The sequence below is a fragment of the Streptomyces sp. PT12 genome, from assembly GCF_003311645.1.
Lineage (GTDB): Bacteria > Actinomycetota > Actinomycetes > Streptomycetales > Streptomycetaceae > Streptomyces.
In genome coordinates this window covers 1-99,904 of sequence record NZ_QEST01000287.1, presented here as the reverse complement: position 1 = coordinate 99,904, position 99,904 = coordinate 1, and the positions used below count along the sequence as shown (strand labels likewise).

Genomic DNA, 99,904 nt, shown 5'->3' with positions numbered 1-99,904 from the left:
CCTCACCACCCACCTCGAAACCAAAACCATCTGGCACACCACAGGACCATGAGCCACGCGCATCACCTGATGCGTGCACGACACTGGTGGTCGATTTCCCCGCGTTCCTACACTGCGCACGTGAAGGGTCTGCTTCTGCGGCTGTCGTCCCTTGACCCGGATGCCGCCGCCGCGGTGCGCGTGATCGCGCACTTCCAGGCGTTGCTGAGCGTCGGCGCGGTCGATCCGGTGGTGCTGGTGCGTTCGACGGCCGGGCTCGTCCGGTGCCCGGCCGGGCTCGAGCGGCCCGAGGGGCGCGTGGTGCGGTTCGCGCCCGACGGGGTGGCGCTGCCCGGCGTTCCGGGGCGGGTGTCGGCCCGGCTCGGGCTGCGCCCTGGCGGGCAGGTGTGGCTCGAACGGGACGGCGAGCCCGGGCCCTTGGACGAGCTGGTGCTGGAGTGGATGGCGATCGCGGCGGACATGGGCCCGCCGCGGCATGTGCGTTCGCCGCATGTGGCCGATCCCGCGCTGGTCGAGACGGTGCTGTCCGAGCGCGAGGCCGTCGAGGACAGGGGCAGGGCGCTGCGGCTCCTCGGCCTCAACCCCGAGCTGCCCCTGCGCGTCGTCGCCGTCGGCAGCGGTCCTGGCGGCGGCGAGGCGGACGCGGGGATCGAGGCCGTGGCGCTCCTCGCGCGCGGGGGGCCGCGCGCGGCCGCGCGGATCGCCTCGATGGGCGCGTTGGCCGCGGTGCTGGTGCAACCCGGGGACGGCGGCGAGGACGTGGCGCGCGAGCTGTCCCACGCGGTGGCCGAGCGTACGCGGGAACGCGCCACTCGCGCCCGGCGCGCGGCCGATCGCGCGCGCGGGGTGCGGCTGGGGATCGGGGGCGGCGTCGCGCCGTTCCAGGCCGCGGTCTCGTGGGCGCAGGCGCGGACGGCGCTGCGGTTCGCGGTGGCGGGCGGCCCCGAGGAGCGGGTGGTGGACCATGACGCGCTGGGCTCGTTGGCGCTGCTCGCCGATGTGCCCGCGGCCCGGCTGCGGGCCAACCCCGAGGTGCGGGCGCTCGCCGGGCTCGCCGGGCGCGACGGCGGGGAGCTGAGCATCGCGGCGCTCGCGGCGTTCTGCCGGACCGGCTCGCTGCGCCAGGCCGCCGCGGCGCTGCATCTGCACCACAGCTCGGTGGCCGCGCGGCTGGCAGGGGCCGAGGCGGCACTCGGGCGGCGGCTGCGTGAGCCGCACGACCGGTTCCAGGCGCAACTCGCGCTCTATGCCTGGCGGTTGTCCGTCGCCGAGTGACGCGGTGGCACGTCGGCGGCGCCGAGGCCCGCGCGGAGCGCGGCCAGCGCGTCGTCCATCACGCGCCGCGCGATCGCCGAGTGCGCCACGATGACCGCGCCATGGAACGTGCCGGGGTAGAAGAGGAGCGTCGTTCGCACCCCCGCGCCGCGCAGCGCCCCGGCGTAGGCCAACGCCTCGTCGCGCAGCGGGTCGTACTCCATCACCGCGACGGACGCCGGGGGCAGCCCGGCCAGGTCCCTCGCGCGGGCGGGCGCGGCGTACGGGGACACCGCGGCGCTCCCGGGAACGCCGGGGCCGAGGTAGGCGTCCCAGCTGAGCCGCGCGTTGCGCCGGTTCCACACGGGCGTGTCGGTGAACTCGCGCGCGCTGCCCGTCGTCAGCCGGTCGTCCACGGCGGGGCTGTGCAGGTGCTGGTGGCGGATCGCGGGGCCGCCGCGGTCGCGGGCGAGCAGGGCGAGCCCGGCGGCCAGGCCCGCGCCCGCGCTGTCGCCCCACAGGCCGATCCGGTCGGGCGCGACGCCGAGCGCCGGGGCGTTGTCGGCCAGCCAGCGCAGCGCGGTCCAGCAGTCGTCGAGGGCGGCGGGGAAGGGGTGCTCGGGCGCGAGGCGGTAGTCGACGGAGACGACGACGGCGGGCAGCTCGCGGCACAGGCGGACGTTGCTTTCGTGGTCCACGTCGGGCGAGCCGAGGACGAAGCCGCCGCCGTGCATGCTGAGCAGGGCGGGCAACGGGCCGCGTGCGTCGGCCGGGCGGTGCACGCGCAACGACAGCGCGGTCCCGGCGACGGGGCCCGGCACGCGCTCGTCCCGCACGCAGACGCCGGTGGCGTCCGCGTCGCGCATCGCCACCGCGAGCTCCGCGGCCTGCGCGGCCCTGGCGGCGGCAAGGTCGGAGATGTCGACCTCCGCCATCATCGCGAGGGCGGCGGCCAGCTCGGGGTCAAGGGCATAGCGCATGCGCGTCCTTCGCTCCTCCGCTCCACGGGTCACCCTCACGTTCCCTCGCCCCGAACGCTTCCATGCGCCGGTGCGCGGGTCATCAGACAGTCGTCGGGGAAACGCCGCGCGCCGCCCGCCACTCGTGCGCGGCTTTCACGCCGGGGCGCGTCGTGGCACGCCGGGGCGGAGGCGCGCTTGGCTGGGGCGCGGCCGGTCAACGCGCCTCTCCCCCTGCGCGCGGGCGCCCCGTTGGCCTCGCGCGCGCCCCTTGACGCGCCCCGGGCGCCCTCTCCTACTGTCCCCCCGCCCGTTGGGGCGCTCGCCGACGCCCCGGCGAACCGTGTCAGGGCCTTCGATGCCGATGGGGCACCGTGAAGACTGCCAAAGCCGCGTTCGCCGAAGGGAGTTGGCGCCGGGCGTGGCTCGCGCTCGCGCCGTTCCGCTCCGCCTGCTGTGACCCACGCCCTCCGCCGTGAACCCACCGTCAACTGCTGTGAAGGAGCCGCCCCATGAGACGCCGCCCCCGCAGAACGCCCCGGCCCGCCGGGCTCGCCGCCGCGCTCGCCTGCGCGCTCGGCCTGCTGCTGGCCCCCGCGCCGACCGAGGCCGCGGCGGCCACCGCCAGGTCCGCCACCGCCGAGACAGACGCACGCCCCGCCCCTGGCCACTGGGTCGGCACCTGGACCGCGGCGCCCCAGCTGACGGAGCCGCACAACATGCCGCCCCCGCCGTTCACCGGCGACGACGCGGTGCTCGTCGACGCCACCCTGCGCCAGACGGTGCGCGTGACGACGGGCGGGGAGCGGATACGGCTGTCGTTCTCCAACGAGTTCGGCGGCGCGCCGCTGCCGCTCACCGAGGTCTCGGTGGCGTTGCCGCTCGGCGGCGCGGCCGGGGTCGGCGCGATCGAGCCCGGCACGGCCACGCCCGTGACATTCTCGGGGCGCGCATCCGTCACCGTCCCCGTCGGGGCCCGCTATGTCTCGGACCCCGTGGCCGTCCCACTGGAAGCGGGCAGCAACCTGACGGTGACCGCGCACCTCGCCGAGGGCCAGGCGGGCACCGCCCTGACCTCGCACCCCGGCTCGCGCACCACGTCCCACCTGCTGGCCGGGAACCATGTCGCCGCCGATGACCTGCCGGGCGCGACGCCCACCGACCACTGGTACCTGCTCAGCTCGGTCGAGGCGTGGTCGTCGCGCTCCACCAGCGCCACCGCGATCCTGGGCGACTCCCTCACCGACGGCCGCGGCTCCACGACCAACGAGAATGACCGCTGGCCCGACCAGCTCTTCGACCGCCTCCAGGAGGGCAGGGGAACGGACGACGTCGCCCTGCTCAACCAGGCCGCGGGCGGCAATCGCGTCCTCGCCGACGGGCTCGGGCCCAGCGCCATCTCGCGCCTCGACCGCGACGTGCTGTCGCAGAGCGGGGTCACCCGGCTGATCCTGTTCGAGGGCGTGAACGACATCGGCACCGCCGAGGCCACGCCCGAGGCGCAGGCGCGCGTCGCCGACGACCTGATCGTGGCGTTCGACCAGATCGTCACCCGCGCGCGGACCCATGGCATCGAGGTGTACGGGGCGACGCTGCTGCCGTTTGGCGGCAACGAGGGCTACGACGACCCCGGGGGCCTGCGCGAGGCCGCGCGGCAGGCGGTCAACGAGTGGATCCGCACATCGGGCGCGTTCGACGCCGTTCTCGACCTCGACGCCGCGCTGCGCGACCCGGCCGCGCCCGAACGGCTGCGGCCCGGCGTCCACGACGGCGACTGGCTGCACCTGAACCCGGGCGGCTACGGCCTGCTGGCCGACGCGGTGCCCGCGCGCCTCTTCCGCTGAGGACGGCGCCGCCCCGCGGGCGGGCGCTCAACCGACCAGGAGTGTCCGCCCGTTGGCGTCCCCCTCGACGGCCTCGGCATAGCGGGCCGCGACCTCGGCCGCTGGCGTGCCGCCCGCGGGGTCGAGGCCGATGGCGGCGAGCGTCTCGGCGACCCAGCCGGGGCTCACGACGTTCAGCCGCAGGCCGCGCGGCAGCTCGGCGGACGCGGCGCGGACGAACGCGTCGAGGCCAGCGTTGATCAGATGCCCGAGCGAGGCGCCCGCGAGGTCGTCGGGGATGCGGCCGCTGGTCAACGTGATGGAGCCGCCGTCCGCGAGCGCCCCCACGGCGCGGCGGACCAGGGCGACCTGGCCGAGCAGCTTGGTGTCGAGGCCCGTGAGGAACTCCGCGTCCGACGGGGTGTCGAGCGGGGCCATCGCGCCGCTGGCCGCGCAGCACACCACCGCGTCGAGCGGGCCCGCCGTCGCGAGCAGGGCCTCGACGGAGGCGGGGTCGGCGATGTCGACGCGCGGCCCCTGGCCGCTCCTGGAGGCGCGCACGACGGCGTGGCCACGGGCGACGAGGGCGTCGGCGACGGCGGAACCGATGGTGCCGGTGGCCCCGATGACCAGGACTCGGCGTCGGGTGGGCTCGGGAGGCATGGGTGGGTCCCTCGGGTCGGTCGGCGAGGTGGGCAGCGCGGATGCCGGTGTGCGACGGCGTCACGAGCCCCGGCCATCGGGGCCACCGGCACCGATCGGCTGGCTGAAGCGTCGGCACACGTGGACGCGGGAGAACGCCTTCCGCGCCTCCTCCTCGAACTCGAGACCGGCGTGGGCGAACACGGTGACCGGGCGGATCCCCGGCCGCGGGAGCACGGCGTCCTCCGGCTCGTCCTCGCGAGAGGAGGAGTCGGCGAAGACATGGAGGTAGTGCTCGCTCTCGGCGAATCCGCGCGCGGCGTACCACCCCAGGGTGGCGGGGTCGTCCCGTGTCCACGCGTCGAGCGTCGTGGCCCCGGCGGCGACGGCCCGCGAACGCGCCGCGTCCACCAGGGCCTTGCCTATGCCCAGGGCCTGGTGGTCGGGGTGAACGGCGACGGTTTCGATCGTGGCGAGCTCCCCCTGGACCGCGACGTCGAGCGCCCCGGCCACCGAGCCGTCACTGGCCACCGCGACCAGCGAGAAGCCGGGCGGCGCCATGACGGGCTTGCGCCGGAGCACGTTGTCGAAATAGGCCGTGGCCAGGAAGGACAACACCCGGCAGCGCAGCCATGATCCCTCGTCGCTCGGCCGATAGTCGCGCACCTCGTATCGCACCCCGCCCTCGTATCGCACCCCACCAGTGTGGCGGCCCCCACTGACAGTCGGCCAACGGTTAACCCCCGGTGACCGGTTGACGCCACACCACGTGGCGCGGGGCCCGGCCGTACCCCCCGGTCGACCGGACCCCGTGCCCCCGCTGCCCCCCGTGTTCCCCCGTGTCCCCCCGGGCCCCGCGCCCCCGCGCGGAGCCCCGTTCCCCCGTTCCCCCGTGTTCCCCCCGTTCCCCCGTGCCCTTCCCCTCGGGCTTCCCCCCCCGCCCCGTCAGGCGACCAGCTGGCCGAAGGACTCCCCATGGTCCTGGCCTGGGCTGAGCGCCCGGTCCTCGCGCAGCCGACGCAGGGTGCGCCAGATGCTGCTCTTCACCGTGCCGACGCTGATGTTGAGCGTGTCGGCGATCTCCGGGTCGGTGCGACCCTCGTAGTAGCGGAGCACCAGCATCGTCCGCTGCTGCTCGGGCAGCCGCGCCAGCGCCTGCCACAGAACGGTGCGCAGCTCGGTGCCGCGCATCGTGTCCAGCTCGCCCGGCGCCTCGGGCAGCTCCTCGGTCGGGTACTCGTTGAGCTTCCTGCGCCGCCAGGCGCTGATGTGCAGATTCGTCATGGTCCGCCGCAGGTAGCCGCCGACCGCCGCCTTGTCGCTGATCCGGTCCCAGGCTCGGTACGTCGAAAGCAGCGCGCTCTGGAGCAGATCCTCGGCCTCGTGCCGGTCCCCGGTCAGGTGGAAGGCCGTGGCGTACAGGGAGGCGCGGCGCTCACGCACATAGGCGGTGAACTCCGCCTCCGTGGCCCCCTCGCGCCGCGCGCTCCTGGATCGCCCCCCACGCGCGTCCACCGAGGTCAGGTGTGGCGGACGCTGGTGCCCGTGGCCTCGGCGTCCCCCATGCCGCACGGCCCCGGACTTCTCCCCGCAACGGACGGGAACCATCGCGGCGGTCGGGCGCGTCTCGCTCACCGCCGTGGCCGTGATGCCGTGCACTGCGCTCATTCCCGCTCCCCCATCGTGAAGTCCGTCCGTCTCTCGATGGGAAATACCTTGCCGGGCCAGTTTCATCGCCGGGTCGCCCCTCTGTCACAGCGGTGTCACAGGGGAAGGGCGCCCGCGTACGCACCGCCGAGCCCGTCGTTGGAGCCTGAAAAGCCGCCCCCACGCCTGACGGGAACGCTTCAAGGTACGGGCGCTCGTACTCCGGGCGGTCCATAGGCCACAATGAGCCGCGTGGCTTTCCTGTTGCTGATCGAGGACGACGAGGCGGTGCGGACGGCCCTGGAGATGAGCCTGACTCGCCAGGGGCACCGCGTCGTGACCGCGGCGACGGGAGAGGACGGCCTCAAGCTCTTGCGCGAGCAACGCCCCGACCTGATCGTCCTGGACGTGATGCTGCCCGGCATCGACGGCTTCGAGGTGTGCCGCCGCATCCGCCGCACCGATCAGCTGCCGATCATCCTGCTGACCGCGCGCAGCGACGACATCGACGTGGTCGTGGGGCTCGAGTCGGGCGCCGACGACTATGTGGTCAAGCCGGTCCAGGGCCGCGTCCTCGACGCCAGGATCCGCGCGGTGATGCGGCGCGGGGAGCGGGAGTCCAACGACTCGGCGACGTTCGGCTCCATCGTCATCGACCGGGCCGCGATGACCGTGACGAAGAACGGCGCCGACCTCCAGCTCACCCCCACCGAGCTGCGCTTGCTGCTGGAGCTGAGCCGCAGGCCGGGGCAGGCGCTGTCCCGGCAGCAGCTGCTGCGCCTGGTGTGGGAGCACGACTACCTCGGCGACTCGCGCCTCGTCGACGCCTGTGTGCAGCGGCTGCGCGCCAAGGTCGAGGACGTTCCCTCGTCGCCCAAGCTGATCCGCACCGTCCGGGGTGTGGGATACCGGCTGGACGCGCCTTCGTGAGCGTTGCCCCCGAAGACCCCGATGACCCCGGAGCCTCGCGCCGCGGCGCGCGCCCCGCGCGGGCCGACGCCCCTGCCGACGCCCCGGGCGGCGCCCCGCGCGAGGGGCGGATACGCGGCTGGTTCCGCACGCTGCTGCGGCTCACCAGCCTGCGGCTGCGCCTGGTCACGGTGTTCGCGCTCGTCGCGCTCGTGGCCGCCGTCTCGGTCTCGGGCATCGCGTACTGGCTCAACCGCGACGCCGTCCTGACCCGCGCGCAGAACGCCGCGCTGCGCGACTTCCGCGAGGCCCTCGGGGAGCAGGCGAGCGTCCTGCCCGAGGAGTCCAGCTGCGGCGACTACACCGGCATGGCCGGCGCCCTCGCCCGTAACAGCCTCAACTACCAGGTCGTCCTGCGCGCCGAGCCCGCCGAGGGCGGCCGCATATGCACCGCCGAGTCCGACCCCGCGGTCTTCGCGTACGCGATGGTGCCCGACTCCCTCGTCGAGGCGGTCAACGACCGGCGCGACGGCGACGGCGAGGCCGCGTACCACCTCTACTGGCAGCGGATCACCGTGGACGGCGACCCGTATCTCATCGGCGGCACCCGGGTCATGGGCGGCGGCCCCACGGGCTACATGTATGTCTCCCTCGCGCCCGAACGCGACGACCTCAACTCCCTGGCCTGGTCCCTCGGCGTGGCCACCGCACTGGCCGTCATCGGCTCCGTGCTCCTGGCCCAGGCCGCCGCCACCATGGTGCTCCGCCCCGTGCAGCGGCTGAGCGACGCGGCCCAGCGCCTCGGCGAGGGCAAGCTCGACACGCGCCTCGAGGTGCGCGGCGCCGACGAACTGGCCGAGCTGACCCGGACGTTCAACCGCTCCGTCGCCTCCCTCGAGCGGCGCGTCAAGGACCTCAGCGCCCGCGAGGCCGCGAGCCGCCGCTTCGTCGCGGACATGTCCCACGAGCTGCGCACGCCCATGACGGCCATCACCGCCATGACGGAGGTCCTCGAGGACGAGGTGGACAACCTCGACCCGATGATCGCCCCCGCCGTCCAGCTGGTGGTCAGCGAGACCCGGCGGCTCAACGACCTGGTGGAGAACCTGATGGAGGTCACCCGCTTCGACGCGGGCACCGCCCGCATGGTCCTCGACGAGGTCGACATCGCCGACCAGGTGACCGCCTGCATCGACGCGCGCGCGTGGCTGGACGCCGTCGAGCTCAACGCCGACCGCGGCATCATCGCCCGCCTCGACCCGCGGCGCCTCGACGTCATCCTGGCCAACCTCATCGGCAACGCCCTCAAGCACGGCGGCTCCCCCGTGCGCGTCACCATCCGCGAGAAGGCGGCGCCGCACGGCGCGAGCACCGTGCTCGTGGAGGTCGCCGACCGCGGGCCCGGCATCCCCGATGAGGTGCTGCCCCACGTGTTCGACCGCTTCTACAAGGCCAGCGCCTCGCGCCCGCGCTCCGACGGCAGCGGCCTCGGCCTGTCCATCGCGCTGGAGAACGCCCACCTGCACGGCGGCGACATCAGCGCCCACAACGCGAAGGACGGCGGCGCCGTGTTCACGCTGCGGCTCCCCCGCGAGCCCGACCTGCCCGAACGCCAGCCCGCGGGCGCGGAGGCCACCAACGGCGGCGGCGCGGAAGGAGAGCACCGTTGACCGCGCGACAGGGCTGGCGCGCGCTCGCCGTCTGCGCGCTCGCACTGATCTCCCTCGCCGGGTGCGGCATACGGCCCACCGATGTGCCGGTGGACGCCGGGCCCGCGCCCACGCGCGCCACGTGCGACACCCGTCCCGAGATCGTCGACGGCGCCGCCTCCGACGTCTACCTGCTGTGCGGCTCGCACATCGAGTCCGTGCGCCGCCCCGTCGAACTCCCCGGCCAGGACGACCGGGTGGCCGTCGCCGAGGCGCTGCTCGCCGAGCTCCAGACCCACCCCGAGGACGACGAGCGCGAGGCGGGCTTCACGAGCGAGGTGCCCGCCTCTCTCCGGGTGACGGGCCCCGAGGCCGACGACCCCGCGCCCGCGCTGCGGCTGAGCAGCAAGCCGAGCGAGCTGACCGCCGTCGCCCTGGTCCAGATCATCTGCACCTTCGCCCACAGCGACTCCCTCGGCGGCAACGGGCACACCGTGCTGCTCGGCGGCCCCGGGTCGCACACGAGCGAGGCGCCGCGCCCCTACACGTGCACCTCGGCGATGCGCACGAGCCCCGACGCCGCGCACAACCCCGTCGACGCCCCGTAGCAGCCACGGAGCAGCCGGGCCCCGGTGTGACGTCGTGGTCGCCGGTGTGACGTCGTGGTCGCCGGTGTGACGCGGTCGGCGCGGGTGTGACGCGGTCGAGGGAACCGCGGCGCGCGCGTCCCGCGTCCCCATCCCCGTGCAGCATCACCCCGCGGGCTCCACCGGGCCCGAAGCCGGTCCGCACCCGCGGCTGGCGGCCCTCACCCTCCTGCTGGCGTATCTCGTCGGCGTCGTGTGGCTCGCGCTGCGTCCCCTGGACGTGCTGTGGGTCTCCCCCGCCAACCTCCAGCCCCTCGCCACCATCAGGGCCGACGTCGAGCGCGGCCCCGGCGAGGCGCTGCGCACGGTCGGCGCCGGGATGCTGCGCCTCGCCCCGCTCGGCGTGCTGCTGCCCCTGCTGGGAAAGCGCCTCGGCGGGCCCAGGTTCGCTTCCCTCATCCGCACCGGCTTCGTCGGCGGCATGATCGCGCTGGCCATCGAAGGGCTCCAGACGCTTGTGCCAAGCCGCGTCGCCGACGTGGACACGGTCATCCTCAACACCCTCGGCATCGTGGTCACCCACCAGCTGTGCTACGCCCTGCTGCGCGCCCGCACGCTGGGAGAACGCACCGGGGACGGCGTGTGGCTGCCCGCCCAGCGCAGGCGTTCACCCGGCCGGGACGCGGCGCCCGAGCGGCGCATGGACCAGGGGCGGACCCGCCGCGGCGTCGCGGCGCTCGCGGCACACGGACAGGGCCCGCTCCCCGCGGGGGAACGGGCCCTGTCGCTGCGGGGCGTCAGCCGAGGCTGACGCCGCTGAGCGCGTCGGTGGGCAGGCCGAGGCCCGACGGGTCGATCGGCAGGTTCCCGAGGACGCCCGTGAGGCCGCCGCCCGGCTTCTTCTCGGTGTGCGCGAGGGTGTCGGCGGCCAGCGGCGCGCTCTCGGTCGCGCCCCGCACCAGGCCCGTGCCCGAGCGGACGAGGTCGCCCGTGCCGCTCGTGGTCCGGTCCAGGGTGGTCGAGTCGAGCGCGGGCAGCGTGCGCGTCACGTCGGTCGCCGCCCCGCTGAGGCTGTCGGTGGGCGCGGCCGCGGCGGTGCCCGCCACAGCCGCGGTGAACGCCGCACCGAGTGCGGCCACGCCGATGGACTTCACAATTGCCTGCTTCATTTCTGTCACTACGTCCTTGAGTGGGGTTTCGAGCGGCCCGCAGAAGGTAACCGCTGAAATGCCGGGACCGCAATGAATCGAAATGCGTGCCGTTACCCGTAACCCACGGCCCCCGAAAAGTAGTACCGACGGGCACCCAAGGCCGTGACGCCCGACATCGCCCCAGGTCAGGAACGTACGGAACCCCGCTGACCAAACAGCCATTCGGAGCGTAGCGCGGCGTACCCGGGCTTGATCACCTCGTTGATCATCGCCAGACGTTCATCGAAAGGAATGAACGCGCTTTTCATCGCATTGACCGTGAACCACTGGAGATCATCCAGCGTGTAGCGGAAAGTCTCTACCAGATGGGTGAATTCCCGACTCAGGCTGGTGCCGCTCATGAGCCGATTGTCCGTATTGACGGTCGCCCGAAAGCTGAGGCGGCGCAGGAGCCCGATCGGGTGCTCGGCGTACGAGGTCGCCGCGCCCGTCTGAAGGTTGGACGTGGGGCACAGCTCCAGCGGGATCCGCTTGTCCCGCACATACGCGGCCAGCCGCCCGAGCGTCACCGAGCCGTCGTCGGCCACCTTGATGTCGTCGATGATCCGCACCCCGTGCCCGAGCCGGTCGGCGCCGCACCACTGGAGCGCCTGCCAGATCGACGGCAGGCCGAACGCCTCGCCCGCGTGGATCGTGAAGTGGTTGTTCTCCCGCTTCAGGAACTCGAACGCGTCCAGGTGCCGGGTGGGTGGGAACCCCGCCTCGGCGCCCGCGATGTCGAAGCCGACGACGCCGAGGTCGCGGTAGCGGTTGGCCAGCTCGGCGATCTCCAGGGCGCGCGCGGCGTGCCGCATCGCGGTGAGCAGCGCGCCCACCCTGATGCGGTTCCCTTCGGCCGCGGCGAGCCGTTCGCCCTCGCGGAAGCCCGCGTTGACCGCCTCGACGACCTGTTCGAGGGCGAGCCCGCGCTCGACGTGCTGCTCGGGCGCGTACCGCACCTCGGCGTAGACCACGCCGTCGGCGGCCAGGTCGCGCACGCACTCGGCGGCGACGCGGGCCAGCGCCTCCTCGGTCTGCATCACGCCGACGGTGTGCGTGAACGTCTCCAGATAGCGTTCGAGCGAGCCCGAGTCGGCCGCCTCGCGGAACCAGGCGCCCAGCGCCTCGGGGTCACCGGTGGGCAGCCGGTCGTAGCCCTGCTCGGCGGCGAGCTCGACGACGGTCGCGGGGCGCAGGCCGCCGTCCAGATGGTCGTGCAGCAGCACCTTGGGCGCGCGCAGGATGTGATCGGGGCTTGGCGGTGTCTGGCTCGGGGTCACGGGGCCATGCTAGCGGCTACGCGCGTAGAGGGCTCTATTCCCCGGGCGCGAGCCCGGGTTCAGGGCCTGGCCCCGCCAGGCGCCCCCTGCGGCCGAGCAGGAAGCGCTTGAAGTCGGCGACGGGGCGCGTGTCGGGGTGGCCCGCCATCCACGCGACGCCGATCTCGCGCACCGCGCGCGGCGCGCTCACCGCCAACTCCCGCACCCCTGGCCGCGCAACGGCCGGCGGCGGCAGGAGCGAGACGCCGAGCCCCGCGGCGACCAGGCCGCGCAGCGTCTCGGGCTCCTCGCCCTCGAACGCGACGCTTGGCCGGAACCCCGCCTGCTCGCACAGCGCGTCGGTCAGCCTGCGCAGGCCGTAGCCGGGCTCGAGGGTGACGAACGGCTCGTCCGCCGCCTCGGCGAGCCGCACCCGCCGCCGCGTGGCGAGCCGGTGGTCGGCTGGCACGACGAGGTGGAGCCGCTGCTCGTCGAGGCGGCGCGTGACGAGATCGGGCGCCTCGGGCACGGGCGACGTCAGGCACAGGTCAAGCTCGCCCGCACGCATCCGTTCGATCATGTCCTCGCCATAGCTCTGCACGAGCGCGAACCTGACCCGCGGGTGGTGCTCGCGGAACTCGCGCAGCAGCGCGGGCACCGTCTCTGGACCCATGGTGTGCAGGAATCCGAACGCCACCTTGCCCGCCGCCGGGTCCGCGTCCGAGCGCACGGCGTCGGCGGCGCGCTCGACCTCGTCCAGGGCCCGTTCGACGGAGCGGGCGAACGCGCGGCCCGCGGGCGTGAGCGACACCGTGCGGCCGTGGCGGGCGAGCAGCGAGACGCCCAGGTCGGCCTCGAGCCGCGCCATGGCGCGGCTCAGCGTCGGCTGGGGGACGCTCAACTCGGCCGCGGCCCGCGTGATGTGCTCGTACCGCGCGACCGCGGCGAACTGCGCGAGGCGCGGCGCGAGCAGCCCCGACCATGAGCCGGAGGCGAGTTCGGCGGCGGCGTTCGACGACATGGCGGGCCCCTCACCTGTAATGATGCATGATAAGAATGAATTATCGCATCCTCATGCATTGGACGCATGAGGCGGGCGGTCGTACGTTGGCGGCATGCCTACCACCGCGGAGGCTCCCGTCACCTCGGGGGCCTCTCTTCCGCCGTCCCCGCCCGCCACCGCGGGCGGCTCACCGCTCCGGCGCATCAACCTCGCGCTGTTCGCCCTCGGCATGGCCACATTCGCGATGCTGTTCGCGACGCAGGCGCTGCTGCCCGACATCGCCGCCGCGTACGGCGTCGACCCGGGGCGGGCGAGCTGGACCGTCTCCGCGACGACCATCGGCCTGGCCGCCGCGGTGCTGCCGCTGAGCGCGGTGTCCGAACGCTTCGGGCGGCGGCGCACGATGACCGTCTCGGTGGCGGTGGCGGTCGCGCTCGCGGTGGTGATCCCGTTCGCGCCCGACCTGTCGACGCTGATCGCGCTGCGGGCGTTGCAGGGCGCGGCGATCGCGGGCATCCCCGCCTCGGCCGTGGCGTATCTGTCGGAGGAGCTGCCGCCGCGGTCCACGGTGGGCGCGGTCGGCCTGTTCATCGCCGGGAACAGCGTGGGCGGCATGTCGGGGCGCGTGCTGACCGGCTGGATCGCCGAGGGCTTCGGCTGGCGCGCCGCGCTGGGCGCGGTGGCCGTGCTCGGCCTGGTCGCCGCGGTGATCTTCCGCGCGCTGCTGCCGCGTTCGCGCAACTTCACGCCCGCGTCGCTGCGCCCGCGCCTGGTGCTGCGGTCGCTGCGCGGCCACCTGTCGCGGCCACTGCTGCTGCGCCTGTACGCGATCGGCGCGCTGCTGATGGCGGCGTTCAGCGCGGTGTACACGGTGATCGGCTTCCGCCTCGTCGAGGAGCCGTTCAACCTCTCGGCGGGCCTTGCGGGTTCGGTCTTCGTCGTCTACCTGGTGGGCACGGGATCGTCGTCGGCGACGGGCCCGCTGATGGACCGCCTCGGGCGGCGCGGCGCGCTGTATGTGGCGATCGCCACGGTGTCGACGGGCCTGCTGCTGAGCCTGGTCGACCACCTGGCGGCGGTCCTGACGGCGCTGGTGCTGATCACGGCGGGCTTCTTCTTCGGCCACGCGGTGGCCTCCGGATCGGTGAGCAGGGTCGCCGAACACGGCAGGGCGCAGGCGTCGGCGCTGTACCAGGTGGCGTACTACGCGGGCGCGAGCGCGGGCGGCACCCTCGGCGCGTCGATCTACCACCACTCGTCGTGGCCTGGCCTTGTCGCCTTCGCCCTGGCGGCCCTGACGACAACGGCGGCGATCACGCTCTACGCGACCGCGCGCGCCTCGGGAAAGGCGCGCGCCGGGGCGCTGGCCAATGCGGCGTGACCCGCGGTCGGCCCGCGGCGCCGCACGCTGGCCACGAACCGGCCACCCTTTTACGCCAGTTCGACATGCCGACCTGACACGACGGAGACCGCAGCGTGCCTACCGCTGGAAACCACGCCAAGGCCGCACCCCCGGTCCGGGTGAACGACTATGACAGCTTCGCCGAGGCGTATTCGGCCCTCAGCGAGACCAGCCTCCTGAACGCCTACTACGAGCGGCCCGCGATGCTGTCCCTCGCCGGGGACGTAGCTGGCCGACGGATCCTCGACGCCGGGTGCGGCTCAGGTCCCCTGTTTGCCGCGCTGCGTGATCGAGGCGCCCTCGTCACCGGCCTCGACTCCAGCTCCGGGATGGTGGAGCTGGCACGACGGCGACTGGGCGCCGACGCGGACCTGCACGTCGCCGATCCGCGCGACCCGCTGCCGTTCGCCGACGGCGCGTTCGACGATGTTCTCGCCTCGCTGGTGCCGCACTACGTGCGGGACTGGGGGCGGACGCTTTCCGAGATGCGGCGCGTGCTCAGGCCAGGCGGCCGACTGATCGCATCGGTGCAGCACCCCTTCGTGGACTACGCCACCCAGGATCCTCGGCCCGACTACCACGCGACCACCGACTTCACCCAGGACTGGACCGACCTGGTGGGCCAGCCCGCCCGGATGACCTTCTGGCGCAGGCCGCTGCACGCGATGACCGACGCCTTCACAGCGGCGGGCTTCCACCTGGCCGTCATCAGCGAGCCACAGCCCGATCCGGCCGCCCGGGAGCTGTATCCCGACGCCTTCCACGACCTCTCGACCACCCTGTGCTTCCTCTTCTTCGTTCTCAAGGCACCCCCGGCTACCGGCTCGGTCGAGTGGCGAGCACCCGCGCCACGGCGAACTCGTTCGGAAGTTCAGCCGCGCCGCGCTCTTCGGACGAAGCCGGGCAGCTGGGAGACATGGCGGCTGGCCCACAGGACCGTGAAGCAGCCCATGTGGAACGACTCGCCCCCCGCGAAGTGCAGCAGCTTCCCGCCGCCCGCCAGGGCCGTCATGTCGCAGACCATGAACGGCGTGCCGCCGATGGTCAGCTGATCGCCGAGCCTGACCGTGGAGGCGGTCACCTCGACGGCCACCATCCCGCTCCTGCTCATCGCGTCACCACCGCGAGCCCGATCGTCAGGATCAGCGCGCACCCCAGCACGACCTGGGCCACGATCTCGGCGCGCCCGGGTATCTCGTGCGGCCGGTCCGGCAGGCGTACGGCCCAGAACGACCGCGTCTGAAGCCCCGGCGCGTCCGCGCGCAGCGCGATCAGCGATGTCGCCGGGTTGACGGAAAGCCGCTCCCCCGAGACAAAGCTGATCGACAGCTCGCCGTCACGCACAGCGACATGGTCGAGCACGATCAACGGCCGCCCGCCCAGGGCAAGTACATCGCCGCGCCGTATGGCGGCGGCCTCCACCTCGATCCGCCGTATCCCCGGCTCGATCTCGTCGCTGCGCATCACTTCTCCCCCAGCTTCTTGAGGTGTTCGTCGATGAGCTGGCTCAACTCGTCCCACTGGGCGGCCAGTTCTTCGGATCGGCGACGAGAGCCGTCGCACGCGGGCGTGTCGTCGGGGGGCGGTGGCTCCTCCGGAGTCGTCGTCATACCAGTCACCTGCCGCTGCTTGAACCGCTGTTCGGGACATGTGCGCGGGAGAGGCACACATCCGGTGACGCGGAGTGTGCGAACAATTGCCCACGATAGTCGCGCGGAACGCATCACTTAGGCAAGTGTTCCTCAGGAGATTCCCTCGAATTGATGACTCCCATGGGCGCATCTTGTTGCAGCCGCAGGGTGCGGACATCATATGGCCATGCCACAGGAGGACATGCCCACGATGCGCAGCCGCCGCCTCGGCGGTGAGCTGCGCCAACTCCGCACGGCCGCTGGCCTCACCGTCCAGGAGGCGGCCGACGCGCTGGAGTGCGGACACCCGAAGATCAGCCAGATCGAGACCGGCCGCAGAGGCATCCGGCAGATCGACCTGACGCTCCTGCTGAACCTCTACGGCGTCGAGGACGACCAGTACCGCGTCAACCTGAAGCGGCTGGCGAAGGAGATCCACAAGGTCGACTGGTGGAGCAACGCGGGCCCGCTGTTCCACGACTCGCTCAAGGACTACCTGACGCTGGAGTCCGACTCACAGCTCGTACGGTCCTACGAGAACCAAGTGCTGCCCGGCCTGTTGCAGACCGAGGCATACATGCGGCAGGTGATCGCGGCAGTCAAAGGCGACCGGATCGACTCGCTCGTCGACGCCAGGATGAAGCGGAAGGAACTCCTCACCAGGCATTCGGAGTTCCTGCTTCGGGCGATCATCGATGTGCCCGCACTGCACCGCATCCCTGGAACGCAGGAACAAGTGGCGGAGCAGCTTGAACATCTGCTCACTGCGGCAGACCTGCCCAATGTGAACGTCCAAGTGCTCCCGCTGGACGCGTCGTTGCCCATCGACCAGTGGCCGCCGTTCACCGTCTTCAGCCTGAGGGGCGAGCCCCCGGCGGACGTTGTCTGGTTGGAGCACATCACCGGCGGTACGCTGTTGGAGCAGCGGCAGGACGTTCCGCACTACACCAAGGCATGGGATGAGTTGACGGCCGCAGCGCTGTCGCCCGCCGCGTCGAAGCGGTATTTGCGGGACCTGATCAAGGAAGCCTGACATGGAAACCACGCGCCACTCGCACGCCGATGTCGACTGGCACAAGAGCAGCTACAGCGGTAACGACAACGGGTGCGTTGAGCGTGGTCGGCTCGGATCAGGACACCACGCGGTACGGGACACCAAGGACCGCGCCCAGGGCATGCTCGTCTTCGAACCCGACAACTGGCAGTCCTTCATAGACGCCGTCCGCCAAGGCGACCTCACCGACTGAGGGGACCAGCTCATGAAGCCGACCACCCCCATCACATGGCACAAGAGCAGCTACAGCGGCAACGACAACGGGTGCATCGAGCGTGGTCGGCTCGGGGCCGGGCGCCAGGCCATCCGGGACAGCGAGGACCCCGGCCGGGGCGTGCTGTTCTTGCTCGGATGGGACCGGGCCGCCCTGGGGTTGGGACGGACGGCCCTGCAGGCACACCTCGGCATACCGCTATAGAATGACTACGCTCTGTGGATGGAAGCGAGTCTGTGAAGGGCAAGGGCGGTACTGTCCTTGCGTGGCGACTATCGCGCTGTTCAGCACCGACGTCCTCTCCCTTCCCGAGTCTCTTCAGGAGGCCGTGGAGCACGGTGAGGTATTCACGCGTTCTTGGGTGGTCGAGCTCATCCTGGACCTTCTCGGCTACACGGCAGGTAGGAACCTCTGCGAGCTGAGGCTCGTGGAGCCAGCTTGCGGCGGCGGCGCATTCTTGACCGTCGTCGCCTCCAGAATCAGCGCGTCATGCCGCACGTACCAGCGTCCCATCACGGATGCGATCGACGCCGTTCGCGCCTTCGACCTGCTGGACCGCAACGTCGAGCAGAGCCGCACGCTCATCGCGGACACGCTGCTCCAAGAGGGCTGGGGTCCAAACGCCGCAAGGAAGGTCGCCACGGCATGGGTGAAGCAAGGCGACTACCTACTGCAATCGGACGCCGATCGCCGCGCGGACTACGTCGTCGGTAACCCTCCGTATATCCGACTCGAAGGCGTTCCCGACGATCGGATGACCGCTTACCGTCAGGCTTGCTCCACTATGGGAGGCCGGGCAGACATCTACATCGGCTTCTACGAGATGGCCCTTCGTAGCCTCAACCAAGGCGGCCAGCTGGGCTTTATCTGCGCCGACCGCTGGATGCGGAACGCGTACGGACGACGGCTACGGCAGCTTGTGGCCAAGCACTTCAGCATGGACCTCGCCCTCGCAGTGCACGATGTCGATGCCTTCGAGGATCAGGTTTCGGCCTATCCCGCGATCACCCTCATCTCGAACAAGCCCCAGGGCGCAGCGGTCGCTGCGGATACGAACCGATCCTTCGGAGCCCGGCAGGCGCAAGGCTTCGCCGACTGGTACCTGAAGGGGAAGCCGCCGACGGTCACCACGGCTTCCTACCAAGCTGCTCGCATGCCTCATTGGTTCCCGGAAGAGGATTCGTGGCCGGCTGCCTCGCCAGCAAGGCTCGCGGTCCTTGAGGAACTCACCGAGCGCTTCCGCCCCCTGGAGGACACCGAGACCGGAACGAAGGTCGGGATCGGTATCGCCACCGGCGCAGACAAGATCTTCCTCACCAAGGACCACAACCTGGTCGAACAAGACCGCTTGCTCCCCATGGCCATGGTGCGCGACACCACCAGCGGCACGATCAACTGGGAGGGCACGCACCTGGTCAATCCTTGGACGGCCAACGGCGACCTGGTCAACCTCAATGCGTATCCGCGTCTCGCCTCCTACTTCGAGAAGCACGGTGAGGCCCTGCGCAAGCGCTACGTCGCGGTCAAGCAACCTCAGCGCTGGTACAAGACCATCGACAAGGTCGACCACCAGCTCACCGGCCGCCAGAAACTGCTGTTTCCGGACATGAAGCTGAGGATCCATCCAGTCCTCGATGAAGGTGGCCTGTACCCTCACCACAACCTGTACTTCATCGTCTCGGACGTCTGGGACATGCGTGTACTCGGTGGCCTGTTGCTATCCAGGGTTGCGGAAGCATTCGTGGAGGCGTACGCGGTCAAGATGCGAGGGGGCACCCTCCGCTTCCAGGCGCAGTACCTCCGGAAGATCCGCGTCCCAGACCCGGCGGCTATCAGCGAGAGCGACCAGACCGCTCTCGCCGAAGCCTTTGACAAGCGGGATGTGGAGGCTGCCACCGAGGCTGCTTTGCGTGTCTACGGGCTCGCCATGCTGCCTGACTAGGAGGAACGGATCTTGACGGTCACCCGCCAAGACTTCGAAGACGCCATCGCGGCGTACTGGGGTGCCAAAGAACTCCAGAAGGAGCAGTCGGCGATCAAGGCCGCTGTGGGAGCGGGCACAGCAGGTTCCGTACGTGGCGGCAAGCACTTCGATGCCATCGCTGTGCTGCTGTCGAAGTTCTTCCTCGACGCTGGGTACCCGCCGGAGAGCATCCGTGTCACCAAATCACAGGGGCTCGAACTACCTGGCTACTACCGGCCGCAGAAGCAGTGGGACTTGGTCGTCGTCCACAGGAACACCCTGGTAGCTGCCTTCGAGCTGAAGGCCCTAGGCGGGCCCTCGTTCGGAAACAACTTCAACAACCGAGTCGAGGAAGCGCTCGGCAGCGCTATCGACTTGCGCCATGCGGCCTTGGCGGATCTGTATCCGGGAGAGGAACCCTGGCTGGGATACTTCTTCATCATGCAGGACGAAGAGGGATCTCGCAGGCGAGTCAATCCGGCCAAGGGTGCTTTGCCGGTGGAGGACATCTGGCTGGGTCTGTCCTACCAAGAGCGCTTCGGTGTCTTTTGCCAGAGACTCCTGGCCGAGCGGCTCTACGACGCGGCCTGTTACATCACCTCTTCGGCTACCGACCCAAAACCACATGAACCCGTCAACAAGCTCGACTGGCGCCACTTCTCTGCGGCGATAAACGCACGGCTCGCCTACCTCAAGGACCTCGGCTTCCCCGGATAGGTGCAGATCGCGGCTCCTCCCCTGTTTGCAACACCGCTGGCATAGCGCCTGCCAGCCGCACAGGCGCTGTGTCACACCCCGCCAGTAGCCTCATGCTGGCAGAATCATGGGTACAACAAGCGGGGTGGCTGATCGTGGATACGATCAGGAACGCGGCCAGAGACTCCTTTCAGCAGCGGCGCGGCGCCATAGGCCCGCGCGCTCCCAAGCTTTACCCCCATAAAAGGGTCGAGACACCGCCCCCGCGCAGCCTTGGTCGAGAGGCTCCCCCCACCAGAGGATCCCACACCCCGGGAACCGCCCACGTGTGCACGGCGTGTGAAATGGGGGCGATGGGTGTCGATCCGGAGGGTTGCGCATGGGGAGCATCGGCGGGTACCGGCCTGGGCTCATCAGGCGGCGAGGCGTCGCCGCCGCCCTGCTCAACGCGAGCGGCACCGGCGCCGGTTACCTCTACCTGCGGCTCCGCGCCCGCGCCTGCGCCTGCTGGGCTGGCACCGCGCTGCTGATCCTCGCCGCCAACGCGTGGAACGCCGCGGGAGCGCCCCTGCTCTGGCTCCCCCTCTACGCGCTGTGGCTCGCCGCCCAGGTGGCGGACGGCTACCGGCGCGCGCGCCACCTGCCCGTTCCCGATCCGGCCGCGCCGACCGGGCGGCCATGGGTGCCGTTCGCGGCGGGCGGCGCCCTGCTGGTGCTCGTCGCCTCGGGGCTCGCCTGGTACCGCACGCTGCCCGCCGAAGCACTGGAGCGCGCGGAGCGCGCGCACGCGGCGCGCGAGTGCGCGGACGCGCTGGCGCACTATGCGCGCGCCTCCGCGAGCCGTTACGAGTTCGTGCTGAGCCCCGCGTCCGCCGACGCGCGCACCGGGCGCGACGCGTGCGCCGTCGCGCTCGACGCGGAGGCGTCCGCCGAACGCGGCGACTACCGGGGCGCGGTCAGCGGCTACGAGTCCTATCTCGCCCTCTACGACGGCGCACCGCCCTGGCCAGGCGCCGAGCAACGCCTCGGCCAGGTGCGGCTGCTGGCCGCCGACGCGCTGGCCGAGGCCGCGGCGGGCCACGCCGCCGAGGACCTGGGCGCGGCCTACGGCGCCGCCGTCGCCGCGTATACCGCCGTCCGCGCCCAGCACCCGGGCACGGCCGAGGCCGCGCGCGTCCCAGGGCGCCTCGACGCGCTGTACGCCGCGGGAACGGCCGACCTCGCCGAGCGGCCCTGCGAAACGGTCGCCGATCTGCGGGCGTTGGAGGACCTGGCCGCGGTCGAGTCGGACGAGGCCGAACGGCTGGCGTCCCGCGCGCGGAGCGACCTGCCGGGGGCGCAGTTCGCGTGCGGCGAGGCGCGGTTCGCGGAGGGGGCGTACTGCGAGGCGGGCGACGCGTTCGAGGCCGTGCTCGCGCTGGCCGCGGCCACGCCCGAGCGGCTGACCGAGGCCGAGGAGTCGGTGGGCCGTTCGCTGTACGAGTGCGGCGTCGCCCACTACGACGCCGAACGGTACGGGCAGGCGCGCGACGCGCTCGAACGGCTCGTGGACGGCTACCCTGACGACGGGCGCGCCTCGGTGGCCGAGGACCTGCTGATCGCGGTGGAGATACGCGAGGTCAACGAGGGCCGCACCGGCGAGCTTCCCGAGCCGACCCCGGTGGGCACCGCCCCGCGCGGCGCCGTGACGGTCGAGGTCGTCAACGACTCGCCCGAGGCCCTGGAGATCCTGTGGACCGGCCCCGAGACCGGCACCGCCACACTCGACGCGTGCGCCGACTGCACGACGCGCGGCGAGCTGGACGGGGTCTTCGGCCAGGCGTGCGGAACGGACGCCGAGCGCCCGGCAAAGACGCTGACGCTCGCGCCGGGCGCGTACGAGCTGGTGATCCGCACCACCACCGGCGCGTTCCTCAGCCCGCACTCCGGCGCATGGCACCTGAGCGCGGGCACGGCCTACGAGGACTGCTACGCCCTGGGCTCCGACGCGCCCTGATCACCCGACGCGCTCACCCGACGCGCTCACCCGATGTGTGATCACACCTCGGCGGGCAGGTCGAACGGCTGGCCTGGGGCTTGTCCCGACCGCATCGCGTGGACGAAGGGCGCGAACGCCCGTGCCCCGCTGTGGAATTCAACTCCGAACCCGGGCGAGCGGCCAGGCTGTTCCCGGTCGGAATAGCCGTAGACCCGGGCCATCTCGGTCGATCCGGCGTTGGTCAGCAGGGCCACCAGGTGGCGCTCGACATCGAGCAGCCGCACACGCCCCGCGCCGAGCTCCGGCACGGCCACCGGCTCGGGGGCGTCCTTCTCCACCGGCTCCTCGGGCCGTTCGAAGTCGTCGCCGTCGCGCGACTGCGTCGTGATGGCGTGCCACACCTCGGCCCCTGAGGCGAGCCGCACCTTGACGCCGTAGGGGCGCTTCGACTTCTCGTTCCACGGCTCGGCCCCGAGGCCAGCGGCCCGGTAGGTGTCGATCGCGAACTGCTGGAAACGGGCAGGGCGCACGGCGGTTCTCCTCGCATGACGGTGGCTGCCCGCAAGTCTAGGAAGGGCCGCGCCGGGACGCGGCGTGATCGCTCAGAACGTGTCGGGACACCAAGGGGCGAACGACGTTCGCAGCTGAAGGCCAGCGCGCCGGGCCGCGCCGGGGATAAGCTCGGCGATCAGGCCCGCGGCCTCGAGGTGCGGCACGGTCGCGTCGCCCAGGTAGACGCTGGCCAACGCCCCCGCGTCCAGGGCGAGTTCGGCGGGGTCGTCGGTGCGGGTCAGGACGCCGGTGCCGTCCGCCGCGGTCTCAAGCGACCAGCGGCCCGCGACATAGCCCTGGGCGTCGGCGACCTCGAACACCGTGCGGCCAGGGGCCTCGTAGGTGCGGGCGGCGAACGCGCGGGGCGCGTCAAGGATGCGCAGCCAGTGGTCGTCGTTGGTGCGGCGCAGCGGGAGCGCCGCGCGGGGGTTGACCAGGAGGCGGGGCAGCGGGTCGTCGGGGGCGAGGCGCGGGACGACGAGGCGGCCCGCCCACTCGAACGACAGCGCGTACCGCCACAGCGCCTCCCTGGCGGTGCGGTCGAGGGCGAGGTGGTCCCGCACGGTCACGGTCGTGTGCGGGTCGCCGCCCGCGAAGGCGTTGTCGGCGCGGTAGGTCAGCAGGCCGGTGATCCGGCCCCGGGGGTCGCGGTAGGCGACGGCGATCGGCTCGGGGGCCAGGGCGCCCGCCGACCGCTCAGCCTGGCCCGTCTCAAGGGCCCACCACAGCGGCGACCTGCTGATCGCGCCCGGCTGCCGCACGCGGAAGCGGTCGTGGAGGTCGGGCCCGACCTTGGCCAGCTCGGCCATCGTCAGCGGCTCGATCGCCGCGCCCACGGGCAGCTCCCCCACCCCGGGGCGCGGGCCGCGCGAGCGCGCGACCTCGATCTCCACGCCCGTGAAGCGGATCGCGGGGCCGAAGCCGAACCTTCCGTAGATGCCGTACTGGGCGGCGTTCAGCAGCGCGAAGACGTCGCCGCGCTCCCGCGCCCGCTCCAGGTCGAGCTCCATCATGCGGCGCAGGATCCCGCGGCGGCGGTGCGACGTGGCGACGGTGACGCCCGCGACGCCGTCCACGGGCAGCGTCGCGCCGCCCGGCACGGTCAGCGCGAACTCCAGGCTGTGATAGGTCCCCACGCATCGCGCGCCGTCGAACGCGCCGAGGATGCGCCCCGGCGCGAAGCGCAGGCGCCACCACTCCGCGGCGGCCTCGCCGGTGCGCGCGGGGCTCAGAAAGCCGTGGGCCAGGGCGCGCTGCCACTCCTGCGAGTCCTCGTCGCGAACGATCCGGACCTCGATGTCCGCCGCACCCGCGGCCGCTGTCGTCATGGTCCGCACGGTAGGTGGTCCCCCACCGGGTCGGCCACCCAAATACCGGGAGCGCGAACGGCGATGGCGCGCGCCGTGGGCCGCGTCTGTTCCTGTCCTGCTCAGCAAGGTGCGCAGTCGCTGCTCGGCCGACGCGACCGCTTTGTTCAGGTCGTGGTGAAGCGGTGGCCGGATTGCTCCGGCATCAAGTCCTGCGGCGCGAACCAGCCGGACAATGTCTTCGCGCTGGCGGGCAGTCATGGTGGGGAGAAGCTGGCTGTGGGCGAGTGCATCACGCGCCGCGTAGGCGTCCGTACGAGCTGTGGCGATGATGTCTGCCCGCAACTGTGCCGTCTGCGGGCCGTTGTGGTCCTCCGTGATGTCGAGTGCGGTGAGGCCGACCCGGGTGCGGAAGACGGTCGTGGCGGGGATGGTCTGCTGGAGCAGGGCCAGCGTTGTGGTGAGCATCGTGGTGACATGCTCGGTCAGAACGGTTCCCGCTGCTCGTCCGCACAGTACGCGCAGCAGGTTCTGTACCGGCTTCTCCCAGGGAGCGGAGGGTGTGCTCTGCTCGACAAGGGTGCGTGCCTCGCTGGCTTGTCCGTTGAGGGCCGTGGCGAGGATGGTGATCTGTCGGCCGTCGAGCAGGCGTGAGCCGATGCCGCGGTGGTGGGCTGCCTGTTCGGCTGCTTGTTGCCAGCGCCCTGCTTGGGCGAGGGCGCGGGTGCCGTCGGCGAGTAGTGCCGCCCACACCATGGTGCAGATCGTGCGGTGTCCGCCGGGGTCGGACGTGAGTTGTGTGAAGTTGACGGTCCGTCCGCTGATCACGGTGTCCGTTTGGTCGCGGGCGGCGTGGAAGAGCGATTCGAGGAGGGCATGGGCGGTGTCTGCGCGGCCCTCGCGGATCAGTTGTCGGGGGATGTTCAGGAGTGGCTGGAGAGCGAGTTTCGCCGTGGCTGGGGGGAGTGGTCTCGCCGTGTTGTAGACCTCGTGCTGTGACCAGCACAGGGCGTGGGCGAGTTCGGGGAGTCCGCAGTCGGAGGCGATGAGTGCCGCCTTGTTGCAGATCTCGGCGGCTTGGCTCATCTGCTGGTGTGCGTCGTCCGTGCCCGGCTGAGCGGCCAAGTCCCGGAGTTCGGTGATACGGGTCTCCAGGGGCAGGCCGGGGGGCCGGTGCCGTTCGACGAGGGGGAACCAGGCGAGTGTCCGGCTGCTGATCACCGTGCTGTTGGGGGCCATGTCTGTCCTTCTCGGGGCTTGTGCGGGGAGGCGGGGTCGGGCGGCCCGAAGATGACGGCTTTGGCGGTGGTGGCCAGGATGGCTTGGGCGGTGTGTGGGAGGCCGAGTCGGTTCCAGGCGAAGATGATGTGGTGCGCCAGGACGGCGCGCAGCCCTCGGTGAAGCTGCCCGGTTGTGGCGAGATCGGCCAGTTCCCGGCCTGCGGTGGTGAATGCGTGCGGCCACGTGGCGGCGACGGTCAGCGTCGCGCTTTCGCGGGTGAGGCTGGTGATGTCCGCGCTCATGATCCGCCGAAGTGCGGCCTGGAGGTTGCTGAGTCGGTCCGCGGGAGGCGGTTCGGGCGAGTCGCGGTGGTCGGCGACGCGTGCCCATACGTCGCCTTGCTCGTACCAGTCGAGTCCGGCGGCGCGGAGCATGGCCGTGTTCAGGAGGATCGACAGCTCGCGGCGGTGTCCGTCGCCCGGGTTGTGTGTGAGGTGGTCCAGGAGGTGGTGGCTGTCGAGGTGGAAGAGGCGGTGTGCGGCGGCCATGGCCTGCGGTCCGCCGAAGGCGTGGACCTCGGGCTCGTAGATGACGGGCGTGAGGGCGTTGATGAGCCCTTGTTGCTTCAGGCGTCCGATCTCGCGCAGGAGGTGCTTCTCGGTCGTGGTGGGGTCGTCGGCAGGCTGGCAGCGAATCCGCCAGCAGGGGGCTTTGCGGATGAAGAACCAGGCAGCGATGAGCCCTTCGGCCTCGGCGGCGGCCATGCACGGAGCGAGATGGGTGAGGGCGGTGTGCTCGGAGGTGGCCCAGTGGGGGAAGGCGACGTTGAGTTGCCGCCACGGTGTGCCCATTCCGGTCGGCTCCGTCTCTTATCCCAGGAGGAGGATGGCGTCCCAGCCCGTGGTGGGGGCGGTTGCGGTGCCGAGGGTGTGCAGCGCGAGTGCGGCGCCGGCAGCGCCGTCGAGGAGTTCGGGGTCGGTCAGGGCTGAGGGCTGGGTGATCTGGCCGGTGAGCCGGGCAGCGAGGCGGGGGATCCCGGCGGCCATGCCGGGAGTGCGGGCGTCGGCGGCCATGCGCCAGGCGGCTTGGAGCAGCCCGGCCTTGCCGTGGCAGAGCCCGATGTCGGGCAGGAGGTCAAGCTGGGCCGGGTCGCGCAGGGTGGTGAGCATCGCGGTCTCCGCGACCCGCTGACGGGCGGTGTCGCCCAGGGCTTGACCTGCGAGTTGCTGCGCGCGGGCGGTGCCGGCGATGCCGTAACACCATGAGGGCCGTGGCCGCAGGCGCGGATCGACTCGCCGTTGCTGGACTTGGTCGAGGGTGACAAAGCCCGGCCACCAGGGCCCTGTGTCGTCGTGCTGGCGCCACTGGTCGGTCCAGGCGCAGATGCGCTCGACCGCGTCCCGGGTGCCGGTGACGGCGAGGCCGCGCAGCAGGGTGAAGGACAGCAGGGCGAGGACGGAGCCGATGCCGTGGGACAGGCCGAAGTTCCCATGCCCGCTGGGGAAGTCGGGGTGTGGCGTGCCGTTGGGTGACAGATCCGTCCACCACGGCGGGAGGCCGCGGTCGGGGAGCGGCTCGGTCAGGCGCACCAGGTAGGCCAGCACGTCGCGGGTGATCTCATGGTGCGGATGGCGGGTCAGATGGTAGATGCCGAGCCCGGCCAGGCCGCGGATCAGGTCGAACTCCTTCATGGCGGGGCGATCGCCTTGGTCGATGCGAACGTGGGCGTCGGCGAGGCGGCGTCGGGTGACGGTGATGGTGGCGACGTCCAGTTTCTCCAGCGCGCGCTGGTATCGGGTCGAGGAGTTAGCGGCGGCGTTCAGGACGAACGCCAGGGCCGGGGCTCCCATGTACAGGCCCGCATTGGCTGCGGCGGTCAGGTTTCCGGCGGCGGCCGAGGACAGCCAGGCGTGGGCCGTGGCCCAGTCACCGCGGCCGGAGCGGGCGCGTTCGATGTGCAGCAGTGCGACCCCGGCCGCGCCGCCCGCCAGTGACTGTGGCCATGCCCGGCCGCCGGGCGGCGCCGTGGCCCAGGCGGTGCGCGGGTCGGTCAGTACGGCGGCGATCGTATCGGCTGCGTCCAGCGCCTCCGGGTTCGCTCTCATGACGTTCCCCGCGCTCGTGCGGTCCAGCTCAGCGCCGCGGCGCGGGCCAGGTGCAGGCATTGGCGTTCGGCCTCCAGGTCGACTCCGGCGATGCGGGTGTGGTGCAGGTGCAGCAGTTCGGGCAGCTGGGCAATGGCGTCTGTTGAGCCGGTCTGTTCGAGAGCGGTGCGGTAGGCGGCCAGCGCGTCCCGGCGCTGGGACCAGCTCGTGACGATCTGCTCGCCCCCGGGCTGGCTGGCGAGGTGCCTGTGGTGGTTCGGGTTGGCCAGGGCGACGGCTTGGTTGTAGAGGGGGCGGGCCGGAGGCGTGGTCGTCGTTCGTGTGTGGGTGATCAGCCACGTCATCGCCTCGGCGGTGTTGCCGATGAGGCCCGTCGCGAGGTCGAGCATGCTGGCGGCGGTCAGGGCTTGCGCATGGGGGCCGCCCTTCGCCGTGCTCGCCGCGATCTGCGCGACAGCGGCCTGCGAGTCCGCGGCGAAGTAGACCTCAGCGGAGTCGATCGCCGCGCCGCCGAAGCGGGCGGTCTCGGGGAAGTCTGTGTCCCACTGCACCCGGGCGACCAGACCGGCCCGGCGCAGCCGTTGGCTCCATGCTCCGATCGCTGCGGACGCGCTCGCGACCCCGCCGACGGGAACGGACAGCCGCAGCCGCAGATGGTCCTCGGGGTCGTGGTAGGGCAGGAACCACCACCGCACCTCATCGCCCACCTCACCGAGCAGAACGGGCAGATGGCGGGTGAGGATGCTGCCGTAGTGATCCGGACGGCCATACAGCTTGACGAAGAACCGCCCGCCGCACCCGGGCAGATGACCGTGATCACGCCGGACCGCCTGCCCGGTGTCCAGCCACCGCGGAGCTGGCCGCGGCTTTGTGGCGGAGGCCAGGGGGATGACGATCTCGTGGACGCGCCCGCCTGCCCATCCCGCCGCACCGGCGGTCGGCTCGGCGCGGAGCACGGCGATGCCCTCACGCTGCACATGCGCACGCAGCAGAGCCCGGTGGGAAGACTCGGCGAGGCTCAGGCGGATGCGCTGATCGCCGTCGCCGACATAGACCGTGCTCGGGGCAGCGACCTGGTTCCGCCACACCGCCAGGGACTCGTCCCATTCCGTCCACTCCGCATCGTCGCTGGCCAGGTCGGTGGCCACGAGCCGCCAGCGTGCCGGAGACAGGATCGTACGGCCGTGGCGCAGCGCGGGCAGGAACGGCAGCGCGGCTGCGGCTCCCCAGTCGAAGGGAGTGCACGGGATGCTCAGCGCGACGGTGGCCTCGGTGAGGAAGCGCACCAGCGGATGCGTGTAGCGAGTCGGCTCCACCGCGTTGAGCGTCATGAACTCCAGCGGGCGACGGCGGGAGACGGAGACCAGGTAAAGGCGGTCCACGTCCGCGGTGACGGCGATGTCCTCCAGCCCTACCTCGGTCTGCGCGCCGGGGTCGCGGTACTCGCCCAGGGCGAGCAGCGTGGGCATGACGCGGGGGATGCGGGCGACGTTCTCGGCGCCCGCATACAGCGGGGGCGCGGAGATCTGTACGGTCAGCACGCCCTCGTTGGTGCCCGGCCCGGTCGAGAAGGTCTTCGCCAGGCGCTCCCGGTCGTCGGTATCCAGCAGGTGCAGGAAACGGCCGACGGTGGTGCCGACTGCGCGCGATACCCCGACGATCGCCAGTGTGAAGTCTCCGGCGTCCAGGGCGAGAGGGCTGGTGGCGTGGAGGCGCACGGTCAGTTCGGTGGTCGGCTGGACGCGCGCATCCGGGGGGAGTGGGGTTGCGAGGTCGGAGACCGTGGTCTCGTCGAGTGCGATCTCGTGCTGTCGGCGCAGCGCCGCGTTCTGCGCGAGGGTGAGCAGCTTCGTATCCCGCTCGGTCAGCGTTCTGCCCGTCGGGGCCGGGCGTGCGCCGAGGAAGCCGGCCGGGTAGCCGAGTCCGATGTCGCCGTCCACGGCGTCGAGGAGCGGTACAAGGGCACGCGGACCGTAGCGCTCCAGGAAGCGGCCGTGCCAGGCCACCCATGCTGCGCTGAGAGCGGGGCGACCAGCCAGCTTCGTCAGCACGTCCGCCGCCCGAGCGGCCTCCTCCGCGACCAGACGCGGGATCGTCACCCCTCCTTCCAGCCGCAGATCAATGGTGAGCGCGGGCCCGGAGACAGGGGCCAGGTTCCGCATCGCGGCGGTGAGCCGACGACGCTCGGTGTGTGCGAGGTCGGGGGTGCGGGCGGCGTTGTGCCGTGCCATTCCGTCGGCGATCTCGCGCAACTGCTTGACCGTCTCGGCCACGGCAGGGACCGTCTCGGCTGCCTCGGAGGGCAGGGCGGCGAGGAGATGGCCAAGCGGGTCTGCCGTCGTCATCGGAGGGCGCAGGCTGGTGACCAGGAAGCGCTGGTCGACCAGGCCCGCCAGCAGACGCGCAATGACGCCTGCAGGCACGCCGGGGAACTCGGTGGCGAGCTTTCCCGCAAGGTCTGCCAGCAGGATGGGGCTGCGCGCGGCGTCCATGGCCGAGGTGACGGGGGTGCTGGCGCGGACCGTGACACGGGCTGGTGCCCGGCCGGAGGCGCGGGAGCCGCGGTGTTCCAGCACCAGATGACCGTCCCGCTCGACGACCAGCGCATGGGCCTGGACCGTCACGTGCGGCTGGAGCGCGGGCTCGGCCTCCAGGCGTTCGATGACCGCCGTAAGCCACTCGGCCGTCGGCCCGGCGATGGCCCGGTGCCGGGTACCCAGGCGAACGGCCGTTGCCTTGGCGATCTCCGCTGGCGCTACTCCGGCGAACAGGCCGAAGGGGGTGGCCCGTCCCGAAGCGCGCAGCACATAGCGCATCACTGCCATCACCACCTTGCGGACGGCGTTCTCGGGAAGCTCCCGGCCCTCGCAGATGTCTCGTACACGTCGGGCCAGCACGGGGGCGGCCTGCTCCAAGGCGGCGGCGAAGCCCGGTATTCGCAGGGCCTGTTCCAGCCACGGCCGCCAGGACGCCGCTGCGTCTGCCTCGCCGGTCAGATCGGGCCACGACGGTACGGGGTGGCCCGGCGGCCAGGCCAGTGCACGCACCATCGCGGCATCGCTGTACTGGTACACCGGCGTCCTCCATCGAAGTGCGGTATCCGACCGGCCGCTTGCTGCGACCAGCCGGACACCGCGGCCGTCGGGGATCCGGATGGCCCGCTACGGGCAGGTCGTCGAGCAGGCGGACTGGCAGGTCTTGCCGCAGCCGTCGTCGGTCATCTGGATGAGCTTGTCGGCTTCCGGGCCGGACTCGACGATGGAGACATCCAGGTCCCAGCCATCGACGATCTCCTCGTGGCCCGTTGAGGGCGGGACGCCGGTGACCGCCGCGCTCTCGGGGTAGACAGACATACGTTCCTCCTTGTGAGTTGGGTGGTGCATGCTTTTCCGCACCCGCGAAGGTCTGCCGGGGCCGGGTGCCTAGCGCCAGGAGATCTCGACGGCGCCAAGCCGCTTGGCGATCACTCCTGGGGCCGGTTCAGCCATACCGGCGGGCATCGGCCGGTACCGGAGGTGGGCCGCACCGCGGCGCCGGTGATCGGACGCCCACCGGCGCAGCAAGTCGGCGTACCGCTCCGCGACCGCTTGCGCGTCGGGGCCGTGAGCGAAGACGCCGCTCTCGAACCCGCCGGTCGCAGCGTTCTGCCGCTTGGTCCGGTACGCGAAGCTGCCGCCGTCGACCAGCGCGGGCACGCCGCGCGTCACCGACGGCGCGAGGAAGCCCTGATCGACGACATCCTGCCTGCCGTGCAGCATCACCATCTCGGGCGTGCTGGCCGCCAAGAACAACTCCAGTTCGTCGGGCAGGTCGAACGCCGCACCAGTCCACAGCTCCAGCCGTGGCGTCCGCACGGCGGCTGCCACGGCCTCGACGTCGAAGTCCTGCTGCTGGTCGTCGACCCGCAGCGCGATCCCCTCATCGACCCGGACCAGCCGCTCGGTATAGGCGCCGGCTCCCTGCATGGGCACGAAACCGCACAGGCGGTAACTTCCGCTGACCAGCCCCTCACCGTCCCGGTCGAACGCGATAGAGCGGGTGAGTCCCCTCATACGCAGCGGGACGACGATCCTGCCACACTCGGACAACTGTTCCCGCCACGCCGAAGGGACGTCCCACGCTCCTGCCGTGACCACGATCCGGTCATAGGGCGCGTGCGCGACCACACCGTTGTCGGCATCGGCCAGCACCACCTTGACCTGGCCGTAGCCAGCCGCGTCCAGGCAGGTGCGGGCGCGCTCGACGATCTCCGCATCGATATCAACGGAGACCACCGTCCCGTCATCGCCGACGAGTTCGGCGAGAAGAGCCGCGTTGAATCCCCCCGAGCCCACTTCGAGCACCCGCATGCCCGGCTCGATACCGGCCTGCTCCAGCATCACCGCCTGGATGTGAGCGGCCGACAGGGAACTGAGAGCTGCGCCGTCCTGGCCGCGCTTGACCACCAGCGCGCGATCCGCGTCGTACGCCTTCTCCAACGGCTCGTCGAGGGCGAACGTGTGCCGCGGCACTGCCGTGAAGGCAGCGGCCACGGGCTCGGATGTGATCGCCTCCAGGCTGCGCAGTTCCTTCACCATGGCCGCCCGCAGCGCGGCTGCTTCGTCGTCCGTCCTCGATGCGCTGGTGTCGTCGGCAGACGTGCTGGTCACTCATTCCTCCATGGGTCGTGGAAACGCCGGTACAGGCACGGCGGTCACGTTCCGGCTCGGTGGGCAACTGATCGGAAGCTCAGGTGACATACATCTCGACCATGGTCGCAACCATTCCCGGCCTGCTCCGGAGGCACCAGCGGATTCCGCGGATCACGACATCAGGAAGCACTCCTGTGGTAAGGCCCGGGTGCAGCGGCGAGAGACGCGGTTGCGGAAGGAGCCCTTCGACCGTGCGGTCGTCGCAGCATTTCCCTCGGACGAATCGCGGGCCGCAGCAGGGGTTCCGTCCATCTGACCCGGGCAATGACGTGAACTCTTCCGCGCATTACCCTCAGATGCCCAGGATCACCTTGGCCGTGGAGAAGTAGATGACCAGGCCCGTCGCGTCCACGAGCGTGGTGACCATCGGGGCCGAGACCACCGCGGGGTCGATGCGCAGCTTCTTCGCCAGCAGCGGCATCGTGCCGCCCACCGTGGAGGCCCAGGCGCAGATGACCACGAGCGTCACGGCGACCACCGCGGCCACGTCCCAGCCGACGAACAGGCCGCCCACGAGGAAGCCGACCACGGCCAGCATGCAGCCGAGCAGCAGCCCCGTGCGGCACTCGCGCCAGACGACCCGGAGCAGGTCGGACGTGCGCACCTCGCCCACCGCGAGCGCGCGGACCGCGGCGGTGGCGGCCTGCGCGCCGGAGTTGCCCCCGGTACCGATCAGCAGCGGAACGAAAAGCGCCAGATCCGTAACGGCGTTCAGCTCGCCCTCGAATAGCTGGGTAACGGAAACGGTCAGGGTCGCGGCCACCATGAGCAGCATCAGCCAGACGACCCGGGTCCGCGAGAGCCGGAAGACGCTCGCCGACATGTAGTGGCGTTCCAGTGGCTCGGCGCCCGACTGCCGCGCCACGTCCTCGGTGTCAGCCGCCTCGATGACCTCGAACGCGTCGTCGCTGGTCAGCAGCCCGACCAGGCGGTCCTCGCTGTCCACCACCGGCAGGTCGAGCACGTTGGTCTCGCGCATCAGGCGCGCCGCGTCCTCCGCGGGGTCCGTGGCCCTCGCCTTGGCGGGCTCGGTCACCACCAGCGCGGACACCGGCGCGCCGGGCTCGGACAGCACCAGCTCGCGCAGCTCCACGATCCCGGTCAGCCGCCGCCCCCGGTCCACCACGGGCAGGGTGTAGATCGTCTCGGCGCGCGCCCCGCGCCGCCTGACGACCTCGAGGGCCTGGCTGACCGTCAGATCCTGCTGGAGCGCGACCGTCTCGGGCGTCATGTACCGGCCGACCGAGCCCTCGGGGTAGCCCAGCAGGGCCGCGGTCATCTGCCGCTCGTGGGCGCTGAGTCCGGCCAGGACGCGCTGGGCGACCTTGGCCGGGGCCTCGTTGAGCATGCGGGCCCGGTCGTCCGGGTCCATGTTCTCGACGAGGTCGCGGAACGCCTGGTCGCGCAGGCCCTGAAGGATCTCCTGCTGATCGACCGGATCCAGCTCCTCGAAGACCTCGAGGGCGCGGTCCTTGTCGAGCAGCCGGAACGTGACGACGGAGTCGACCGGGTCCATGCGGGCGATCTCGTCGGCGATGGCGTAGGGCGGCTGCGTCTCCAGCCACTCCAGCGCCCCGGCGAGGTCGTGCTCTTCGAGCAGGGCGGGCAGGTGGGTCATGACGGGAGAACTCCCAGGAGGCGGAAGGCGGTCACGGACATCCGGAGTGCGCGCGCACGCCCGCCGCCGCAGGCCGTGGGGCTACCTGGGCGGGATGGCGTGGCGCGGGGGATGACTGGGGGGCTCACTGCGCATCGCAGCTTCACCTCCCGCCGATCCGGTCCTTCACAACCGTTCTTCAGGGTACAAGGCATCGAACCCGATCATGTCAAGAATTCCGACATTATGGACAGCCGGTCGATACGTCGCCCTGAACGTTTCGGAACGCCTCGGCGACGCCCGAACGACCGCCGCGGATCAGGTCGCGCTACGCGATCCGGTCAAGAACGGTGGAGCGCGCGGGTGCCCCGCCCTCGCGCGCGACGCGGATCGCGTCGCCGCCCAGCTCGGCGAGCGCCGCCTCGAAGCGCTCGGGGGTGTCGGTGTGCAGCGTCAGCAACGGCTCGCCCGCGCGCACCCGGTCGCCCGGCTTGGCGTGCAGCTCGACGCCCGCGCCCGCCTGCACCGGGTCCTCCTTGCGGGCCCGGCCCGCGCCGAGGCGCCACGCGGCGACGCCCACCGCGTACGCGTCAAGCCCGGTCAACGTGCCGCTCACGGGGGCGTTGACCGTGTGCCGCTCCTTCGCCTCGGGCAGCGGCGCGTCGGGGTCGCCGCCCTGCGCGGCGATCATGCGCCGCCAGCGGTCCATCGCCGAGCCGTCGGCCAGCGCCCTTGCCGGGTCGGCGTCCGGCAGCCCCGCCGCGTCCAGCATCTCCCTGGCCAGCGCCAGGGTCAGCTCCACCACATCCGCGGGGCCGCCGCCCGCGAGCACCTCGACCGACTCGCGGACCTCGAGCGCGTTGCCCGCCGTCAGGCCCAGCGGCGTGGACATGTCGGTCAACAGCGCGACCGTGCGCACCCCGTGGTCGCGCCCCAGCTCCACCATCGTGGCGGCCAGCTCGCGCGCGTCGGCCTCGTTCTTCATAAACGCGCCCGAGCCGACCTTCACATCGAGCACCAGCGCGCCCGTGCCCTCGGCGATCTTCTTCGACATGATCGACGAGGCGATCAGCGGGATCGACTCGACCGTGCCCGTGACGTCGCGCAGCGCGTACAGCTTCCGGTCGGCGGGCGCCAGACCCTCGCCCGCCGCGCACACCACCGCGCCCGTCTCGCGCAGCACGCGCGTCACCTCGTCGCCCGCGAGCCCGGCGCGCCAGCCCGCGATCGACTCCAGCTTGTCGAGCGTGCCGCCCGTGTGGCCGAGGCCACGGCCCGAGAGCTGCGGAACGGCCGCCCCGCACGCCGCGACCAGCGGGGCGAGCGGCAGCGTGATCTTGTCGCCCACGCCGCCCGTGGAGTGCTTGTCCACGGTGGGCAGCGGCAGCGACGAGAAGTCCATGCGCTCGCCCGAGGCGATCATCGCCGCCGTCCAGCGGGCGATCTCGGCGCGGTCCATGCCGTTGAGCAGGATCGCCATGGCGAGCGCCGCCATCTGCTCGTCGGCGACCTCGCCGCGCGTGTACGCGTCGATGACCCAGTCGATCTGCCCCGGCGTCAGGGCGTGGCCGTCGCGCTTGGCGCGGATGATGGTGATGGCGTCCATGGGCTCACTCGTTACGTCGGCGGGGGTGGCACTGCGCCGGGTGTCACTGCTCAAGGTGCCATGCCAGCGGCAGCAACTCGCCCAGCGTGCGGATGCCTTCGGGCGTGCGGAGGACGAGCCCGGGGCCACCGTGCTCCATCAGCAGCTGGCGGCACCGGCCGCACGGCGTGATGACGCGGCCCGTGCCGTCGCAGCACGTGAAGTGCGTCAGACGGCCGCCGCCCGTGGCGTGCAGCGCGGAGACCAGGCCGCACTCGGCGCACAGGCCGAGCCCGTAGGAGGCGTTCTCCACATTGCAGCCCGTCACCGTGCGGCCGTCGTCCACGAGCGCGGCGGCGCCCACGGGGTAGTGCGAGTAGGGCGCGTACGCCCGGGACATGGCCTCGCGCGCCGCCGCGTCCAGCGCCTCCCAGTCGATGTCGCGGGCAACGACACCGTCGACGGGCTCGGGGGCGCCGGAACGCGTCATGTTGCCTGTCCTCTCCGATACGGCTTTCCGACCGCGCGGGGTGTCCGCAGCCGTTGCGCGAACAACGTCAGCACCAGCAGCGTCGTCAAGTACGGGCTCGCGGTGACCAGTTCGAGCGGCAGCGAGTCGGTCGTCGCGTACCAGATCCACAGCAGGACGCCGAGGGCGGCGACCGCCAGGGCCTGGACGCGCTTGCCACGGTAGAGCTGCCAGGCCGCGAGGCACAGCAGGCCGAGCGCGAACAGCAGCAGCGTGGCGTGCACCACGGGCCGGTCGCGGGTCTGGAGCACGTCCATGAAGCCGAACAGGCCCGCGCCCGTGGCCACCCCGCCGGGGCGCCAGTTGCCGAAGATCATGGTGGCCAGGCCCAGATAGCCGCGCCCGCCCGTCTGGCCGTCCTGGTACATCCGGATCAGCACCGCGAGATACGCGCCGCCCAGGCCCGCGAGCCCACCGGAGATCGCCAGGGCCAGATACTTGTAGAGGTAGACGTTGACGCCCAGCGACTCGGTGGCCTGGGGGTTCTCGCCGCACGAGCGCAGCCGCAGGCCGAACGCCGACCTCCACAGCACCAGATACGTGCCCACGAAGATCAGCACGGTCAGCAGCGTCAGCCACGACACCTCGTGCACCGCGGCGCGCAGGATGCCCGCCAGGTCGGACACCAGGAACCAGTTCCGCTCGTCGATGTCCCCGAGCCAGTCGCCGAGCCCGGGCACGGTGAACGGCTCCATGCGCTCCATCTGCGGCGACTGCTTGTCGTTGCCGCCCCTGGCCACGGCCTCGCTGCCGTCCGCGGCGAACCACAGCTTGGCCAGGTACTGCACGACGCCGAGCGCCAGGATGTTGATCGCCACGCCGGACACGATGTGGTCCACGCCGAACGTCACGGTGGCAAGCGCGTGCAGCAGCCCGCCGAGCGCGCCGCCGACGATGCCCGCCACCACGGCGGCCCAAGGCCCGTGCTGCCAGCCGATCCAGCCCGCGGCGAACAGGCCGAGCATCATCATGCCCTCGAGCCCGATGTTGACCACACCGGCGCGTTCGGCCCACAGCCCGCCGAGCCCCGCCAGGCCGATCGGCACGGCGAAGCCCATCGCCGCGCCCCACTGGTCGGACGACGTCAGGCTCTGCTGGCCGGTGACGGCCCGCACCAGGGAGAGCAGCAGCAACGCCCCGGCCAGGAGCAGCAGCACGACCGGGTAGCTCATGCGGCGGCGCGGCTCGTGCGCCGCGGGGCGGCGGGAGCGCACCTTCTCGGCGAGGGTGGACAGGGTGGTCACGCGGACACCTCCGCCGGGTCCGTTGCGGATCTGCCGTTCCTGGCGGCGACCAGCTGCTCGCCGACCTGCCGCTGCTGGCGCCTGACGCCCCAGCGGCGCACCAGCTCGTAGGCGACCACGACGGACAGGACGATGATGCCCTGCATCACGCCGACGATCTCCTGGTCGTAGCCCTCGAACTCCAGCTGGGTGCCCGTGCGTTCGAGGAAGCCCCACAGCAGCGCGGCCAGGCCCATGCCGACGGCGTGGTTGCGGCCGAGCAGCGCGATGGCGATGCCGGTGAAGCCCAGGCCCTCGGGGAAGTCGATGCCGTAGTTCCCCGACTCGTTGAGCAGGGTCGGCATGCCCACCAGGCCCGCGACCGCGCCCGAGAGCAGCATCGCGGTGACCACGGTGCGCTTGACGCTGACGCCGCTCGCCTCGGCCGCCTCCTCCGAACGCCCCACCGCCCGCAGGTCGAAGCCGAAGCGCGTGCGGCCGAGCACGAACCAGTAGGCGACGCCGACCGCGACGGCGATCACGATCGAGCCATGGACGGGGTGGGGGTTCGTCGGGATCTCGAAGAAGAAGCTGGAGTCGGGGATGTCGGGGGTGTGGACGATGTTCTCGTCGCGCTCGGCGAGGCGCCCCTCCTGGAGGAAGTAGGCGATGAGCGAGCCGCCGATGAAGTTCAGCATGATGGTCGTGATGACCTCGCTGACCCCGCGCGTGGCCTTGAGATAGCCCGCGATGCCCGCCCAGATCGCGCCGCACGCCATGGCGGTCAGCAGGATGATCGGGATCTGCACGATCCCCGGCAGGCTCAGCGCGCCGCCGACGACCGCGGCGAAGAACGCCGCCACCCGGTACTGGCCGTCCACGCCGATGTTGAAGAGGTTCATCCGGAAGCCGATGGCGACGGCGGCGGCGGCCAGGTAGTAGGGGATCGCCTTGTTGATGATCCAGACCTGGCTGTCGCTCTTGGAGCCGTAGTCCAGCATCACGGAGAACGCGCGGAAGGGGTTGTCGCCCGTCATCAGCATCACGGCCGACGTGATCGCGACCGCGGTGACGATGGCGAGCAGCGGCGCGGCGACGCCCAGGACCAGCTTCTCGCGGTCGACGCGCAGCGGGCTACTCACCGTTCTCCTCCCCGCGCGCCTCGTCGGATGCGGCGCCGGACGCGGCGTCGTGCTCGAGATGGCCCGTGGCCGTGCCGGTCATCGCGGTGCCCAGCTCCTCGGGGGTGATGGTGGCGGGGTCGGCGTCGGCGACGAGCCGCCCGCGGTACATCACGCGCAGGCTGTCGGAGAGGCCGATCAGCTCGTCGAGGTCGGCCGAGATCAGCAGCACGGCCAGGCCCTCGCGCCTGGCCCGCCTGATCTCGTCCCAGATCTGCGCCTGCGCGCCGACGTCCACGCCGCGCGTGGGGTGGGCGGCGATCAGGACACGGGGGTGGTGGCTCATCTCGCGCCCCACGATGAGCTTCTGCTGGTTCCCGCCGGAGAGCGACCCGGCGGTGACCTCGATGCCGGGGGTGCGCACGTCGTACTCGGCGACGATGCGGCGGGTGTCCTCGCGGGCCGCGGCGGCGGTCAGCAACGGGCCGCTGCTGTTGGGCGGTTCGGTGACATGGCCGAGCATCCGGTTCTCCCACAGGGGCGCCTCGAGCAGCAGCCCGTGGCGGTGCCGGTCCTCGGGGATGTAGCCGATGCCGCCCTCGCGGCGCCTGCGGGTGGGGGCGTGTGAGATGTCATCGCCGCCCAGCTCGATCCGGCCGCCGTCAGGGCGCCTGATGCCCATGATGGCCTCGACCAGCTCGGCCTGCCCGTTGCCCTCGACGCCCGCGATGCCAAGCACCTCGCCGCGGTGGATCGTGAAGTCGATCCCGGCCAGCACCTCGCGCGGCAGCCCGTCGGCGTCGCGGCCCGACAGGTGCAGCCCGGAAACGGTGAGCACGGGCTCGTCGGTGACCGTCGACTCGCGGGTCTCGGGCGTCGGCAGCTCGCTGCCCACCATCAGCTCGGCGAGCTGCCTTGGCGTCGTGCCCTCGGGGGTGACCGTGTCCACGGTCGTGCCGCGGCGGATCACGGTGATCTCGTCGGCGACGGTCAGCACCTCGCCCAGCTTGTGCGAGATGAACAGCACGGTCAGGCCCTCGGACGTCAGCTCCCGCAGGTTGTCGAAGAGCGCGTCCACCTCCTGCGGCACCAGGACCGCGGTGGGCTCGTCCAGGATCAGCGTGCGGGCGCCCCGGTAGAGGACCTTCAGGATCTCCACGCGCTGCCGGTCGGCCACGCCGATCTCCTCGACCAGCAGGTCGGGGCGGACGCCGAGGCCATAGGTGTCGGACAGCTCGGATATGCGGCGGCGGGCGGCGGCGCCGATGCCGTGCAGCCGCTCGGCGCCCAGCACGACGTTCTCGAGAACGGTGAGGTTGTCGGCCAGCATGAAGTGCTGGTGCACCATGCCGATGCCGCGCGCGATCGCGTCCGCGGGGCTGCGGAACGACACCTGCTCGCCGTCGATGAGAATCGCGCCCTCGTCGGGCCGCTGCATCCCGTAGAGGATCTTCATCAACGTGGACTTGCCCGCGCCGTTCTCGCCGACCAGGGCGTGGATCGTGCCCCGTCTCACGGTGATGTCGATGTCGTGGTTGGCCACGACGCCGGGGAAGCGTTTGGTGATACCGCGCAACTCCACCGCGGGAACGGCGTCCTCGGCGGGCGGCGGGCTCTTGGGCGCTGGGATCACGCGCACTCTCCTCGGGGACGGGGAGGGCCGGGAGCGGGCGCCAGGGGCGGTGGGTCACACCGCCCCTGGCGCATCCGGCCCGTGTCCGAGGACTTCTCGATGGCCCTCGGGCTACCGATCAGGACTACTGCGGGGTGTCCTGGACCTCGACGTCTCCGTCGACGATCCGCTGGGTCGCCTCGTCAAGCTGCGTGGCGATGTCATCGATGAATCCACCCGAGGTGGCCAGCGAGACACCGTTCTCCGCGAGGGTGTACTCGTGGTGACCGGACAGCGGCTCCTCGTTGACGACGCTCTCGATCAGGTCGAAGACGGCGACGTCCACGCCCTTGATCACCGAGGTGAGGATCGAGTCCTGGTACTCGGCGAGGCCAGGCTGCTCGTACTGGTCGGAGTCCACGCCGATCGCCCAGGCGCCGTCCACGCCCGCGATCTGCTCGATCGAGCCCTGGCCCGAGGAGCCAGCGGCGGTGTAGATGACGTCGACGCCGCGGCCGAGCATGCCGTCCGCCTGCTCGGCGGCGCGGGCCGGGTCGCTGAAGCCGCGGTCGTCGTCGCGGTAGAGGTAGTTGACGTCGACGGTGACCTCGGGGTCGGTGTCGGCGACGCCCTGCTCGAAGCCCGCCTGGAACTTCTGGATCAGGGGGTTCTCGACGCCCCCGATGAAACCGACCTGGCCCGACTCGGTCTTCAGGGCGGCGGCGACGCCCGCGAGGTAGGAGCCCTCGTGCTCGGCGAACGTCATGCCGTAGGTGTTGTCGCCCTCGGGCACGGAGTCCACGACGCCGAACGTGGTGTCGGGGAACTCGGCGGCGACCTCGGTGATCGCGTTGCCGTAGAGGAAGCCGACGCCTATGACGGGGTTGTAGCCCTCCTGCGCGAGCGCGGTGAGGCGCTGGACGCGGTCGGCGTCGGTCTCGCCGTTGCGCGCGGTCTGGTACTCGACGGTGACGCCAAGCTCCTCCTCGGCGAGGTCGCCGCCGCGGGCCGCGGCCTCGTTGAACGAGTGGTCGTTGCGGCCGCCGACGTCGAAGGCGATGCCGACGCCGAGCTCGCCGGACTCCTCGTTGTCGTTCTGGTTGGACTCGGTGGAGCTCTCACCACAGGCGCTCGCCGTGAGCGCGATGACCGCCGAGGTGGCAATCGTTGCTGCAAGCCTGGATACGCGGCGCAAGAGGACGATTCCTTCCGTCGAAAGCGCCTCTTACGGCGCTGTTGGCCGAATCGTAACGCGCGTAGACCGGCCTGTCGGCCTCGTGCTCCTCCCGTTATCAGATCGGTGTGAACGCAACGTGTAGGCAACACGGCGCGTCAACTCCTCAGGGCCACCGTCGTGAACAGGTCGACGCCCACGGTGATCGCGTGCTCGTCCGCGTCGAAGTCGCCCTGGTGGATGTCACGGAGCGTGGCCGACGCGTCGCCGGGAGGCCGCACGCCCAGGCGGGCCATGGCCCCGGGGACGTGCTGGAGATACCACGAGAAGTCCTCGCCGCCCAGGCTCTGTTCGGTCTCGACGACGGAGTCGGCGCCGAAGCGGGCGGCCATCGCGTCCTCCAGGACGGCGGTGGACTCGGGGTCGTTGACCACGGGAGGGACGCCGCGGATGTACCTCAGCTCGGACTTGGCGCGGTAGAGCGCCGCGACCTCGTCGATCGCGGCGTGCACCAGGTCGGGGGCGGCGTTCCACGCGTCGATGTCGAGGCAGCGCATCGTGCCGGACAGCTCGGCGGTCCCCGGGATGACATTGGACGCGTGGCCCGTGGTGAGGCGGCCCCAGGTGATCGCCATGCCGGAACGGGTGTCGGCGCGGCGGGCCAGCAGCGCGGGCACCTCGGTGGCGACCTTGGCCGCGGCGGTCACCAGGTCGGTGGTCAGGTGCGGGCGGGCGGTGTGGCCGCCGGGCCCCGACAGGGTGACCTCGACCAGGTCGCCCGCCGATGTGATCGCTCCGACGCGGGTGCCGAGGCGCCCGGCGTCGAGCTTGGGGTCGCAGTGCAGGGCCAGCATCCGCTCGACGCCTTCGAGGACGCCGCACTCGATGGCGTCGCGGGCGCCCGCGGTCATGACCTCCTCGGCGGGCTGGAACAGCAGCCGCACGGGCCGCTTCAGCCTGCCCTCGGCCGCGAGCCTGGCCAGCATGACGCCCGTGCCGACGACGACCGTGGTGTGCACGTCGTGGCCGCACGCGTGCGCGCGGCCCGGGATCGTGGAGCAGTACGGCACGGTCTTGGTGTCGGGGATGGGCAGGGCGTCGATGTCGGCGCGCAGGCCGAGCAGCGGGCGGCCCTCGGTGCCGGGCGGGACGATGTCGCACACGAGCCCCGTGCCACTGTCGAGGACGCGAGGGCTCAGACCGGCGCGCTCGAGGCGGTCCTTGACGACCGCGGTGGTGCGCACCTCCTGGCCGCCGAGCTCGGGGTGCATGTGGATGTCGCGGCGGAAGTCGATGAGCTCACGCCTCAGGGCATCGTCCATGTGAGACGTCGGACCGGACGGGGGAGGCGGCAGCTCACTCATGTGACGAGGTTAACCAAGTTTCGAGGGCAAGGGCGGGCCGATCACGCGAAGTTCCCGCCTGAGGAGGAGAGTGCGGGCGCATGAAGCGGCGTGTGGTTGGGTATGAGGGGTTATTTCGCCCTCGCACGCGGCGTGCGCGCCGGCGTGATGTTGGTCTCACATCGGCCGCGTCGCGTTTCACTGCGAGCCGGGCTGGAGGCCGTGGGCGCCCCTGGCCGTGCTGGTGACCTCGGCGAGGAAGCCGCTGGCGCGCTCGGTGACGCGGTCGGTGAACCACGTCTTGGCGACGTCCCGCACCACGACCTCGACCTCGGTGTCGGCCAGGACGTGCGGCAGGGTGTGGACGACGGTCGAGGGGAAGCTGATGATCTTCGAGCCGATCGGGCCCCTGCGGGCGACCAGTTCGAGGGGGAGGTCGGGCCTGACGATCTCGAGGCCCGCCGCCGCGGCGAGGCGGCGCAGCTTCTCCCCGCTCTCCTTGCGGTGCGCGAAGTACCGGGTGACGGTGTGCTCGCGGGCGAGCACGGCGACCTCGGCGATGTAGCGGTCCTCGTGCAGCACGCCCGTCTCCACCAGCGAGGTGCCCACCAGGTCCGCGCGCCCGGTGAGGCGGGGCGGCGGAAAGTGGGAACGGCTCCAGGCGAACGTGTTGGCCGTGACGGTGATGCCGCGCACGGGCTTGACGGGCATCACGGTGAAGACCTCGACCGTGCGCCCCGCCGCGGGCGAGAGCCTGCGCACGGCCCGGCGCGCGACCGGCGCGAACAGCACCGACCTGGGCCCGCGGGGCCTTGGCCTGTGCCAGCGCACCAGGCGTTCGCCCCGGGAGAGCTGGGCGGTGAACTCCATGGTGGCGGTGCCGTCGTCCACGACGACGATGTCGCAGCGGCCCGCCATGGACAGCAGGAGCTGGAGGTAGTGCGAGAACGGATCGCCGATCACCAGCCGCCGCGCCCTGCGGAGCGGGCCCGCGAGCGCGGCCAGGGCCCGCGACGGGGTCACCGCGCCGCCCCTGGCCTCGCGCCACAGCACGCGGCAGCCGGAGTCGCGGGCCAGCTGCGCCATGCGGCGCAACTGGCCCCTGCTGGTCGGGTCGTGGGGTGGCAGGATGATCACGGTGAAGGCGCCGGGTCCCGAAGTGTGCGCCCACTCCAGCGTGTTGAGCAGCTGAACCGGGCTCTCGGCGAACGCCAGCGTCTCCGACCGCGCGTCACTCATGCGTGTTCCGTCCCGTTCTCGTCCGATCGCGGGTGTGCTCGGCCAGGCAGGCTCAGACGGTCGCGGGGGCGGACTCGCGCTCGGCGATGACCCCCTTGACCCTGCGGAGCTTCTTCATCGGGCCCAGCTCGCTCTCGTACACCTTCTTGACACCGTCGCCGAGGGACTCCTCGATGATCCGTATGTCGCGCACCAGCCGCTGAAGGCCCTGCGGCTCGACGGAGGCGGCCTGGTCGGAGCCCCACATCGCGCGGTCGAGGGTGATGTGCCGCTCGACGAAGGTGGCGCCGAGCGCGACGGCGGCCAGCGTGGTCTGGAGTCCCGTCTCGTGCCCGGAGTAGCCGATGGGAACGTTCGGGTACTCGGCCTGAAGGGTGTGGATCACCCGGAGGTTGAGCTCCTCGGCCTTGGCGGGGTAGGTCGACGTGGCGTGGCACAGCAGGATGTTCTCGCTGCCAAGCACCTCGACCGCGTGCCGGATCTGCTGCGGCGTGGACATGCCGGTGGACAGGATGATCGTCTTGCCTGTGGCCCGCAGGGCGCGCAGCAGCTCGTCGTCGGTGAGCGACGCGGAGGCGACCTTGTGGGCCGGGACGTCGAAACGCTCGAGGAAGGCGACGGCCTCGGTGTCCCACGGGGAGGCGAACCAGTGGATGCCGCGCTTGGCGCAGTACTCGTCGATGGCGCGGTACTGCTCCTCGTCGAACTCGACGCGGTGCCGGTAGTCGATGTAGGTCATCCGGCCCCACGGGGTGTCCCGCTCGATGTCCCACTGGTCGCGCGGAGTGCAGATCTCCGGCGTCCGCTTCTGGAACTTCACGGCGTCACAGCCGGCTTCGACGGCGGCGTCGATGAGCGCGAAGGCGTTCTCCAGGTCGCCGTTGTGGTTGATACCGATCTCACCCGTGATGTAGACCGGCCGGCCGGTGCCCACGACACGGTCTCCGAAGGTACGAAGGCGGTTGCCAGGGGTCATGATGCTGTCAGTTCCTTTCCGAGGATCCACGAGGCGATCTCGCGGATCGCGCCTGCGCCACCCGGCGCGGAGGTGACCGCGCGGGCGGCGCCTCGCACGATGTCGTGGGCGCTGGCGACGGCGACCGGCCATCCGACGAGGTCGAAGCACGGCAGGTCGTTGACGTCATTGCCCGCGTAGAGCACGCGCTCCGGCGCGATTCCTTGTTCCTCGCACCACTGCTTGAGGGCGAGGTCCTTCCGGTCGATGCCGTGCAGCACGGGGATGCGCAGCTTGCGCGCCCGCGCGGCGACGACCGGATTCTCCTCCGTGGACAGGATCAGCAGGGGCAGTCCCGCGCGGCGCAGCGCGGCGATGCCGAGTCCGTCGCCGCGGTGCACGGCGACGAGTTCCCGTCCTTTGGAGTCGACGAGCACCCGGTCATCGGTCTGGGTGCCGTCGAAGTCGAGGACCACCGCGTCGATGTCGGCGCGGGTGGGCAGGTAGTCGGGAAGGGGCCAGCTGGTCAGCCCTGTGGGCCCGCCGTCGAGCAGCGGGGCCAGGGCGCGGGCGCGCGCGAGGTCGTGCGGGTCGTCGATCTCGAGCACGCGCTCGGGGTCGGTGCGCACCAGCTCGGTGCGGCCGAAGAAGCGGTGCCGCTTCTCGCGGAACCCGTCGGCGCGCATCGCGTAGGCGGCGCCGGTCTCCAAGAGGTCCTGGGGCCGGTCCTGGCGGCGGGGGCGGAAGGACTTGTCGTGGTTGACGCCGTAGCCGCCGCTCGACGCGCGCGCCTCGCCGTTCCCGTCGCCCGCGCCGCTCCCGTCGCCCTTGCCGCCGCTGTCGCCGTCGCCGTCGCCGTCGCGCCAGACGTAGCCGTGGAACGGGGCGACCGTCAGCGCGGTGTCGGCGCCGTCGAGCACGGCGGCCGAGACGCCGTCGATCTCCTCGCCGGTGAGGAACGGGCTGGTGCACTGGACGAGCAGGACGACGTCCACCGTGACGCCGTGCCGCTCCTCGTAGACGCCCATGGCGTGCAGCACCGCGGCCTCGCTCGTCGCGGTGTCGCTTGAGATCTCGGTGGGGCGCTCGATGACCTCGGCGCCCGCGGCGTGCGCCGCGGCGGCGATGCCGGGGTCGTCGGTGGAGACGACGACGGAGGTCAGCAGGCGGGCGGCGCGGCACTCGCGCACGGCCCGGTGGACGAGGGGGGCGTCGCCGACCGGCGCGAGGTTCTTCCCTGGCACGCCCTTGGAGCCCCCGCGGGCGGGGATCACGGCCAGAACAGTGCTCATGGGGTCACGCCTTCGCTTCGCAGGTCGGTCACGTCGGTTATGAGTCCGCGGGAGGGGGATCGGTTGGGAGAAGTCGTCCACGTCACAACGACGGAGGCCACAACGGCGGAGGCCACAACGGCGGATGTCACAACGGCGGATGTCACAGCTGCCCCCAGCGGCGGATGAGGGGGGCGACGCGCTGGACGCCCGCCCGGTAGGCGCCGCGCGCCGTGCGGCGCAGGAGGCGGCGGGACGCGGCGCGCATGCCCGCCTGGGCGGGGCCGCTCTCCTGGTGACCGGCCTTGGGCTCGCCCTTGACGTCGAGGCCGTGGCGGGCCAGGACGCCGGGGAGGTAGCCGGGCGCGGTGCGGACGGTGTAATACGGCGCGAGGGGCAGCAGGCCCGACTGGCGCCGCTGGTCGAGCAGCCCCGAGAGACGGCCCCTCGCCGTGGCGAAGGCGTGCTCGTGCGACGTGGCGATGCCCTGGTCGGCCAGCCACGCGGGCTCGGGCTCGGGCAGGTACCCGGCGTCGAGCTCGTCCCACGAGGCGAAGCAGCCCGAGCCGATGAAGTAGTGGTTCCCCAGCTGCTCGCGGATGCCGAGGTCGCTGAGGACCGCGGTGGGCACCGAGCGGTGCAGGGACTCGAGGGCCGCCGTGGAGCTGACGGTGACCAGCAGGTCCGTCTCGTCGAGGACCTCGCCCATGTTCCCGTAGGCCAGCTTGAAGTTGGGCGGCTGCTCCTCCTTGGCCCGCTCCACCAGGCGCTGGTAGGGCAGCTCCTCGATGTGCGTGGTGTGCTCGCTCGGCTTGCTGCGCAGCTTGAGGATCACCTCGCGGTCGGGGAAGCGCCTGGCGTGCTCCATGGCCCGGTCCAGCAGATAGGCCCGGTCCTTGCGGGTGGCGGGCACGGACGGCTGCACCGCGAAGACCACGCGGAACGGCCGCTCCCCGCGCCGCGCGGGCCCCGGGTCGTAGGCGCGCCCGTCGAGGAACGGCAGCGCGCACTCGGTGACCGCGCCGCTGTCGGCCCGCACACCCTCGTAGACGGCGCGGAAACGCCGGGCGTCATAGCGGCTGTTGGCGAGGACCAGGTCCGCGCCGTGCCGCAGCAGCAGCCCGTCGGGCAGCTTCTCATAGACCACGCCCACATATCCGGTGACCACGACGGGGCGGCGCTCCGCGGTGCGCCAGGCGCGCGCGAGGCCGTGCAGCATGGCCTGGATGGTGCCCCCGACACACGCGAGCACGAGGACATCGAACGCCTCGTCCGCGCCGCCGTGGGCGCGCTTGCCGAGGTCGGCGAGGAAATCGGCCGCGCTGACCTCACGCAGCTCGTCGGCGTCCGCTCCGATCTCCGCCAGCTGGCGCTCCGTGGGAGTCGCGCGCCCCCAGAGCAGATAGCCGTGGACGGTCGACTCGGGAGCGATACGGCGCGCGGTCAGCGCGCCCCACTTCCACCGGGTGTCGGAATCCGCCAGCACTGCCACACGGAGTGGGGTGGGGGATGAAACGGGCACGGATTGAACATTAGGCAGCGGTATCGAGTGCCGGGCCAACTCAGTCACAACAAACAGTTAACAGCATGACACGCTAAAACCAACTCACGAGTCTCGGGCCCCTCTTCAGCTTGGCATTAGACGAAGTTCACAGAAATACCCCCTCTCCGCCGTCCGTCGTTCACCCCCGGGGGGAGGCTGAAGGCGAGCGGGCGTCGACGCGGGTCCGCGGGTTCGCATGCCCCCCGGACGCTACGCAGCGTATTGCACACCTCACCCACCGTGGCGCGCAAGTGCGGCCGCCCGTTCGCCGGGGGGAGCGCGTTGCGCGAACGCCGCTCCCGGTGCATGGGAGGCGCGCGCCGAACTCCGCGCACTCCGGCGCGAGATGCGCGTGACACGGGAGACGCGGGCGACGGGGGCGACGCGGGAGATGTGCGGGACACGGGCGCGCGGCCCGGATCAGCGCCGCGGTGCGCGGCCCCGCGTCACCACCGGTGGAGACGCGGCGCCACTCCGCGCGAGAGGTCGAGGTGCGCGGACGGGGCTAGGGGGAATGCCGCCCCGTCCGCGCCTGGGGCTTCCTGAGGTACGGGGGGGACCTCGGGGAGCGCCCCGTAGGCCGGTGACCAGTCGGCCTGTTCCTTACTGCGCCGTAGCCCCGATTTCCGTTACACGCGGGGGTGGTGCGCCCGGCGCGTTCAGTCCTCGCCGTGCTCCACCAGCTCGGCGAGGCGGCGCAGACCGCGGTGGTTCGCGGTGCGGACCGCGCCGGGGCGGCAGCCCAGGACGAGCGCGGCCCGCTTGGAGTCGAGGCCGAACAGCGTGCGTAACACCACGGCCCCGGCCTGCTCCTGCGGCAGCTCCGCGACCAGCTGGAACGCCCGCGAGGTGGCGAGCGAGGCGATGGCCTCCTCGGCGGTGTCCGCGGACGACGGCATGTCCGCGAGCGCGTCGTCGTCGGCGCGCATCTCCTGCGGGCGCCTGCCGCGCGCCCTCAGGTGGTCGAGCGCCCGGTTCCGCGCGATGCGCGCGGTCCACCCGCGGAAGCGGTCGGCGTCTCCGCTGAACCTCGACAGATCCCGCGATATGTGCAGCCACGCCTCGGCCGTGACGTCCTCGACGTCGGGCTCGGCGACGATCGTGCGCACATAACCGAGCAACCGCGGGTGCACGGCGCGGAAGACCGCCTGAAACGCGGTCTCGTCCCCCTCCTGCGCCGCGTGCACCGCCTCGGTCAGATCGATGTCTGCCCCCTGCACTCCCCGGCCCCCCTTTGCGGCCCTGTACCGCGCTCTGCTCCCGTGCTGGTGACTGTGAGCCCCCGGTGTCTGAACGCTACGCGTCACCGACGGCTGAGTCCATGGCGCATCCGGCCGTATCCGCTCGGTAACAGAAAGCCCCGCACCGACGCTGAACGGGATGCGGACGCGAGCCCCGTCAAGCTCGCGTCCCGCGGCAGCCGGGGTCTCTCCTGTGGGGGGTGGCGACCCCGGCTGTTTCGCGATGCCCCGATATGACCCCATATACCCTGACATGGGGGGCTTTTGTCGCCCCGGTCGCCACCCCGGCCCGCACCCCTGGCCACCCGCTGCCGCGGCCGCTCAGCCCCGGCCCCCGACGCGGTCGGCCAGCTCCGTGAACTCCTCCCATGTCCCCTCGGGCCGTGACGGATCCCACAGCTTCTGGGACACCGCGCGCAGCGGCAGCCTGATCCCCGCCGCCACCTCGTCGGGCGTCTGCGCGTCCGCGAGATCGCACCACACCGCGAAACGGCCGCCCGGCACATGGTCCGCGTCCGCGAAACGGTCAGGCACGGGGGATGTTCCACGCAGCACGTCGGGCGTCCACTCCTCGAAGATGCGCTGACCCGTCGGATAGGTGAACCCATTGGGCTGGCCGAGGACGTAGTACAGGAACTCCGAGTTGAAGTTGACGAGCTTGAATCCCTCGTCCAGATATTCGATCGGCGGCCTCGCGCCCTGCTCGCGTCCCGTCCAGTACGCCACCTGCCGGTCCTCGCTCGGCTCGACGACGCCCCCGGCGTGCATGCCGTCGTTCCACACCTGGGGCGTCCTGTCCAGGTCCGTGACGACCTCGGCCCGGTCGTTGAGCCATCCGGTGGCCAGGTCGCGCACGGTCGCGTCGTCGCCGTAGCGGTCCCGCGCCGCCCTGGCCAGGCCCGGGTAGGTGGCCTCGGGGTCGCTGCTGAGCAGGGCCGCGTACTCGTCGCCGCCCAGGTGCCAGAAGCGGGCGGGGAACAGGTCCTTGTACTCGCGCAGCAGCTCGTCGATGAGGCGGCCCGCGGCCGGGTCGGCGATGTTGATCGCGCCCTCGGCAGCGCTGCCGTCCGCCCGCCGCAGCTGGAGGTCGGGGTGCGCGTCGAGCACCGCGCCGAGGTGACCGGGGCTGTCGATCTCGGGGATGACCTGGATGTGCAGCGACTCGGCCAACCGGACGATGTCGCGCACCTCGCGCTTGGTGAGGTGCTCGTCGGAGACCACCTCGGGGTGGCTCTCGCTCTCGATGCGGAAGCCCTGGTCGTCGCTCAGGTGGAGCTGGAGCTGGTTGAGCTTGAGGTCGGCCATCTCGCGCAGCCGGTCCTCGATCCAGTCGGCGGAGAACGGCTTGCGCGCGATGTCGATCATCAGCCCGCGCTGCGGCCTGTCGGGGCGGTCGGTGACGGTGCCCTCGGGGGTGCCGCCGTTCGCGTTGACCGACTGCACCAGCGTGCGCGTGCCGTAGAAGACCCCGGCCTCGGTCCGCCCGACGATGCGGACCCGGCTGTCCTCGGTGACGAGCGTGTACCCCTCTCCCCCGGTGTTCGCGCGGTCGTCGATGCCCAGGATCACATCGCCCTCGCGGCCCCCCTCGCCCGCGCGCGGCACGTCGAGCTCGTCGGCGAGCCGGTCGGCCTCGTCGTCCAGCGGCCCGTCCTCGTCGGCGACCACGCGGGTCTCCTCGCCCGGCGCCCAGCCGCGCCCCGACGCGGCGTCGAACGACCGCACCGAGGGGATCGACTCGACCGGCCCCTCGGGACCCGTGGGCCCCGCGGCGGCGACGCTCCCGCCGGGGCCGCGCTCGGGTGGCGCCTCCTCGTCCCCCGTCGTGACGGTGACCACGGCCCCCGCGACGATGACCAGCACCGCCGCGACCAGTGCGAATATTCGCCAGTGCGCTTGCCGCATACGTTCGACGTTAACCGTTGGCCAAGAGTCGGCAACCCGGCGTCGAACGCCGCGGCTCCATGATCGAAGCGGCCTTCCCGCGGCCGAGCCAGGGCCGTCGCGCGGCTACGATGACCCGCGGCCGGTGATCGGTATCCGGCCGGGCCGCAGGGCCCGCACCACCGCTCGTGAAGGGTTCTTCCGTGCCGGCAGGAACGTTGTACCGCGGCCGGGAAGGCATGTGGTCATGGGTGGCGCACCGCGTCACCGGTGTCCTCATCTTCTTCTTCCTGTTCGTCCACGTGCTCGACACCTCCCTCGTCCGCGTCTCGCCCGAGGCGTACGACAAGACGATCGAGGTCTACAAGACGCCCCTCGTGGCCGTGATGGAGTACGGCCTGGTGGCCGCCGTGCTGTTCCACGCGCTCAACGGCCTGCGCGTCGTCGCCGTGGACTTCTGGGCCAACGGCGCCCGCTACCAGCGGCCCATGCTGTGGACCGTCGTGGGTGTCTGGGTCGCGCTGATGGCGGGCGCCGCCTATCCGGTGCTCGGGCACGCGTTCCGTGAGCTGTTCGGGAGCTGATGACCATGGCCATCGAGATCAGCGAGGTCTCCAAGGGCGACGAGGGCGGAAGGCGCTACGGCCCCGACCACCCCGCGCCCGTCATCGAGCCCCCGCGCGCCCGCACGCGCCGCACGCCGCGCACCACCAGGACCAACTTCGAGCTGTACGGCTGGCTCTTCATGCGGGTGTCGGGGGTGCTCCTGGTCGTCCTCGTGGTCACCCACCTGGTGATCCAGCTCGTCCTCGACGGCGGCGTCAGCAAGGTGAGCTTCGCGTTTGTCGCGGGCCGCTGGGCCTCGCCGTTCTGGCAGGTGTGGGACCTGCTGATGCTGTGGCTCGCGATGCTGCACGGCGGCAACGGCCTGCGGACGATCATCAACGACTACGCCCAGCGCGACTCCACGCGCTTCTGGCTGAAGATGCTGCTCTATGTGGCCACGGTCTTCACCGTGCTGCTTGGCACCCTGGTGATCTTCACCTTCGACCCGAACATCAGCTGAACCGCCGGGGCTTCGACGCGAGAGTATGACGAGAGCGATGCAGATCCACACGTACGACACCGTCATCGTCGGCGCGGGCGGCGCCGGGATGCGGGCGGCCATCGAGGCCACCAAGCGCAGCCGCACCGCCGTGCTGACCAAGCTGTACCCGACGCGTTCGCACACCGGCGCCGCGCAGGGCGGGATGGCCGCGGCCCTGGCGAACGTCGAGGACGACAACTGGGAGTGGCACACGTTCGACACGGTCAAGGGCGGCGACTACCTGGTGGACCAGGACGCCGCGGAGATCCTGGCCAAGGAGGCCATCGACTCCGTCCTCGACCTGGAGCGGATGGGGCTGCCGTTCAACCGCACCCCCGAGGGGCTGATCGACCAGCGCCGCTTCGGCGGCCACAGCCGCAACCACGGCGAGGCGCCCGTGCGCCGCTCGTGCTACGCGGCCGACCGCACCGGTCACATGATCCTCCAGACGCTCTACCAGAACTGCGTGAAGGAGGGCGTCGAGTTCTACAACGAGTTCTACGTCCTCGACCTGCTGCTCACCACCGTGGACGGCGTGCGCCGCGCGGCGGGCGTCGTGGCGTACGAGCTGGCCACGGGCGAGCTGCACGTCTTCCGCGCCAAGGCCGTCGTGTTCGCCTCGGGCGGCAACGGCAAGTTCTACAAGGTGACATCGAACGCCCACACGCTCACCGGCGACGGCCAGGCGGCGGCGTTCCGGCGCGGACTGCCCCTGGAGGACATGGAGTTCTTCCAGTTCCACCCGACCGGCATCTGGCGCATGGGCATCCTGCTCACCGAGGGCGCGCGCGGCGAGGGCGGCATCCTGCGCAACAAGGACGGCGAGCGCTTCATGGAGAAGTACGCGCCGGTGATGAAGGACCTCGCCTCGCGCGACGTCGTCTCCCGCTCGATCTACACCGAGATCCGCGAGGGCCGCGGCTGCGGCCCCGACGGCGACCATGTGCACCTCGACCTCACCCACCTGCCGCCCGAGCAGCTGGACTCCAAGCTGCCCGACATCACCGAGTTCGCGCGCACCTACCTCGGGATCGAGCCGTACACCGACCCCATCCCGATCCAGCCGACCGCGCACTACGCGATGGGCGGCATCCCGACCAACGTCCGCGGCGAGGTCCTGTCCACCAACACCGACGTCGTGCCCGGGCTCTACGCCGCGGGCGAGGTGGCCTGCGTCTCCGTGCACGGCGCCAACCGCCTCGGCACCAACTCCCTGCTCGACATCAACGTCTTCGGCCGCCGCGCCGGGATCGCCGCCGCCGAGTACGCCGCGGGCGCGGACCTGGTGGAGCTTCCGGACGACCCGGCGCGCTTCGTCGCCGACGAGGTGACGCGCATGCGCGGCGCCACGGGCAACGAGCGGGTGACCGTGATCCGCCGCGCGTTGCAGGAGACGATGGACAAGAACGCCATGGTCTTCCGCACCGAGCAGACGCTCAAGGAAGCGCTGGAGGACATCACGGCGCTGCGCAAGCGGTACCGGAACGTCTCGGTGCAGGACAAGGGCAGGCGCTTCAACACCGACCTGCTCGAAGCCCTCGAGCTCGGGAACCTCCTCGACCTCGCCGAGGTGCTGGTCGTCTCGGCGCTGGCCCGCAAGGAGTCCCGCGGCGGCCACTACCGCGAGGACTTCCCGCACCGCGACGACGTCAACTTCATGCGGCACACCATGGCCTATCGCGAAGTGGACTCCCAAGGAAACGAGACGATCAGGCTCGACTACAAGCCGGTCGTCCAGACCCGCTACCAGCCGCAGGAGCGTACGTACTGATGGCAACGGTGACCGAGACCCCGACCGGGGGCATGGCCGACTCGTCCCACCTCGCGCGGGTCATGTTCCGCATCAGGCGGTTCAACCCCGAGTCATCCGAGCACGCGTTCTGGCAGGACTTCACGCTGGACATCGACCCCAAGGAGCGGGTGCTCGACGCCCTCCACCAGATCAAGTGGGACGAGGACGGCACCCTGACGTTCCGCCGCTCGTGCGCCCACGGCATCTGTGGCTCGGACGCGATGCGCATCAACGGCAAGAACCGGCTGGCCTGCAAGACGCTCATCAAGGACATCGCCGACCTCGGCGGCGGCCCCAAGGCCAAGCCGGTGGTGATCGAGCCGCTGAAGGGCATGACGGTCCAGAAGGACCTGATCGTCGACATGGAGCCGTTCTTCCAGGCGTACCGCGACGTGATGCCGTTCCTGGTGACGACGGGCAACCAGCCGTCGCGCGAGCGCCGCCAGTCGGCGGAGCAGCGGGAGCGTTTCGACGACACGACCAAGTGCATCCTGTGCGCGGCGTGCACGGGCGCGTGCCCGGTCTTCTGGAACGACGGCCAGTACTTCGGCCCGGCGGCGATCGTCAATGCCCACCGCTTCATCTTCGACTCGCGCGACGAGGGCGCCGAGCAGCGCCTTGAGATCCTCAACGACCGCGACGGCGTGTGGCGTTGCCGCACGATCTTCAACTGCACGGACGCCTGCCCGCGCGGCATCGAGGTGACAAAGGCGATCCAGGAGGTCAAACAGGCCCTGATCACCCGCAGGTTCTGACCCCTGGCACAGCCCCGGGCCTCGGGAACACCGAGGGCATGGCTGAGTACCGTCCGTTCCGTCTGAGGCGCGTCCGGGTGCGGGAGTACCGAAGCATCGCGGCCTGCGATCTCCGGCTCGGGCTCCTACGGTTGACATCACGCGGCCTTCACGACGACGCGCCCCAAGGGCGCGTCGTCGCGGGGTGGCGTCAGCCGATCTCGTAGATCGCCGTCGTGCCGCTCGTCTCGAAGCCGACGACCAGCAGGGGCTTGTCCGTCGGGCTGTCCTGGGCGCGGATGAACGTCAGGCCCTCGGGGCCGAGGTCGCCCGCCGTGCCCGCCTCGGGGTCGCCGTCGAAGTCGCGGGAGTTGACGTAACCGGCGAGCTCGGGGTGGCGCGGATTCGACAGGTCGTAGACCACGACGCCGCCGACGCGTTCGAGACCGGCGAACGCGTACTCCGTACCCGCGACCCGGCCCACCGTGACGCCCTCGGGCTCGGGGCCCTTGTTGTCGCTGCGGGAGTCGGGGGCGTTCTCCGTGTTGTCGGTGTTGAAGTCGTCGGTGAAGCGCTCGGCTATCAGGCGTTCGAGCTCGTCGCCCGAGTCCCACACCACCCGGCCGCGCGTGTCGAGGACCGAGAGCGAGCGCCCGCCGAGCGCGTGCAGCTCGGTGTAGCGGCCCTGCCGGTCGCGCGGCGAGGTCTCGGTGATGGTCAGGCGGCCGAGCGCCTCGGGGCTTCGCAGAGCGTCGGCGTCGCGGAACGCGCGCGGCGACAGCTCGACGTCCGCGACGCGCACCTCCTCGGCGTAGCAGTCCCAGTCGCGCGCGTCGCCCTCGTTGGCCGTGACCAGGTAGTCGCCACGGGAGAACGAGGCGATGCCGTCGGGCTGGTAGAGCCCGCGCACCGGCCAGCGGCCGATGTGGGTGCCGCCGTCCTCGTCGGACGGGTCGAGGCCGTTGCCGCGGCGCGAGTGGTCCTTGGTGCCCAGCGGCTCGATGCGCGTGACGCGCGCCCTGGCGAGGTCGACCACGGCGATCGCGTTGTTCTCCTGGAGCGTCACATAGGCGAGGCGCCCGTCGGGCGAGACGGTCGCGTACTCGGGCTCCAGGTCCTGCGCGGCCGAGGCGCCGGGGCCGTAGATGCGCACGCCGTCGCGGCGCAGCCGGTCCTCGGAGCCGTTCCAGGCGCGGAAGTCGGCGGTGCGGACGCTGTCGACGCGGCCCTCGTGCAGCGTGATGACGCTCACCGAGCCCTCCGGGTCGTAGCCGTCCTCCTCGCAGTAGGAGGCGGGCTCGCCCTCGTTGACGACGACGACGCGGCTGCCGTCGGGCGTGAACGTCAGGGCGTCGGGCAGCGCGCCCACGGTGACCGACTCGACCTCGGTGGCGTCGTCGGCGCGGAAGAACGACACGGTGCCCGGCCGCGTCTTGTCGCTCGCCTGCTGGGCGACGGCGACGAGCCCGTCGTGCACGGCGACGCTGTTGGCGCCCGGGGTGGCCAGCTCGGCCACCTTGACGGGGTTGGCCGGGTCGCCGATGTCGAGCACGTCGACGGTGCCGCGTTCGGCGTTGACCGTGAACACCCGCGCGGTGGCCGGGTCGAACGCCGTGATCTCGGCCGCGGCCTCGTCGAAGGACCCGGACTCGTACCGGCCGAGCAGGGTCAGCTCCACCTCGCCACCGGGGCGCCCGTGCCGAGCGTCGCGCGCGTCCCGCGCCTCCTGCGCCGCGGCGGGCGCGAGTGCGGTGGCGCCGAGCAGCACGGCGGTGCCGAGCAGTGCGCTTCTTCGGTATTTCATGCGCCGGATCGTGGCCCGTCCCCGCGCCCGCCCGGTGAACGGTGGAGGGCCCCCGGGTGAACACCTCAGGCCGCGTCGCGCAGCACCAGGGTGACAAAGCCCAGCGTGCCGCGGTAGCCGTGCGGCCAGCGGGTGCGGTGGGCGTCGGCGCTCGCGCGGGCCTCGGCCGCCTCGGAGTGGTCGGGGTGGTCGGGGTGGTCGGGGTGGTCGGGGTGGTCGGGGTGGTCGGGGTGGTCGAGCGCCCAGCGGGAGAGCGAGCCGGTCCAGCACCACTCGTACTCGTCCCACTCGTCGAGCGTCGAGGTGTGCCCGTAGACCGGCAGCCAGCCGTCGGCGACGACGCGTTCCATCGCGGCGCAGCCTCGCACAACGGACGCCGTCCCGACCATGGGATTTCCCGCACGGCGATGCGAAACTCCCGCTATGGACACTCTTGTCGCACGGCTGCGCGAAGGGCTGCCCGCCGAGGCGGTCCTGACCGACAGCGATGTCACCGCGTCCTACGCCCACGACATGGCCAGCTTCTGCCCCGCGGGCACCCCCGCGGCCGTCGTGCTGCCGCGCACGGTGGACCAGGTGCGCCACGTGCTGCGCACCGCCCACGAGGCGCGCGTGCCCGTGGTCCCGCAGGGCGCGCGCACGGGCCTGTCGGGTGGCGCCAACGCCGTCGAGGGGTGCGTGGTGCTCTCGCTGGTGCGGATGGACCGGATCCTCGAGATCGACCCGGTCAACCGGTACGCCGTCGTCGAGCCCGGCGTCGTCAACGCCGACCTGTCCAAGGCGGTGGCCGCCCACGGCCTCGCCTATCCCCCCGACCCTTCGAGCTGGGAGCAGTGCACGATCGGCGGGAACATCGGCACGGGCTCGGGCGGCCTGTGCTGCGTCAAGTACGGCGTGACGGCCGAGTATGTCCTGGGCCTCGACGTGGTGCTGGCTGACGGTCGGCTCCTGACGACCGGTCGGCGCACCGCCAAGGGCGTGGCCGGGTACGACCTGACGCGGCTCTTCGTGGGCTCGGAGGGAACGCTCGGCGTGGTCGTGGGCGCGGTGCTCGCGCTCAAGCCCGCGCCGCCGCGGCAGCTGGTGCTGGCCGCGGAGTTCGACTCGGCCGCGGCGGCGGGCGACGCGGTCTGCCGGATCATGGCCGAAGGCCACACCCCTTCGCTGCTCGAACTGATGGACGCGACGACGATCGCCGCCGTCAACAAGCTGACCCGCATGGGACTTCCGGAGAGCACGCGGGCGCTGCTGCTCGCGGCGTTCGACACCGCGGACCCGGGCGCCGACCTCGCGGCGGTCGCCGAGCTGTGCCGGGACGCGGGCGCGACGGACGTGGTGCCAGCCGATGACGACGCGGAGTCGGAGATGCTGCTCGCCGCGCGGCGTTCGGCCCTGGTGGCCCTTGAGGCGGTCAAGGGCACCACGATGATCGACGACGTGTGCGTGCCGCGCAGCAGGCTCGCCGACCTCCTCGACGGGGTGGCGGCCATCGCCGAACGCCACCGGCTGACGATCGGCGTGTGCGCGCACGCGGGCGACGGCAACACCCACCCGACCGTGTGCTTCGACGCCCGCGACGAGGACGAGTCGCGCCGCGCGCGGGAGTCGTTCGACGAGATCATGGCCCTCGGCCTCGACCTCGGCGGCACCATCACGGGCGAACACGGCGTGGGCGTCCTGAAGAAGGAGTGGCTGGCCCGCGAACTGGGCCCGGACGGCGTGGAGTTGCAACGCGCGATCCGCCAGGTCTTCGACCCGAGAGGCATCCTGAACCCGGGCAAGGTGCTGTAGACCTGCGGCGGCGAAGCCGCCACCCGCCGCGGGTGGGTGAGGGGCGCCGCGGCTGCCGCCGCTGACTCGGCCGTGAGCCTGCCGTCGCCGCGTGTCACGCGGCCAGCCCGCGGGCCGGTGCGGGTCGGCCAGTGGGACTGCGGCTGCCACGGCGAGGGAAGGGCCGTGAGCCAGTACGGATGGCATACCTGGCCCGATGGCTACGGGACACCTGCCGCCGCAGGCCCGGCAGTTGACCGCGACGGTCCCGCGGTGGGCCGATGCACGTGGGCCAATGGTGCTGCGGCTACCACCGCGGGGGTTCGCCCGTGGCCGAACTGGCCGCACCGTCGGAACACGTGGCCGCGGCGCGGCCCGCGCCGACGGACCGACAAGGCCGCAGGGAACGCCGTACCCCATTCACCGGCCCGCGGACGGGCCGCGCGGCGCGCGCCGACGGGGCCGTCGTCCACGGCATCGCCCCCTGCGCACCGGCCAGCGGCCGGGCCCGCGGCGGTAGCCGCGACACCCCTCACCCACCCGCACCCAGCAACGGCCAAGCCACAGGGGCAAGCGTCATTCCTTGACCGTCGCCCGACACAGAAGCTCCGTCAACTCCCGGCGCAGCTCCTCGGGTTCGCGGTTGAGCTCGGGGGCGACGTGGGTGCGCCAGTTGTCGGCCAGGCGGTCGAGCGCCTGGCCGATCGCCCGGTGCATCATCCGCCGCGTCACCAGCAGCGGCACCGCGGCGACCGGGCGGGCCAGGCCGCGGCCGCACAGCATCGTGACCACCTCGACGCGCCACGTTCCGTCGGCGGCCTCGCGCGGGTTGGCCTCGAACGCGGCGCGCAGTACCGGGTGCCGCATCCGCAGCGAGAACGCGGGCCTGCCGGGCGCGCCGAAGCGCGCGGCCCCTTCGAGCGCCTGCCACCAGCGCGCGAGGTCGAGCGTGCCGTTGAGCGTGAACCACCGCAGCCGCCTGCGCCGCCCGTCGGCGCGGGTCAGCGCCGCGTCGACGGCCAGGTCGAGCCGTTCGGGCCGGTCGGCGCTGTGCAGCCGCACCACGGACACGACCCGGCCGCTCGAGGTCTCCGCGCCGTCGGGGAACGTGTACGCCGGGTGCGTCACCTCGAAGCGCGCGCCGGTCTCGCGCGCCCGGTCCCACGCGAGCACCTCCGCCTCGACCGCCTGCTCGTGACCGTCCACCAGCGCGTATCTGGCGCCGGGCCGCAGGTGCTCGCCTGAGCGCAGCTCGACGCCAGCGACGGGATGGCCGTCCTCGGCGAGCAGGGTGGACCCGCGCGTGCCAAGGCTCTCCAGGACGTCGTGCGCGACGCCGAGAGCCCTCTCGACGTGCGGACGGCTGACGGACGTGAGGACGATCGTGTGCCGTAGGCGTGCCATGAGCGCATCATGGCGCAAGGATCAGATGCGGCGCAGCTCCCAGAGCCGCCACACGCCGCTGTTGCTCGACAGATGCTGAGTGCCCGTGATGTCCTCGGCGCTCAGGGTGATCCGCACGTCCTGGAAGATCGGGACGATGGGCGCCGCCTCGGCCGCCAGCTCGTGGATGTGCTTGAACCGGTCGGCGGCGAGCCCGCGGTCGGGCTCGTCGCGCGTCTGGGCGATGAGGTCGTTGATCCCGTCGTCGCTGTAGCCGGTGTTGAGGCCGTCGCCCTCGCCGAGCAGCACGTCGGTGAACGCGGCGGGGTCGGGGTAGTCGGCCACCCAGCCCACGATGTAGGCGTCGAACGGCGCGGAGCCGTAGATCTGCGGGATGAACTCGGACCAGTCGTAGTAGGTCGTCGTGACGTCGAACAGGCCGTCCGCCTCAAGCTGGCGGGTGATCACCTCGGCCTCCTCGTGGTTCTGGACGCCTCGCGAGTAGGCGAGGTCGAATGGGACGGGCAGCTCGTACCCCGCCGCCTCCAGGTCGTCGCGCAGCTCCTCGGGATCCGCGTCCCGGTACCAGTCGTAGTACGGCGTGCCATGGCCCGCGAAGCCCACGGGGATCAGGGAGTAGAGCGCCTCGACGGCGTTCTCGTGGACATGACGGGTGATCGCCTCGCGGTCGAGCACCGCCGCGGCCGCGCTGCGCAGCGCCTCGTCGGCCATGGGGGCGCCCTCGCGGGTGTTGAAGCCCATGACACGGATGGAGGCGGCGGCGGACTCGCTGAAGCGGTGGTCGGGGTCGCTGGGGTTGATGTCCGCGAGGACCTCGGGCGGCATCTTGCCGTCGTTGACGTCGACCTCGCCCTCCTCCCACGCGCGGGCCAGCAGCTGGTCGGCGGCGGTGCCGTCCTCGGCCTCGGTGAACCACCGGACGCGGATGGGGAGTTCGGCGCGCTCGTTGGCGCCGCGGTACTCGGGGTTGGGCTCGAGGTCGGCGTACTCGTTGGGCTCGTACGCGGTCAGCGTGTAGGGCCCCGAGCCGACGACGGAGCCGTCGTCGCGCGGCTCGAGCTCCTCGTAGCTCTCGCTGTCCACGATGGCGCCCGCGCTGCCCGCCACGATGAACGGGAAGGTCGCGTCCGGCTGGTTGAGCTGGAACACGATGTCCCTGCCGTCGACGGTGACCGACTCGAGAGAGGCGAGCAGGCTTGAGGGGCCCGCGTAGTTGAACTTCTCCTCGGCCGGGATGCTGTCGTCCGCCTCGTCCTGCTCGGCCCGTTCGGCCATGGCGAGGATGCGGTCGTAGGAGAACTTGACGTCGGCGGGGGTCATCAGCCGACCGGTGGAGAACGCCAGGTCCGCGCGCAGGGTGCAGCGGAAGACCGTCAGCTCGTCGTTGTCGAAGTCGCATGCCTCGGCCGCGTCGGGCACGGGCTGCTCGTTGCCTGGCACATACGTCAGCAGCGACTGGTAGAGGTTGCTGACCATCATGGCGGCGCCCGCGTCGTAGGCGCCGCCCGGGTCGAGCATCGAGGGCGTGGAGGTGCTGCCCACGACGATCGGTTCCTTGTCACCACCGTCCGAACGGAAGAACATCCAGCCGCCGATCGCACCGACGACCAGCACCACGGCCAGTCCGATGCCCATGGCCGATCTGGCCCGGATCCGTGCCACTCCCCGAACCCTTTCTCGCAAAAACCTCGGTGGCTCAGCCAACCACAGGGTCCACACCACTGCACCACGCGGGGCACAACGGTGCGGCCACAACTTGACCCGGATCTGGAGGGGAAGCGCTTTCGGTGACGGAACTAGCGGGGCAAGTGCGGGGATTTCGACGGGTGTTCGAACCTGGTGAGGTGATCACCGAGGGGTGCGGGCGCGGTCACCCGGGGTCGGTCGGGGTCGGTCGGGGTCAGTCGGAAAGTGTGGCGCCCGGCACATCGATGCGGAACTCCACCTCGACGGGGCGCCCTTCGAGCCTGACGGCCACGCTCTGGCTGCCCAGCTGGGGGGAGAACGCGGCCAGCAGGTAGTCCCCGCGCGTCGGGGCGGTCACCGTGAAGGCGCCGTCGTCCGCGCTGCGCGTCTTCACCAGGCTCCGCCCACCCCCTGGCCCCGTCAGGGTCACCACGGCCCGAGGCAGCGCGACCCCGAGGGAGTCACGCACCCGGCCTCGGATGACGAGGGCCTCGATCCCGATCTCGATCTCGTCCGCCATTGCCCACCGCACCTCCGCCACAGCGTTGTGTGTCCGCCACGCTGTCACTTTGTTCCCTGGTCGTTATCCAAGACACCGGAGCGGGACGAATAGTTGACTCGCACGACAGCTTGAGACGAAAACAGGACAATCGCACTCAGTTGTTGTTTGCCGAGGTCAGGACTGCCCCGACTCCAGCGTGATGATCGTCACATCGGGATCGGCGCCGATGCGGACGGGCGGCCCCCAGGCGCCTGCACCGCGGCTCACATAGAGCTGGGTGTCCCCGTAGCGTTCGAGGCCCGCCAGGGTCGGGTTGGCGAGCGCGGCGAGATAGGTGATCGGCCAGACCTGGCCGCCGTGGGTGTGGCCCGAGAGCTGGAGGTCGACGCCGTGGTCGACCGCGTCGTGAATGGTGACCGGCTGATGGGACATCAGGATCGACGCCCGCTGCGGGTCGCGGTCGCCGAGCGCCGCGCCGAAGTCGGGGCCGCCGCCCTCGGTGCCCTCGCCCGCCAGGTCGTTGACCCCGGCCAGGTCGAAGTGGGGCAGCTCGTCGCGGGCGTTCTCCAGGGGGCGCAGGCCCAGCTCGCGCAGGTGGTCGAGCCATTCCCCCGTGCCCTCGACGAAGTACTCGTGATTGCCCGTCACAAAGTACGCGCCGTCGCGCGCGCCCAGCTCGGCGAGGGGCGCGGCGGCGGTCCTGAGGTCGGCCACCTCGGCGTCCACGAGGTCGCCGACGACGGTGATCAGGTCGGGCTGGGCGCGATTGATCGTGTCCACCACGCGCTGGCAGTGCGAGCGGCCCATGAGCGGGCCCAGATGGATGTCGCTGACCACGGCGACGCGGTAGCCGTGGGCCGCGCGGGGCAGCTTGGCCAGCGGAACGGTGACGTGCTTGGTCCTGAGGTTGCGCGCGTTCCACGAGCCATAGCCGAGGGCCCCGGCCGCGACCACCCCCGCGGTGAGCGCGGCGGCGCGGGAGACCAGCAGCCTGCGGCTCAGCTCGGCGGGGTCGTCCGGGGCCCTCAGGTCCTTCGCGCCCTTCGCGCCGCCGCCCCTACCACCGTCGGCACCCTCGCCGCCAGCGCTTTCCCCGGCCGCGCCGACCTCGCCCGCCGCGAATTCGGCCGGATCCTTCGCCCCCGCGCCGCCCGCCCCCGCCGCCACGGGAACGGGCTCGGACGCGGGCTCGGGCTCGGGCTCGGACGCGGGCTCCCCCGCCGCGCGCCCCCGCGCCCGCCGCCGCAGCACCCGCAGGACCAGCGGCCTGGCCACCTCGGCCGCGCCCAGCGTGAGCAGCAGATAGAGCATCGCGATCATCCAGTGGTAGCCGGGCCACGCCGTGAACCGCTGCACGCCGAACGGAACGCCCATCTCGCGCCCCGCGAACGAGAACACCGCCAGCACCGGAAGCACCGCGAGCGCCACCGCCCCCGCGGTCCGGTACCGGCTCCCCTGCGCCGAGACGTCCCGCACGAGGCGCTTCCACAGATACCAGTGGATCGCGCCGAGCACGACCGCCACCACGGCCAGCGGGATGACGATCAAAACGCCCATGGTGAACGTCCTTTCAGCTTCTTGTCCGACCAGTATGCGGCGCCGTCGGGGCGTCCTCCGGATCGGGGCCAGTCACCGGTTTGAGCCGCACCACTGGTCAGCTCGGGGACGGCCAACGGTAAGTTCGTGATGTGCCGTTCACTCGCTCGCCCTCCCTTCGGATGCCTGTTCGCGCGCTCGTGCTGGCCATAGTCACTCCCGCGCTGCTCGCCCCCGCCACTGGCGCCGCGGCCGACGACGACGACCCGCCCGCCGAGAGGTCGGCGGTGGGCGGCGAGCTACTGGCCAGCCCCCGCCCTCAGGTGCGCGCCGACGACGGCGCGCCCGCGCTGCCCGACGACCTCACCGCCAGGTCGTGGATCGTCGCCGACGCCGAGAGCGGCGACGTGCTGGCCGCCCGCGACGCCCACCGGCCGCTGCCGCCAGCGAGCACGCTGAAGATGCTGTTCGCGGACGCGCTGCTGCCGAAGTTCGACCGCGATGACACCTATGTCGCCGACCCCGACGACATGGCGGACCTCGGCCCTGGCAGCAGCGCCGTCGGCCTCGACGACGGCGCGACCTACACCGTCGAGGACCTGTGGCACGGCGTCTTCCTGGCCTCGGGCAACGACGCGGTGGCCGCGTTGACCGCCATGAACGGCGGCCGCGAGCCCACCGTCGCCGAGATGAACGAGCGCGCCGACGACCTCCAGGCCAACGACACCCACGTGGTGAGCCCCGACGGCTACGACGCCGAGGGGCAGGTGTCGTCGGCCTACGACCTGACCCTCATCGCCCGCTCCGGCATGCAGAACGCCGACTTCCGCGCGTACGCCGCCACGCCCAGCGCCGACTTCCCCGGCGAGGGCGAGGGCGATGACCGGGAGACCTACGAGATCCAGAACACCAACCGCCTGCTGGTCGGCGCCCCCGGGCTCGAGCGCTACGAGGGCGTCGCCGGGGTGAAGAACGGCTACACCTCGGGCGCCGGGTACACGTTCACCGGCGTCGCCGAGCGCGGCGGGCGCGTGCTGCTGGTCACCGTGATGGACCCCGAGGGCGACAGCCTGACGGTCTACCGGGAGACCGCGGCCCTCTTCGACTGGGGATTCGCGGCGGCCGACTCGGTGGAGCCGATCGGCGAGCTGGTGCCGCCCCTGAGCGAGCTGCCGCAGGACCCGCCGCGCGAGCCCGGCGAGGCCACGGGCGGCGCGGACGCCGACGGGGCCAACCCCGCGGGTCCGGGCGCGACGGGCCAGGAGGGCGCCGCGGGCGGCGGCGGAGACGGGATCTCCTCCACGGGGCTCACGGTGCTCGGGGTCACCGCGGCGGGTCTGGCCGTGGTGGCGGGGGCGGCGTATCTGTTCCACCGCCGCCATCCCCTTCCCCTGGCGCGCCCCTCGCGCCCTTCCCACCCGCCGCGTCCTTCGCGTCCTTCCCGCCTGTCCCGCCCGTCGCGTCCATGGCGTCGGCGCGGGGACGCTCCGCCGGAGTGACCGCGGTCGCCGTCCAGGCGCAGCAGATCAGCAGGAGCTTGGCCATCAGGTTCATCCACACCAGCAGGGCGATCGGGACGCCGAACGCCCCGTACACGTTCCTGGTGGCCACGTCCGTCAGATAGCTGCCGAGCAGCGCCTTGAGCAGCTCGAAGCCGACCGCGCCCCCCGCGCACGCCGCCACGAGGGCGCGCCTGGGCGGCCGCACGCCGGGCAGCAGCACCAGCAGATAGACCAGCAGGAAGAACGTCACGACCATCGCGAGCGCATAGGCGGCCACCCGGATCGGCCACCCCGTCCCCGCGGTGCGCGCCGCCCAGTGCACGGCGCCGGTCGCCAGCGCCGAGACGCCGAGCGAGAGCAGCGAGACGACGCCGAGCCCGGCCAGCACGCCCAGGTCGCGCACCCGGCGCAGCAGGGGGTTCGCCTCGGGGTCGGGCAGGTCCCACAGCGCGCGCAGGCAGCCGCGCAGCGCGTCCACCCAGCTCGCGCCCGTGGGCAGCACCAGGAGCAGGGAGATCAGGCCGATCGTGCCCGCCTGGTCGAAGAGCGTGTGCAGGTCGAGGCGCTGGGAGATGCCGGGCACCTGGTCGGAGGCCCAGCGCTCGATGTCGCCGACGCGCCCCCGCCCGAGCACCGCGACCCCGAGGGCCACGGCCACGCCGAGGACGGGGAAGAACGCGATGAAGCTGGTGAACGTGATGGCCGCGGCGAGCCTCGACCAGGCCCTGTCGTCCAGGTGCCGGTACACGCGCCAGGCCCGGCCGCGCAGGAACCACGCCACCGCGGGGCCGATCCCCCGCGTCCTGGTCAGTCTGTCCATGACGGGGCTCACGGTAGACGCGAGTGCCCCCAGCAGGGGAGATGACACAGCGGGGCGGCGGGCCGCCCCGCGGTTACGCGGCCTCCAGGGGCCTCTCGCGCGACGCCGCCCTCGTGCCGCGCTGCCGTGGGCACGGCGTGAACGTGAACTCGCGCCGCAGGCTCCACGCCCCGCCCGCGCCCTGCTCGTAGAGGGCGAACCCCGGGACGGTCCAGGCCGCCTCGTACGCGGCGAGCTCGGCCTGCGCGGCGTCCATCGCGTCCTCGGGGATGCCGTGGGCGACCGTCACATGCGGGTGGTAGGGGAACGGCAGCTCGCGCGCGAGCGGGCCGCCCCGCGCGCGCACCCGCTCCTGGAGCCAGCCGCACGCCGAGACGTCTTCGACCACCCGCACGAAGACGACGGGCGTCAGCGGCCTGAAGGTGCCGGTGCCGTGCAGCCGCATCGGGAAGGGCCTGGCCTCGGCGGCGATCGCGGCCAGATGGTCCTCGATCGCCCGGCGGTCGGCCGCCGCGACCTCGGTGGGCGGCAGCAGCGTCACATGGGTGGGGATGCCCGAGGCCGCGGCGTCCCCGAAGCCCAGGCGGCGGCGCTGCAACCTGCTGCCGTGCGGCTCCGGCACCGGGATGGACACGCCGAGGGTGACCGTCCCCACCACTTCGCCCTCCTGTCTGTCCGTCCTGTCTGTCCGTCTCGTTGCTCAGCCCGTCCCGCCGCTCAGTCCCGCGGCCCCGCGGGCAGGAAGCCCACCTTGTCGTACACCTCGGCGAGCGTGGCGGCGGCGACCTCGCGCGCCTTGGCCGCGCCGTCCGCCAGGATGCGGTCCAGCTCGGCGGGGTCGTTCAGATACTCCAGGGTGCGGGCCCGGAACGGCGCCACCCAGTGCGCGAACACCTCGGCCAGCTCCGTCTTGAGCGGGCCGTACAGCTGCCCCGTGAACTTCTCCTCAAGCTCGGGCACCGAGATCCCGGTGAGCGCGGAGTAGATCGTCAGGAGGTTGCTCAGGCCCGGCTTGGCCTCCCGGTCGAAGCGGATCTCCGTGCCGGTGTCCGTGACGGCGCTGCGGAACTTCTTCGCCGACGCCTTCGGCTCGTCCATCAGCCACACGATGCCCTTGGGCGACGATGCCGACTTGCTCATCTTGATCGACGGGTCCTGGAGGTCGTAGATCTTCGCCGCGTCCTTGAGGATGTACGCGCCAGGCACGGTGAACGTCTGCCCGTAGCGCCCGTTGAACCGCTCGGCGAGGTCGCGCGTCAGCTCGATGTGCTGGCGCTGGTCCTCGCCGACGGGGACCTGGTGGGCGTTGTAGATGAGGATGTCCGCGGCCTGGAGCACCGGGTAGGTGAAGAGCCCCACGGTCGTGCCCTCGGTGCCCTGCCTGGCCGACTTGTCCTTGAACTGCGTCATGCGCGACGCCTCGCCGAAGCCCGTCAGGCAGTTCATCACCCAGGCGAGCTGGGCGTGTTCGGGCACATGGCTCTGCACGAACAGCGCGCAGCGCGACGGGTCGAGGCCCGCGCCGAGGAGCTGCGCCGCGGCCAGCCGCGTGGACTGCCGCAGCTGCCCGGGGTCCTGCGGGATGGTGATCGCGTGCATGTCGACGACGGCGTAGAACGCGTCGTGCGTCTCCTGGAGCGCCACCCACTGCCGGACCGCGCCGAGGTAGTTCCCCAGGTGGAACGAGCCCGCCGTGGGCTGGATCCCGGACAGCACGCGAAGAGGTTGAGTGGCCATGGGCGCCATTGTCTCAGGTCGCGAAGGCGCGCCGGGAGCCTTTGCGGGCCCGGCCCACGGGCGCCCGTGGGGGCCCGTGGGCCGGGGGATAACCTGGCCTGGTAGTGGTCGTTAACCTGGGAAGGCTCCGCATGTCCCGCACCCCCGTCACCGTCACCGTCACCGGCGCGGCCGGCCAGATCGGCTACGCCCTGCTCTTCCGCATCGCCTCGGGCCAGCTGCTCGGCCCCGACACCCCGGTCCGCCTGCGGCTGCTGGAGATCACCCCGGCGCTGTCCGCCGCCGAGGGCACCGCGATGGAGCTGGACGACTCGGCCTTCCCGCTGCTGACCGGCATCGACATCACCGACGACCCGAACGCCGCGTTCGACGGCGCGAACGTCGCGCTGCTCGTCGGCGCGCGCCCCCGCACCAAGGGCATGGAGCGCGGCGACCTGCTCGAGGCCAACGGCGGGATCTTCAAGCCGCAGGGCAGGGCGATCAACGACCACGCCGCCGACGACGTCAAGGTCCTGGTCGTGGGGAACCCTGCCAACACCAACGCCCTGATCGCCAAGGCCGCGGCGCCCGACGTGCCCGCCGAGCGGTTCACGGCCATGACGCGCCTCGACCACAACCGCGCGCTGTCCCAGCTGTCGAAGAAGACCGGCGCCCCCGTGGACCAGATCAGGCGCCTCACCATCTGGGGCAACCACTCGGCCACCCAGTACCCCGACGTCTTCCACGCCGAGATCGCGGGGAAGAGCGCCGCCGACGCCGTCGACGAGGCGTGGCTGGCCGACGAGTTCATCCCGACCGTCGCCAAGCGCGGCGCGGCGATCATCGAGGCGCGCGACGCCTCGTCGGCCGCCTCGGCCGCCAACGCCGCGATCGACCACGTCCACACGTGGGTGAACGGCACGAAGGAGGGCGACTGGACGTCGATGGCGGTCCCTTCCGACGGCTCGTACGGTGTTCCCGAGGGGCTGATCTCGTCGTTCCCCGTCACCGCGGCGAACGGCTCGTACGAGATCGTCCAGGGCCTCGACATCAACGAGTTCTCCCGCGTGCGCATCGACGCGTCGGTGCGTGAGCTGGCCGAGGAGCGCGAAGCGGTCCGCGGTCTGGGTCTCATCTGAAACACTGCGCACCATGCCCATACGTCAGCCACTCCTCGCCGGGGCGTGCGCCCTCTGCCTGGCCGCCGTGAGCGCGTGCAGCCTGGCGGGGGGCGTCCTGGGCGAGGGCGAGCCGGCGCCCGTCCTGATCGCCGTGCCCGACTGGCCCGGCGGCCAGGCCAACGCGGCGGTCGCGGCGTATGTGCTCGAGGAGAAGCTGGGCATCCCGGTCGAGCGCTTCGAGGCCGACCAGGAGGCGGCCTGGGACGCCCTGGGCGACGGCTCGGTCCAGGCCATCCTGGAGGACTGGGGCGCGCTCCCCGAGAAGGCCGAGCTGTATGTGGAGCGCAAGGAGCACGTGGTGGACGCCGGCGCGCTCGGGATCACCGGGCACGTCGGCTGGTACGTTCCGCGCTCGTTCGCCGAGGAGTACCCCGAGGCGCTCGACTGGCACCGCCTCAACGACTTCGCCGACCAGCTGGGGGGCCAACTCCTCCAGGGCGACCCGCAGTTCGCCACGCGGGACGAGGCGATCATCGAGGATCTGGGCCTCGATCTGCGCCCGAGGGCGGCGGGCAGCGAGGACGCGCTCGTGGAGGAGATCCACCGCGCCGACGCGTACGGCCTCCCGCTGCTGACGTACTTCTGGGAGCCGCACTGGCTGTCGAGCCAGGTCGAGCTGGCCGAGGTGGAGCTGCCGGGGTACTACCCGCGTATCGAGCTGCGGAAGTACCTCAACGCGGAGTTCGCGGCGGACGGCGGGGAGGCGGCGGCGTTCCTGCGAAACTTCTCCTGGACCGAGCAGGACCAGAACGCCGTGGCCTCGCTGATCGTCCACGAGGGGCTGACCCCGGCCGCCGCGGCCGAGCGCTGGGTGACCGAGCACCCCGACACGGTGGCCTCCTGGCTCAGGGGCACCTGAGCCAGGGGACACCTGAGCCGGGGGCAACCTGAGCCGGGGGCAACCTCAGCCGGGGTCCGCCGTTCAGCCCGCGGAGAAGCGCAACACGTCCCTGAGGAACGGCACTTCGAGCCAGGGGTCGGGCTCGGCCATCAGCGTCAGCAGCACGATCGCGCCGCCGAGCACCGCGTAGGTCGCCACATCGGTGAACCGCGACCGCACCGCGAGCATCCCCACCGCGGGGACCCAGCCGCGCAGCACCGCGCCCGCGATCAGCCCACCGCCGAACACGAGCAGCCCGATGCGGAAGTCCGCGAGGGTGATCAGCAGCCCTGCGACCACCGTGCCGAGGACCATGAGCAGCGGCCACTGCCTGATGGGCGCGGGCGCGTCGCCGCCCGCGGTGCGCTGCCCGCCCTCGGGCCGCGCGGTGCCGCGCGTGGGGTATCTGTCGCGGATCCGCCGCCGCTTGCGCCCCGCGGCGTTGCCCACATCCATGAACGCGCCTCCCTCTCCGCTCTCCTCCGCCGCCCCGCGCCTCAGGCGCGCGCCGCGCGCTCGGCGGAGGTGACCACGTTCTCCAGGAGCATCGCGCGCGTCATCGGTCCGACGCCGCCGGGGTTCGGCGAGATCCAGCCCGCGACCTCGGCGACGCCCGGGTGCACGTCGCCCACGATCCGTCCGGTCTCGTCGCGGCTGACGCCGACGTCGAGGACGGCCGCGCCCGGCTTGATGTCCTCCGGCTTGACCAGGTGCGGAACGCCCGCCGCCGCCACGACGATGTCGGCCCGCCGCAGGTGCGCCGACATCTCGCGGGTGCCGGTGTGGACCTGGGTGACCGTGGCGTTCTCGCCGCGGCGGGTGAGCAGCAGCGGCAGCGAGCGGCCCACGGTGATGCCGCGGCCGACGACGACGACATGGGCGCCTTCGATCTCGACGGAGTGGCGGCGCAGCAGGCGGATGATGCCGTTGGGCGTGCAGGGCAGGGGCGCCTCCTCGCCGAGGACGAGGCGGCCGAGGTTGGTGGGGTGGAGGCCGTCGGCGTCCTTGGCGGGGTCGATCAGCTCGAGCACTCGGTTGGCGTCGATGCCGCGGGGCAGCGGGAGTTGGACGATGTAGCCGGTGCAGGCCGGGTCGGCGTTCAGCTCGGCGACGACCGCCTCGATCTCCGCCTGGGTGGCGGTGGCGGGCAGCTCGCGCTGGATGGAGGCGATCCCGACGGCGGCGCAGTCGCGGTGCTTGCCCGCGACATACTTCTGGCTGCCCACGTCGTCGCCGACGAGCAGCGTGCCGAGGCCGGGCACGAGGCCGTGGAAGGCGAGCCCGGCGACCCGGGAGGTGAGGTCCTGCTTGATGGCGGCGGCCGCCGCCTTGCCGTCGAGAATCTGCGCGCTCATGCCCCCATCCTCGCGGATGGACGGGCCGGGGGACCAATCCGGCGGGGCCGCCGTGCCGTTCACCATGTTGCAGCTTCGCCACAGTCCCGTCCCCCAGGTGGACAGTGGCGGCGCCGGGACGATCAAATGACGGGCCGGGCCGGATGAGGTGGGGGGCGCGGCGGAAGGCGCCCCGCATGGGTGCCCGCGCCGTTGCGCGCGCGTTCGCGCCGAGGCGGGACGCGCGGCCGTTTCCCCGGCCCAACCGTTCAAGCACGTATGAGGAGCCCACGAACGTGAGCAACTACCAGTCCCCTCCCGGCCAGCCGCCGCAGGGTGGGCAGCCGGGGCCTTACCCGCCCCAGGGCGGCCAGCCGGGCCCCTACCCGGGGACGCCCTCAGGACAGCCGGGGCCCTACCCGGGTCCCCAGCCCGGAGCGCCCGGTGGCCAGCCGGGTGCCGCGCCAGGGCCCTATCCGCCCTCGGGCCCGCCCGGTGGCCAGCCGGGGGCGCCGGGCGCGCAGCCAGGGCCCTACCCGGGACCCGCGGGCGGCCAGCCGGGCCCCGGTGGCCCGCCCGTGCCCTACGGGCAGAACGCGCCGGTCCCGCCGGGCGGCGGCATGCAGCCCGTCGGCTTCGGGCAGGCCATGCCGACCCGGGGCCCCGGCGTGACATGGCTGCTCACGATGATCACGTGTGGCATCTACGGCCTGGTGTGGTGGGCCAAGATCCAGAGCGAGCTCAACCGCTTCGACCCGCGCATCGAGGCCAACCCGGCGCTCAGCGTGCTGGCGTTCATCCCCGGTGGCTACCTGATCATCCCGCCGTTCGTCAGCGCGTACAACACGGGCAAGCGCATCCAGCAGGCGCAGCGCGCCGCGGGCCTGCCCGAGACGTGCAGCCCAGGGCTCGGCTGCGTGCTGTCGATCGTCCTCGGCGCGTACATCATCTACTACCAGTCCGAGATCAACAAGGTGAACCAGCAGTACCAGTCGCCCCCCGAGGGCACCCAGGTGCCGCTCGTCGCCTGAGAGTTCACACCGCGCACCGCTGTCGCGCGCCGGGCCACCGCGCCGGGCGCGCGACAGCGGCGTTCAACGGCGTTCAACGGCGTTTCAAGGGCGTTCAATACGCGGCGGAGCCGGGCCGTCCCGGGAGGATGTCGGTCATGAACGACAGCGTGAACACCAACGTGAACGACAGGTACTCGACCTTCACGGCCCCCAGGGGCGGCGTCATGACCAAGGAGGTCGGCGTCATCACCGGCGAACTCGAGCTGTGCACGGGCGCCGAGGCGGACGGCGAGCTGACGCTGCGCGTCCGCTACGCGGGCGCCGCCGAGTGGTACACCCTCGACGGCGGCCCCCACCGGCTGTACGACCCGCGCGACCACGAGGTCGTGCACGACGTCGTGGTCGGGCTGCTCCACCGCGACCACCCCTGAGCCGGACCGCGGGCGGGACGGCGCCCCGGCTCGGTGCCGCGGCTCGGCGCCCCGGCTCAGCGGCGCTCAGTGGAAGAAGTGCCGCGTCCCCGTGAGGTACATGGTGATCCCGGCCGCCTCGGCGGCCTGGACCACCGCCTCGTCCCTGACCGAACCCCCGGGCTGCACCACGGCCTTGACGCCCGCGTCGGCCAGCACCTGGAGGCCGTCGGGGAACGGGAAGAACGCGTCGGAGGCCGCGTACGAGCCCGCCGCGCGCTCGGCCCCGGCGCGCTGGACCGCGAGGCGCGCGGAGTCGACCCGGTTGACCTGGCCCATGCCGACGCCGACGGTGGCGCCATCGGCGGCCAGCAGGATGGCGTTGGACTTCACGGCCCTGGCCGCGCGCCACGCGAACGCCAGCTCGGCCAGCTCGGGCTCCGGGAGCGCGGGCCCCGCGGCCAGCCGCCACGTGGCCGGGTCGTCGCCCGGGGCCTGGAAGCGGTCGGTGACCTGCGCGAGCGCGCCGCCGTCCACGGGCCGGTACTCGGTGGCGGCAAGCGGGGGTTCCGGGCAGCGCAGCACGCGGATGTTCTTCTTGCGGGCCAGGGCGTCGACGGCGCCCTCCTCGTAGCCGGGGGCCACGATGACCTCGGTGAAGATGTCGGCGACCTGCTCGGCCATCGCCACCGACACGGGCCTGTTGACGGCGATCACGCCGCCGTAGGCGGACAGCGGGTCGCACGCGTGCGCCTTGCGGTGCGCCTCGGCGACATCCGAACCGACCGCGATGCCACAGGGGTTGGTGTGCTTGATGATCGCCACGCAGGGCGCCTCGTGGTCATAGGCGGCGCGGCGGGCCGCCTCGGTGTCCACGTAGTTGTTGTAGGACATCTCCTTGCCGTGCAGCTGCTCGGCCGCCGCGAGCCCCGCGCCCGTGCCGTCGCCGTAGAGCGCCGCCGCCTGGTGGGGGTTCTCGCCGTAGCGCAGCACGCGCTCCAGGGCGAAGGTCACGGTGGTCCGCTCGGCGAACGCGTGCTCGCCCCCGGCCGTCCCCGACGCCTCGAGCTCCGCGAACCAGGCCGCCACCGCCGCGTCGTACTCCGCGGTGTGCGCGAACGCCCGCGCGGCCAGCCGCCGCCGCTCGGCGAGCGTGAACCCGCCAGCGGCCACGGCCGCGAGCACGTCGTCATAGCCCGCGGGGTCGGTCACCACGGCGACCGAGGGGTGGTTCTTCGCGGCCGAACGCACCATGGCGGGGCCGCCGATGTCGATCTGCTCCACGCACTCGTCGAAGGAGGCGCCCGAGGCGACGGTGAGCCGGAACGGGTAGAGGTTGCCCACCAGCAGGTCGAACGGCTCGATGCCGAACTCGTCGAGCTGCGCGGCGTGTTCGGCGCGGCGCAGGTCGGCGAGCAGGCCCGCGTGCACGCGCGGGTGCAGCGTCTTGACCCGGCCGTCGAGGGCTTCGGGGAAGCCGGTGACCTCCTCGACCGGGGTCACGGGCACGCCCGCCTCCGCGATGCGCGCGGCCGTCGAGCCGGTGGACACGACGCGCACCCCGGCCTCGTGCAGCCCGCGCGCCAGCTCGGTCAGGCCCGTCTTGTCGTACACGCTGATCAGCGCGCGCCGGATGGGCCGCCTCGTCGTCTCTTCGCCGGTCACGGGATCAACACCTTCCGTCCCTCGATGCGGTACCCGTCGCGGGCGAGCCGCCCCACGACGTCCACGAGCAGCGCCCGTTCCGCGTCCTTGATGCGTTCGTGCAGGGTGGCCTCGTCGTCACCCTCGTGGACCACCACCGGGGCCTGGGCGATGATCGGCCCCGAGTCGACGCCCTCGTCCACGAAGTGGACGGTGCACCCGGTCACCTTGACGCCGTACGCCAGCGCCTCGCGCACCCCGTGCGCCCCGGGGAAGCTGGGCAGCAGCGCGGGGTGGGTGTTGACGAACCTGCCGCCGAACCGCGCGAGGAAGTCGGCGCCCACGATCTTCATGAACCCCGCGGAGACCACCAGGTCGGGCTCGTGCGCGGCGACCGACTCGGTGAGCGCGAGGTCCCAGTCGGGGCGCGAGTCATAGTCGGCGACCCGGTGGACGAACGTCGGGAGCCCGGCCCTCTCGGCCCGCTTCAGCCCCTCGATCCCCGGCCTGTCCGCGCCCACCGCGACGACCTCGGCGCCGTACGCGGGGCCGCGCTCGGCCCTGGCGTCGAGCAGCGCCTGGAGGTTGGTGCCGGATCCGGAGACGAGGACGACGACGCGCGCCGGAGACGGCTGCTCGGGAGCTGCGGCCACGGTGGGTGTCTCTTCTCTGTCCTGGTGCCGGTCCCGGGGTCGTGAACCCCGCGGCCGGTGGAAGCCTGCGCCGCAACGATACCGGCACGCCTCGCTCCCCCCGTGCCCCGGGACGGCCGCGGCCAGGTACGGTCGAGGAGACGGCGCCGATGCGCCGTGCCCACGAAGGAGATTCGACGACCACGATGACGGACCGACGATGACGGACCGACGCCGCGCCTCCGACCGGCAGGACCGCCCGAGCGAGGAGGACAACCCCTTCGCCCCGCCCCCGGAGGGAGCGCCCGACCGGCCCTGGCAGCCGCGGCACAGCGGCGGATCCGACCAGCGGCGGAACGGCGAGGGCGGGGACGCCGACGGCGGGAACGGCCGGGGCGAGGGGAACGGCGAGGGCGAAGGCGGCCCCCAGGACGGCGGCGACGACCAGCGGCAGCGCTGGGGCAGCCAGTGGAGCAGGCGCCAGCCCAGGCGGGGCGGCGGGGGGTTCGGCGAGCCACCGGGCGAGCAGGAGCGCGGCGGCCGGGCTGGCGGCCCGGGCGGCACGTCGCGCTGGGACCCCTCGGACCCGGGCCAGCGGCACGCGCGGTACGCCGTGCTCGCGGGCATGTGGGGCGTGTTCGGCGGGCTGCTCGGCTGGGAGTGGCTTGCGCTGCTGCTCGGGGCGTTGGCCCTCTACTGGGGCATCAGCGCGCTGCGCGGCGGCCCGCGCGAGCCGGGCGAGCCGGGCGAGCCGCGCAACCGGCGGCTTGAGGAGTTGCAGGGGAAGCAGGAGGCGCCCTCTGCTCCGCCCACGCGCCCCCCGGGTGCCGCGCCCGGGCCCCCGCGCGCGCGGCCGCAGTTCGCGGCGGCGGTCTCGGGGATCGTGCTGGCGTCGGCGGCGTTGTTCATCGTGGCCGCGACATACACCGTGCAGCTGGTCTACAAGGACTACTTCGACTGCGTCGACGACGCGCTGACCACGCCGTCCCGCGAGGCGTGCGAGGACCTGCTGCCCAGTCAGCTGCGGCCGATCCTGGGCGAGCAGAACTGACGCGGCACTGGCGCCCCTCCTGCGGATCAGGGGCCCCGCCGATCGGTCCGCCGACTGCCGGGGGCGGCCCTCTCAGGGGCGGGGCTCGCCCTCAGGCTCGACCAGCGCCCCCGACGACTTCTTGAGCGCCGCCCAGCGCGTGCGGCGGGCGACGGTGGTGTGCCACGCGTCGCCCTTCCCCGCGCGGCGGCGCCCGCGCGTCCTGACGCGCTCCCTGCGCCGCGGCACGGCGCGGGCGGCCAGGGCGCGCAGCCAGCGGGGGCGGCGCAGCCGCCACGCGCGCAGGGCCAGCGTGAGCGGCACCCCGACGAGGGCGCTCCAGGCGAACGCGGCCCCCGCGACCAGCCACCCGTCGGGCCCGAACGCCGCAAGCTCCTCGGTGCCGAGCGGCCCTCCCGCGTAGGCGGCGAGGACGCCGAGCGCGACGCCCGTCGCGCCCGCGGCGAGCGCGGCGGTCAGCGCGGTGCCCGCCCACCCCGACGCGCTGCGGCGCTCGCCCGGCACGGGAACGGCGGCCGCGGTCGCGTACCACGCGGTGGCGACGACGCCGACGGCGGGCACGGCGGCGACGGCGACCCACAGGGCGGCGTTGTCGGGCGTCCCCGACGGCAGCGCGGCGAGCAGCGGGAACGGCGGCAGGTCAAGGGGCTCACCGGTGAACGCCAGCGGAGCGACCGTCGCGCCGCCGCCCGGGGTGAACCCGGGGCCGAGGCCGTAGGAGGCGCCCCACAGCGCGGCGTTGGGCAGCAGCGCGACGGTGAGCAGCAGCACGGCGAGCCTGCCGGGCCAGTCGGCGCTGAGCTGGCCGAACCCGTTCTGCGCCGCGGACGCGTCGAGCACGAGCCCGCCGATGGCGAGCAGGGCGCCGCCCGCGCCGTAGGCGACGAGCGCGGCGAACGCGACGCGCGTCGCGGCGCGCAGGCGGCGGCCGTCGAGCGCGGGCGGCAGCAGCTCGCGCAGCCACTCGGGCGGCCCGGTGACCGACCAGGCCCCGGCGAACGTGGCGACCAGCGCGAAGAGCGGCACGTGCACGGCGGCGCTCAGCGGCTTGGCGCTGATGTCGGCGGGCAGCGTGTAGAGAACGGCGGCGGTGGCGGCGATGAGGTAGCCGAGGGTCGTCCACAGCGCGGCGCGCGCCCCCTCGTCGGGCTCGGGCCGCCAGTCGGCGGCGCGCACGGCGCGGAAGAGGAGCCACGCGGGGAGCGCGGAGAGCAGCAACGGCGTGACGCCCACGGGGGCCTGCCCGCGCGTCAGCTCGGTGCCATGGGCCAGGAGCCACAGGTCGGCCGCGATGCGGAGCGCGCCATCGGCGCCGCCGTGGGGGTGGGGCGAGAGGGTCCACAGCAGCAGGACCAGCGCGGCGAGGCCGCCGAGCCCGAGCCCCGCGGCCAGGAGCCCTTCGAGTAGGTGTCGCACCTGTCGCACGTGTCGCACGCGGCCATGCTGCCAACAACGCCGGGCGGGCGGAGGTAACGGGTTCTCACTGCCGTGTCGCCCAATATGTGCCTATGTACTTTTTTACGCACTTCTTGGTGGGGCGGCGATGACGAGTGGCCCCGCCGCCGCCTTCGACCGGCTCTACTCCGTCCACGCGGTGTCGCTGGTGCGGCAGGCATTCCTGCTCTGCGGCAGGCGGCGCCAGGCGGAACGGGCCGTCGACCACGCGTTCCACCTGGCCTGGCAGCGCTGGCCCGAGGTGGCCGTCGACCGGGACCCGGCCGGATGGGTGCGGGCGGCGGCCCACGAACGGGCGCTCTCACCCTGGCCCCTGCTGATCCCGCGCCGCCGCCCCCCCGACCTCCGCACGGTCCCGCCCGACGACCGGCGCCTGCTCGCGTCCCTGCTCGCACTCCCCCGCGGCCAGCGCCGCTGCCTGGTGCTGCACGACGCGGTGGGCCTCGACCTCCCCGAGACCGCCGCGGAGGCCGAGGCGACGACGGCGGCGGCGGAGAGCCGCCTCGCCCACGCGAGGAAGGCACTCGCCGCCCCCGACCTGGCCCCCCGCCTGCGCGCGATGGCCGCCACCCAGCCGGTCACCCCCCGCCCCCCGCTCACGATCCGCGCCGCGGCCGAACGCCGCGCCCACGCCTGGGCGTTGACCACGGTGACCCTGCTGCTGTCGTTCGCGGCGCTGGTGGCGGCGATGAGCGTGGGATAGAGCGCGGTCGGCGTCCCCACGCCCGCCCCGCGCCGCGACCGGGTCGAGCAGGAGCGGGGCCGAGGCCCCCCGGCGGCGGCGTTACCTGCGGGTCGCCGACGGACACAACGGGTCACGCGGCACTCGGCATCCGAGGTGTGGACGGGACGCACGCGATGCAGGAGAGTTATGGGGATTGCACCGTACACGACAACTCCCTCCCCGAAGTGAGGACGCACTCATGATGCGGTCACGGCTCATCCCCGCTTCCTCCGCGGCCGTTGTGGCCCTGGTGGCCACCGGCCTCGGCGCGACACCCGCCGCCGCCCAGAGCACCACGACCGTCAGCGCGAACTGGGAAGGGTTCACCCAGTCCATCGTGTTCGAGGGCGGCCCCGAGGCCAACGACCTGCACGTCTTCTCGATGGACACCGGCCCCGAGGTCCGGCGCGTCGGCTTCACGGACGTGGTGCCGATCACGCCGGGCGAGCACTGCGCGCACCCCGACCCGGAGGACGAGACGTTCGTCGCCTGCGAGTTGCCCACCAACAGCGACTTGACGGACGACATCCGCGTCCTGCTCGGCGACGGCGACGACTCGGCGATGACGAGCGAGCCGGGCGTCACCCTGGTCCGCGGCGGCGACGGCAACGACGAACTGCACGCCCACACCGCGGAGTTGGTCCTGGGCGAGGACGGCGACGACATGCTGATGGGCAACGGCGTCCTGCTCGGCGGCGACGGCGACGACCACCTGATGGGCCAGCCCATCGACGAGGTGTTCCACGGCGGCCCCGGCAACGACACGATCGACGCGTGGGACGGCAACGACATCGTCTACGGCGACTCGGGCGACGACCACATCTCGGGCGGCGAGGGCGACGACCTCCTCGTCGGCGGCGCGGGCGACGACACGATCACCGGCGACGGCGGGGAGGACATCATCATCGGCTGGCCGGGCAACGACACCATCACGCAGTGACGGAACGGGGGCGGACCACCCCGGGCGGCCCGCCCCCCACCGGGGACGCGGGCCAGGGCGGCGTTCATGCGCAGGGCGGGCGCAAGGGGCGCACTTCTCGCTCCCTGATCCTCTCCCTGCGCGCGTCGACGGAACTGAGCGACGGCGCACCCGCCGACGTCCCCATGCGCGCCTCAGCGCGTGGGCGGGTCGGCCAGGCGGCGTTCGATCCCTGCGCGCACGCGGGCCGCTCGGGGGTCGTCGTGGCCCGCCAAGAGGCGCCGGGCCTCGGCCCAGTGCTGGCGCGCCGTCCCGGGGTCGGCCTCGGCGAGGGTCGTGGCCAGGGCGTCGAGGGCCAGGGCGTCGTGCCAGGCATCGCCGAGGTCCCGGTGCGAGGCGGCGGCTCGTCGGAGGAACGCCGCCGCCTCGTCCGAACGCCCCGCCTCCCGGTATGCCTCACCGGCGCCCTGCCAGGCCAGGGCCTCCCTGCTCGGGTCGCCGAGCCGCCGGTGCAGCGCGGCCGAGCGCTGGTACGACTCCAGCGACGCCTCGGCCTCGCCCGCCGCCCGCTGGGCGTGCCCGAGGGTGATCAGCCAGTACGCCTCCGCGACGCGATACCGCAGGTGCACGACGTCGCGCGAGGCCCCGGACAGCTCCGAACGCGTGCCGCCCTGGGCTTCGTCGCCGCCCCCGCGATCCTTCTCGTCCACGGCGTTCCGCTACTCCCCTGACCCCACCCGCGGGGGCGGGAGCGTGGCGACACAGCGGTCGACGTACGCCGTCACGTCCTCGCCGTCCGCGTAGAGATCGCGGATGAGCGCCGTCCAGGAGCTGACGACGGCGCCGTCGTCGATGCGGATCGCGCCGTTGGCGACGCCCTCGGCCGTGTAGAGGACGTGGTAGAGCGTCTCCCCGCCCAGGACCACGACTTCGGGCAGCGGGCCCGACTCCTCGAAACGCCGCACGCGCTCCGCGGGGACGACGCGGACCGCCGCGCCGCACTCGGCCTGGACGGCCAGGGACCGCAACTCCCACTGGAGATAGGGCGTCAGCGGCTCCTCCACCACGCGGACCCGATGGAAGACGGTGGCGCGCAGGGAGCGTTCGCGCATGGTCTCGCGCAGGCTCTCGCGCCGGTCGTCCAGCAGCCGCATGGACTCCTCCCAACGGCCCGCCCGGAACGCGTCATAGCCGCGGTGGTCCAGCTCGATGAAGTCCTGTCGCCGCTCGAACTTCCACGAGTCCCGACCCCGGAGCCGACGATGCCGCTCCGCGAACTCCCGCTGGTAGTCGCCGAGATCCAGCCTCTCGCCACCCGCTCCTTCGAGGGCCAGGTGATATGTCTCAAGCATCAGGGATGTCCGCCTTCGCCGAACTCGGCATGATCCCGGGGATGATCACCAGCCGCTCATGGGCGCCAACCGTGACGTCCTCGGGGAGACGCCCTTGGTAGGCGGCCGCCAGGTCGCGGCCTATCACCGCCACGTCTCCGTTGTCGAGCTGCCAGATGTCGGGGCACCCGTCCTCACCATCCGTGGTGCCAAGCTCCGCCGCCGACTTGCCCAGGCGACGGGCGAATAACGCGGAAGGATCGGCCTCCCAGGGAAGGGCCATCGTGGCCTCCTCTCGTCGCGACAGCCGCAACCGCCGTTACCGATCGTAAGGTAATCCGTTACGGTGAGCAACGGGCACGGAGGGGGGCGCACATGACCGCGCCCGCCCCTTGAGCCCCCGTGAGGGGGGATGGGGCGGGCGGGAGGGGGTGAGGGTGTGGGGAGCGGGAAACGTCAGGCCGCGGCCAGGGTTTCGCGGGCCAGGCGGGCCGTTTCCGATGGGGTCTTGCCCACCTTCACGCCCGCCGCCTCAAGGGCCTCTTTCTTCGCCTGCGCCGTGCCGGACGAGCCCGAGACGATCGCGCCCGCGTGGCCCATCGTCTTGCCCTCGGGGGCCGTGAAGCCCGCGACATAGCCGACGACCGGCTTGGTCACGTTGGCCCTGATGAAGTCGGCCGCGCGCTCCTCGGCGTCGCCGCCGATCTCGCCGATCATCACGATCAGGTCGGTGTCGGGGTCCGCCTCGAACGCCGCGAGGGCGTCGATGTGGGTGGTGCCGATGATCGGGTCGCCGCCGATGCCGACGCACGAGCTGAAGCCGAGGTCGCGCAGCTCGTACATCATCTGGTACGTCAGCGTGCCGGACTTGGAGACCAGCCCGATGCGGCCTGGCTTGGTGATGTCCGCGGGGATGATGCCCGCGTTGGACTGGCCAGGAGTGATCAGTCCTGGACAGTTGGGGCCGATGATGCGCGTCTTGTTGCCCTTCTGGCCCGCGTACGCCCAGAACGACGCGGTGTCGTGCACCGCGATGCCCTCGGTGATCACGACGGCCAGCGGGATCTCGGCGTCGATCGCCTCGACGACCGCGGCCTTGGTGAACTTCTCCGGCACGAAGATCACGGTCACATCCGCGCCCGTGGCCTCGATGGCCTCGGCCACGCCGCCGAAGACGGGGATCTCGGTGCCGTCGAAGTCGACCGACTGGCCCGCCTTGCGGGGGTTGACGCCGCCGACGATGGTGGTGCCCGACGCCAGCATGCGGCGGGTGTGCTTCTGTCCCTCTGAGCCGGTCATCCCCTGGACGATGACCTTGCTCTCCTTGGTGAGGAAGATAGCCATGGCTGTTTCGTTGCCCTTCGCTTCGCGGCTTACTTCGCGGCCAGCTCGGCGGCGCGGTCGGCCGCTCCGTCCATGGTGTCCACCTGCTCGACCAGCGGGTGGTCGGCGTCGGTGAGGATCTTGCGGCCCAGCTCGGCGTTGTTGCCGTCGAGGCGGACGACGAGGGGCTTGTTGACGTCCTCGCCCTTCGTCTTGAGGAGCGCCAGGGCCTGCACGATGCCGTTCGCCACCGCGTCGCACGCGGTGATGCCGCCGAAGACGTTGACGAAGACGGACCTGACCTCGGGGTCGCCCAGGATGATCTCGAGCCCGTTGGCCATCACCTCGGCGGAGGCGCCGCCGCCGATGTCGAGGAAGTTGGCGGGCTTCACGCCGCCGTGCTTCTCGCCCGCGTAGGCGACGACGTCGAGGGTGCTCATCACGAGGCCCGCGCCGTTGCCGATGATGCCGACGGTGCCGCCGTCGAGCTTCACATAGTTGAGGCCGCGCTCCTTGGCCGCGGCCTCGAGGGGGTTGGCGGCCGCCTTGTCCTCAAGGGCCGCGTGCTCGGGCTGGCGGAACTCGGCGTTGGCGTCGAGCGACACCTTGCCGTCGAGCGCGATCACGCGTCCCTCGCCCGTCTTGACCAGCGGGTTGACCTCGACCAGCAGCGCGTCCTCGGCGATGAAGACGGTCCACAGCCTCTGGAGGACGTCGACCACCTGGTCGGCGATCTCAGCGGGGAAACGGGCCGCCTCGACGATCTGGCGGGCCTTCTCCTCGGTCACGCCCTCGATCGCGTCGACCGGGATCTTGGCCAGCGCCTCGGGGTTGGTGGCCGCGACCTCCTCGATCTCCACGCCGCCCTCGACGGACGCCATGGCGAGGAACGTGCGGTTGGTGCGGTCGAGGAGGAAGGAGACGTAGTACTCCTCGGCGATGTCGGCCGTCTCGGCCAGCATCACGCGGTGCACCGTGTGCCCCTTGATGTCCATGCCCAGGATGGCGCCCGCCTTGGCCACGGCGTCGTCGGGGTCGGAGGCCAGCTTGACGCCGCCCGCCTTCCCGCGCCCACCGGTCTTGACCTGCGCCTTGACGACCGCGCGACCGCCGAGTCGCTCGGTCACCTCGCGGGCCGCCTCTGGCGTGTCGATGACTTCGCCGGCCAGCACCGGTACGCCGTGCTTGGCGAAGAGGTCCCTCGCCTGATACTCGAACAGGTCCACGCGTTCAGTCCCTTGTCAGTGTTCCCGCGGTGTTGTCGCGGTGCAGTTGTCAGCGTGGGCGTGCCGCGTGGCCGCGCTGCCAGGCAAACGCCGAAAGCACGCGGCATGTCCGGAGTCGAGCGTATCCGGGGGTCAGGGGGCCCCGAAAATTGGTGGGTCACACCTCCGTGGTGAGTCCCGTCACAGTTGGCCCCGAGGGCTCGGCGGGGCCCTCGGGCTCGGCGCGCGCGGCCAGCGTGGCGCGCACCCAGGCGACCACGTCCGTGGTGGGGGCGCCCGGGGTGAAGATCTCGGCGACCCCGGCGGCCTTGAGCGGGGGAATGTCGGCCTCGGGAATGATCCCGCCGCCGAAGACGGTGATGTCGTCCGCCTCCTTCTCCCTCAGCAGCTCGAGAACGCGCGCGAAGAGGGTGTTGTGCGCGCCCGAGAGGATGGAGAGGCCGATCGCGTCGGCGTCCTCCTGGATCGCGGTGTCCACGATCTGCTCGGGGGTCTGGTGGAGCCCGGTGTAGATGACCTCCATGCCCGCGTCGCGCAGGGCGCGGGCGATCACCTTCGCGCCCCGGTCGTGCCCGTCGAGCCCCGGCTTGGCCACCACGACGCGGATCTGACCCGATACACCCATCTCAAGCCTCCCAGAACGCCGTTAACGGCCGTTGACCACAGCATCGCGCACCACGCTGCCCGCCGATACGGGCGCGAGGAGGAAATCACACGCACCCTATTCGAACTTTTATCGAACACAACGTGCGGCAACGATGGTAAGAGCCGTCGAAAGGCGGCCTATTGCCCGTTTCAGGCTCCTCAAAACCCGCGAATAGCCAGGGAAAGATTGTCGGCGCGGCATACCGCCGGGTACAGTCACCGACCGAACCGCAGCCGCCTGGCCCCACACCCAGCTCCTGTCGTCGAGCCGAAAGGCGTAATCGGTGAGCGAACGTCTGCTGTCGGAAGTCTCCGGACACCCGGATCTCTCCGGCTTCGGCTCCTCCGCCGGATACGACGGCTCCACCGGATACGACGGATACGAGGCTTACACGGGGTACGCGGGTCACGAGGGGTACGCGGGCCACGAGACCTACGAGGCGCAGCAGCTCCAGCAGGCGCACCAGACACACCAGGCGTACGGCGGCGGATACGACTCCTACGCGCCCTACGAGGCCCAGGCGTGGGTCCCCCAGCAGCCGCAGGCGCACGACCTCCCGCACGACCAGCATCAGCAGTGGTACGGGCAGGCGGCGACGGCGTACGAGACCGGCGACTGGTCCGGCGCGGCGGCCACCGCGGCCGAGGCGCCGCACGCCGAGTCCCCCGCGACCCCCGCGCACGGCTACGGCTACGCGCCGGGCCATGACACGGACGGCGCCGACGGGTACGCATACGGCTACGCCGACGCCGCCGACGGTGGCTACGCGGTGGACGGGACCTATGGCGCCGCCGAGGCCGCGGCTCCCGAGCGGGACGAGCCTAAGGCCCCGCGCGCCGCCGAGCCCGACGGCGAAGCGGAGGCGGCCGCCGCCGAGGCCGACCCCGAGGCCCGCGACACCCGCGACGCCGGGTCCGACGAGACCGACGAGACCGACGACGCAGCCGCGTACCACCCCGAGGCCCGCAGCAGGCGGCGCAGGACATCGCCCCGGCGGCGGTCGGCGTTCCTCAGCGTCGCGGCGCCCTCGCTCGCCGTCCTCGGCGTGACGGCGGTCGCCACCGCCGCGACCGTGTCCGAGTCCGACACGGTGGAGGAGCCCCCGCCCGTCGCCGCGCCCGACACGTCCGAGGTGGAGCAGGTCGCCGCCAACGAGCAGTTCGACACCCAGCTGACGGGCCTCACCCAGGCGGTGGACGACTACGCGGACCGCGCGAGCCGCACCCAGGGCCGGATCGACCTGGAGGAGCAGGAGGAGCGCGAGGAGGAAGAGGCCGCCGCGGCGGCAGCGGCGGCCGAGGCGGCCCGGCAGAAGTTCTTCCTCCCCGTCGAACAGCGCGGCCTGAGCGCGTCGTTCGGCCAGTCCGGCGTCAACTGGATGTCAACCCATACCGGCATCGACTTCCCCGTCAGCTATGGCACCCCGGTGATGGCGGTCACCGACGGGACCATCGCCACGCAGTTCCACCCCAGCTACGGCACGATGGTCATCCTGACCGCGGCCGACGGCACGGAGACGTGGTACGCGCACCTCGACAGCACCGTGTTCACCTCGGGCTATGTCCAGGCCGGAACGGTCATCGCCTACTCGGGGAACTCCGGCACCTCCACGGGCCCGCATCTGCACCTCGAGGTCCGCCCTTACGGCGGCTCGCCCGTGGACCCCGCGGCGTGGCTGCGCGGCCACGGCCTCGAGCCCGCCTGAGCGGTCAGCCGAAGCGGCCGCCCGCGTCGTCGGAGGTGCGCGGGTCCCGCTGGCCGTCCTGGTCTATGGCGTCGGCCTGGAGATGAAAGTCTTCCTGATCGTCTTTGTCACCTTCTGGCCGATCCTGCTCCAGGTGATCTATGGCGTTCAGGATGTCGACCCGCTCGTCCACGACACGGCCCGCAGCTACGGGCTGCCGCCCCGGGCGCGTTTCCTCCGCATCACGCTCCCCAGCGCCGCCCCCTACATCGCGACGGGCCTGCGCATCGCCTCGGCCATCGCGCTCGTGCTCGCCGTCACGGCCGAGCTCGTGGTGGGCGCCCCCGGGCTCGGCCAGTCCATCGTGGTCGCCCAGTCCAACGCCAACCTCCCCCGCATGTACGCCCTGATCATCGTCACCGGGCTGGTCGGCTGGGCGCTCAACACCGCGTTCCAGGCGATCGAACGCCGCCTCCTGCGGTGGCACCCGTCCCAGCGCGCCGAGGTGGCCTCATGAGTGCCATGATCCGCACGACCGGGCGGGGGACAAGCCGCCGCGCCCTCGGTCTGCTCCTCGAACTCGCCCTGCCCGCCGCCCTGTTGATCGGCTATGGCCTCTGGTCGCACCGGGCGCAGAGCTTCTACTTCCCGCCGCTTGGCGAGATCCTCGAGTACTTCCGCGAGCTGTGGCTCTTCGACCGGGTCGGCAGCGACCTGGTGCCCAGCCTCGCGCGCATGCTCAGCGGCTACGCCGTCTCCGTCGTCCTGGGCGTCGCCATCGGCCTGCTGCTCGGCATATCCCGCGTGCTGCGCACCGCGGCCGAGCCCGTGGTGGAGTTCCTGAGGGCGCTGCCCGCGCCCGCGCTGATCCCGTTGCGGAAACGGCCACCCCGGCCACCCCTTCGTCCGCCTCCACGTCCACCTCCACGTCCGCGTCCACGTCCACGGAGAAGACCGATGCTTGAAGTCGCCAACCTGCGGAAGGTCTACGGCCCCGACCCGCACGCCGCCCCCGCCGTGGCCGATCTGTCGTTCACCGTCGCCGACCGCGAGTTCGTGTGCATCCTCGGCTCGTCGGGGTGCGGCAAGACGACCATGCTGCGCTGCCTCTCGGGCCTGATCCCGTCCACCTCGGGGCAGATCAGCCTGCGCGGCAAGCCCGTCACGGGACCGCCCGAGGACATGGCGTTCGTCTTCCAGGACTACAGCCGCTCGCTGCTGCCGTGGATGACCGTGCGCCGCAACGTCGCGTTCCCGCTGCGTTACAAGGGCGTCGACCGCCGCGAGGCCGAGGCGTTGACGGATGAGGCGCTGGACGCGGTGGGGCTCGCGGGGCGCGGCAACCGCTATCCCTGGCAGCTCTCGGGCGGCATGCAGCAGCGCGTGGCGATCGCCCGCGCGCTGGCGTACCGGCCGAGCGTCCTGCTGATGGACGAGCCGTTCGCCTCGGTGGACGCGCAGACCCGCTCGGGCCTCGAAGACCTGCTGCTCGGCGTGTGGAAGCGGTACGGGATCACCGTCCTGTTCGTCACCCACGACATCGACGAGGCCGTCTACCTCGCCGACCGCGTGCTGGTGCTGCGCCCACCGGCGAACGTCGGCCATCAGGTCACCGTCAACCTGCCGCGCGACCGCGACCAGGTGGAGACCAAGGCGCACCCGGAGTTCGGCAGGCTGCGCGGCGAGCTGTTCGCCGCGCTCGACGGCGGGCCGGTGGCGGCGTGAGAGGGCGGCGCGCGACGGCGCTGATCACCGGGCTGCTCGCGCTGCTGTCCACCGCGGCGTGCACCGACTACGGCGGCGACCTGTCGGGCGCGGGCGTCTCTGGCGGCGGCGACGGCGACACCCTGGTCGTCTCGGAGACGGCGGGCACCCCGGCGTCGTTCCTCGCCTACGGCATCCGCGAGGGCTACTTCGAGGAACAGGGCCTCAACGTCGAGCTGAGCCCTTCGGCGGGCGGCGCCAGCGTCATCCCCGCGCTGCTCAGTGGCGACATCGACGTCGCCGGGTCGAACGCGGTGTCCGCGCTGATCGCGATGGGCCGCCGCATGCCCATCGAGATGATCGCGGCGGGCACCAGCACGTCGGAGTCCCCCGACGACGACTTCTCCTCGCTCATGGTCCCCGAGGACAGCCCGATCACCTCGGCCGCCGACCTGGACGGCGGGCGCGTCGCCGTCAACACCCTCCAGAACATCAACGACGTCGTGATCCACGCCGTGCTGGCCGAGGCGGGCCTTTCCAACGACGACGTGTCGTTCGTCGAGATGCCCTTCCCCGACATGCCCGCGGCGATCCAACGCGGCGACGTGGACGCGGGGTTGCTGATCGAGCCGTTCGCGACGGTGGGCGCCTCCCAGGGCCTGCGCCCGATCGCCCGCCCGTACACGGCGGCCATGCCGAGCCTCCAGATCGGCACCTATCTGATGACATCGGACAAGGTCGGAGAGGACCCGGAGACGGCGGCGGCGTTCCGCGCGGGCGTCACGGCGACGGCCGAGGCGATCGCGGCCGACCCGGAGGCGTTCCGCGAGGCGCTGCCCGAGATCAGCGAACTCGCACCGGAGTTGGCCTCCCGCATGGACCTCCCGGTCTGGCGCGGCACGACGGACCGCGCGTCGATCGAGATGATCCACGCGACGATGCGGGAGATCGGCCTCACGGAGGCGGATCTCGACTACGAGGAGGCGGTGGCGGAATAACGCCTACGGCGGGCTCGGCGGGCGGCTCCTCCACCCTCTCGCACGCCTCGTCGGCGGCCGTCGGGGCCGCGCGGTGGGGGCCGTGTCGGTGAGCGGCTACCGAGGGTCAGGCGGCGTTCGCCACCGGACCCTCCGTAGCCGCGCCCCCGAATGACCCCCCGCACCGGGCACTCCTCCACAAGCGCGCACGCATCACCACCACACCCCGCCCACCACCCGTTCATCCGGCCGCCCCCGTGCCACCGCGAACGGGCCCGCGCGGCATGGCACTTCGCGGAAGCGACCGTTCCGCCTACGACGCCAGCCCGCCGAGCCCAGGCGGGCCGCAGGCCATCCGTTCCGGGCGCAACGATGTGACGCGAGGGGCGTTCGTTGCATACGAACCGGTCGTCAGTTCTCCTTCAGAGCAGGAAAGTTATCGCCACCCTCACGCCATCGCCCCAGGCCGTTCTCTTCTCCACAGGACTGGACCATAGAGAGCACTCGAACCCCCTTCACATCGCGGGGGTCTACGTGCGTCACTCGATGACGTGGCCGCGTCAAAGTGCTGCTGAACGTCCTCCGCGGACACCCGAGCAACGTCTGTCCCCCACCATCTCCCGCGACCACCATCTCCCGCGACGTGCCAGGAGGCAGTCATGCTTTCCCGCCGTTCCTCCGCCCGCTCCCGGGCCCGCTGGCGCTCCGCCACGCTGGCCGGTGTGCTCACCGCGCTCTTCGCTCTGCTGCTCGCCACCCCGCACACGGCCGCCGCCTCGTCACCGGCGGCCGGTGGGGCCCAGGAGGCCGCCGCCGACCCCACCCCGCTGGGCGACGCGAACCCCGTGCTTGACGAGATAGGCGACATCGAGGAGGGCGAGGCGTTCATGGGCGCCGGGACGCTCATCCACGAGGGCCCGGACGCCGAGGGCCAGTTCATCGCGCCGTTCGACACCAGCGGCGTCCAGGGCATCGATGTCTCGCACTGGCAGGGCTCCATCAACTGGAGCTCGGTGCGCAGCTTCGGGATCCAGTTCGCCTGGATGAAGGCGACCGAGGGCACCAGCTTCAGGGACTCCTCGTTCAACACCAACTACCCGGCCGCGCACGGCGCCGGGGTCATCAGGGGCGCCTACCACTTCGCTCGCCCCAACGTGTCCAGCGGCGCGGTGCAGGCCAACTACTTCGCGTCCAACGGCGGCGCCTGGTCGCGCGACAACCTGACGCTGCCCGGCGTGCTCGACATCGAGGCCAACCCGTACGGGGCCTCGTGCTACGGCCTGTCCCAGACCGCGATGCGCAACTGGATCACCGACTTCTACAACACGTACAAGGCGCGCACCACCCGCGACGTCGTGATCTACACAAGCCCCGGCTGGTGGAACTCCTGCACCGGCAGCTGGAACGGGATGGCCTCCCGCTCCCCGCTGTGGGTCGCGCACTGGACCACGGGCAGCCCGACGCTGCCGGGCGGCTTCGGCGTGTGGACGGCGTGGCAGTACACCTCGACCGGCTCGGTCTCGGGCGTCTCGGGGAACGTTGACCGGAACAAGTTCAACGGGTCGCGCGACCGGCTGCTCGCCCTGGCCAACAACACCCCCTGATCCGCGCCCGTTCGCGCAGCGCAGCGCAGCACCCGCACACCGCGCCACCCTCGCACCGCGCCACCCTCGCACCGCACACCGGTGGAGCCGACCGGTCGAAGGACCGGTCGGCTCCTTCCGTCCCCCCACGTCGCCACACGAGGAGTCACCGTGTCCCACGACCACGCGTTCCGCCGCCGCATGCTCTTCGCCGGTGCGGCCGGGCTCGCCGCCGCGACCGCCATACCCGTCGCCGCCCGCGCGGCGGCCCCGTCCCAGGGCGCGCAGTCCGCGCGGGGCGCCCAGGCCGGTCAGGGCGCCCAGGCCGTCCAGCCGCCCATCGACACCACGGCGCAGTGGGGCGCGCGCCCGCCGGACGGCACGATCTCCCTCGTGCGGCGCCGCCCCGTCGCGATCGTCGTGCACCACACGGTGAGCGCCAACACCTCCGACTTCTCCCGCGCGCAGGCGCACAGCCACGCCCGCTGGGTCCAGGCACTGCACCAGGACGACAACGGCTGGGTGGACACCGGCTACAACTTCCTCGTCTCGCGCGGGGGTTACCTCACCGAGGGCCGCCACCGCAGCCTGGAGACGCTGCTCGGCGGCGCGGAGTTCGTGCTGGGCGCGCACACCTCGGGCGCCAACGACTTCGCGATCGGCATCTCCAACGAGGGCGCCTACCACGACGGCGCGGTGCCCCCGGCCGCGCAGTGGGCGTCGCTCGTGCAGCTGTGCGCCTACGCGGCCGCGCAGTACGCGATCCCGGCGACCGAGATCTATGGGCACAAGGACTTCGGCGACACGCTGTGCCCCGGCGTCTTCCACGACATGCTGCCGCAGCTGCGCGACGAGGTCGCCGCGGCCCTCGGCTGAGCCGCGCCCCTCGGCCGCGCCCCTCGGCCGCGCGCCTCGGCCCTCGGCCCGCGCGGCGCGATCAGCCCTGGCGCAGCCGCTCCTGGAGCCCGTCGCGCGACGCGATCAGGTCGTCGGCCAGCTTGCGGGCGTCGGCGCGCGCGGTCAGGCGCAGGGCGGGGACGACCACGGCCATCGAGGCCAACGGCGTCTCCGCCCGGTCGCGCAGCACGGCCGCGACGGCGCTGATGCCGCGTTCGCCCTCCTCCATGCTCACCGCGTAGCCGAGGCGGCGGATCTCCTCCAGCTCGGCCCGCAGCGCGGGCCAGTCGGTCACGGAGTTCTCGGTGCGGGTGGCCAGCTCGTGGCCCGCGAAGCGGCGGGACAGCTCGGCCTCGGGCATCGCCGCCAGGATCGCCTTGCCCGCCGCGGTGCAGTGCGCTGGCATGACAACGCCCGTGCGGTCGCCCACGCGGACGGCGCGCGGGCTCTCGACGCAGTCGATGAAGCGAACGTTCCGCCCTTCGAGCAGGGAGAGGCTGACCGTCTCCTGGGTGCGGTCGCGCACATCCTCAAGGACGGGCCTCGCCACCTGCCTGATGTCCACGCGCCCGATGGCGGCCAGGCCGATCTCGCCGAGGACGGGCCCGGGGCGGTAGGCGCCGTTGGGCTTCTCCTGGAGGACGAAGCCGCGCCTGCGCAGGGCGTTGAGCAGGCGGTGGGCGGTGGAGGGGGCGACGCCGAGCTCCACCGCCGCGTCCGAGACGCGCAACGCCTGCCGCTCCCCGATCAGCTCGATGAGCCGCAGGGCGTTGTCCACCGAGCTGGTGACCCCGGGGCCGTTATTCGACATGGGGGAATGCTAGCGCACACCTTTTCCATTGGACCCGCGCCGTCGGGACCCCCGCCCGTGCCACACGGCCCGCCCGTGCCACACGGCCCGCCCGTACCCGCCGCTCAGCCCTGGCGCACGTCGAGGGCCAGCTCGCCGATCCCGCCGATCCAGGAGCGGAGCGTGTCACCCGGCTCGATCGGGCCGACCCCTGGGGGCGCCCCGGTGAAGATCAGGTCGCCGGGCAGCAGGGTCATCATGCGCGACGCGTACGACACGATCGCGGGAACGGGCGTGAGCAGGTCGGCGGTGCGCACGTCCTGCCGCTTCTCGCCGTTGACGTCGAGCCTGATCTCCAGGCCCGCGGGGTCGCCGATCTCGTCGGCGGTGACCAGGAGCGGGCCAAGCGGGCTGAACGTGTCGTAGCTCTTGCGCCGCGAGCGGTCCGCCGCGCTGCGCACGGTGATGTCGAGGCCGAGCGTGTAGCCGAAGACGTGGTCGAGCGCGGACTCCTCCGGGATGTCGGTGCCGCCCTCGCCGACCACGATGACCAGCTCGGACTCGTGGTGGATCTCCTGGCCCGCGGCCACGATCTCCTCGGGCAGCACGATCGCGTCGCGGGGTCCCGAGAGCGAGGAGGGCGCCTTGAGGAAGACGTCGAAGTTCATCATCCAGGACTCGACGCCGCCCAGGGTGCGCTCCTGCACGTCGTGCATCTCGGCGACGTGGTCGGCGTAGTTGCACGCGCACGCGATGATCTTGCTGGGGCTGAGCGCGGGGGCGTGCAGGGCGACCGAGGCGAGCGGGCGCGCCTCGCCCGTGCGTGCCGCCTCGGCGAGCCCTTCGCGCAGCCGCGGGTAGTCGCGGGCGAGCGCGCGCCACCAGCCCGCGGTCAGCGGGTCGGGGTCGTGCGGGAGGCCGAGCGCGCCGGTGACGTCGACCACCACGGGCCCGTCCGCCGCCTCAGCCACCACGCCGAGCCTGTGGTCGTCGAACAGCGCCAGCTTCATCGTGTGAGCCCCTCAGGATCGAAGACGCCCGTGACCTCCTGCGGCCCGGGAAGCGCTTCCTCGCGGTACAGGCCGAGCGCGCGCAGCACCGGGGCGTCGCCGATGCCGAACAGGTCGGCGCCGCCCGCCGACGCGTGCTCGGCCGCCGACCAGGACGGCACGACGAACATGTCGCCCGCCCGCCAGTCGAAGCGCCGCCCCTCGATGACGCTGTGGCCCTCGCCGCGGAAGACGACGAAGACCGTGTTGCCGCTGCGGCGCACCGGCCGCGACGCCCCGCCCGGGACGATGCGGTGCATCGCGCACGCCAGCGTCGGCAGGACGCTCGCGCCCGAGTGCGGGTTGGTGAACTCGACGCTCACCAGGGGTCGTTCACCCTGGGCGGCGAGCTCCATGAGGCGCTGGTCCGTCGCGTCCCAGCGGTAGATCAGCAGCGGCGAAGGCGTCGGGTCGAGCGGCCCCGCCACCGCGCCCTCGACCATCGTGCGCCCTGGCGAGGCCCCGCCGTCGGCGGCGAAGGCGGCCTCGGAACGGTTGTGCGCGCCGATGACCGGCTGGTTCAGCTCGGGGTGCTGCTCGAAGAACACGGCGTCGAACGCCTCCACCATCGGCAGGTCGAGCCCGTCGAACCAGAACATGTGCCCATCGCCCCCGTTGGCGTGGTCGTGCCACGCGCCGCCCGGGGTCAGCACGAGGTCGCCGGGGCGCATGTCGCACGCGTCGCCGTCGACCGTGGTCCACACGCCCTCGCCCTCGATGACGAAACGGATCGCGCCCGGCGTGTGCCGGTGCGCGGGCGCGGTCTCGCGCGGGCCGAGGCACTGGAGCGCGCCCCACAGCGTTCCCGCGGCATAGGGGCGGCCACCGAGCCCGGGGTTGGTCAGCGACAGGACGCGCCGCTCGCCGCCGCGCTCGACGGGGACGAGGCGGATGGCGCGTTCGGCCAGCGGGCGCGTCACCGAGGCGGGCCACAGCCATGGCACGGCCTTGGGCCGCGGCGTCGGGGTGAGCAGCTGCTCGGTGATGGTCCACAGCGGGCGCAGCCCCGCCGCGTCGATGTCCGCGTAGAGGGAGCGCAACTCCGCTTCCTCCGCCGCGGGTTCATGGACCGCGGGTTCATGGACCGCGGGTTCATGGACCGCGGGTTCATGGACGGTGGACATGGGGGCCTCCAGTTCGGTTGCGCGGTCGGCGGTCACCGGTCACGGGTGGACGGTCAGTGGACGGGCGCGGGGGCCTGGGAGGCGGCGGGCTGCCCAGGGGGGAGGCCGATGCCGAAGCGGCGCACGCTCTCAAGCAGCGACGCGCGCCGCATGTACGCGCGGGCGCGCTCCGGGTCGGCGGCCGTGGCGCGCATCTCGGCGTGCGCGGCGCGGCGGCGTTCCTCGTCGGCCTCGCGCAGCCGCTGCGTGTTGCGCTGGGTGTCGGCCTGGACGTACTCGACGGCGATGCGGTGGCGGATGTCGGCGAACGCCGCCAGCTCGGCCTCGGCCCCCGCGGCCGATGTGCCTTCGGCGATCCTGGCGATGCGGCGGGCGAGGTCGATGGCGTCGTGGATGCCGCTGTTGAGCCCTACGCCGCCCATCGGGCTGTTGATGTGCGCGGCGTCGCCGATGAGCATGACATCGCCGACGCGGAAGCGCTCGGCCACGCGCTGGTGCACGCGGTAGAGCTGCCGGTCGATGATCGGGTACCCGGGTGCCCAGGGGGCGACGCCCTGGAGCTGGCGCTGGAGCGTGGGCTCGGCCGTGGCCTCCTCCTCACCCTGGTCGGCGGGCACGGGCCACACGGCGCGCCAGGACTCGGGGGTGCGCAGCAGGAACAGCCACTCGTGCGGGTCCGCGATGTAGTTGACCTCGGCGATGCCGGGCAGCGCCTCGGCGAGGTCCACGCTGGTGCTGGCGATGAGGAAGCGCTCGGGGTAGGTGAAGCCCTCGAACTCCGCGCCCAGCACGCGCCGTACGGTGCTGCCCGCGCCGTCCGCGCCGATGACATACGCGCCGCGCAGCACACGCGTGCCGTCGGGCGTCGTCGCGGTGACCGAGGCGCCGCCGCCGGGCTCCCGCCTGACCTCGGTCACGCGGGTGCCGAACAGCAGCTCCACCTCGGGGGTGTTGCCGAGCCGTTCGTACAGCATGCGCACCAGGTGCTGCTGGTTGAGCTGGAGCCGGTAGGGATAGGGCGTCTCGTCGGCGAGGAGCGAGAAGTCGAACTCCGCGACCAGGCCAGCCCTTCGGTCGCGGAAGTGGTACACGGGCACGACCAGGCCCTCGGCGTGCATCCGGTCGGCGACGCCGAGCTCGGCGAGCAGCTCGAGGGTCGCCGCGTGGAAGGTCGAGGGTCGCCGCGTGGAAGGTCGAGGCGCGCCAGTCGGTCTTCGGCACCTCCTCGGCCTCGATCAGCACCACCGGCACGCCGAGCCGCGCGAGCGAGGCGGCGGCCACCATGCCGACGGGGCCGCCTCCGACGACGATGACCGGCTTGTCGACCGGCTTGTCGACCGGCTCCTTCGAGAGTCCACGGTGAAGTCCTGGCATGCGGCCAACATCTCACACGTTCCGCAGAAGTGAAAGCAGCGTTCAATCATTTCCGCTATGGCGAAAGCAAGCCCTCTGGCGATCTCCGGGCGCGCGAAAGCCCGCCGCCCCTCCACGCCTGAGGGCGCGAGGGGCGGCGGGCTGTGACGCGAGGGCGGGCGCTACCGCACGCGGCGGGCGACGGCCTGCGTGATGCCGATGGCGGCGGCCGGTGCCAGGAGCAGGAAGATCCAGTTGATCGCTTCGTTCGTCTCCTGCCACAGATCCCACAGGTTGCCGAACTCGACGGTGAAGATCTTGAACGCGCTCCAGTCGGTGCCCGAGTACTCGGCCAGGATCATGGCCGTGCCGTACAGCTCACCGAATATCGCGGCCACGAGCGCGAGCACGGCGCCCAGGATGTAGACGCCCCAGTTGTTCCGCGCGAGAAACGCCGGGCCCACGCCCACCGCGGCGCCGATGGCCAGCGCCACATAGCTGATCTGCTGGACCTCGCCGGTGTTCTCGTCGAACATCGCGTCGTAGATGAACGCGTAGAGAAAGCCCATCACCAACGCGGCACCCACCGCCGCGAGAATGGCGAGCGCGATGTTGGTCGGCGGGCCACCGCTGGGCGGGGGCGGCGGGAAGCCGCCACCGGGGGCGCCCCACGGCTGCGGCTGGCCCGGGGACTGCGGCTGCGCGGGCGGGTAGCCGTAACCCTGCTGCGGCGGCTGGCCGTACGGCTGCTGGGGCGGCTGCGGCTGGCCGTACGGGTTGGGCTGCTGGCCGAACCCACCGGGCTGCTGCGGCTGCTGACCGTAGCCGCCGTCCGGCTGTTGCTGCCAGGGCTGGCTCATTGGGGTTCCCCCTGGGGTTTTTGAAACTCTCGCTGATATGTCGCTGATGTGTGCGGTCGGTACTCCGGAGAGAAAGCTACTGGAGTACGAACAACGCCGCACGCAGCTAATCGCCCCCGAGGGCACCACCACAAGCCCTGTCCCCACACTGTGACATACCGGGAACACCGGGGCCTGTTCCTCCGGGCCCCCACCTGCTCCCGTGGGCCCGAAAGGCGCCACCCTACCCGCCCGCCGTCAGAGCTTCTCCACCGGGGCGTAGCGCAGCAGCAGCCGCTTGGGCTTCTCGCCGCCGAAGTCGATCGTGGCCTCGGCCCGGTCGCCCGCCCCCGTCACGGAGACGACCGTGCCCATGCCGAAGCTGTCGTGGGTGACCCGGTCCCCCGGCGAAAGCGACACCACGGGGCGGTCCTTGATGCGGCCCGTGGCGAATCCGCCCGCGCCGCGCCGCGCCCGCGTCCCGGTCGCGAGCACCGACGAGGCCGCGCTGGGCGGCTGGTGCGCCACGGCGGCGGCGCCGGTGCGGCGCCAGTCGACGAACTCCTCGGGGATCTCGTCGAGGAAGCGCGAAGGGGGGTTGTGCTGCGGCTGCCCCCACGCGCTGCGCAGCGTGGAGCGGGTGAGGTAGAGCCGCTGCCGCGCCCTGGTGATCCCCACATAGGCGAGCCGCCGCTCCTCCTCAAGCTCCTTGGTCTTGCCGAGCGACCGCATGTGCGGGAAGACCCCGTCCTCCATGCCGGTCAGGAACACCACGGGGAATTCGAGGCCCTTGGCCGTGTGCAGGGTCATCAGCGTGATCACGCCGTCGCCCTCGTCGTCCGGGATCTCGTCGGAGTCGGCGACGAGCGCGACCTGTTCGAGGAAGTCGGCCAGCGTCCCGGGATTCTCCTCGCCCCGGTCCTGCTCGAACTCCAGGGCGACGGCGGCGAGCTCCTGAAGGTTCTCCACGCGGGTCTCGTCCTGCGGATCGGTCGACGCCTGCAACTCCGCCAGATACCCGGTCCGTTCCAGCACCGCCTCAAGCACGGTCGCTGGGCCGGCGCCCGACTCGACCACGGTCCGCAGCTCCTCGAGCAGCGCGTTGAACCGCTTGATCGCGTTCGCCGAGCGGGCCGCCATCCCATACGCCTCGTCCACGCGGCGCAGCGCCTGGGCGAACGAGATCCGCTCGCGCAGCGCCAGCGCCTCGACCATCGCCTCGGCGCGGTCGCCGATGCCGCGCTTGGGAACGTTGAGGACGCGGCGCAGCGGAACGGTGTCCTCGGGGTTGGCCAGCACCCGCAGATAGGCCAGCACGTCGCGGACCTCGCGGCGCTCGTAGAAGCGGACGCCGCCGACCACCTTGTACGGCAGCCCGACGCGGATGAACACCTCCTCGAAGACGCGGGACTGGGCGTTCGTCCGGTAGAACACGGCCACGTCACCCGCGCGCGCCTCGCCCGCGTCCGAGAGCCGGTCGATCTCGTCGGCCGTGAACTGCGCCTCGTCGTGCTCGGTGTCGGCGACATAGCCGGTGATCCTGGCCCCGGCGCCCTCGTTGGTCCACAGGTTCTTGGGGCGGCGGTCCTCGTTGCGCGCGATGACGGCGTTGGCGGCGGACAGGATCGTCTGCGTCGAGCGGTAGTTCTGCTCAAGAAGCAGCGTGCGCGCGTCGGGGAAGTCCTGCTCGAACTGGAGGATGTTGCGGATGGTCGCGCCACGGAACGCGTAGATCGACTGGTCCGCGTCGCCCACGACGCACAGCTCGGCGGGCTCGCCCCCGGTCGGCGGCGCCACCAGCAGCCGGATCAGCGTGTACTGCGCGATGTTGGTGTCCTGGTACTCGTCGACCAGGACATGCCTGAAGCGCCGCCTGTAGTGCTCGGCGACATCGGGGAACGCGTCGAGCAGGTGGACGGTGGTCATGATGATGTCGTCGAAGTCCAGCGCGTTGGCCTCGCGCAGCCGCGACTGGTACAGCGTGTACGCCTCGGCCAGGGTCTTCTCGAACGGGTCCCCCCCGGCGGCCTGCGCGGCGAAGTCCTCGGCGTCGATCAGCTCGTTCTTGAGATTGGAGACCTTCGCGCTGAACGACTTGGGCGGGAACCGCTTGGGGTCGAGGTCAAGGTCCCGGCACACCAGCGCCATCAGCCGCTTGGAGTCGGCGGCGTCGTAGATGGAGAAGCTGGAGGTGAAGCCGAGCAGCTTGCTCTCGCGGCGCAGGACGCGGACGCACGCGCTGTGGAACGTCATGACCCACATGGCGTTCGCCCGCGGCCCCACCAGCTCGGTGACGCGCTCCTTCATCTCGCCCGCGGCCTTGTTGGTGAACGTGATCGCCAGGATCTGCCCCGGGTGCGCGGAGCGGGCGCCGAGCAGGTGGGCGATGCGGTGGGTCAGCACACGCGTCTTGCCCGAGCCCGCGCCCGCCACGATCAGCAGCGGCCCGCCACCGTGCGTGACGGCGGCGCGCTGCTGCTCGTTGAGCCCTTCGAGCAGGGATTCGGGGTCGGTGAGGGGCTTGCGGGCGCCGTTCCGGTAGAAGGCGTCCTCGTCGGCAGCCCGCGGCTCGGCGAACGTCCCCTCGAACAGGTCGTCCGGCACCGGCTCGGACGGCGCCTCCCATGGCTCGGGGGCGGGCTCGGGGGAGGACTCGTGCGGCGGCTCGGGTCCGAGGTCCGCCAGGGCGTTGTCATCGAAAAGGCCGCTCATCGCCCCCAAGTCTAGGCCGGTCCGGTGGCCCGGCGGCTCGGCTATCGTGAGGAACATGACATCCAAGCCGCGCCCGCGGGCGGAGTTGCGTGTCTCGCACCAGGAGAGGGAGGCGGTCGCCGAGCGGCTGCGGGAGGCGGCGGGGGACGGCAGGATCGACCTGGCCGAGCTGGACGAACGCCTCGAACGGGCGCTGACCGCCAAGACCTATGGCGACCTCGAGCCCCTGACCGCCGACCTCCCCGACAACCGCCCCCCGGCCCCACCGCCTGGCCCGCCCGCCGAGGTGCGCGGCGGCCTCAACGGCGCCGAGCGCGTCGGCCGCTGGCAGGTGCCCGCCAAGCTCATCGCCCGGGGCCACCTGGGCGGGGTGAAGATCGACTACACGCGCGCCGAGTGCCCGTGGTCCGAGACGGAGCTCGAGGCGCACGGCGACATGGGCGGCGTGACGGTGGTGGTCCCGGTCGGCTGGCGCGTGGACACGACGGGCGTGGAGCCCGGCATGGGCGGCCTGAAGGACAAGACGGCGGACAGCCCTCACGCCCCCGGCACGCCCCTGCTCAAGGTCACGGGCACCGGGGGCATGTCGGGCATCACGGTCCGCCACCCGAACCGGTGGGAGCGGCGCAAGCTGCGCGCGCTGGGCGGCGAGGCGCGGTAACGGCCCTCGGTGGCACCCCTTGACGGCGCCGCTCGGTGGCGCCTTCCAGGGCTACCGCGCCCTGGGCCCGGGCGCGCCCGCGCCTGGCGCGCCTGAGAGCCGCCCGGGCTTTCCCCGGGTAAGGACATACCCCGTGGTTAGCCAGGCGATAGGGTGCGGGCATGGAGACGCGGGGGGAGAACGGGGCGGCGGCGCCGGTGGACGAGCGGTGCGGGGTGTTCGACGGCGACTGCCCCGCGCGTTCGGTGCTCGACCATGTGACCAGCCGCTGGGGGCTGTTGATCCTGTGCGCGCTGCACGAGGGGCCGCTGCGCTTCTCCCAGCTGCGCGACCGGATCGTCGGCATCAGCGAGAAGATGCTGTCGCAGAGCCTCCGCGTCCTGGCCCGCGACGGCCTTCTCACCCGCGACGTCGAGCCGGTCGTCCCGGTCCGGGTGAGCTATGCGCTCACCCCGGTGGGCCACGAGCTGACGGTTCCGCTGCGCGCGACGATCGACGTGATCACCGCGCGCCTGCCGGACATCCAACGCGCCTGGGAGCGGACCGACGAGCAGCGGGCGAACGGCTAAGTCCCGCCCGGTGATCTTCTCCGGGACCACGCCTCCCCCAGCCTGGCGGCTGGGAGGTGCCCCCATCAGGCACCGGATCAGGCCCCCGAGGGGCCTGGGGGAGCACCACAGGGCGCAACGTGACGGAGGGGCTGTTCGCTGTTCCCCGGTGCGTAACCGGGAGTACCGTCTGAGTGTCGAGTTCACAACGGGAGCGGTACTGCCATGCCCAGCAGCGAAATTGGAGAGCGCCTGAAGCGAGCCCGCAAGCGGCGTGGCTTGACCCAGCGTGGCCTCGCCGAATCCTCCGGCGTCTCTGTGAGCCTCATCCGCAAGCTCGAACAGGGGGAACGCGGCGACACGCGATTGGAGACCGCCCGCCGCCTTGCCGCCGCACTCCGGATCCCCACCACCAAACTGGTTGCCGCTGAGGTGACCGACGCCGATCCCGCGGCTGGCGCCGACGTGGACCGATGGGCAGGCGTGCGTGCAGCGCTGGACACCCCAGAACCAGGTGCCACCGACGAGGTGCCCACCATCGGCGGCGTGCGTGCGGCGCTGGACGACGCCATCGCCTCCTATACCAGCGGCGGCCTTCAGGGCATGAGCCTGATGCTCCCCGGCCTGCTACGGGACGCCCACGCGCTGGCCGACACCCACCCCCAAGGCCGCTCGCTCCGCGCCGAGGTCATGCAGATCACCGGCCGCCTGATGACGCAGACCCGGAACTATGGCGCAGCTGACATCGCATTCGCGGCCGTGGAACGAGACGCCCCTGACGCCCTGCACGGTGCGGCCCTGGCCAACAACAGGGTGTGGCTGCTGCTGCGCCGGGGGCGGTTGGCCGCCGCAAGCGCGCTTGCGGTCCAGTGGGCCGATGATCTGGAACCTCGCCTGTCCCGCGCCAGCGCAGGGGAGTTGAGCGCGTGGGGCTGGGTCCTCCTTCGAGTAGCCGCGACGGCATCTCGGGACAACCGTCCGGACGAGGCGGAGATGGCGCTGAGGCTGGCCACGGCGGCGGCAGTCACGATGGGCCGGGCGCAGACGTCTACGGCGACGAAGCGCGCCGGGTTCATCCGTCGGTTCAGCGGGCTCACGGTGGCGATGCAGCAGGCCGAACAGGCGATGGTAGAGGAGCGGCCAGACGCGGTCCTGCGCCTGGCGAAGCGGATCAACGCCGTCAATCTCCCGGCCTCGACCGGCAACCGCAACAGGCACCTGCTCGACGTGGCGCACGCGCAGGTGCTCACCAGGCGGAACGGAGAGGCGATCGAGACACTGCTCACCGTGGAGCAGGACGCGCCCCAGTGGCTCCCGCACCAGCGGTACGCCCGAGAGGTGCTGGGCCTGATCGTGGAGCAGCGGCGCACGCTCACCCCGGAGATGAGGCGCCTGGCCGAGGTGGTTCGCCTGCCGCTGTAGGGGGTGGCACTTCTGGACGGCGTAACTCGGAAGTGCCATTGAGCCCGTGACGGCCTGTCAATACGGTCTCTCCATCGACGGCCCGTAACCACGACGTCACAGGAGCCGATCATCATGTGCACCCCCCGCACCCCCGACAGGACCCCGGCGCAGCGACAGCGGCGCCGCATCATCGCCGACGCCAGCGTGGGCCGCGGGCCGGACTGGTACGGCCCCACGCCCCCGCAGCAGCCGACCGGGCAGGCCAGCCGTGCCTAACCCCACCGCGGAGCATCTGCCGCCCGCGCCGCCGCCGTTGGACGAGGACTCGCCGGTCACGGTGATCGTGGGGCGGGAATGCCCCCCGGCGACGCCGCTTGATCTGTGTCCTGGCTGCCCGGAACGGG

88 protein-coding genes and 6 pseudogenes are annotated in these 99,904 nt (G+C 72.1%); 37 read left to right on the top strand and 57 right to left on the bottom strand.

Features of this window, described 5'->3' with window-relative positions; genetic code table 11:
- The first annotated feature begins 120 nt into the window (after window positions 1–120).
- The gene (locus tag DEH69_RS30775; RefSeq protein WP_113690283.1) at window positions 121–1,275 is read left to right on the top strand and encodes a CdaR family transcriptional regulator; all 1,155 of its coding nucleotides are present in this window, start codon (window positions 121–123) and stop codon (window positions 1,273–1,275) included.
- Here the strand turns inward: DEH69_RS30775 and DEH69_RS30770 are convergent.
- Window positions 1,245–2,234 (bottom strand): alpha/beta hydrolase, encoded by a 990-nt coding sequence (locus DEH69_RS30770; RefSeq protein WP_113690282.1) that lies wholly within the window; start codon window positions 2,232–2,234, stop codon window positions 1,245–1,247. The genes DEH69_RS30775 and DEH69_RS30770 overlap by 31 nt on opposite strands.
- Window positions 2,235–2,725: 491 nt before the next feature.
- Here DEH69_RS30770 and DEH69_RS30765 point away from each other — a divergent pair, with 491 nt between their 5' ends.
- Entirely contained in the window at window positions 2,726–4,057 is a 1,332-nt protein-coding gene (locus DEH69_RS30765; protein WP_113690281.1) for an SGNH/GDSL hydrolase family protein, read from the top strand.
- 27 nt (window positions 4,058–4,084) lie between these two features.
- On the opposite strand, the gene DEH69_RS30760 is transcribed toward DEH69_RS30765, so the two are convergent.
- The 3 genes from DEH69_RS30760 to DEH69_RS30750 all read right to left on the bottom strand — a co-directional run bounded on the left by DEH69_RS30760 (window position 4,085) and on the right by DEH69_RS30750 (window position 6,346).
- On the bottom strand, window positions 4,085–4,699 hold the full coding sequence (locus tag DEH69_RS30760; RefSeq protein ID WP_113690280.1) for a short chain dehydrogenase: 615 nt from the start codon (window positions 4,697–4,699) through the stop codon (window positions 4,085–4,087).
- Between the two features lie 60 nt (window positions 4,700–4,759).
- The gene (locus tag DEH69_RS30755; RefSeq protein ID WP_258535082.1) at window positions 4,760–5,374 is read right to left on the bottom strand and encodes a GNAT family N-acetyltransferase; all 615 of its coding nucleotides are present in this window, start codon (window positions 5,372–5,374) and stop codon (window positions 4,760–4,762) included.
- Window positions 5,375–5,623: 249 nt separating this feature from the next.
- Window positions 5,624–6,346: a SigE family RNA polymerase sigma factor gene (locus DEH69_RS30750; protein ID WP_113690278.1), complete on the bottom strand. Its 723-nt coding sequence runs from the start codon at window positions 6,344–6,346 to the stop codon at window positions 5,624–5,626.
- 231 nt (window positions 6,347–6,577) lie between these two features.
- Between DEH69_RS30750 and DEH69_RS30745 the strand changes: the two genes are divergently transcribed.
- The 4 genes from DEH69_RS30745 (at window position 6,578) to DEH69_RS30730 (ending at window position 10,281) form a co-directional block, all read left to right on the top strand.
- Window positions 6,578–7,255 (top strand): response regulator transcription factor, encoded by a 678-nt coding sequence (locus DEH69_RS30745; RefSeq protein WP_113690277.1) that lies wholly within the window; start codon window positions 6,578–6,580, stop codon window positions 7,253–7,255.
- 110 nt (window positions 7,256–7,365) lie between these two features.
- Complete coding sequence (locus tag DEH69_RS30740) at window positions 7,366–8,904, top strand: HAMP domain-containing sensor histidine kinase (RefSeq protein ID WP_258535086.1); 1,539 nt, start codon at window positions 7,366–7,368, stop codon at window positions 8,902–8,904.
- Window positions 8,901–9,491: a hypothetical protein gene (locus tag DEH69_RS30735; RefSeq protein ID WP_113690276.1), complete on the top strand. Its 591-nt coding sequence runs from the start codon at window positions 8,901–8,903 to the stop codon at window positions 9,489–9,491. The genes DEH69_RS30740 and DEH69_RS30735 overlap by 4 nt, the downstream gene beginning before the upstream one ends.
- A 136-nt stretch (window positions 9,492–9,627) precedes the next feature.
- Window positions 9,628–10,281 carry a VanZ family protein gene (locus DEH69_RS30730; protein WP_113690275.1) on the top strand — a complete coding sequence of 218 codons (654 nt, stop codon included), beginning with the start codon at window positions 9,628–9,630 and terminating at the stop codon, window positions 10,279–10,281.
- Here the strand turns inward: DEH69_RS30730 and DEH69_RS31915 are convergent.
- The 3 genes from DEH69_RS31915 to DEH69_RS30715 form a co-directional block, all read right to left on the bottom strand.
- Window positions 10,268–10,639 (bottom strand): ATP-binding protein, encoded by a 372-nt coding sequence (locus DEH69_RS31915; protein WP_181727681.1) that lies wholly within the window; start codon window positions 10,637–10,639, stop codon window positions 10,268–10,270. The two genes, DEH69_RS30730 and DEH69_RS31915, sit on opposite strands and share 14 nt — an antisense overlap.
- Before the next feature lie 167 nt (window positions 10,640–10,806).
- Entirely contained in the window at window positions 10,807–11,940 is a 1,134-nt protein-coding gene (locus DEH69_RS30720) for an adenosine deaminase (RefSeq protein WP_113690274.1), read from the bottom strand.
- Between the two features lie 34 nt (window positions 11,941–11,974).
- Entirely contained in the window at window positions 11,975–12,940 is a 966-nt protein-coding gene (locus DEH69_RS30715; protein WP_113690273.1) for a LysR family transcriptional regulator, read from the bottom strand.
- Between the two features lie 94 nt (window positions 12,941–13,034).
- On the opposite strand from DEH69_RS30715, the gene DEH69_RS30710 reads away from it, so the two are divergent.
- Both DEH69_RS30710 and DEH69_RS30705 read left to right on the top strand, forming a co-directional pair.
- Window positions 13,035–14,303 (top strand): MFS transporter, encoded by a 1,269-nt coding sequence (locus DEH69_RS30710; protein WP_113690272.1) that lies wholly within the window; start codon window positions 13,035–13,037, stop codon window positions 14,301–14,303.
- A gap of 95 nt (window positions 14,304–14,398) precedes the next feature.
- A pseudogene (locus DEH69_RS30705) lies at window positions 14,399–15,145 on the top strand (class I SAM-dependent methyltransferase); the annotation flags it as partial.
- Window positions 15,146–15,431: 286 nt separating this feature from the next.
- On the opposite strand, the gene DEH69_RS30700 reads toward DEH69_RS30705, so the two are convergent.
- Complete coding sequence (locus DEH69_RS30700) at window positions 15,432–15,788, bottom strand: hypothetical protein (protein WP_113690271.1); 357 nt, start codon at window positions 15,786–15,788, stop codon at window positions 15,432–15,434.
- Complete coding sequence (locus tag DEH69_RS31910) at window positions 15,788–15,934, bottom strand: hypothetical protein (protein ID WP_181727680.1); 147 nt, start codon at window positions 15,932–15,934, stop codon at window positions 15,788–15,790. Before DEH69_RS31910 ends, DEH69_RS30700 begins: the two co-directional genes overlap by 1 nt.
- 208 nt (window positions 15,935–16,142) lie before the next feature.
- Here DEH69_RS31910 and DEH69_RS30695 point away from each other — a divergent pair, with 208 nt between their 5' ends.
- The 6 genes from DEH69_RS30695 to DEH69_RS30670 all read left to right on the top strand — a co-directional run bounded on the left by DEH69_RS30695 (window position 16,143) and on the right by DEH69_RS30670 (window position 21,878).
- Window positions 16,143–16,988 (top strand): helix-turn-helix transcriptional regulator, encoded by an 846-nt coding sequence (locus DEH69_RS30695; protein ID WP_113690294.1) that lies wholly within the window; start codon window positions 16,143–16,145, stop codon window positions 16,986–16,988.
- A gap of 1 nt (window position 16,989) precedes the next feature.
- A complete protein-coding gene (locus DEH69_RS30690) occupies window positions 16,990–17,202 on the top strand; it encodes a DUF397 domain-containing protein (protein ID WP_113690270.1) in 213 nt (70 codons plus the stop codon).
- A 12-nt stretch (window positions 17,203–17,214) separates the two neighbouring features.
- Window positions 17,215–17,427, top strand: a complete 213-nt coding sequence (locus DEH69_RS30685) for a DUF397 domain-containing protein (RefSeq protein ID WP_113690269.1) — start codon at window positions 17,215–17,217, stop codon at window positions 17,425–17,427.
- Window positions 17,428–17,488: 61 nt separating this feature from the next.
- Window positions 17,489–19,165, top strand: coding sequence for an Eco57I restriction-modification methylase domain-containing protein (locus tag DEH69_RS30680; RefSeq protein ID WP_220131364.1), 1,677 nt, complete (start codon window positions 17,489–17,491; stop codon window positions 19,163–19,165).
- A gap of 12 nt (window positions 19,166–19,177) precedes the next feature.
- Window positions 19,178–19,903: a PaeR7I family type II restriction endonuclease gene (locus tag DEH69_RS30675; RefSeq protein ID WP_113690267.1), complete on the top strand. Its 726-nt coding sequence runs from the start codon at window positions 19,178–19,180 to the stop codon at window positions 19,901–19,903.
- A gap of 358 nt (window positions 19,904–20,261) precedes the next feature.
- Window positions 20,262–21,878, top strand: a complete 1,617-nt coding sequence (locus DEH69_RS30670; protein WP_113690266.1) for a hypothetical protein — start codon at window positions 20,262–20,264, stop codon at window positions 21,876–21,878.
- Between the two features lie 41 nt (window positions 21,879–21,919).
- Here DEH69_RS30670 and DEH69_RS30665 read toward each other — a convergent pair whose 3' ends face one another.
- The 21 genes and pseudogenes from DEH69_RS30665 to DEH69_RS30565 form a co-directional block, all read right to left on the bottom strand.
- Window positions 21,920–22,390, bottom strand: coding sequence for a hypothetical protein (locus DEH69_RS30665; RefSeq protein ID WP_113690265.1), 471 nt, complete (start codon window positions 22,388–22,390; stop codon window positions 21,920–21,922).
- A 72-nt stretch (window positions 22,391–22,462) separates the two neighbouring features.
- On the bottom strand, window positions 22,463–24,958 hold the full coding sequence (locus tag DEH69_RS30660) for a GNAT family N-acetyltransferase (protein WP_113690264.1): 2,496 nt from the start codon (window positions 24,956–24,958) through the stop codon (window positions 22,463–22,465).
- The gene (locus DEH69_RS30655; RefSeq protein WP_113690263.1) at window positions 24,937–25,791 is read right to left on the bottom strand and encodes a thiopeptide-type bacteriocin biosynthesis protein; all 855 of its coding nucleotides are present in this window, start codon (window positions 25,789–25,791) and stop codon (window positions 24,937–24,939) included. Before DEH69_RS30655 ends, DEH69_RS30660 begins: the two co-directional genes overlap by 22 nt.
- Window positions 25,792–25,809: 18 nt before the next feature.
- The gene (locus DEH69_RS30650; RefSeq protein WP_113690262.1) at window positions 25,810–27,045 is read right to left on the bottom strand and encodes a lanthionine synthetase C family protein; all 1,236 of its coding nucleotides are present in this window, start codon (window positions 27,043–27,045) and stop codon (window positions 25,810–25,812) included.
- Entirely contained in the window at window positions 27,042–30,119 is a 3,078-nt protein-coding gene (locus tag DEH69_RS30645; protein ID WP_113690261.1) for a lantibiotic dehydratase, read from the bottom strand. The genes DEH69_RS30650 and DEH69_RS30645 overlap by 4 nt, the downstream gene beginning before the upstream one ends.
- Window positions 30,120–30,206: 87 nt before the next feature.
- Window positions 30,207–30,398, bottom strand: coding sequence for an FxLD family lanthipeptide (locus DEH69_RS30640; RefSeq protein ID WP_113690260.1), 192 nt, complete (start codon window positions 30,396–30,398; stop codon window positions 30,207–30,209).
- A 69-nt stretch (window positions 30,399–30,467) separates the two neighbouring features.
- Entirely contained in the window at window positions 30,468–31,694 is a 1,227-nt protein-coding gene (gene fxlM / locus DEH69_RS30635; RefSeq protein WP_258535081.1) for a methyltransferase, FxLD system, read from the bottom strand.
- A gap of 334 nt (window positions 31,695–32,028) precedes the next feature.
- Window positions 32,029–33,354, bottom strand: a complete 1,326-nt coding sequence (mgtE, locus tag DEH69_RS30630) for a magnesium transporter (RefSeq protein WP_113690259.1) — start codon at window positions 33,352–33,354, stop codon at window positions 32,029–32,031.
- Window positions 33,355–33,661: 307 nt separating this feature from the next.
- Complete coding sequence (locus DEH69_RS30625) at window positions 33,662–34,939, bottom strand: thymidine phosphorylase (RefSeq protein ID WP_113690258.1); 1,278 nt, start codon at window positions 34,937–34,939, stop codon at window positions 33,662–33,664.
- 43 nt (window positions 34,940–34,982) lie between these two features.
- Window positions 34,983–35,408: a cytidine deaminase gene (locus DEH69_RS30620; protein ID WP_113690257.1), complete on the bottom strand. Its 426-nt coding sequence runs from the start codon at window positions 35,406–35,408 to the stop codon at window positions 34,983–34,985.
- A complete protein-coding gene (locus DEH69_RS30615) occupies window positions 35,405–36,682 on the bottom strand; it encodes an ABC transporter permease (RefSeq protein ID WP_258535085.1) in 1,278 nt (425 codons plus the stop codon). Before DEH69_RS30615 ends, DEH69_RS30620 begins: the two co-directional genes overlap by 4 nt.
- A 5-nt stretch (window positions 36,683–36,687) precedes the next feature.
- The gene (locus tag DEH69_RS30610) at window positions 36,688–37,812 is read right to left on the bottom strand and encodes an ABC transporter permease (RefSeq protein WP_181727679.1); all 1,125 of its coding nucleotides are present in this window, start codon (window positions 37,810–37,812) and stop codon (window positions 36,688–36,690) included.
- Window positions 37,805–39,424, bottom strand: coding sequence for an ABC transporter ATP-binding protein (locus DEH69_RS30605; protein WP_258535080.1), 1,620 nt, complete (start codon window positions 39,422–39,424; stop codon window positions 37,805–37,807). Before DEH69_RS30605 ends, DEH69_RS30610 begins: the two co-directional genes overlap by 8 nt.
- Before the next feature lie 124 nt (window positions 39,425–39,548).
- A complete protein-coding gene (locus DEH69_RS30600; protein ID WP_113690254.1) occupies window positions 39,549–40,598 on the bottom strand; it encodes a BMP family protein in 1,050 nt (349 codons plus the stop codon).
- Between the two features lie 137 nt (window positions 40,599–40,735).
- Window positions 40,736–41,899: an amidohydrolase gene (locus DEH69_RS30595; protein WP_258535079.1), complete on the bottom strand. Its 1,164-nt coding sequence runs from the start codon at window positions 41,897–41,899 to the stop codon at window positions 40,736–40,738.
- 219 nt (window positions 41,900–42,118) lie between these two features.
- Complete coding sequence (locus DEH69_RS30590; protein ID WP_113690252.1) at window positions 42,119–43,159, bottom strand: hypothetical protein; 1,041 nt, start codon at window positions 43,157–43,159, stop codon at window positions 42,119–42,121.
- 52 nt (window positions 43,160–43,211) lie between these two features.
- Window positions 43,212–44,135: an N-acetylneuraminate synthase family protein gene (locus DEH69_RS30585; RefSeq protein ID WP_113690251.1), complete on the bottom strand. Its 924-nt coding sequence runs from the start codon at window positions 44,133–44,135 to the stop codon at window positions 43,212–43,214.
- Window positions 44,132–45,406 carry an N-acylneuraminate cytidylyltransferase gene (locus DEH69_RS30580; RefSeq protein WP_113690250.1) on the bottom strand — a complete coding sequence of 425 codons (1,275 nt, stop codon included), beginning with the start codon at window positions 45,404–45,406 and terminating at the stop codon, window positions 44,132–44,134. Before DEH69_RS30580 ends, DEH69_RS30585 begins: the two co-directional genes overlap by 4 nt.
- Before the next feature lie 142 nt (window positions 45,407–45,548).
- Window positions 45,549–46,907: a DUF6716 putative glycosyltransferase gene (locus DEH69_RS30575; protein WP_113690249.1), complete on the bottom strand. Its 1,359-nt coding sequence runs from the start codon at window positions 46,905–46,907 to the stop codon at window positions 45,549–45,551.
- Window positions 46,908–47,605: 698 nt separating this feature from the next.
- Window positions 47,606–48,148 (bottom strand): annotated as a pseudogene (locus DEH69_RS30570) (RNA polymerase sigma factor); the annotation flags it as partial.
- A 342-nt stretch (window positions 48,149–48,490) separates the two neighbouring features.
- On the bottom strand, window positions 48,491–50,074 hold the full coding sequence (locus DEH69_RS30565; RefSeq protein ID WP_113690247.1) for a glycoside hydrolase family 20 protein: 1,584 nt from the start codon (window positions 50,072–50,074) through the stop codon (window positions 48,491–48,493).
- A gap of 182 nt (window positions 50,075–50,256) precedes the next feature.
- Here DEH69_RS30565 and sdhC point away from each other — a divergent pair, with 182 nt between their 5' ends.
- The 4 genes from sdhC to DEH69_RS30545 are packed head-to-tail and all read left to right on the top strand — an operon-like array spanning window position 50,257 to window position 53,687.
- Window positions 50,257–50,637: a succinate dehydrogenase, cytochrome b556 subunit gene (gene sdhC / locus DEH69_RS30560; protein ID WP_113690246.1), complete on the top strand. Its 381-nt coding sequence runs from the start codon at window positions 50,257–50,259 to the stop codon at window positions 50,635–50,637.
- A 5-nt stretch (window positions 50,638–50,642) separates the two neighbouring features.
- Entirely contained in the window at window positions 50,643–51,119 is a 477-nt protein-coding gene (locus tag DEH69_RS30555; protein WP_113690291.1) for a succinate dehydrogenase hydrophobic membrane anchor subunit, read from the top strand.
- 37 nt (window positions 51,120–51,156) lie between these two features.
- Window positions 51,157–52,911: a succinate dehydrogenase flavoprotein subunit gene (gene sdhA / locus DEH69_RS30550; RefSeq protein ID WP_113690245.1), complete on the top strand. Its 1,755-nt coding sequence runs from the start codon at window positions 51,157–51,159 to the stop codon at window positions 52,909–52,911.
- Window positions 52,911–53,687, top strand: a complete 777-nt coding sequence (locus tag DEH69_RS30545) for a succinate dehydrogenase iron-sulfur subunit (RefSeq protein ID WP_113690244.1) — start codon at window positions 52,911–52,913, stop codon at window positions 53,685–53,687. The genes sdhA and DEH69_RS30545 overlap by 1 nt, the downstream gene beginning before the upstream one ends.
- Before the next feature lie 190 nt (window positions 53,688–53,877).
- Here DEH69_RS30545 and DEH69_RS30540 read toward each other — a convergent pair whose 3' ends face one another.
- Both DEH69_RS30540 and DEH69_RS30535 read right to left on the bottom strand, forming a co-directional pair.
- Window positions 53,878–55,470 carry a choice-of-anchor I family protein gene (locus DEH69_RS30540; RefSeq protein WP_113690243.1) on the bottom strand — a complete coding sequence of 531 codons (1,593 nt, stop codon included), beginning with the start codon at window positions 55,468–55,470 and terminating at the stop codon, window positions 53,878–53,880.
- Between the two features lie 65 nt (window positions 55,471–55,535).
- Window positions 55,536–55,820, bottom strand: a pseudogene (locus tag DEH69_RS30535) (hypothetical protein); the annotation flags it as partial.
- Window positions 55,821–55,893: 73 nt separating this feature from the next.
- Here DEH69_RS30535 and DEH69_RS30530 point away from each other — a divergent pair.
- Window positions 55,894–57,261: an FAD-binding oxidoreductase gene (locus DEH69_RS30530; RefSeq protein WP_113690242.1), complete on the top strand. Its 1,368-nt coding sequence runs from the start codon at window positions 55,894–55,896 to the stop codon at window positions 57,259–57,261.
- Window positions 57,262–57,816: 555 nt separating this feature from the next.
- Here DEH69_RS30530 and DEH69_RS30525 read toward each other — a convergent pair.
- The 4 genes from DEH69_RS30525 to DEH69_RS30510 form a co-directional block, all read right to left on the bottom strand.
- The gene (locus DEH69_RS30525) at window positions 57,817–58,644 is read right to left on the bottom strand and encodes a hypothetical protein (protein WP_113690241.1); all 828 of its coding nucleotides are present in this window, start codon (window positions 58,642–58,644) and stop codon (window positions 57,817–57,819) included.
- Between the two features lie 21 nt (window positions 58,645–58,665).
- A complete protein-coding gene (locus tag DEH69_RS30520; protein WP_113690240.1) occupies window positions 58,666–60,279 on the bottom strand; it encodes an ABC transporter substrate-binding protein in 1,614 nt (537 codons plus the stop codon).
- Window positions 60,280–60,544: 265 nt separating this feature from the next.
- Window positions 60,545–60,850, bottom strand: a complete 306-nt coding sequence (locus DEH69_RS30515) for a carboxypeptidase-like regulatory domain-containing protein (RefSeq protein WP_113690239.1) — start codon at window positions 60,848–60,850, stop codon at window positions 60,545–60,547.
- Between the two features lie 156 nt (window positions 60,851–61,006).
- Window positions 61,007–62,389 carry a metallophosphoesterase gene (locus DEH69_RS30510; protein ID WP_113690238.1) on the bottom strand — a complete coding sequence of 461 codons (1,383 nt, stop codon included), beginning with the start codon at window positions 62,387–62,389 and terminating at the stop codon, window positions 61,007–61,009.
- Window positions 62,390–62,550: 161 nt separating this feature from the next.
- Between DEH69_RS30510 and DEH69_RS30505 the strand changes: the two genes are divergently transcribed.
- On the top strand, window positions 62,551–63,867 hold the full coding sequence (locus DEH69_RS30505; protein ID WP_113690237.1) for a D-alanyl-D-alanine carboxypeptidase family protein: 1,317 nt from the start codon (window positions 62,551–62,553) through the stop codon (window positions 63,865–63,867).
- Window positions 63,868–63,883: 16 nt separating this feature from the next.
- Here the strand turns inward: DEH69_RS30505 and DEH69_RS30500 are convergent.
- From DEH69_RS30500 to trpS, 3 genes and pseudogenes are all read right to left on the bottom strand, one after another.
- A pseudogene (locus DEH69_RS30500) lies at window positions 63,884–64,690 on the bottom strand (YihY/virulence factor BrkB family protein); the annotation flags it as partial.
- A gap of 73 nt (window positions 64,691–64,763) precedes the next feature.
- Window positions 64,764–65,345: a 2'-5' RNA ligase family protein gene (locus DEH69_RS30495; RefSeq protein ID WP_113690290.1), complete on the bottom strand. Its 582-nt coding sequence runs from the start codon at window positions 65,343–65,345 to the stop codon at window positions 64,764–64,766.
- Between the two features lie 62 nt (window positions 65,346–65,407).
- Complete coding sequence (gene trpS, locus DEH69_RS30490) at window positions 65,408–66,427, bottom strand: tryptophan--tRNA ligase (RefSeq protein ID WP_113690235.1); 1,020 nt, start codon at window positions 66,425–66,427, stop codon at window positions 65,408–65,410.
- Between the two features lie 131 nt (window positions 66,428–66,558).
- Here trpS and DEH69_RS30485 point away from each other — a divergent pair, with 131 nt between their 5' ends.
- Both DEH69_RS30485 and DEH69_RS30480 read left to right on the top strand, forming a co-directional pair.
- Window positions 66,559–67,545, top strand: coding sequence for a malate dehydrogenase (locus DEH69_RS30485; protein ID WP_113690234.1), 987 nt, complete (start codon window positions 66,559–66,561; stop codon window positions 67,543–67,545).
- A 13-nt stretch (window positions 67,546–67,558) separates the two neighbouring features.
- Window positions 67,559–68,446, top strand: coding sequence for a glycine betaine ABC transporter substrate-binding protein (locus DEH69_RS30480; protein WP_113690233.1), 888 nt, complete (start codon window positions 67,559–67,561; stop codon window positions 68,444–68,446).
- 63 nt (window positions 68,447–68,509) lie between these two features.
- Here the strand turns inward: DEH69_RS30480 and DEH69_RS30475 are convergent, their stop codons facing one another.
- Window positions 68,510–68,923, bottom strand: coding sequence for a DUF3017 domain-containing protein (locus DEH69_RS30475; RefSeq protein ID WP_113690232.1), 414 nt, complete (start codon window positions 68,921–68,923; stop codon window positions 68,510–68,512).
- Window positions 68,924–68,964: 41 nt separating this feature from the next.
- A complete protein-coding gene (locus DEH69_RS30470; RefSeq protein WP_113690231.1) occupies window positions 68,965–69,822 on the bottom strand; it encodes a bifunctional methylenetetrahydrofolate dehydrogenase/methenyltetrahydrofolate cyclohydrolase in 858 nt (285 codons plus the stop codon).
- Between the two features lie 275 nt (window positions 69,823–70,097).
- On the opposite strand from DEH69_RS30470, the gene DEH69_RS30465 reads away from it, so the two are divergent.
- Together DEH69_RS30465 and DEH69_RS30460 are read left to right on the top strand one after the other, a co-directional pair.
- Window positions 70,098–70,832: a DUF4234 domain-containing protein gene (locus tag DEH69_RS30465; RefSeq protein ID WP_220131363.1), complete on the top strand. Its 735-nt coding sequence runs from the start codon at window positions 70,098–70,100 to the stop codon at window positions 70,830–70,832.
- Between the two features lie 137 nt (window positions 70,833–70,969).
- Window positions 70,970–71,245: a hypothetical protein gene (locus tag DEH69_RS30460; protein WP_258535078.1), complete on the top strand. Its 276-nt coding sequence runs from the start codon at window positions 70,970–70,972 to the stop codon at window positions 71,243–71,245.
- A 66-nt stretch (window positions 71,246–71,311) separates the two neighbouring features.
- On the opposite strand, the gene purH is transcribed toward DEH69_RS30460, so the two are convergent.
- Window positions 71,312–72,889 (bottom strand): bifunctional phosphoribosylaminoimidazolecarboxamide formyltransferase/IMP cyclohydrolase, encoded by a 1,578-nt coding sequence (gene purH / locus DEH69_RS30455; protein ID WP_113690229.1) that lies wholly within the window; start codon window positions 72,887–72,889, stop codon window positions 71,312–71,314.
- The gene (purN, locus tag DEH69_RS30450) at window positions 72,886–73,521 is read right to left on the bottom strand and encodes a phosphoribosylglycinamide formyltransferase (protein ID WP_113690228.1); all 636 of its coding nucleotides are present in this window, start codon (window positions 73,519–73,521) and stop codon (window positions 72,886–72,888) included. Before purN ends, purH begins: the two co-directional genes overlap by 4 nt.
- A gap of 199 nt (window positions 73,522–73,720) precedes the next feature.
- Here purN and DEH69_RS30445 point away from each other — a divergent pair, with 199 nt between their 5' ends.
- On the top strand, window positions 73,721–74,551 hold the full coding sequence (locus DEH69_RS30445; RefSeq protein WP_113690227.1) for a hypothetical protein: 831 nt from the start codon (window positions 73,721–73,723) through the stop codon (window positions 74,549–74,551).
- A 72-nt stretch (window positions 74,552–74,623) separates the two neighbouring features.
- On the opposite strand, the gene DEH69_RS33290 is transcribed toward DEH69_RS30445, so the two are convergent.
- Window positions 74,624–75,985, bottom strand: coding sequence for a DUF6350 family protein (locus DEH69_RS33290; RefSeq protein WP_258535077.1), 1,362 nt, complete (start codon window positions 75,983–75,985; stop codon window positions 74,624–74,626).
- A gap of 109 nt (window positions 75,986–76,094) precedes the next feature.
- Here DEH69_RS33290 and DEH69_RS30435 point away from each other — a divergent pair, with 109 nt between their 5' ends.
- Both DEH69_RS30435 and DEH69_RS30430 read left to right on the top strand, forming a co-directional pair.
- Complete coding sequence (locus DEH69_RS30435) at window positions 76,095–76,709, top strand: sigma factor-like helix-turn-helix DNA-binding protein (protein WP_258535076.1); 615 nt, start codon at window positions 76,095–76,097, stop codon at window positions 76,707–76,709.
- A gap of 220 nt (window positions 76,710–76,929) precedes the next feature.
- On the top strand, window positions 76,930–77,670 hold the full coding sequence (locus tag DEH69_RS30430; RefSeq protein WP_113690225.1) for a calcium-binding protein: 741 nt from the start codon (window positions 76,930–76,932) through the stop codon (window positions 77,668–77,670).
- 173 nt (window positions 77,671–77,843) lie between these two features.
- On the opposite strand, the gene DEH69_RS30425 is transcribed toward DEH69_RS30430, so the two are convergent.
- The 6 genes from DEH69_RS30425 to DEH69_RS30400 all read right to left on the bottom strand — a co-directional run bounded on the left by DEH69_RS30425 (window position 77,844) and on the right by DEH69_RS30400 (window position 82,154).
- Window positions 77,844–78,359 (bottom strand): tetratricopeptide repeat protein, encoded by a 516-nt coding sequence (locus DEH69_RS30425; protein WP_113690224.1) that lies wholly within the window; start codon window positions 78,357–78,359, stop codon window positions 77,844–77,846.
- A 9-nt stretch (window positions 78,360–78,368) separates the two neighbouring features.
- Complete coding sequence (locus DEH69_RS30420) at window positions 78,369–79,001, bottom strand: DUF6879 family protein (protein WP_113690223.1); 633 nt, start codon at window positions 78,999–79,001, stop codon at window positions 78,369–78,371.
- Window positions 78,994–79,263 (bottom strand): hypothetical protein, encoded by a 270-nt coding sequence (locus tag DEH69_RS30415; RefSeq protein ID WP_113690222.1) that lies wholly within the window; start codon window positions 79,261–79,263, stop codon window positions 78,994–78,996. Before DEH69_RS30415 ends, DEH69_RS30420 begins: the two co-directional genes overlap by 8 nt.
- Before the next feature lie 173 nt (window positions 79,264–79,436).
- A complete protein-coding gene (sucD, locus tag DEH69_RS30410) occupies window positions 79,437–80,324 on the bottom strand; it encodes a succinate--CoA ligase subunit alpha (RefSeq protein ID WP_113690221.1) in 888 nt (295 codons plus the stop codon).
- Window positions 80,325–80,353: 29 nt separating this feature from the next.
- Complete coding sequence (sucC, locus tag DEH69_RS30405; RefSeq protein WP_113690220.1) at window positions 80,354–81,529, bottom strand: ADP-forming succinate--CoA ligase subunit beta; 1,176 nt, start codon at window positions 81,527–81,529, stop codon at window positions 80,354–80,356.
- Window positions 81,530–81,686: 157 nt separating this feature from the next.
- Complete coding sequence (locus DEH69_RS30400; protein WP_258535075.1) at window positions 81,687–82,154, bottom strand: cobalamin B12-binding domain-containing protein; 468 nt, start codon at window positions 82,152–82,154, stop codon at window positions 81,687–81,689.
- A gap of 304 nt (window positions 82,155–82,458) precedes the next feature.
- On the opposite strand from DEH69_RS30400, the gene DEH69_RS33285 reads away from it, so the two are divergent.
- The 6 genes from DEH69_RS33285 (at window position 82,459) to DEH69_RS30365 (ending at window position 88,999) form a co-directional block, all read left to right on the top strand.
- Window positions 82,459–83,880, top strand: a complete 1,422-nt coding sequence (locus DEH69_RS33285) for a M23 family metallopeptidase (protein ID WP_113690219.1) — start codon at window positions 82,459–82,461, stop codon at window positions 83,878–83,880.
- Window positions 83,795–84,376, top strand: coding sequence for an ABC transporter permease (locus DEH69_RS31905; protein ID WP_369008285.1), 582 nt, complete (start codon window positions 83,795–83,797; stop codon window positions 84,374–84,376). The genes DEH69_RS33285 and DEH69_RS31905 overlap by 86 nt, the downstream gene beginning before the upstream one ends.
- Entirely contained in the window at window positions 84,373–85,584 is a 1,212-nt protein-coding gene (locus tag DEH69_RS33280; RefSeq protein ID WP_258535074.1) for an ATP-binding cassette domain-containing protein, read from the top strand. The genes DEH69_RS31905 and DEH69_RS33280 overlap by 4 nt, the downstream gene beginning before the upstream one ends.
- Window positions 85,581–86,561: an ABC transporter substrate-binding protein gene (locus DEH69_RS30375; RefSeq protein ID WP_113690217.1), complete on the top strand. Its 981-nt coding sequence runs from the start codon at window positions 85,581–85,583 to the stop codon at window positions 86,559–86,561. The genes DEH69_RS33280 and DEH69_RS30375 overlap by 4 nt, the downstream gene beginning before the upstream one ends.
- A 638-nt stretch (window positions 86,562–87,199) precedes the next feature.
- Window positions 87,200–88,144, top strand: a complete 945-nt coding sequence (locus DEH69_RS30370; protein WP_113690216.1) for a GH25 family lysozyme — start codon at window positions 87,200–87,202, stop codon at window positions 88,142–88,144.
- Between the two features lie 180 nt (window positions 88,145–88,324).
- Complete coding sequence (locus tag DEH69_RS30365; protein ID WP_113690286.1) at window positions 88,325–88,999, top strand: peptidoglycan recognition family protein; 675 nt, start codon at window positions 88,325–88,327, stop codon at window positions 88,997–88,999.
- 61 nt (window positions 89,000–89,060) lie between these two features.
- Here DEH69_RS30365 and DEH69_RS30360 read toward each other — a convergent pair whose 3' ends face one another.
- The 7 genes and pseudogenes from DEH69_RS30360 to pcrA all read right to left on the bottom strand — a co-directional run bounded on the left by DEH69_RS30360 (window position 89,061) and on the right by pcrA (window position 96,887).
- Window positions 89,061–89,831 (bottom strand): IclR family transcriptional regulator, encoded by a 771-nt coding sequence (locus DEH69_RS30360; RefSeq protein WP_113690215.1) that lies wholly within the window; start codon window positions 89,829–89,831, stop codon window positions 89,061–89,063.
- 104 nt (window positions 89,832–89,935) lie between these two features.
- Window positions 89,936–90,820 (bottom strand): fumarylacetoacetate hydrolase family protein, encoded by an 885-nt coding sequence (locus tag DEH69_RS30355; protein WP_113690214.1) that lies wholly within the window; start codon window positions 90,818–90,820, stop codon window positions 89,936–89,938.
- The gene (locus DEH69_RS30350) at window positions 90,817–91,983 is read right to left on the bottom strand and encodes a cupin domain-containing protein (protein WP_113690285.1); all 1,167 of its coding nucleotides are present in this window, start codon (window positions 91,981–91,983) and stop codon (window positions 90,817–90,819) included. Before DEH69_RS30350 ends, DEH69_RS30355 begins: the two co-directional genes overlap by 4 nt.
- Window positions 91,984–92,036: 53 nt before the next feature.
- Window positions 92,037–93,155 (bottom strand): annotated as a pseudogene (locus DEH69_RS33275) (FAD-dependent oxidoreductase); the annotation flags it as partial.
- A 16-nt stretch (window positions 93,156–93,171) separates the two neighbouring features.
- Window positions 93,172–93,357 (bottom strand): annotated as a pseudogene (locus tag DEH69_RS33735) (FAD-dependent oxidoreductase); the annotation flags it as partial.
- Window positions 93,358–93,518: 161 nt separating this feature from the next.
- Window positions 93,519–94,196, bottom strand: a complete 678-nt coding sequence (locus DEH69_RS30340) for a hypothetical protein (RefSeq protein ID WP_113690213.1) — start codon at window positions 94,194–94,196, stop codon at window positions 93,519–93,521.
- A gap of 237 nt (window positions 94,197–94,433) precedes the next feature.
- Window positions 94,434–96,887, bottom strand: coding sequence for a DNA helicase PcrA (gene pcrA / locus DEH69_RS30335; protein ID WP_113690212.1), 2,454 nt, complete (start codon window positions 96,885–96,887; stop codon window positions 94,434–94,436).
- A gap of 55 nt (window positions 96,888–96,942) precedes the next feature.
- On the opposite strand from pcrA, the gene DEH69_RS30330 reads away from it, so the two are divergent.
- The 4 genes from DEH69_RS30330 (at window position 96,943) to DEH69_RS31900 (ending at window position 99,776) form a co-directional block, all read left to right on the top strand.
- Entirely contained in the window at window positions 96,943–97,548 is a 606-nt protein-coding gene (locus DEH69_RS30330) for a DUF1707 domain-containing protein (RefSeq protein ID WP_113690211.1), read from the top strand.
- Between the two features lie 161 nt (window positions 97,549–97,709).
- Window positions 97,710–98,117, top strand: a complete 408-nt coding sequence (locus DEH69_RS30325; protein ID WP_113690210.1) for a helix-turn-helix domain-containing protein — start codon at window positions 97,710–97,712, stop codon at window positions 98,115–98,117.
- Between the two features lie 204 nt (window positions 98,118–98,321).
- Window positions 98,322–99,518, top strand: a complete 1,197-nt coding sequence (locus DEH69_RS30320; RefSeq protein WP_113690209.1) for a helix-turn-helix domain-containing protein — start codon at window positions 98,322–98,324, stop codon at window positions 99,516–99,518.
- A 114-nt stretch (window positions 99,519–99,632) separates the two neighbouring features.
- Window positions 99,633–99,776 carry a hypothetical protein gene (locus tag DEH69_RS31900; RefSeq protein WP_181727677.1) on the top strand — a complete coding sequence of 48 codons (144 nt, stop codon included), beginning with the start codon at window positions 99,633–99,635 and terminating at the stop codon, window positions 99,774–99,776.
- Window positions 99,777–99,904: the final 128 nt, after the last annotated feature.

Bases quoted from the DNA above. Each gene is read 5' to 3' on its own strand.
- DEH69_RS30625 (WP_113690258.1), bottom strand. From the start codon at position 34,939: ATGGACGCCATCACCATCATCCGCGCCAAGCGCGACGGCCACGCCCTG.
- DEH69_RS30340 (WP_113690213.1), bottom strand. From the start codon at position 94,196: ATGAGCCAGCCCTGGCAGCAACAGCCGGACGGCGGCTACGGTCAGCAG.
- pcrA (WP_113690212.1), bottom strand. From the start codon at position 96,887: ATGAGCGGCCTTTTCGATGACAACGCCCTGGCGGACCTCGGACCCGAG.
- DEH69_RS30515 (WP_113690239.1), bottom strand. From the start codon at position 60,850: ATGGCGGACGAGATCGAGATCGGGATCGAGGCCCTCGTCATCCGAGGC.
- DEH69_RS30460 (WP_258535078.1), top strand. From the start codon at position 70,970: ATGAACGACAGCGTGAACACCAACGTGAACGACAGGTACTCGACCTTC.
- DEH69_RS30400 (WP_258535075.1), bottom strand. From the start codon at position 82,154: ATGGGTGTATCGGGTCAGATCCGCGTCGTGGTGGCCAAGCCGGGGCTC.
- DEH69_RS30770 (WP_113690282.1), bottom strand. From the start codon at position 2,234: ATGCGCTATGCCCTTGACCCCGAGCTGGCCGCCGCCCTCGCGATGATG.
- DEH69_RS30510 (WP_113690238.1), bottom strand. From the start codon at position 62,389: ATGGGCGTTTTGATCGTCATCCCGCTGGCCGTGGTGGCGGTCGTGCTC.
- DEH69_RS30710 (WP_113690272.1), top strand. From the start codon at position 13,035: ATGCCTACCACCGCGGAGGCTCCCGTCACCTCGGGGGCCTCTCTTCCG.
- sdhA (WP_113690245.1), top strand. From the start codon at position 51,157: ATGCAGATCCACACGTACGACACCGTCATCGTCGGCGCGGGCGGCGCC.
- DEH69_RS30595 (WP_258535079.1), bottom strand. From the start codon at position 41,899: ATGGACGATGCCCTGAGGCGTGAGCTCATCGACTTCCGCCGCGACATC.
- DEH69_RS30365 (WP_113690286.1), top strand. From the start codon at position 88,325: ATGCTCTTCGCCGGTGCGGCCGGGCTCGCCGCCGCGACCGCCATACCC.
- DEH69_RS30475 (WP_113690232.1), bottom strand. From the start codon at position 68,923: ATGGATGTGGGCAACGCCGCGGGGCGCAAGCGGCGGCGGATCCGCGAC.
- DEH69_RS30660 (WP_113690264.1), bottom strand. From the start codon at position 24,958: ATGGCCCCCAACAGCACGGTGATCAGCAGCCGGACACTCGCCTGGTTC.
- DEH69_RS30355 (WP_113690214.1), bottom strand. From the start codon at position 90,820: ATGAAGCTGGCGCTGTTCGACGACCACAGGCTCGGCGTGGTGGCTGAG.
- DEH69_RS30585 (WP_113690251.1), bottom strand. From the start codon at position 44,135: ATGACCCCTGGCAACCGCCTTCGTACCTTCGGAGACCGTGTCGTGGGC.
- DEH69_RS30480 (WP_113690233.1), top strand. From the start codon at position 67,559: ATGCCCATACGTCAGCCACTCCTCGCCGGGGCGTGCGCCCTCTGCCTG.
- DEH69_RS30470 (WP_113690231.1), bottom strand. From the start codon at position 69,822: ATGAGCGCGCAGATTCTCGACGGCAAGGCGGCGGCCGCCGCCATCAAG.
- DEH69_RS30540 (WP_113690243.1), bottom strand. From the start codon at position 55,470: ATGAAATACCGAAGAAGCGCACTGCTCGGCACCGCCGTGCTGCTCGGC.
- DEH69_RS30590 (WP_113690252.1), bottom strand. From the start codon at position 43,159: ATGAGTGACGCGCGGTCGGAGACGCTGGCGTTCGCCGAGAGCCCGGTT.
- DEH69_RS30420 (WP_113690223.1), bottom strand. From the start codon at position 79,001: ATGCTTGAGACATATCACCTGGCCCTCGAAGGAGCGGGTGGCGAGAGG.
- DEH69_RS30765 (WP_113690281.1), top strand. From the start codon at position 2,726: ATGAGACGCCGCCCCCGCAGAACGCCCCGGCCCGCCGGGCTCGCCGCC.
- DEH69_RS30430 (WP_113690225.1), top strand. From the start codon at position 76,930: ATGATGCGGTCACGGCTCATCCCCGCTTCCTCCGCGGCCGTTGTGGCC.
- DEH69_RS30525 (WP_113690241.1), bottom strand. From the start codon at position 58,644: ATGGCACGCCTACGGCACACGATCGTCCTCACGTCCGTCAGCCGTCCG.
- DEH69_RS30370 (WP_113690216.1), top strand. From the start codon at position 87,200: ATGCTTTCCCGCCGTTCCTCCGCCCGCTCCCGGGCCCGCTGGCGCTCC.
- DEH69_RS30650 (WP_113690262.1), bottom strand. From the start codon at position 27,045: ATGAGAGCGAACCCGGAGGCGCTGGACGCAGCCGATACGATCGCCGCC.
- DEH69_RS30700 (WP_113690271.1), bottom strand. From the start codon at position 15,788: ATGCGCAGCGACGAGATCGAGCCGGGGATACGGCGGATCGAGGTGGAG.
- DEH69_RS30435 (WP_258535076.1), top strand. From the start codon at position 76,095: ATGACGAGTGGCCCCGCCGCCGCCTTCGACCGGCTCTACTCCGTCCAC.
- DEH69_RS30715 (WP_113690273.1), bottom strand. From the start codon at position 12,940: ATGTCGTCGAACGCCGCCGCCGAACTCGCCTCCGGCTCATGGTCGGGG.
- DEH69_RS30485 (WP_113690234.1), top strand. From the start codon at position 66,559: ATGTCCCGCACCCCCGTCACCGTCACCGTCACCGGCGCGGCCGGCCAG.
- DEH69_RS30415 (WP_113690222.1), bottom strand. From the start codon at position 79,263: ATGGCCCTTCCCTGGGAGGCCGATCCTTCCGCGTTATTCGCCCGTCGC.
- DEH69_RS30325 (WP_113690210.1), top strand. From the start codon at position 97,710: ATGGAGACGCGGGGGGAGAACGGGGCGGCGGCGCCGGTGGACGAGCGG.
- DEH69_RS30505 (WP_113690237.1), top strand. From the start codon at position 62,551: ATGCCTGTTCGCGCGCTCGTGCTGGCCATAGTCACTCCCGCGCTGCTC.
- DEH69_RS31910 (WP_181727680.1), bottom strand. From the start codon at position 15,934: ATGACGACGACTCCGGAGGAGCCACCGCCCCCCGACGACACGCCCGCG.
- DEH69_RS31900 (WP_181727677.1), top strand. From the start codon at position 99,633: ATGTGCACCCCCCGCACCCCCGACAGGACCCCGGCGCAGCGACAGCGG.
- DEH69_RS30545 (WP_113690244.1), top strand. From the start codon at position 52,911: ATGGCAACGGTGACCGAGACCCCGACCGGGGGCATGGCCGACTCGTCC.
- DEH69_RS33280 (WP_258535074.1), top strand. From the start codon at position 84,373: ATGAGTGCCATGATCCGCACGACCGGGCGGGGGACAAGCCGCCGCGCC.
- DEH69_RS30350 (WP_113690285.1), bottom strand. From the start codon at position 91,983: ATGTCCACCGTCCATGAACCCGCGGTCCATGAACCCGCGGTCCATGAA.
- DEH69_RS31915 (WP_181727681.1), bottom strand. From the start codon at position 10,639: ATGAAGCAGGCAATTGTGAAGTCCATCGGCGTGGCCGCACTCGGTGCG.
- sucD (WP_113690221.1), bottom strand. From the start codon at position 80,324: ATGGCTATCTTCCTCACCAAGGAGAGCAAGGTCATCGTCCAGGGGATG.
- trpS (WP_113690235.1), bottom strand. From the start codon at position 66,427: ATGGCCACTCAACCTCTTCGCGTGCTGTCCGGGATCCAGCCCACGGCG.
- DEH69_RS30330 (WP_113690211.1), top strand. From the start codon at position 96,943: ATGACATCCAAGCCGCGCCCGCGGGCGGAGTTGCGTGTCTCGCACCAG.
- DEH69_RS30445 (WP_113690227.1), top strand. From the start codon at position 73,721: ATGACGGACCGACGCCGCGCCTCCGACCGGCAGGACCGCCCGAGCGAG.
- DEH69_RS30565 (WP_113690247.1), bottom strand. From the start codon at position 50,074: ATGCGGCAAGCGCACTGGCGAATATTCGCACTGGTCGCGGCGGTGCTG.
- DEH69_RS30520 (WP_113690240.1), bottom strand. From the start codon at position 60,279: ATGGGCATCGGACTGGCCGTGGTGCTGGTCGTCGGTGCGATCGGCGGC.
- DEH69_RS30690 (WP_113690270.1), top strand. From the start codon at position 16,990: ATGGAAACCACGCGCCACTCGCACGCCGATGTCGACTGGCACAAGAGC.
- DEH69_RS30640 (WP_113690260.1), bottom strand. From the start codon at position 30,398: ATGTCTGTCTACCCCGAGAGCGCGGCGGTCACCGGCGTCCCGCCCTCA.
- DEH69_RS30555 (WP_113690291.1), top strand. From the start codon at position 50,643: ATGGCCATCGAGATCAGCGAGGTCTCCAAGGGCGACGAGGGCGGAAGG.
- DEH69_RS30670 (WP_113690266.1), top strand. From the start codon at position 20,262: ATGGGGAGCATCGGCGGGTACCGGCCTGGGCTCATCAGGCGGCGAGGC.
- DEH69_RS30360 (WP_113690215.1), bottom strand. From the start codon at position 89,831: ATGTCGAATAACGGCCCCGGGGTCACCAGCTCGGTGGACAACGCCCTG.
- DEH69_RS30760 (WP_113690280.1), bottom strand. From the start codon at position 4,699: ATGCCTCCCGAGCCCACCCGACGCCGAGTCCTGGTCATCGGGGCCACC.
- DEH69_RS30655 (WP_113690263.1), bottom strand. From the start codon at position 25,791: ATGGGCACACCGTGGCGGCAACTCAACGTCGCCTTCCCCCACTGGGCC.
- DEH69_RS30695 (WP_113690294.1), top strand. From the start codon at position 16,143: ATGCCACAGGAGGACATGCCCACGATGCGCAGCCGCCGCCTCGGCGGT.
- DEH69_RS30320 (WP_113690209.1), top strand. From the start codon at position 98,322: ATGCCCAGCAGCGAAATTGGAGAGCGCCTGAAGCGAGCCCGCAAGCGG.
- DEH69_RS30685 (WP_113690269.1), top strand. From the start codon at position 17,215: ATGAAGCCGACCACCCCCATCACATGGCACAAGAGCAGCTACAGCGGC.
- DEH69_RS30620 (WP_113690257.1), bottom strand. From the start codon at position 35,408: ATGACGCGTTCCGGCGCCCCCGAGCCCGTCGACGGTGTCGTTGCCCGC.
- mgtE (WP_113690259.1), bottom strand. From the start codon at position 33,354: ATGACCCACCTGCCCGCCCTGCTCGAAGAGCACGACCTCGCCGGGGCG.
- DEH69_RS30580 (WP_113690250.1), bottom strand. From the start codon at position 45,406: ATGAGCACTGTTCTGGCCGTGATCCCCGCCCGCGGGGGCTCCAAGGGC.
- DEH69_RS30750 (WP_113690278.1), bottom strand. From the start codon at position 6,346: ATGAGCGCAGTGCACGGCATCACGGCCACGGCGGTGAGCGAGACGCGC.
- DEH69_RS30530 (WP_113690242.1), top strand. From the start codon at position 55,894: ATGGACACTCTTGTCGCACGGCTGCGCGAAGGGCTGCCCGCCGAGGCG.